Origin of the sequence: Paenibacillus sp. GCM10027630 (assembly GCF_042676305.1) — a bacterium.
GTDB lineage: Bacteria > Bacillota > Bacilli > Paenibacillales > NBRC-103111 > Paenibacillus_S.
Window position 1 is genome coordinate 1 of the sequence record NZ_JBHTGY010000006.1, and the last position, 115,343, is coordinate 115,343.

General features: G+C 43.2%; 91 protein-coding genes, 1 pseudogene and 1 riboswitch (1 of these 93 running past the window's edge). Of the genes and pseudogenes, 65 read left to right on the forward strand and 27 right to left on the reverse strand.

Annotated elements, in window-relative coordinates:
* Window positions 1-136: 136 nt before the first annotated feature.
* The 3 genes from ACFQ0C_RS03415 to ACFQ0C_RS03425 all read right to left on the reverse strand — a co-directional run bounded on the left by ACFQ0C_RS03415 (window position 137) and on the right by ACFQ0C_RS03425 (window position 2,099).
* Window positions 137-424 carry a transposase gene (locus ACFQ0C_RS03415; RefSeq protein WP_258218459.1) on the reverse strand — a complete coding sequence of 96 codons (288 nt, stop codon included), beginning with the start codon at window positions 422-424 and terminating at the stop codon, window positions 137-139.
* Between the two features lie 642 nt (window positions 425-1,066).
* The gene (locus ACFQ0C_RS03420; protein WP_379363994.1) at window positions 1,067-1,933 is read right to left on the reverse strand and encodes a hypothetical protein; all 867 of its coding nucleotides are present in this window, start codon (window positions 1,931-1,933) and stop codon (window positions 1,067-1,069) included.
* 4 nt (window positions 1,934-1,937) lie between these two features.
* A complete protein-coding gene (locus tag ACFQ0C_RS03425) occupies window positions 1,938-2,099 on the reverse strand; it encodes a hypothetical protein (RefSeq protein WP_258218385.1) in 162 nt (53 codons plus the stop codon).
* A 148-nt stretch (window positions 2,100-2,247) separates the two neighbouring features.
* Here ACFQ0C_RS03425 and ACFQ0C_RS03430 point away from each other — a divergent pair, with 148 nt between their 5' ends.
* The 5 genes from ACFQ0C_RS03430 (at window position 2,248) to ACFQ0C_RS03450 (ending at window position 4,873) form a co-directional block, all read left to right on the forward strand.
* The gene (locus ACFQ0C_RS03430; RefSeq protein ID WP_379363996.1) at window positions 2,248-2,703 is read left to right on the forward strand and encodes a DUF948 domain-containing protein; all 456 of its coding nucleotides are present in this window, start codon (window positions 2,248-2,250) and stop codon (window positions 2,701-2,703) included.
* Window positions 2,704-2,805: 102 nt separating this feature from the next.
* A complete protein-coding gene (locus tag ACFQ0C_RS03435; RefSeq protein WP_379363998.1) occupies window positions 2,806-3,141 on the forward strand; it encodes an STAS domain-containing protein in 336 nt (111 codons plus the stop codon).
* A 30-nt stretch (window positions 3,142-3,171) separates the two neighbouring features.
* Complete coding sequence (rsbW, locus tag ACFQ0C_RS03440; protein ID WP_258218388.1) at window positions 3,172-3,621, forward strand: anti-sigma B factor RsbW; 450 nt, start codon at window positions 3,172-3,174, stop codon at window positions 3,619-3,621.
* Window positions 3,618-4,394, forward strand: coding sequence for a sigma-70 family RNA polymerase sigma factor (locus tag ACFQ0C_RS03445; protein ID WP_258218389.1), 777 nt, complete (start codon window positions 3,618-3,620; stop codon window positions 4,392-4,394). Before rsbW ends, ACFQ0C_RS03445 begins: the two co-directional genes overlap by 4 nt.
* Before the next feature lie 167 nt (window positions 4,395-4,561).
* Window positions 4,562-4,873, forward strand: a complete 312-nt coding sequence (locus ACFQ0C_RS03450) for a hypothetical protein (protein ID WP_379364001.1) — start codon at window positions 4,562-4,564, stop codon at window positions 4,871-4,873.
* Window positions 4,874-5,087: 214 nt separating this feature from the next.
* Here ACFQ0C_RS03450 and ACFQ0C_RS03455 read toward each other — a convergent pair whose 3' ends face one another.
* Together ACFQ0C_RS03455 and ACFQ0C_RS03460 are read right to left on the reverse strand one after the other, a co-directional pair.
* Entirely contained in the window at window positions 5,088-5,513 is a 426-nt protein-coding gene (locus ACFQ0C_RS03455; RefSeq protein ID WP_379364003.1) for a YtxH domain-containing protein, read from the reverse strand.
* A 35-nt stretch (window positions 5,514-5,548) separates the two neighbouring features.
* Window positions 5,549-5,809, reverse strand: a complete 261-nt coding sequence (locus tag ACFQ0C_RS03460; RefSeq protein WP_258218392.1) for a GlsB/YeaQ/YmgE family stress response membrane protein — start codon at window positions 5,807-5,809, stop codon at window positions 5,549-5,551.
* 242 nt (window positions 5,810-6,051) lie between these two features.
* Between ACFQ0C_RS03460 and ACFQ0C_RS03465 the strand changes: the two genes are divergently transcribed.
* From ACFQ0C_RS03465 to ACFQ0C_RS03485, 5 genes are all read left to right on the forward strand, one after another.
* Window positions 6,052-6,747 carry a FadR/GntR family transcriptional regulator gene (locus ACFQ0C_RS03465; RefSeq protein ID WP_258218393.1) on the forward strand — a complete coding sequence of 232 codons (696 nt, stop codon included), beginning with the start codon at window positions 6,052-6,054 and terminating at the stop codon, window positions 6,745-6,747.
* Window positions 6,748-6,926: 179 nt separating this feature from the next.
* Window positions 6,927-8,261 (forward strand): ABC transporter substrate-binding protein, encoded by a 1,335-nt coding sequence (locus ACFQ0C_RS03470; protein ID WP_171653163.1) that lies wholly within the window; start codon window positions 6,927-6,929, stop codon window positions 8,259-8,261.
* A 130-nt stretch (window positions 8,262-8,391) separates the two neighbouring features.
* Window positions 8,392-9,270 (forward strand): carbohydrate ABC transporter permease, encoded by an 879-nt coding sequence (locus ACFQ0C_RS03475; protein WP_258218394.1) that lies wholly within the window; start codon window positions 8,392-8,394, stop codon window positions 9,268-9,270.
* A complete protein-coding gene (locus ACFQ0C_RS03480; RefSeq protein WP_379364007.1) occupies window positions 9,257-10,099 on the forward strand; it encodes a carbohydrate ABC transporter permease in 843 nt (280 codons plus the stop codon). Before ACFQ0C_RS03475 ends, ACFQ0C_RS03480 begins: the two co-directional genes overlap by 14 nt.
* 52 nt (window positions 10,100-10,151) lie before the next feature.
* The gene (locus ACFQ0C_RS03485; protein ID WP_258218396.1) at window positions 10,152-11,348 is read left to right on the forward strand and encodes an enolase C-terminal domain-like protein; all 1,197 of its coding nucleotides are present in this window, start codon (window positions 10,152-10,154) and stop codon (window positions 11,346-11,348) included.
* A 108-nt stretch (window positions 11,349-11,456) separates the two neighbouring features.
* On the opposite strand, the gene ACFQ0C_RS03490 is transcribed toward ACFQ0C_RS03485, so the two are convergent.
* Entirely contained in the window at window positions 11,457-12,068 is a 612-nt protein-coding gene (locus ACFQ0C_RS03490) for a TetR/AcrR family transcriptional regulator (RefSeq protein WP_379364010.1), read from the reverse strand.
* A 181-nt stretch (window positions 12,069-12,249) separates the two neighbouring features.
* Here ACFQ0C_RS03490 and ACFQ0C_RS03495 point away from each other — a divergent pair, with 181 nt between their 5' ends.
* Together ACFQ0C_RS03495 and ACFQ0C_RS03500 are read left to right on the forward strand one after the other, a co-directional pair.
* Complete coding sequence (locus ACFQ0C_RS03495; RefSeq protein WP_379364012.1) at window positions 12,250-13,779, forward strand: MDR family MFS transporter; 1,530 nt, start codon at window positions 12,250-12,252, stop codon at window positions 13,777-13,779.
* Between the two features lie 524 nt (window positions 13,780-14,303).
* On the forward strand, window positions 14,304-14,540 hold the full coding sequence (locus ACFQ0C_RS03500) for a hypothetical protein (protein WP_379364014.1): 237 nt from the start codon (window positions 14,304-14,306) through the stop codon (window positions 14,538-14,540).
* Between the two features lie 54 nt (window positions 14,541-14,594).
* Here ACFQ0C_RS03500 and ACFQ0C_RS03505 read toward each other — a convergent pair whose 3' ends face one another.
* Both ACFQ0C_RS03505 and ACFQ0C_RS03510 read right to left on the reverse strand, forming a co-directional pair.
* Window positions 14,595-16,649, reverse strand: a complete 2,055-nt coding sequence (locus tag ACFQ0C_RS03505; protein ID WP_379364016.1) for a peptidoglycan D,D-transpeptidase FtsI family protein — start codon at window positions 16,647-16,649, stop codon at window positions 14,595-14,597.
* Between the two features lie 15 nt (window positions 16,650-16,664).
* Window positions 16,665-16,802 (reverse strand): hypothetical protein, encoded by a 138-nt coding sequence (locus tag ACFQ0C_RS03510; RefSeq protein WP_258218087.1) that lies wholly within the window; start codon window positions 16,800-16,802, stop codon window positions 16,665-16,667.
* A gap of 287 nt (window positions 16,803-17,089) precedes the next feature.
* Between ACFQ0C_RS03510 and ACFQ0C_RS03515 the strand changes: the two genes are divergently transcribed.
* From ACFQ0C_RS03515 to ACFQ0C_RS03525, 3 genes are all read left to right on the forward strand, one after another.
* Entirely contained in the window at window positions 17,090-17,635 is a 546-nt protein-coding gene (locus tag ACFQ0C_RS03515; protein ID WP_379364018.1) for an RNA polymerase sigma factor, read from the forward strand.
* Entirely contained in the window at window positions 17,632-19,185 is a 1,554-nt protein-coding gene (locus tag ACFQ0C_RS03520; protein WP_379364020.1) for an ABC transporter substrate-binding protein, read from the forward strand. Before ACFQ0C_RS03515 ends, ACFQ0C_RS03520 begins: the two co-directional genes overlap by 4 nt.
* A gap of 66 nt (window positions 19,186-19,251) precedes the next feature.
* Window positions 19,252-20,643, forward strand: a complete 1,392-nt coding sequence (locus ACFQ0C_RS03525; RefSeq protein WP_379364022.1) for an ABC transporter substrate-binding protein — start codon at window positions 19,252-19,254, stop codon at window positions 20,641-20,643.
* Between the two features lie 831 nt (window positions 20,644-21,474).
* On the opposite strand, the gene ACFQ0C_RS03530 is transcribed toward ACFQ0C_RS03525, so the two are convergent.
* Window positions 21,475-22,824 carry a multi antimicrobial extrusion protein MatE gene (locus tag ACFQ0C_RS03530; protein WP_379364024.1) on the reverse strand — a complete coding sequence of 450 codons (1,350 nt, stop codon included), beginning with the start codon at window positions 22,822-22,824 and terminating at the stop codon, window positions 21,475-21,477.
* Window positions 22,825-23,059: 235 nt separating this feature from the next.
* Between ACFQ0C_RS03530 and ACFQ0C_RS03535 the strand changes: the two genes are divergently transcribed.
* From ACFQ0C_RS03535 to ACFQ0C_RS03550, 4 genes are all read left to right on the forward strand, one after another.
* A complete protein-coding gene (locus tag ACFQ0C_RS03535; RefSeq protein ID WP_379364026.1) occupies window positions 23,060-23,464 on the forward strand; it encodes a DUF2500 domain-containing protein in 405 nt (134 codons plus the stop codon).
* 248 nt (window positions 23,465-23,712) lie between these two features.
* A complete protein-coding gene (locus ACFQ0C_RS03540) occupies window positions 23,713-23,949 on the forward strand; it encodes a DUF3977 family protein (protein WP_379364206.1) in 237 nt (78 codons plus the stop codon).
* A 300-nt stretch (window positions 23,950-24,249) separates the two neighbouring features.
* Window positions 24,250-25,386 carry a hypothetical protein gene (locus tag ACFQ0C_RS03545; RefSeq protein ID WP_379364028.1) on the forward strand — a complete coding sequence of 379 codons (1,137 nt, stop codon included), beginning with the start codon at window positions 24,250-24,252 and terminating at the stop codon, window positions 25,384-25,386.
* Window positions 25,387-25,441: 55 nt separating this feature from the next.
* On the forward strand, window positions 25,442-25,843 hold the full coding sequence (locus ACFQ0C_RS03550) for a group-specific protein (protein WP_379364030.1): 402 nt from the start codon (window positions 25,442-25,444) through the stop codon (window positions 25,841-25,843).
* Between the two features lie 439 nt (window positions 25,844-26,282).
* Here the strand turns inward: ACFQ0C_RS03550 and ACFQ0C_RS03555 are convergent, their stop codons facing one another.
* Together ACFQ0C_RS03555 and ACFQ0C_RS03560 are read right to left on the reverse strand one after the other, a co-directional pair.
* Window positions 26,283-27,071, reverse strand: coding sequence for a phytanoyl-CoA dioxygenase family protein (locus ACFQ0C_RS03555; RefSeq protein WP_379364032.1), 789 nt, complete (start codon window positions 27,069-27,071; stop codon window positions 26,283-26,285).
* Complete coding sequence (locus tag ACFQ0C_RS03560) at window positions 27,064-27,354, reverse strand: hypothetical protein (RefSeq protein ID WP_258218077.1); 291 nt, start codon at window positions 27,352-27,354, stop codon at window positions 27,064-27,066. The genes ACFQ0C_RS03555 and ACFQ0C_RS03560 overlap by 8 nt, the downstream gene beginning before the upstream one ends.
* A gap of 269 nt (window positions 27,355-27,623) precedes the next feature.
* Here ACFQ0C_RS03560 and ACFQ0C_RS03565 point away from each other — a divergent pair, with 269 nt between their 5' ends.
* Window positions 27,624-28,505 (forward strand): helix-turn-helix domain-containing protein, encoded by an 882-nt coding sequence (locus ACFQ0C_RS03565; RefSeq protein WP_379364035.1) that lies wholly within the window; start codon window positions 27,624-27,626, stop codon window positions 28,503-28,505.
* A gap of 27 nt (window positions 28,506-28,532) precedes the next feature.
* Here the strand turns inward: ACFQ0C_RS03565 and ACFQ0C_RS03570 are convergent, their stop codons facing one another.
* Both ACFQ0C_RS03570 and ACFQ0C_RS03575 read right to left on the reverse strand, forming a co-directional pair.
* Window positions 28,533-30,293, reverse strand: coding sequence for a diguanylate cyclase (locus tag ACFQ0C_RS03570; RefSeq protein WP_379364037.1), 1,761 nt, complete (start codon window positions 30,291-30,293; stop codon window positions 28,533-28,535).
* Window positions 30,294-30,387: 94 nt separating this feature from the next.
* A riboswitch (cyclic di-GMP riboswitch) is annotated at window positions 30,388-30,472 on the reverse strand.
* Between the two features lie 84 nt (window positions 30,473-30,556).
* Window positions 30,557-31,477, reverse strand: a complete 921-nt coding sequence (locus tag ACFQ0C_RS03575; protein ID WP_379364039.1) for a LysR family transcriptional regulator — start codon at window positions 31,475-31,477, stop codon at window positions 30,557-30,559.
* A 182-nt stretch (window positions 31,478-31,659) separates the two neighbouring features.
* On the opposite strand from ACFQ0C_RS03575, the gene aroA reads away from it, so the two are divergent.
* From aroA to ACFQ0C_RS03595, 4 genes are all read left to right on the forward strand, one after another.
* Window positions 31,660-33,009 (forward strand): 3-phosphoshikimate 1-carboxyvinyltransferase, encoded by a 1,350-nt coding sequence (gene aroA / locus ACFQ0C_RS03580; protein ID WP_379364041.1) that lies wholly within the window; start codon window positions 31,660-31,662, stop codon window positions 33,007-33,009.
* Between the two features lie 597 nt (window positions 33,010-33,606).
* Window positions 33,607-35,262, forward strand: coding sequence for a type 2 periplasmic-binding domain-containing protein (locus ACFQ0C_RS03585; RefSeq protein ID WP_379364043.1), 1,656 nt, complete (start codon window positions 33,607-33,609; stop codon window positions 35,260-35,262).
* A gap of 201 nt (window positions 35,263-35,463) precedes the next feature.
* A complete protein-coding gene (locus ACFQ0C_RS03590) occupies window positions 35,464-38,523 on the forward strand; it encodes a stalk domain-containing protein (RefSeq protein ID WP_379364045.1) in 3,060 nt (1,019 codons plus the stop codon).
* 92 nt (window positions 38,524-38,615) lie between these two features.
* The gene (locus ACFQ0C_RS03595) at window positions 38,616-39,023 is read left to right on the forward strand and encodes a hypothetical protein (protein ID WP_379364208.1); all 408 of its coding nucleotides are present in this window, start codon (window positions 38,616-38,618) and stop codon (window positions 39,021-39,023) included.
* Between the two features lie 88 nt (window positions 39,024-39,111).
* Here the strand turns inward: ACFQ0C_RS03595 and ACFQ0C_RS03600 are convergent, their stop codons facing one another.
* The gene (locus ACFQ0C_RS03600) at window positions 39,112-39,975 is read right to left on the reverse strand and encodes a helix-turn-helix domain-containing protein (RefSeq protein ID WP_379364047.1); all 864 of its coding nucleotides are present in this window, start codon (window positions 39,973-39,975) and stop codon (window positions 39,112-39,114) included.
* Between the two features lie 173 nt (window positions 39,976-40,148).
* Here ACFQ0C_RS03600 and ACFQ0C_RS03605 point away from each other — a divergent pair, with 173 nt between their 5' ends.
* Window positions 40,149-42,785, forward strand: coding sequence for a glycoside hydrolase family 2 TIM barrel-domain containing protein (locus ACFQ0C_RS03605; protein ID WP_379364049.1), 2,637 nt, complete (start codon window positions 40,149-40,151; stop codon window positions 42,783-42,785).
* Window positions 42,786-42,908: 123 nt separating this feature from the next.
* The gene (locus ACFQ0C_RS03610) at window positions 42,909-44,063 is read left to right on the forward strand and encodes a glycoside hydrolase family 88 protein (protein ID WP_379364051.1); all 1,155 of its coding nucleotides are present in this window, start codon (window positions 42,909-42,911) and stop codon (window positions 44,061-44,063) included.
* A gap of 420 nt (window positions 44,064-44,483) precedes the next feature.
* On the opposite strand, the gene ACFQ0C_RS03615 is transcribed toward ACFQ0C_RS03610, so the two are convergent.
* On the reverse strand, window positions 44,484-45,389 hold the full coding sequence (locus tag ACFQ0C_RS03615) for a helix-turn-helix domain-containing protein (protein WP_379364053.1): 906 nt from the start codon (window positions 45,387-45,389) through the stop codon (window positions 44,484-44,486).
* 212 nt (window positions 45,390-45,601) lie between these two features.
* Here ACFQ0C_RS03615 and ACFQ0C_RS03620 point away from each other — a divergent pair, with 212 nt between their 5' ends.
* From ACFQ0C_RS03620 to ACFQ0C_RS03630, 3 genes are all read left to right on the forward strand, one after another.
* Window positions 45,602-46,333, forward strand: a complete 732-nt coding sequence (locus tag ACFQ0C_RS03620; RefSeq protein ID WP_379364055.1) for a ThuA domain-containing protein — start codon at window positions 45,602-45,604, stop codon at window positions 46,331-46,333.
* 217 nt (window positions 46,334-46,550) lie between these two features.
* Window positions 46,551-48,647 (forward strand): S-layer homology domain-containing protein, encoded by a 2,097-nt coding sequence (locus ACFQ0C_RS03625; RefSeq protein ID WP_379364057.1) that lies wholly within the window; start codon window positions 46,551-46,553, stop codon window positions 48,645-48,647.
* 172 nt (window positions 48,648-48,819) lie between these two features.
* Window positions 48,820-49,326 carry a Uma2 family endonuclease gene (locus ACFQ0C_RS03630; RefSeq protein ID WP_379364059.1) on the forward strand — a complete coding sequence of 169 codons (507 nt, stop codon included), beginning with the start codon at window positions 48,820-48,822 and terminating at the stop codon, window positions 49,324-49,326.
* A 156-nt stretch (window positions 49,327-49,482) separates the two neighbouring features.
* Here ACFQ0C_RS03630 and ACFQ0C_RS03635 read toward each other — a convergent pair whose 3' ends face one another.
* Entirely contained in the window at window positions 49,483-49,977 is a 495-nt protein-coding gene (locus ACFQ0C_RS03635) for a hypothetical protein (protein ID WP_379364061.1), read from the reverse strand.
* Between the two features lie 273 nt (window positions 49,978-50,250).
* Between ACFQ0C_RS03635 and ACFQ0C_RS03640 the strand changes: the two genes are divergently transcribed.
* The 10 genes from ACFQ0C_RS03640 to ACFQ0C_RS03685 all read left to right on the forward strand — a co-directional run bounded on the left by ACFQ0C_RS03640 (window position 50,251) and on the right by ACFQ0C_RS03685 (window position 65,089).
* Complete coding sequence (locus tag ACFQ0C_RS03640) at window positions 50,251-50,541, forward strand: YerC/YecD family TrpR-related protein (RefSeq protein ID WP_133231557.1); 291 nt, start codon at window positions 50,251-50,253, stop codon at window positions 50,539-50,541.
* A gap of 383 nt (window positions 50,542-50,924) precedes the next feature.
* The gene (locus tag ACFQ0C_RS03645) at window positions 50,925-51,728 is read left to right on the forward strand and encodes a sirohydrochlorin chelatase (protein WP_379364063.1); all 804 of its coding nucleotides are present in this window, start codon (window positions 50,925-50,927) and stop codon (window positions 51,726-51,728) included.
* Window positions 51,725-52,705: a diacylglycerol kinase gene (locus tag ACFQ0C_RS03650; protein ID WP_258218061.1), complete on the forward strand. Its 981-nt coding sequence runs from the start codon at window positions 51,725-51,727 to the stop codon at window positions 52,703-52,705. The genes ACFQ0C_RS03645 and ACFQ0C_RS03650 overlap by 4 nt, the downstream gene beginning before the upstream one ends.
* Window positions 52,689-54,299, forward strand: coding sequence for a 23S rRNA (uracil(1939)-C(5))-methyltransferase RlmD (gene rlmD, locus ACFQ0C_RS03655; protein WP_379364065.1), 1,611 nt, complete (start codon window positions 52,689-52,691; stop codon window positions 54,297-54,299). Before ACFQ0C_RS03650 ends, rlmD begins: the two co-directional genes overlap by 17 nt.
* 386 nt (window positions 54,300-54,685) lie before the next feature.
* Window positions 54,686-54,808, forward strand: coding sequence for a hypothetical protein (locus ACFQ0C_RS03660; protein ID WP_379364067.1), 123 nt, complete (start codon window positions 54,686-54,688; stop codon window positions 54,806-54,808).
* A 120-nt stretch (window positions 54,809-54,928) separates the two neighbouring features.
* Window positions 54,929-59,194: a tetratricopeptide repeat protein gene (locus ACFQ0C_RS03665; RefSeq protein WP_379364069.1), complete on the forward strand. Its 4,266-nt coding sequence runs from the start codon at window positions 54,929-54,931 to the stop codon at window positions 59,192-59,194.
* Between the two features lie 797 nt (window positions 59,195-59,991).
* Complete coding sequence (locus ACFQ0C_RS03670) at window positions 59,992-60,693, forward strand: hypothetical protein (protein WP_379364071.1); 702 nt, start codon at window positions 59,992-59,994, stop codon at window positions 60,691-60,693.
* A 145-nt stretch (window positions 60,694-60,838) separates the two neighbouring features.
* Window positions 60,839-62,395, forward strand: a complete 1,557-nt coding sequence (locus ACFQ0C_RS03675) for an AAA family ATPase (RefSeq protein ID WP_379364073.1) — start codon at window positions 60,839-60,841, stop codon at window positions 62,393-62,395.
* A 715-nt stretch (window positions 62,396-63,110) separates the two neighbouring features.
* The gene (locus tag ACFQ0C_RS03680) at window positions 63,111-63,881 is read left to right on the forward strand and encodes a hypothetical protein (protein ID WP_379364075.1); all 771 of its coding nucleotides are present in this window, start codon (window positions 63,111-63,113) and stop codon (window positions 63,879-63,881) included.
* A gap of 278 nt (window positions 63,882-64,159) precedes the next feature.
* The gene (locus ACFQ0C_RS03685) at window positions 64,160-65,089 is read left to right on the forward strand and encodes an Nmad3 family putative nucleotide modification protein (protein ID WP_379364077.1); all 930 of its coding nucleotides are present in this window, start codon (window positions 64,160-64,162) and stop codon (window positions 65,087-65,089) included.
* Window positions 65,090-65,169: 80 nt separating this feature from the next.
* On the opposite strand, the gene ACFQ0C_RS03690 is transcribed toward ACFQ0C_RS03685, so the two are convergent.
* Entirely contained in the window at window positions 65,170-66,489 is a 1,320-nt protein-coding gene (locus ACFQ0C_RS03690; protein ID WP_379364079.1) for a M28 family peptidase, read from the reverse strand.
* Window positions 66,490-66,574: 85 nt separating this feature from the next.
* Between ACFQ0C_RS03690 and ACFQ0C_RS03695 the strand changes: the two genes are divergently transcribed.
* Window positions 66,575-67,513 carry a tetratricopeptide repeat protein gene (locus tag ACFQ0C_RS03695; protein ID WP_379364081.1) on the forward strand — a complete coding sequence of 313 codons (939 nt, stop codon included), beginning with the start codon at window positions 66,575-66,577 and terminating at the stop codon, window positions 67,511-67,513.
* Between the two features lie 372 nt (window positions 67,514-67,885).
* Window positions 67,886-68,059, forward strand: coding sequence for a helix-turn-helix domain-containing protein (locus ACFQ0C_RS03700; protein ID WP_379364083.1), 174 nt, complete (start codon window positions 67,886-67,888; stop codon window positions 68,057-68,059).
* Window positions 68,060-68,221: 162 nt separating this feature from the next.
* Here ACFQ0C_RS03700 and ACFQ0C_RS03705 read toward each other — a convergent pair whose 3' ends face one another.
* Both ACFQ0C_RS03705 and ACFQ0C_RS03710 read right to left on the reverse strand, forming a co-directional pair.
* Window positions 68,222-68,518 carry a hypothetical protein gene (locus ACFQ0C_RS03705; RefSeq protein ID WP_379364085.1) on the reverse strand — a complete coding sequence of 99 codons (297 nt, stop codon included), beginning with the start codon at window positions 68,516-68,518 and terminating at the stop codon, window positions 68,222-68,224.
* Window positions 68,519-68,532: 14 nt separating this feature from the next.
* A complete protein-coding gene (locus ACFQ0C_RS03710; RefSeq protein WP_379364087.1) occupies window positions 68,533-68,748 on the reverse strand; it encodes a helix-turn-helix transcriptional regulator in 216 nt (71 codons plus the stop codon).
* A gap of 309 nt (window positions 68,749-69,057) precedes the next feature.
* On the opposite strand from ACFQ0C_RS03710, the gene ACFQ0C_RS03715 reads away from it, so the two are divergent.
* Window positions 69,058-69,927 carry a phosphorothioated DNA-binding restriction endonuclease gene (locus tag ACFQ0C_RS03715; RefSeq protein ID WP_379364089.1) on the forward strand — a complete coding sequence of 290 codons (870 nt, stop codon included), beginning with the start codon at window positions 69,058-69,060 and terminating at the stop codon, window positions 69,925-69,927.
* Between the two features lie 43 nt (window positions 69,928-69,970).
* On the opposite strand, the gene ACFQ0C_RS03720 is transcribed toward ACFQ0C_RS03715, so the two are convergent.
* Window positions 69,971-71,152 carry a tyrosine-type recombinase/integrase gene (locus ACFQ0C_RS03720; RefSeq protein ID WP_379364091.1) on the reverse strand — a complete coding sequence of 394 codons (1,182 nt, stop codon included), beginning with the start codon at window positions 71,150-71,152 and terminating at the stop codon, window positions 69,971-69,973.
* 15 nt (window positions 71,153-71,167) lie between these two features.
* Entirely contained in the window at window positions 71,168-71,428 is a 261-nt protein-coding gene (locus tag ACFQ0C_RS03725) for a helix-turn-helix domain-containing protein (protein WP_379364093.1), read from the reverse strand.
* A gap of 437 nt (window positions 71,429-71,865) precedes the next feature.
* Between ACFQ0C_RS03725 and ACFQ0C_RS03730 the strand changes: the two genes are divergently transcribed.
* Complete coding sequence (locus ACFQ0C_RS03730; RefSeq protein WP_379364095.1) at window positions 71,866-72,633, forward strand: ATPase; 768 nt, start codon at window positions 71,866-71,868, stop codon at window positions 72,631-72,633.
* A 17-nt stretch (window positions 72,634-72,650) separates the two neighbouring features.
* Window positions 72,651-73,028: a DUF433 domain-containing protein gene (locus ACFQ0C_RS03735; RefSeq protein WP_379364097.1), complete on the forward strand. Its 378-nt coding sequence runs from the start codon at window positions 72,651-72,653 to the stop codon at window positions 73,026-73,028.
* Window positions 73,029-73,100: 72 nt separating this feature from the next.
* On the opposite strand, the gene ACFQ0C_RS03740 is transcribed toward ACFQ0C_RS03735, so the two are convergent.
* Window positions 73,101-73,469, reverse strand: coding sequence for a helix-turn-helix domain-containing protein (locus tag ACFQ0C_RS03740; protein WP_379364099.1), 369 nt, complete (start codon window positions 73,467-73,469; stop codon window positions 73,101-73,103).
* Window positions 73,470-73,595: 126 nt separating this feature from the next.
* On the opposite strand from ACFQ0C_RS03740, the gene ACFQ0C_RS03745 reads away from it, so the two are divergent.
* On the forward strand, window positions 73,596-74,009 hold the full coding sequence (locus ACFQ0C_RS03745) for a hypothetical protein (protein ID WP_379364101.1): 414 nt from the start codon (window positions 73,596-73,598) through the stop codon (window positions 74,007-74,009).
* Window positions 73,990-74,502, forward strand: a complete 513-nt coding sequence (locus ACFQ0C_RS03750) for a DUF6042 family protein (protein ID WP_379364103.1) — start codon at window positions 73,990-73,992, stop codon at window positions 74,500-74,502. The genes ACFQ0C_RS03745 and ACFQ0C_RS03750 overlap by 20 nt, the downstream gene beginning before the upstream one ends.
* A gap of 120 nt (window positions 74,503-74,622) precedes the next feature.
* On the opposite strand, the gene ACFQ0C_RS03755 is transcribed toward ACFQ0C_RS03750, so the two are convergent.
* Both ACFQ0C_RS03755 and ACFQ0C_RS03760 read right to left on the reverse strand, forming a co-directional pair.
* Entirely contained in the window at window positions 74,623-75,570 is a 948-nt protein-coding gene (locus tag ACFQ0C_RS03755) for a site-specific integrase (RefSeq protein ID WP_379364105.1), read from the reverse strand.
* Entirely contained in the window at window positions 75,563-76,429 is an 867-nt protein-coding gene (locus ACFQ0C_RS03760; protein ID WP_379364107.1) for a ParB/RepB/Spo0J family partition protein, read from the reverse strand. Before ACFQ0C_RS03760 ends, ACFQ0C_RS03755 begins: the two co-directional genes overlap by 8 nt.
* 1,029 nt (window positions 76,430-77,458) lie before the next feature.
* Between ACFQ0C_RS03760 and ACFQ0C_RS03765 the strand changes: the two genes are divergently transcribed.
* The 10 genes from ACFQ0C_RS03765 (at window position 77,459) to ACFQ0C_RS03810 (ending at window position 100,181) form a co-directional block, all read left to right on the forward strand.
* Entirely contained in the window at window positions 77,459-79,153 is a 1,695-nt protein-coding gene (locus tag ACFQ0C_RS03765; protein ID WP_379364109.1) for a competence protein CoiA family protein, read from the forward strand.
* A 5-nt stretch (window positions 79,154-79,158) separates the two neighbouring features.
* Window positions 79,159-81,051, forward strand: a complete 1,893-nt coding sequence (locus tag ACFQ0C_RS03770) for a hypothetical protein (protein ID WP_379364111.1) — start codon at window positions 79,159-79,161, stop codon at window positions 81,049-81,051.
* Entirely contained in the window at window positions 81,048-82,160 is a 1,113-nt protein-coding gene (locus ACFQ0C_RS03775; RefSeq protein WP_379364113.1) for a hypothetical protein, read from the forward strand. Before ACFQ0C_RS03770 ends, ACFQ0C_RS03775 begins: the two co-directional genes overlap by 4 nt.
* Window positions 82,150-87,663 carry a DEAD/DEAH box helicase gene (locus ACFQ0C_RS03780; RefSeq protein ID WP_379364115.1) on the forward strand — a complete coding sequence of 1,838 codons (5,514 nt, stop codon included), beginning with the start codon at window positions 82,150-82,152 and terminating at the stop codon, window positions 87,661-87,663. The genes ACFQ0C_RS03775 and ACFQ0C_RS03780 overlap by 11 nt, the downstream gene beginning before the upstream one ends.
* A gap of 599 nt (window positions 87,664-88,262) precedes the next feature.
* Window positions 88,263-90,332: a Druantia anti-phage system protein DruA gene (locus tag ACFQ0C_RS03785; protein ID WP_379364117.1), complete on the forward strand. Its 2,070-nt coding sequence runs from the start codon at window positions 88,263-88,265 to the stop codon at window positions 90,330-90,332.
* A 15-nt stretch (window positions 90,333-90,347) separates the two neighbouring features.
* Entirely contained in the window at window positions 90,348-91,901 is a 1,554-nt protein-coding gene (locus ACFQ0C_RS03790) for a P-loop NTPase family protein (protein ID WP_379364120.1), read from the forward strand.
* Between the two features lie 4 nt (window positions 91,902-91,905).
* Window positions 91,906-93,384 (forward strand): hypothetical protein, encoded by a 1,479-nt coding sequence (locus tag ACFQ0C_RS03795; RefSeq protein WP_379364122.1) that lies wholly within the window; start codon window positions 91,906-91,908, stop codon window positions 93,382-93,384.
* Between the two features lie 3 nt (window positions 93,385-93,387).
* Window positions 93,388-98,055 carry an FtsK/SpoIIIE domain-containing protein gene (locus tag ACFQ0C_RS03800; protein WP_379364124.1) on the forward strand — a complete coding sequence of 1,556 codons (4,668 nt, stop codon included), beginning with the start codon at window positions 93,388-93,390 and terminating at the stop codon, window positions 98,053-98,055.
* Window positions 98,056-98,128: 73 nt separating this feature from the next.
* Complete coding sequence (locus ACFQ0C_RS03805) at window positions 98,129-98,818, forward strand: DNA/RNA nuclease SfsA (protein ID WP_379364126.1); 690 nt, start codon at window positions 98,129-98,131, stop codon at window positions 98,816-98,818.
* Between the two features lie 28 nt (window positions 98,819-98,846).
* Window positions 98,847-100,181, forward strand: a complete 1,335-nt coding sequence (locus ACFQ0C_RS03810) for a hypothetical protein (RefSeq protein ID WP_379364128.1) — start codon at window positions 98,847-98,849, stop codon at window positions 100,179-100,181.
* A 765-nt stretch (window positions 100,182-100,946) separates the two neighbouring features.
* On the opposite strand, the gene ACFQ0C_RS03815 is transcribed toward ACFQ0C_RS03810, so the two are convergent.
* Both ACFQ0C_RS03815 and ACFQ0C_RS03820 read right to left on the reverse strand, forming a co-directional pair.
* A complete protein-coding gene (locus ACFQ0C_RS03815) occupies window positions 100,947-101,315 on the reverse strand; it encodes a helix-turn-helix transcriptional regulator (protein ID WP_379364210.1) in 369 nt (122 codons plus the stop codon).
* A 264-nt stretch (window positions 101,316-101,579) separates the two neighbouring features.
* Window positions 101,580-101,771, reverse strand: a pseudogene (locus tag ACFQ0C_RS03820) (AraC family ligand binding domain-containing protein); the annotation flags it as partial.
* A 200-nt stretch (window positions 101,772-101,971) separates the two neighbouring features.
* Between ACFQ0C_RS03820 and ACFQ0C_RS03825 the strand changes: the two are divergent.
* The 6 genes from ACFQ0C_RS03825 (at window position 101,972) to ACFQ0C_RS03850 (ending at window position 107,815) form a co-directional block, all read left to right on the forward strand.
* The gene (locus ACFQ0C_RS03825) at window positions 101,972-102,895 is read left to right on the forward strand and encodes a carbohydrate ABC transporter permease (protein ID WP_379364130.1); all 924 of its coding nucleotides are present in this window, start codon (window positions 101,972-101,974) and stop codon (window positions 102,893-102,895) included.
* Window positions 102,896-102,912: 17 nt separating this feature from the next.
* Window positions 102,913-103,725, forward strand: a complete 813-nt coding sequence (locus ACFQ0C_RS03830; protein ID WP_379364132.1) for a carbohydrate ABC transporter permease — start codon at window positions 102,913-102,915, stop codon at window positions 103,723-103,725.
* A 31-nt stretch (window positions 103,726-103,756) separates the two neighbouring features.
* Window positions 103,757-105,052, forward strand: a complete 1,296-nt coding sequence (locus ACFQ0C_RS03835) for an ABC transporter substrate-binding protein (RefSeq protein ID WP_379364134.1) — start codon at window positions 103,757-103,759, stop codon at window positions 105,050-105,052.
* Between the two features lie 194 nt (window positions 105,053-105,246).
* The gene (yiaK, locus tag ACFQ0C_RS03840; RefSeq protein ID WP_379364137.1) at window positions 105,247-106,263 is read left to right on the forward strand and encodes a 3-dehydro-L-gulonate 2-dehydrogenase; all 1,017 of its coding nucleotides are present in this window, start codon (window positions 105,247-105,249) and stop codon (window positions 106,261-106,263) included.
* A 20-nt stretch (window positions 106,264-106,283) separates the two neighbouring features.
* Window positions 106,284-106,766, forward strand: a complete 483-nt coding sequence (locus ACFQ0C_RS03845) for a NanQ anomerase/TabA/YiaL family protein (protein WP_379364139.1) — start codon at window positions 106,284-106,286, stop codon at window positions 106,764-106,766.
* Window positions 106,767-106,798: 32 nt separating this feature from the next.
* The gene (locus ACFQ0C_RS03850) at window positions 106,799-107,815 is read left to right on the forward strand and encodes a zinc-binding alcohol dehydrogenase family protein (RefSeq protein ID WP_379364141.1); all 1,017 of its coding nucleotides are present in this window, start codon (window positions 106,799-106,801) and stop codon (window positions 107,813-107,815) included.
* A 14-nt stretch (window positions 107,816-107,829) separates the two neighbouring features.
* Here ACFQ0C_RS03850 and ACFQ0C_RS03855 read toward each other — a convergent pair whose 3' ends face one another.
* A complete protein-coding gene (locus tag ACFQ0C_RS03855; RefSeq protein ID WP_379364143.1) occupies window positions 107,830-108,069 on the reverse strand; it encodes a helix-turn-helix domain-containing protein in 240 nt (79 codons plus the stop codon).
* 409 nt (window positions 108,070-108,478) lie between these two features.
* Between ACFQ0C_RS03855 and ACFQ0C_RS03860 the strand changes: the two genes are divergently transcribed.
* The 3 genes from ACFQ0C_RS03860 to ACFQ0C_RS03870 all read left to right on the forward strand — a co-directional run.
* Window positions 108,479-111,184, forward strand: a complete 2,706-nt coding sequence (locus ACFQ0C_RS03860) for a UxaA family hydrolase (protein WP_379364146.1) — start codon at window positions 108,479-108,481, stop codon at window positions 111,182-111,184.
* Between the two features lie 1,057 nt (window positions 111,185-112,241).
* Window positions 112,242-114,479: a hypothetical protein gene (locus ACFQ0C_RS03865; RefSeq protein ID WP_379364148.1), complete on the forward strand. Its 2,238-nt coding sequence runs from the start codon at window positions 112,242-112,244 to the stop codon at window positions 114,477-114,479.
* Window positions 114,480-114,506: 27 nt separating this feature from the next.
* On the forward strand, window positions 114,507-115,343 hold the 5' portion of the coding sequence (locus ACFQ0C_RS03870) for a HEAT repeat domain-containing protein (protein ID WP_379364150.1). It continues 333 nt past the right edge of the window; 837 of the gene's 1,170 nt are visible here — the first part of the coding sequence; the start codon lies at window positions 114,507-114,509; its stop codon lies beyond the right edge, outside the window.

Consider the following 115,343-nt stretch of genomic DNA (forward strand, 5'->3'; position numbering starts at 1 on the left):
TTCCGACGCTTCTGATAGCTGTTTTCTTTTTCCTTCTCTTGTAGCCATTTGTAGTAACCACTCCGGGATATTTCAAGAACGTTGCACATCTTCTCCAGTCGAAACACGGAGCGGTACTCTTCGACAAACTGGAACCTTAGTTCCTTTCTTTGCTGAAGATGTGCATGGCCTTTTTTAGAATGGCGATCTCTTCCTTGAGATCCTCAATCTCGGTTGCCTGCTCTTGGATTTGATGATCTTTCTGACGAATGGCTTCCCGATCTACAAGCGGTTCATTTTCAAACTTGCGATGTTTCCCCAACCACTGATGTAACGTTCCTGCTGGGATGTTTAACTCTTCTGCAATCTGCGGCACGCTCTTTGTCTGTTCTTGAATGTACTTTACTGTCTTTTCTTTAAACTCATCACTGAACCTCTGTCTCATCTCTCCCACNGTAGTTTTCGATTTTCGATAGTTGTAGAGAAATATAATAATAGAGAAGTATATTAAAAGGAAATCCTCCCGCTAATCTGACCTGAATATCGATAAAGATCAATATAACTGGAAAATGTGCATCTAAATTGGATGGCTTTTGGCACATTGAACAGTATGTTGGAATTTAACGGGAGGATTTCCATCTAAAGTATAGAAAATGCCGCTTAGTGGAATAAATAACGGGACATTTTCCTGCTAATCGGTAATCGGTGACCTCGTCCCTATATTTCTGCTGACAATGGGCAAGAAGTAGCTTGTACTGTGTGGGGTTTGATCGACCGCCGTGTTACGCCCCAACGCAAAACTCGGGATCCGCGCCCGTTGGGGAGCAAGGCCCGCTGAGGATTCGCGTGCGTTAGGAGCAAGGCCCGCTGAGGATCCGCGCGGGTTGGGGAGCAAGGCCCGCTCGGGATCCATGCGGGTTGGAAGCTAGGCCCCCGCTCAAGATCCGAGCCCGTTGGTGAGCAAGGCCCGTTCAGGATCTGCGCGGGTTGGGGAGCAAGGCCCGCCAGGGATCTGCGCAAGTTGGAGCGATAGGCCTCTCTCGGGATCGGGGGATGATTGATGGACTTGGTGGGATGACGCTGCCTGCTAACGGTCTAATCGTAAAGTTAGGATGCCTCTCAACGCGATTACGCTGGAATTTGTTGATGAATTAGAAGAAAAACAAACTGTTGAGACTAGGATTACTTTCTCAACAGCTTGTTTCTCAACAGTTTGGACCGTCAGGATGTGTGATACCTGACGGTTTTTTTTTTTTTTTTTTTTTTTTTTTTTTTTTTTTTTTTTTTTTTTTTTTTTTTTTTTTTTTTTTTTTTTTTTTTTTTTTTTTTTTTTTTTTTTTTTTTTTTTTTTTTTTTTTTTTTTTTTTTTTTTTTTTTTTTTTTTTTTTTTTTTTTTTTTTTTTTTTTTTTTTTTTTTTTTTTTTTTTTTTTTTTTTTTTTTTTTTTTTTTTTTTTTTTTTTTTTTTTTTTTTTTTTTTTTTTTTTTTTTTTTTTTTTTTTTTTTTTTTTTTTTTTTTTTTTTTTTTTTTTTTTTTTTTTTTTTTTTTTTTTTTTTTTTTTTTTTTTTTTTTTTTTTTTTTTTTTTTTTTTTTTTTTTTTTTTTTTTTTTTTTTTTTTTTTTTTTTTTTTTTTTTTTTTTTTTTTTTTTTTTTTTTTTTTTTTTTTTTTTTTTTTTTTTTTTTTTTTTTTTTTTTTTTTTTTTTTTTTTTTTTTTTTTTTTTTTTTTTTTTTTTTTTTTTTTTTTTTTTTTTTTTTTTTTTTTTTTTTTTTTTTTTTTTTTTTTTTTTTTTTTTTTTTTTTTTTTTTTTTTTTTTTTTTTTTTTTTTTTTTTTTTTTTTTTTTTTTTTTTTTTTTTTTTTTTTTTTTTTTTTTTTTTTTTTTTTTTTTTTTTTTTTTTTTTTTTTTTTTTTTTTTTTTTTTTTTTTTTTTTTTTTTTTTTTTTCAGCCGATTCATATCTTTACTGGAATGCAGGGAATACATAGCGCACGATGAAATACAAAAATCCAAAAAATATGATTATATAAGCGGCGTACTTAATGAAGGTGGAGGCTACCATGCCTTTATCGTACTTTTGCTCGACACTTTTTTTCTCAATTTCTACGTTTTTAAGCTGGTCCATCGTTATCACTCCTTATCATGATTTGTATAAAGGTTGATGCTCCCTCTTACCCTTGGTGTTGTGGGGTGAATCAGATTCGTTTCGGAGCACTGCGGGTAAATAGTAGCTAACAAAGCTTAAGCCAATTTTTTTAAAAGGGGGAAACAACATGGTTGTTCAAATTAGTGTAGCTGTTATTGCGGTGGCTTTTGTTGTCTTGGTAGCTTTTCTGATTGTTACTTTACGCTCGATGACGGCTTTACTGGCCCAAACCCATACCACGATGCAAAATTTGCAGGTTGAGGTGACAGGAATTGCTAAGGAAGCCTCCGATGTTCTACGCCATACGAATGCGGTGACGGAAGATGTTTTAAATAAGCTCCATTCGCTTGAACCAACTTTCGATTCGATGAAACAAGTAGGAGAGGCTGTCGAAGAAATAACATCAACCGTGAAGCAAGCTTCCGTATCGGTCGCAAGGACCATTAAGGACAAAGTGGATGGAGATGTACATAGTCCTGCTCTAAGTAAAATAGGAACGGCACTGAAGGCTATTCCTATCCTTGTTGATGTGTGGCAGCAATTCAAGCATCGGCAGGTTCAGGTGCATACAGGCGCTAAATAAGCTAAATAATCTGATGTAACGTTGTTTCATTTGAAGTTCAGCGGGGTAATGATAAGATAGATAAAGCATCCGTATGGTGATTTGAAGGAGGATTATAATCGTATGAATCGACAGCATCAATTTGAAATAGAACGACAAGTATCCCCTAACAGTCATTTTTTGTATTTAAAGGGAGAACTGGACTTGGCAAGGGCTGCCGAGCTGCGTGCTGCTGCAGATCCTTATATCGCCGAAACCAGCCGCAACCTGGTAATTAATTTGAAGGACTTACAGTATATCGACAGTACGGGAATTGGGGTTATCTTATCATTGCTCAAAGCAAGACATGTCTTGAATGCACCCATAACTATCGAGGAGATTCCGCCCAAAATTCAGAGGTTATTCGATATGACAGGTCTAACCAGGTTTATCCAGCAAGCATCGAACGAAGTAAATTAGAAAGGCCAAATAGACATGGAAAGAAGTGAAATGAACTTGGAAAATCGTACGGTCAGCATGACATTGCCTGCCGAAGCGGAGTTTATTGATGTGGTTCGTCTTACATTGTATGGATTATGCACAAAAGTGGGGTTTTCTTACGAGGAGATAGAAGATATAAAGGTGGCTGTGGCAGAGGCGTGCAACAATGTAGTTGTACATGCTTATGAGCCTGGTAAAGGCGGGATGATGGAGGTACATTTTGAGCTTATAGAGCATGGACTTCGCATTAAAGTGAAGGACCAGGGCCACAGCTTCAATTTCTCTGAGAAAGCGCCGTTAGCGCAGTCACTGCATGATAAATCGTTGGAAGAAGCTCAGGTGGGCGGGCTTGGCATCTACCTGATGCAAGCTTTAATGGATGACGTTGAAGTGAACAACGAAGGTGGGACAGAGGTTCTTCTAACCAAACGCTTAAGCAAAAGCGAGGAAATGGTATGAAGGTAAACTCGGAGATTCCGGCACCCAATATCCGCGAGCTGATCATGGAATATCAGCAAACGAGTTGTAACGAAATAGCTACGACTTTATTATTGCAGTTAGAGCCTTTGGTAAAAATGGCTGCAGGAAAAATGTCGCGCAATCGTCCGGACCTCTATGAAGATTTATACCAAGTGGGGCAAATGTCGATGCTGCGGCTGTTTAAGCAATTTGACGTTGAGCAGGGTGAGCAATTCGAGCCCTATATGATGAAAAGCGTCATTGGCCATATGAAAAATTACTTGCGCGATAAGTCCTGGTATGTACAGGTTCCCCGGCGTGTGAAGGAAAAAGGCGGGCGCATTCAAGAAGCTATAGACCGGCTGACAGTCCTGTTGGAGCGGTCTCCCAATGTAGAGGAGATTGCAGCGGATGTTGAGCTTACGGTTGAGGAAACTATTGAAATATTGGCAGGCAGGGAATATTATCATTATGTTTCGTTGGATACTCCGCTGTCTGCTGAAGAAAGCGGTGCGACCATCGGGGACTTGCTTAGCGAGGATGTCGATGAGTACCGGCAGCTGGAGAATCGATTGGACATGGAGCAGGCCATGAAGCTGTTGAAAAAAGAAGAGCAGCGAGTGCTTCAGCTTTCTTATGTCGAAGGCCAATCTCAACGTATGATTGCTCAAGTGTTGGGCGTATCACAGATGAGTGTATCACGGATTCAGAAGCGGGCTTTAGACAAGCTTAAGGAATATTTTGGAGAATACAGAGGTTTGAGCGATGTATAACTGCTTATAGATAACACGTCCATTGGGGCGTGTTATTTAAGTTGCCGGTCTTTTTTGGGGGAGAAGACGGGCTTTCATTAATTCCCTGGTTCATATGATTCAACTAATTTGGACTCGGGTAATGAGAGATATGTACCTTATTATCCCAAGAAAAGGCGGTGGGTGTTATGACAATCAGACATAGTATAACATGCGATAGCAGCGATGTATTGGTACGTGAGACAGGTCCTCAGTCGTATGAAGTCAGCATTCAGGCTCAGGTTAATCCATTGGGTAAGGGCAACGTCATTGAGACATTCATCAGGCTGGAGGAGGCTATAGTGGCCGCTGAGCATTTCTGCAAATTGTATTCAACGGCCAAGGAGCAGGGTTACCATTTGGAAGGTACCTACTTTGTAAAGGTGGACAAGCCCAAGCATCATGTAGGCCAACTGCTGCAGGAAAGAAAGTCTCCTGATGCTCTTGCTCTCATACTCTAAGGAAGTTTTGCAACGAAGCTTACGCAGTCTGTCTGAGGATGATCCTCGGACAGACTTTGTCATGTATGTAGGGGCTGGTACTACCCATATGCTAAAAACGGCGCCTTTCCTTGCTAAAGTCTCGTACATGAAAAGCGTCACTCGCTATGGATAGCAAGTGACGCTTAGGAGTAACTTGATTAAACAATGTTTAATGTAAGCTCAAGCCGTGCCGTTATGCCTTTTGAAAAGGACGATGCTGTTGGACATTGTCCAGTGCTTCATGAGCAGCATCCCCTGCACGATCAGTCGCTTTATCCAGCGTTTGTGCGGCTTGTTCCGTTATTTGATGAGCGGATTCAGACAAGGCGTCGGTGGCTTTGCGAGCAGCCGACATCGCTGCGTCTGTTCCCTCGTGTGCCTTGTCCAGTAATTGGGTACCTTGCTCAGCTGCTCGTTGGATCGTATCGGCTGTTTTAGTTCTAGCTTGATCCATCCAGTCCTGACCCATGGTCTGAAGGGTATGAAGCGAGTCCTTCAAATCCTCCCGCAGCTCACGCCCCGATTTGGGTGCTAGCAGAAGCGCGATAAGTGCCCCTGCGGCTCCTCCCACAATGGTTCCTATCAATAAACTATTGCTTTTTGTCTCTGCAGTTGCCATGTCTATCCACTCCTTTTACATAGTTTACTTCGAATTTACGAGGTTCTGCTGTTTAAGACTCTGGATAATAGCGTCAATAGGAGTACAAAGATTGCCGCTCCTATGATGGCCGGCACTACGGCGAAGCCGCCGATTACGGGGCCCCAAGAACCTAGAAGCAACGCGCCTAACCATGCACCGACAAAGCCGGCAACCATAGAGCCAATGATACCTCCTGGCATTCCGCCAGGTGCTATCGCGGAACCGATGGCTCCGATGACGATTGCCATGACGATGGTTATCAGCAAGCTGATCATCACCCTCACGCTCCCTTCCTATGGGTTACCTTGCATGAGCTATATTACCCTTGTTCATTTTCTATGAAACAAAGCCAGGTGGCGACTGATGAATTCCGGCAGGAGCTTTCTTGTACAACAGGGAGGACGATCTTTAATCGAGGGAAAGAGAAGATTTTTTTCTTGCATTTTGGACATGTTGCTGATACTATTATTTACGGCGATAACTTGTATGACATGTTATGAGTAAGGTGGTGAACTAAATGAGTTTAACAAGCATTGACAAACAAAATATCGTCGACGAAGTGTATGCTCAAATTAAAACTAATATTGTAAACGGTACCTGGAAGCCTGGTGACAAGATTCCTTCCGAGCATGACTTATGCCAAATGTTTAAGGTAAGCAGAGTCAGTGTAAGAAGCGCTATTCAGAAGATGAGAGCGATTGGGATCATCACTACCCGACATGGACAAGGATCCTTTGTTTCGCAATCGATTCAAGATCGGATTTTGAATGATTTGACCCCGATCATGAATATAACGGAAAAAGAATTTATGGATATGATGGAGTTTCGGGAAACGATTGAATTCAAATGTATTGACCTGGCTGTTCTTAGAGCGGACGAGGAGGATATTCGATCCATCGAGCAAGCTCTTGAAAAAATGGTGGCAGGCCGAAGCGATTATAAAAAATATACCGCTGCCGATATTGAATTTCACGTAGCTATTGCTAAAGCTTCCAAAAATGAAATTTTATATCAAGTAGTGAAAAACACTCATGCTTACTCTGAATTTCTAGAGGAGCTCAATCGCGTATTTGGCGTCAGTCAAGAAAGCGTGCAAGGACATATCGAGCAGTTCGAAGCTTTAAAGAGACGAGACAGTGAAGCCGTTAAAGCTTTGATCAAAACAGGTATGAATGAAAATATACAAAAGCTGAGGGAAAGAAACGATCCCTAAACAACGAGCTTTTTTCACACTAACTTGTATGACATCATACGTAATACAATGATTCGATTGCGATTGTAAGGTAACCACAGAATACTAAACTTTGGTTCCAAACACCTTAAATAGGCATCCGGTGAACCTTGCATTAACAATATAGAGCATGAAGTTATTACATACATGGAGGGGTAACGATGAATAAGAAGATGGCAAAATTGGGGTTGCTTTCTGCACTGGCATTGACTGTTGGTCTAACAGGTTGTGGAGCAAAACCGGAGGCTTCTACAGGAAAAACAGCAGCAGGAGCAGATAATCAGGCTGGAAAGCCCGTAACTATCAAAATTATCTCCGTATCTCAAACAGAAAAGCCGGACGGTCCTGCAGAGAAGGAAATGGCCGATGAATATATGCGCCTTCATCCTAACGTTAAGATTGAGTTTATCGGTGTACCTTTGAACGATTTGTTTAAAAAGCTGACAACTCTTGCAACTGCTGGAGATTTGCCGGATGCATTCACGAATACGCCTGAATTCATGAGAACAGCATATGGAATGAATATTACTGCGGATTTAACCAAGCTGTTGGGTGATCAATATTTAAAAGAGTTTTATCCGTACATTGTAGAAGAATCGAGCGTTGACGGCAAACTCCAATTTTTCCCATGGAATGCTACACCGCAAGCATTGGTCTATCGTGGGGATTGGTTCGAAGCTGAAGGGCTGAAAGCGCCAGAAACATGGGATGATTTTGTAACTGTTGCGAAGAAGCTGACCAAGGATACGAATGGTGACGGCAAGCCGGATCAATGGGGCTTCGGTATGGTAGGAACACGTAACTCTTCCGGCGGTTCACGCTTCATTCCGGTTCTGCGTTCATTTGGTGCTGACGAGTTAAGACAAGATGCAAGCGGCAAATGGGTAACAGATTTGGAGTCGCCTAAAGCGAAGGAAGCTTTCCAATTTTACGGCGATTTGTTCACGAAACATGGTGTTGTACCTCCAGGCGTGACAGAAACAGGCTTCCCGGAAGCGGCTACTCTGATGGCTAACGGTAAGGTGGGAATGTTGATCAGCGGTCCGAATGCTTTCGGTACTATACTGGCACAAAACCCGAGTCTTAAAGGCAAACTCTATAGCGCACCGATCCCTAAGAAGGAAAAGAATGTATCTACCTTTGGGTTGATTGGTTATTCCGTCTCTGAACAAAGCAAAAATAAAGAAGCGGTTGTCGACTACCTGAAATTCGTTGTCAATAAAGAAAACTCGTTAAAATGGAACGCTGTAAGCGGACGTTTGCCAACGAGAGTAGATGTAGGTGAAAGTCAGCAGTTGAATACGCCGGAGATGGTCGGCTTTTCCAAGTCCATAGCGAACGCATTCCATGTGCCGAATTTCTCTACTTATACGCAGTTCCAAGACATTGTAGCTGAAGCTTATCAGATGCTCTTGGCTAAAGGCGGAGATGTGGATGCGGCTACGAAAAAAGCGGCTGCCCGCGCCAACGATTTGATCCAAAAAGAGGGCAAGTAAGCTCTAATTGAATGATCGAGGGGGATTTCCTCCCCCTCTTTTTTTACGAAAACATGAACAAGTCGTATCACAAGATTATGCTTACGGTACAAGTTTTTGCTGATGCAAAAGCTCTTTAGGAGGAGGAAACGTGAAACAATCCATAGCCAGAACCGAGTGGGCGGGATATTGGTTTATACTGCCTGCGGCAATTACTTTAATTTTGCTGGTAACCTATCCGTTGATTTACGGAGCCTACATTAGTTTCTTCAATACGAATCTAGTGAACAAATGGGATTTTGTAGGGCTAAGCCATTATCTCGATATTTTTTCCAACTGGGATTTTGTCACCCGTATTTGGTTGACGCTTAAATATACATTCTTTACGGTAGCGGGCCATTTTGTGCTGGGGATGGGGCTTGCCCTGGTTTTAAATATGAATTTGCCTGGCCGTACTTTTTTTAGAGCGATTCTTATTCTTCCTTGGCTGCTTCCTGAAGTAGTGGTAGGGCTTTTATGGAAGTGGTTGTTTAATCCGATGTACGGACTGTTTAATCATTTTCTCATGAAAATGAACTTAATCAGTGAGCCGGTTTCCTGGCTTGGAGATAACACCTATGCCTTTATGGCTATCATAATCGTCTGCATATGGAAGGGCTACCCGATGGTTATGATGCTGCTGTTAGCCGGCCTTCAATCCATATCGCAGGATATGTACGAGGCGGCCAAGATAGACGGATGCAATCGGTTCAAGTCATTCCGTTATGTCACTCTTCCCAGCTTGATGCCGGTTCTGATGGTTACGTTGATTTTGGATACGGTGTGGTGGTTCAAGCATTTCACTATGATCTGGATTTTGACGCAAGGTGGACCGGGTGACGCAACGAACGTCGTCAGTATTGACATCTTCAAAAATGCTTTCGAGTTTTTTGATTTCGGTAAAGCTGCTGCCATGGCCGTCGTTGTATTTTTCGTATGCTTCTTGATCGGATTTGTGTATAGGAGGCTGTTTGACAATGGCAATGACTAAAGGGAAAGACAAAGTTTTCAATAGCGTCATGTATTTAATTATGGTTGTAGCCTCGCTTATCGTGCTGGTTCCGACCTTGTGGATGGTTTCCACAGCGTTTAAGCCCAATGACGAAGTGATGGTTACCCCGCCGCAATGGATTCCGGATGCTCCGACATGGGAATCGTTCATTCGTATTTGGAATGACTATCCTTTTGCCACTTATTTCGCTAACAGTGTATATATCGTGCTTGCTGCGACCATCATTTCCTTGGTGTTTTCTGCCATGGCGGGTTATGGGGCATCGAGGTTTCGTTTTCGTGGCAAAAGCGCCTTCTTAACCTTTCTGCTGGTAACGCAAATGTTCCCTTCGATTATGCTGCTTATTCCATTCTATAAAGTGTTGAAGACGCTGGGATTAATTGATACTCACATGGGCCTCATTCTCGTGTATATATCATTCACTATTCCGTTCTGCACCTGGATGATGATGGGCTTCTTTCAAGGCATTCCGAAGGAGCTGGATGAAGCGGCGACCATTGACGGATGCGGTAGAATTCGTACTTTCGTACAAATCATTTTACCTTTATCTTTGCCTGGGATAGCTGCCACAGCGATCTATTCTTTCCTGCAGGGCTGGAATGAATATATGTTCGCATTGATTCTGACTACATCGGAAGAAATGAAAACATTACCGGTCGGAATTGGACAATTGAACGGCTTCTATAAAATCGTTTGGAATGATATGATGGCAGCTTCGTTCGTGTCCAGCTTGCCGCTTGTTATTTTATTCTTATTTTTGCAAAAGTACTTTATTAGCAGTTTGACGGCAGGAGCCGTAAAGCAATAGACCAACTATAAACAGATAGAGAACAACAGGATAAGACAAGGGAGAGAACTGTATGATTACAATTAGAGATGTTAAAACCATTTTGACTGCTCCGGAAGGAATCAATCTGGTCGTAGTTAAAATTGAAACCTCGGAGCCGGGCCTTTTCGGTCTGGGCTGTGCAACTTTTACACAAAGATATTTGTCGGTTGCTAACGTAGTGGACAATTATTTAAAGCCGTTTTTGATAGGAAAAGATGTACAGCGGATCGAGGATATTTGGCAAACTGCGATGGTGAGCGGCTACTGGCGGAATGGACCTGAATTGAATAATGCGCTGTCCGGCGTTGACATGGCCCTGTGGGATATTAAAGGGAAGCTGGCTGAGATGCCGGTGTATCAGCTGCTGGGTGGAAAATGCCGCGAGGGAGCCGCTGTTTATAAGCATGCGGACGGCAGCAGCGTGGAAGAAGTGGAAGCCAATGCAAAAGCTTATATGGAGCAAGGCTACCGTTATATTCGCTGCCAGATGGGCTTATATGGAGGCCGTGGCGCTACTATAACGAAACCTGAGAATGCGCTTGACGGTGCTTATTATGATCCCAAAGCCTATATGAGAAGCATTGTTGGGCTATTTGAACATCTTCGCAGCAAGCTGGGTTGGGAAGTAGAATTCATTCATGACGTGCATGAGCGCTTGACTCCGATCGATGCGGTAAACTTTGCCAAGCAAATGGAAAAGTTTCAATTATTTTATTTGGAGGATGCGCTGCCTCCGGAACAAATTGAATGGTTTAAAAACATTCGCCAGCACAGTACAACTCCGCTCGCAATGGGAGAGCTGTTTAACAATCCGAATGAATGGGTTCCTTTGATTGCAAACCGCCTTATTGATTTCATTCGCATCCATGTCAGCCAGATCGGCGGTATTACGCCGGCCAAGAAGGTTATCTCCTTGGCAGAAACATTCGGTGTGCGCACAGCTTGGCACGGTCCTGGCGATGTGTCACCAGTAGGCCATGCGGCGAATGTCCACTTGGATGTTAGCAGCATTAATTTCGGCATACAGGAATGGAATGGCTTCAAGGACGAGGTGCATGAGGTGTTCTCAGGCATTCCTGAAGTGCGCAATGGCTACGTCTATCCGAATGAAAAGCCAGGTCTTGGTGTTGATATTGACGAGAAAATGGCAGCCAAGTTCCCATGCTCCAATGTACTTCCGGCATGGACATTGGCCAGACTGCCTGACGGAACTTCGTTCCGTCCATAAGACCCCGGCTTACCGCCGCTCAAATCCGACAATGGATTTGGGCGGTTTTTTGCGATATGGAGTGAGCGAAGAAGTCCCTCCTATACACTTTGGAGCAACCGAGCGGAGTCACTGCCCACTAACGCTTGTAGGACCAAGCATGTGCAAACGCATCAGCTGCGTAGCCATGTATTTAGGCGAGTAAGGCATATCATTTTCCAGCCAATACATAATGATGCCCAGATGCGCAGATGTTGAGTAACGGATAATGATATCTCTGGGTATCATGAGCTGACGATCATTAGGTTGAGCTAAAGTGGATCTATGATAAAGCGCATCCCGAATTACGTGCTCCATCCGAACCGCAAAGCCAGGCAAACCATTCGCACCCAGCATGACTTTGTAAAACCGGGAGTAGGCAGCAATATGCTCAAACTGACGAATAAACGAGTGAGGCGGCGTATGCGCATCCATACATAAATCATCCGCTTCAAAGGCGGGAGGCAATTGAATAGCAGCTAAAAACTCATGCAGCATTTCGGCGACAATTTTATCTAATAGATCATGCTTATCCTGATAGTGAAGGTAAAATGTAGCGCGATTGATTTCCGCACGCTCGGTAATGTCCCGAACTGTGGTATGGTCGAAACCTTTTTCATCCATTAATGAAATCATTGCATCTCTGATGACATTAAGGGTGCGCTTAATACGAGGGTCAAGCGTATCATTTCTTTTAGACATGAATGGCTCCTTTGTTTAACATGTTCCCCTTAAGCAGCATCCTGCAAGGTTATGCCGATTATACGACATTGATTTGGATATTGTTGGTTGCGTGCCTTACTGAATAACAATTATTATAATCAACACAACGCTGCAATTGCAACACAGTGTTGATTAAGTGAGAGGGAAGGAATGTGTAGAAATGTCCATGGAAAATCGAAAGACAGGATTAATTGCAACGGGTTTATTGATTGGAATGATTCTATCCTCTTTGGACCAGACCATCGTTTCAACAGCCATGCCGACTATTATTAAAAAGCTAGGAGGACTGTCCCTTTATAGTTGGGTATTTGCCATCTATATGCTGGCGTTGACAACAACCATGCCGATTTACGGTAAGCTGGCCGATTTATTTGGTCGGCGGAAAATATACTTGATCGGTTTGTTTATATTTCTTGCAGGTTCCGCTTTATGCGGCATGGCTGGAAATATGGTAGAACTGATTATTTTCAGAGGCGTGCAGGGCCTGGGGGCCGGAGCTTTAATGCCCGTTGCTTTTACGATTATCGGGGATATTCTTCCTCCTGAACGACGAGGCAAATTTATGGGGCTCTTCGGTGCCATATTCGCAATAGCCAGTATCATTGGGCCAACGCTTGGGGGAGCCATCGTCGAGTATTGGAATTGGAGCTGGATTTTTTATGTGAATATTCCTATTGGCATACCCGCTTTCTTCATAATAGCTATAGCACTTAAAGAAAGTAAGAGCAATGAGAAACGTTCTGTCGATTGGTTTGGTGCGATTACATTGAGCGGCGCAATCGTTTCTATTCTTCTTGCGCTGGTATTGGGTGGTAATCAGAAGGGAGATGCCATTCATTTTGCTTGGGGGTCCCCGCAAATCGTTGCATTGTTTGGCATAGGAGCATTACTCCTCGGTTTGTTTCTATGGATTGAAACGAAAGTGAAGGAGCCTATCATTCCCCTGCAGCTGTTCAAAATTCGTGCGATCGCCTTCGGCAGCATCGCCGGATTTTTTATGAGTGCGGGAATGTTCGGTGCGATCACGTACATTCCCCTCTATGTGCAGGGGGTAATTGGAGTAAGTCCATCCATCGCCGGCTACATTTTAACGCCTCTAATGGTATCCGCAGCCGTTACATCGACAGCCAGCGGACGATGGATGAACAAAGCATCGTTTCGCATGATTCTGGTCCCCAGCTTGAGTTTGATGGTAATCGGATTTATTTTGCTCAGTCAAATGACCGTGGACACAACAAAGCTCCAAATTGTCCTGTGCATGATCATTACCGGACTGGGTATAGGAGCCGTGTATCCTACGCTTGGCACAGCTGCACAGAGCGTGGTGGAGGGAAGAGATCGTGGTGTTTCCACCTCCTCATCCCAATTTTTCCGCTCCATGGGGGGAACGATTGGAGTCAGCATATTGGGCAGTTTGCTGGCACAGCAGATGACATCGGGCTTGATTCATCTCAGCACCAAACTGGCTGCCCTTCCAGCCGATCAACTGCAGCGCTTTAGTAATCCACAGCTGCTGCTGGATTCCGAGGCACGTGCTTCCATGCCCCAAGAAGTGTGGCTTGGGCTGCAGCAGGTGCTCAGTCATTCCCTGAAAACCTTGTTTCTAGCGGGGTTATTCTCTGTAGGAATCAGTCTCATCGCGTGTATCCTTATGGGAAATGCCAGATTGATTAAAACTTCTAAAGGGTAAGAGGTGCCCTTGTAGAAAAAGGGTTTGTACACGGTGGGGCTGTCTCAAAAGCCATATCGGACAGCTCACCACCACTTTACCCTGAATATAGGGCTGCAAAAGAACCCTCGATTCCACGTTTGGGATTGAAGGTTCTTTTGCACAATTGATGGGATTCATTCACTGGCATTTATCCTTTTGAAACAGCCCTTTCTTGGGCATTCTCAGCGAAATGCTAGAGATGAGTTTTTTCCAACGCGTTTTAATCTTGGGGAGCGAGGTTTGGGGTTCGGTTACGGCTTTGCATGGTCCTAGCACGCCTTGGTGTTACATCCGCTGGAATACCTATTGAGATTAACCGGCTTGCTGTCCAAGCAGACTTAAGAATCGTCGTGAGCTCCGCGTAATTAACAGGAAAATGTCATGTTAATTTATCCGAAAAATAGCGTTCATAGCCCTATAGCTGGAATTTCTCATGTTAATTCTAAGGATTTTGCTTGATATCATCAGAATCGCTTATATTAGCAGGAGTTTTTCCAGTTAGATTGATTTCAAACGATATCCAGGCTGGATTAACGGGAGGATTTCCATCTATTGCCGTTGTTTCTTACGGCAGCCTCCTAAAAATCCTTGTCTCCTGTGGAATGAAAGTCGCCAAAAAAGCACCAAAAAAGCACCAAAAAAGCACCAAAAAAGCACGCAAAAAGCATGATAAAAGCAGCCTTCGAACAGCGGTTCTCGCGCCATCAACTAAGCAACATACAAAAGGGTCTACCCCCTAGTAGCTAAAGCTACTAGGGGGTAGACCCTTCGTACGTTGGCGCTATGGAAGCAGCCTACGGCTTCTTGGTGCCGGCGCTAACGACGGGATTGCTTAGTCCGCCGACATATTGATCGTAGGCCTGATAGATTTTGGCTGCAATCGGAGAGGCGCCGTAGCGGCCGAAGCGGCCCTCGGGGACGACAACAGCTACAGCAAGCACCGGATTATCAACCGGGGCGAAGGAGACGAACACGGCGTTATCTACCCGTCCACCCGATACATCCTGCGTCGATGTACCTGTCTTGCGGGCAACAGGGAATGGGAGGGTATCGATCCCTTCCGCACCACTCTTCATTCCGCGAATGACGGTTTCCCAATATTCCTTTGGATAATTAACCTCATTTAACATTTGAGGCTCATACCCGCTGACCAGCTCTCCGTTCGATTTGGTAATTTTCTCAACGAACTGGGGCATCATCCGTTTGCCCCGGCTAGCAAGTGTGGCAGAGAACTGAGCAAGCTGCAGGGTCGTATATTTCTCGTTTTGCCCCCATGAAGCGTAAACCATAGCGGACTGCATACTGCTGGTCTTTGCATTTTTTATAAATTCATTAGAGCCTTCGTATTCATTAGGCAGCTTGCTGCCTGTTTTGACGCCAAGCCCGAATTCAGCCAAATGTTCTGCCCAAACATCGAGAACCTTCGATTTCTCCCCGCCATACTTGTTCCAGAGAGGAATGCCGACCATAGCGGACATGTACGTGTTGGATGAATTTTGTATCGCAGTCGTTGGATTGAGCAGCCCATATGCGTGGCCGTCGGAGTTGGAGATAGTAGCTCCATTGCCCCGGCCGAATGTAAACGATCCGTTGTCACTATACGTGCTGCCGGTTGAAATAACCCCTTCCATTAAACCAATCAGTATCGTCAGCGGCTTAATAGTCGATCCCATATAGACGATGGAGGAAGGATGCTTGGCTCTTTCCTTGTCCGTAGGGAAGTCAGGATAAGAGGTCGTAATCGTCCCATTGTTGACGAACGGAATAATCTGATTGTATTCTTCGCTGCTCATACCGCCGGTCCATTTGTTAGTATCGTAATCCGGCATACTGGCCATGGCGACTACTTTGCCTGTCTTGACCTCCATCGCCACGGCATAGCCTGAGCGGGCATTAGGCGCATAGCCGAACTCGCCGGCCAAGCTGCGGTTGCGAAGAAATGCCAGATGATCGACTATGGCTTGCTCTGTCGCCAGCTGCACATTTTTATCCAAAGTCAGGTAAAGGTTGTGGCCTTTCTCAGGCGGGGTGATGGTAGCAGGACCAATGATTTTTTGCGCAGCGTTCAGGGGATAGGATTTGATGCCCTTTTTACCCCGAAGCTCTTCTTGATACATCAGCTCTAGTCCATCGAAGCCGACATCCTCCACGTCCAAATATTCATCGGTTTTTCCTTTATAGAAATCGAGCCCTGAGACGGGATTCCGAGCCGCGCTGAACCGTTTCATATAGCCAACTAGCTGGCTTGCAATCGTCTGTGAATCATAATAGCGGATACTGTCCTCGAATACCTCGATCCCCTTCAGCAGATCTCTATGCTCCAGCAAATAAGCGATCTCTTCTCTGGAAAGATCAGCCTTAACTCTTCGCGGGACGGAATAATAGCTCGGCTCCTTAGTCTTCATTTTATCCATATCGAAGCCGACATCCATAAGCTTCAATATATCAGCTGCGGACAACTGCTTGGCTGTTGGCTTGCCGTAACGGGCAAAAATATCTTCAAGCGTTCTGGCCATTTGGATAATTTGATCTCGATTGGTCGTACCGCCCTCAACACGGTAATAGAGAGATTGCATAGCCCGCGATTGGGCAATAGGATATCCGGTGCGGTCGTAAATAGAGCCGCGGATCGGGGCGATGGGGCTGTCGCTGATAGAGCCCTTGGATGCTTCGAGACTCAGTCTGGGGCCTTCTACGAACTGCAGGATAGCCAGACGAACAATAAGTACCGTAAACATTAAAAAAGTAGCAAAAAAGAACACATTTAACCGGATTGAGAAATGTCTGCGTTTTCGGATTTCCTTTTTCTCCGATTGATCCTCTGTGAACTGAAAAAAACGGTTTCTCATTGTTTGCCACCCCAGCTATCCGGTTTTTAAAGACGACCATAGAACAAAAATCCAGAATAAAATACCCGTAAGAAGGCCGCAAAGAATGAACACCGTAATTCGGCGCCAATCCCTCCGCTTACGCGTAGAGCCATTTTTAAATTGAACGGCCATGATGAGTTCTCACTCCTTATGTAATAAATCCTTATGTAGATGATTTTAGGCTTATGTGAGCTCGTATATGTTTAGTTTACCATGGGAACGGCCTAAGTGGTGAAAGGTTTATGACGCAAATGATTATCGGAGTAAATAAATTTTGCAGACTTGAGATGGTTGACACTAAAGTGACGATTGAGCAGGATCGAAGGTTGCAGATTTTTCCTGCATCTCGCAAAAAAAGTGGGTATTTAGGGAACCTTTTCCTGTTGCTGTCGTCCAATTGATTAAGAGGTGAGTGAAGGGTGGCATTTGAATACTTGAAATCAATCTCCGAGGGGATGGACAAAAATGCTGTCTTGGAGGAGCTGATGCTCGCATACGGCGAGGATGTGTGGAACTACGCGTTTTTCCTAACCCGGCGCTCGGAATTGGCAGACGATATAACACAGGATGTATTTATAAAAGTATATGAACGGCTGTACTCCTTTCGGGGAGAGGCTTCTGTGAAAACCTGGCTGCTAACCATTACGCGCAATTTGGTTAGAGATCACTGGCGATCTGCCTGGTTTCGCAGAGTTATCCCGTTTGGTCAACCGGTACGCGAGGAAAGCACGCCTTCAGCGGAGACGGAGGTCATGAGCCAGCTAGTGAGCGAGGAGGTATGGCTGGTAGTTCTGGCACTGCCGCGCAAGCTGCGCGAGGTGCTGCTGCTGCATGCCCATCATCAGCTGTCGTATATCGAAATTGCGCGGCTGCTCTCGCTCTCTGAGGGTACGATCAAATCGAGGCTGCACCGGGCTAGAGTAAAGGTGTCCAAATTATTGAACAAGGAGGGGAGGACGCTATGAAGCGAATGGAACCTGAGCAATGGGAGAAACAGCTTGCCGGCAACCCGCTCCGACCGGGCGAAGGAGGCTTTTCTAAACAGTTAATGCGAAAAATTAAGGAGCGTGTTGAAGTGAGGGAACGTCCGAGAAATCGAACCTGGCTGCGGGTAGGTCCAGCATTGGCCTTTTGCATGCTGCTGCTTGTGTTTGGCCTTAGTGAAAAGGAGCAGTTGAGCGTATGGTTGGGTCAACTTTCAAAGCCTGTGACCCCAATAGCCTTGGAGCCTATTGATAAAGTGAAAGAAACGACGCTCAAAGTAGCTTATTTCCATGAGAATACATTTATGACGCGTTACGGCAAAGCTTATACCATCCGCTACCCGAATATTGAGGTTAAGGTTATTTCGGTAGGTGACAATGGGTGGAATGACCGGACCAACAAGGCAATGGTGCTCGAGATGATGGAAAAGGAAAAACCGGATGTACTGTATTTGCCAACGTTTTTGTATGGCGAGTTAGCCAAGGAAGGTCGGCTGTACCCGCTTGACGCGGTTATGAAGCAGGATAACTACGATCTTCAGAATCAAAATCCCGGCGTAACGGATATGCTGCGCAAGCTCGGAGATGGCAAGCTGTACGGATTAACCCCGGAGTACGATATGAACGCAATCTATTACAATAAGGATTTGTTCGACAAGTACGGGGTTCCTTATCCGGTGAACGGCATGAGCTGGGAGTCTCTGCTTCAACTGGCGGCGCGTTTTCCTACCGGCGGTACAGGCAGTGATCGTGTGTATGGGCTTATGCCTTATTATTATAGCGAGGCTTCGGGGCTGGCCGAGCTGATTGCCAAGACCAATGGCCTCAGCATGATTAACGCCAAGGGTGATCAAGCGACATTGAATACCGATGCCTGGAAAAAGGCGTGGAGCCTCGCAATCGATGGCTATGCAAAGGGATATATTTATCAGCCTCAGCCGAGACCTCAAGGAAACATGATGATGGATGAAGTGTATAAAAGAAATCCGTTTATATCTGGCACAGCTGCGATAGCTCTGGGTGGCTATTCATTAAGCAAAGATTTGGAAATGGCGAAAACACAGTATAAAATGCCATCCTTCAACTGGGATATAGTGAGTGAGCCTGTAAATCCGACTCGCCCGGATGAATCGGTTTCAATTACTCCTGGGCCCGTATATGCGGTAAATGCACAGTCCGATCAGCAGCGTGCAGCTTGGGAGATGGTTAAGCTGATCAATAGTGAGGAAATGGCCCGGAAGCTCAGTCGGACGCTAGGAGGAGGAGGCCTGTCGACACGGTTTCAGTCGATAAAACCGAATGATGGGCACAATTATGCACCGTTTTACAGTATGAAGCCGTCGGAGACAAATGCGGAGTCGTCTATCCATCCGCGGATTCTGGGTAAGTTCAAGGATGCTTACTATCCAGTGGCGGCTCAGCATGCCAAAGCTGTCATAGAAGGCCGTATGAAGCTGGATGAAATGCTCAAACAGCTGCAGGACGAGGCTCAGCAAGCTCTGTACAGTGCCTTGCTGAGCAGCAGCAACTGACTACTGACTCGAGGTCAGGCAGGCAAGAGGAGAGCCAGAGAGAAAAGAGCAAGGGAGATTTGGGCTATGGAGCATAGAGATAATGAAAGAGGGGGAAGGGGTCTCGCCCTCACAAGATGGAAATACGTCAGTGCAGCCGTTTTGACGGCAGTTGTAATGCTCAGCAGCGGCTGCGATCAGAAGCCCCAGCAGGCATCCTCGCCCAAAGGAGTGCTGAAGATAGCCTTCGGCAGCGAGGAGTCATTCCAGCATATGTACGCTGATTATTTTATAGCTAAATTCCCGGAGCTTGAGGTGCAGATTATACCTACTCAGGATATATATGGACAAGGGAAGGATCCGCTGAAGGAGTACATGAAGCTGGTTGATGAGCAGAGGCCTGACTTGCTGTTCACCAACAGCTTCGATTACGATAAGCTCGCTTCAACGGGAAGATTATACGATTTATCTCCATTAGTAGCGAAGGATCATTTTGACATCGAAAATTTACTTCCTGCTGCGGTCGATTATTTGAAGATCAAAGGTCAGGGCAAGCTTTACGGGTTGGCCCCGTCCTTTTCGAGCTCGGTCATGTTTTATAATAAGGATTTGTTCGACCGCTATCAAATTCCTTATCCTACGGATCGAATGACCTGGGAGGACATGTTCCGTTTGGCGGCGCGATTCCCTGCGGATGGCAGTAAAGCGGAGCGAATCTACGGGTTTCATATGGGCTATATGAAATCACCTCAAGATTTTGCCGACTATATCGGGCAAACCCAAGGGCTTAGCTTGGTGGATGCGGAAGGCAAGAAGCTGTTGATTAACACAGAGGCATGGAAACGCATTTATACAATGGTTATTGAGGGGTACAAAAGCGGAATGCTGCAATGGACCTATTCCCCTGAGGATAAAACTCGCTTTGACAAGGAAGATGTAGAAGCGGAGGACTTATTCAGTGCAGGACGCTCGGCCATGACGATTTCCAACATCGGGCAAATATCCGGCTTGAAGCAGCGGGGGGCCACCTTTGCATGGTCTATGACAAGTACACCTTCGGCAGATCCAAACCACAAGCGCAGTCCTAACTTTTACCTGTATCCCATATTCAGTATTAATGCGCAAGCGGAAAATGTAACGAATGCATGGGAAGTTGTCAAATTTTTTAATAGTGCGGAGGCTGCCAGGATTGAAGCCAAAACATCAGTCGAGCTGCCGGTTCGCAAGGCGTTCGCCAAGGAAATGGACGGGCATAGCCTGGAGCCTTTTTACCAAATATCATATGACGAAACCACTCAAGCCAGCTACAATGAAAGCATTCCGCGCAGTTTCGGCGAAGCTTACAGAAAGGTTTCCTTACAGCAAGTATCGGCTATGATGAAAGGCGAGGTCAGCGTCGATAAAGGCTTGCAGCAGCTGCAGGAGCAGGGCCAGCTGGCGTTGGATGAGGCTTGGGCGGTAGCTGCGGCAGGAAAGTGAACGAACCTGAGGAAAGGACCCGGAGAAACCATGCTGCGGCAGGGAGCTCCGGGTTGATGTTTGTTTTGGGTGACAAAAAGGGGCGTTGAAATGCGATTTACGACTAGATCGGGACACTTTGACAAAGACACTAAAAGATTCAGGCAGCTGACATAAGATGATTCCTGTATTGAACTAGGGCACTGAAAAAGGCTGCTTTCTTTCAAATATATTAAAAGCCAACCTCAAACCAGGGCGGTTCCCTCCCCCGATCATTACTCCGCATCAAATTCCTGCAAACCTGCAGTTATTTTTTTAGAGATGTATGAATTTCAGAGAAAAAACTGTAGAAAGTGCAGTAATTTTCATCGAATACGGTCAGATTCAGCTAAGCATGAAAAAAAAGATGCACATTTGCGGGAATTTAAGAATATCACGATAAACCGGCCAAAAGGATGTATAAATGCAGGTTTTGGGGGAGGCATGGCTTCGAATCGAATGGGTCGAGTTGCAAATTCAGATCATGTACCTATTCGTTTCGTTGATAAATGCATTCGGTCTGTTTCAGTATAGATTTCTTTTTAATAACGATGCACCCCCACGGCTGTTACACATAAAAAAGTACCCACCGGGTCTGTCCCAAAAGGGAGCCAGTGAATGAGTCGGCCCCAAACTATGTACAAAGACGCCTCCATAACCACTATGGAAGTTGGGATGGAAGCGTCTTTTTGTCGAGGATACTGTCAATTAGTTCGGTTGTCACAGTGGAACAAGTAGGGAAATTCCTATCAGAGAGAGGGTTCGAAAATCCGGAAATGACTTTTGGGTCAGCCTCTATAGGTACCAGTGCAACTAGATGGTTTCTTTTCTTGTTGTCTTTGGCAGGCGCGTCAAACGATTATCCCATTTAGAGGTCTTGGCTAGTACAAACAGCAATACCGATACCTCTGCTGCTGCACCAAGCGACTGGGCCAGCGCCCCGATCTTGCCGTTCCAATCCGGGAAAAAAGCAACGGATATAATGAGAGTCAACAATACCGTACAAACATTGGTTGCTTGCGAATACACGAAAACCTTGGTTTGATTTCGCAGCATTAGCATTCCGTTGCAGAAATCCAGCCAAGGGTACACAAGCGTAATAATCATAAATACACGCAAGGTCGACAGAACTTCCGGCATCAAGCGGTCATTCAATCCCATGACATGCTGCATAAACCAAGGGCCGACGGGGCTGTAGGCTAATATAGCCATACATATACTTGGAAATAATGAGAGCACAGCAACGAACCGTTTGACCGCGTCCTTGTCTTTTTGGTAAAAGTTGAGGACAATTTGATGGATGTAGGAGAAAAAGCTATGAACGAGCTCCGTCAAGCTGGCTGCAACCGCAAATGCGGCTACGGAAAGCTGGATTCCCGATGTTTTGCCAAGGTACACATTAATGGAAGGCTCTATAATTACAGCAATAAAAGCTGAGTAGAGCAGCGGTCTGTAAAATTTGAAAATATGCTTGGGATGCTCCACCGGATGGTTCGGGATTTTTTTCGGAATGACGTTTTTCAGAAGACTGCGCCCTTCGATGAAGCTGACAATAGACTCAATGATCATACCTGTCAAAAAAATAATAGCCCCCACGACACCGCTTGTAACACCTTCGGTTTGAATGAAATAAAGCGACAGCAAATACATCCCGGCCAGACGGAAAATCATACCGAACGTCAGCCATTTGGTCCGTAAATTCGAAATAATAATGCCGTGAAAGACGCAGCGGATGCCGGAAAAAATAGTTACTAGCATGGCTACCCTGTAAACTTGCTTCATGGAATCGGTCATCTCTGCACTGGCGCCGAACAAATGGGTGAACACGAATGTGCCCAAAGGGGAATAGCCGATCAGCAAATCCAGTAGAAAGATGGAACCAAGCACATATAAGGTGACGAGTACCATGGATTTGAATGATTGATGGTCCCTGACAAGAACCGAGCAGGTTTGCCTGAGCAAAAGAGCCGGTCTTTCGGTTATGTACATAATGCTCATTGGAAGTGCATAGCTCGCAATGACCAACTCGGGATTCGGGGCACGGGCCAACGTGCTGTTGATTATGACATGGGAAAGGGCCGTAAGGCTTGCCGAAAAACCAAGTGGAATAAAAAAGGAAAGCAGCTGTCTAAAAGGGATTCGGATTTGATCGTTGTCGGACATGTTCTAAAGATCCTTCCCGCTAACAATATAAGGTTACATTCATTGTAAGGTTAATCCTGAGGAAAAACCACCTCAATTGTAAAAATGTATGAAATGGTTTTTGCAAATGATTGGAATCATCTTCAGCTGCTCGATGACAGTTATCAACCACTTTTTCTCAGACGCTCGGAAACAAAGCTCTTGGTTCACACGTCTATATAAGCAACCATACTGTAGAGATTGGGGTGAACGTTATATGTTTAACACCGGACCGTCCATGGGCGGAGGCTTTGAAGTGATGTTTACTATTGTTCCAATATTAATTGTAATTGGGTTTGTGATCGTCATTGTCGGCATCATCACCAACGGCGCACGTTATTTCAAAAATGCGAAGGCGCCGCAACAATCTGTGTTTGCCAAGGTAGTCGCCAAGCGGATGGAGGTTCGCAACCATACAAGCCATCACAGCAATAGTAACGGTGGGATGCATCCTGTGAACTCATCCAGGACGTATTATTATATTACACTGGAGTTCGATAATGGAGAACGGAAGGAATACCTCGATGTGAAGAGCTTATTCGGTCTAGTTGTTGAAGGGGACGAGGGATATGCCGCTGTTCAGGGCGATTGGATCGTCGCATTTGAGCGGGAACGGGTGTAACTGACCGCCATGCAACACCACAACGTGAGCTCAGGACCTTTCCAACGCGCGCAAATCCGGGCGCGAGCTGCGGCATTGCATGGCAGTCGGTCGACCCCAAGCGGCGGCGGGCAATAATCAGGAGCAGCTGCTTAGGCTTGCTGTGGTCAACCGCCTTCATCCAACGCGGCACCGACGCGCTGGGTGTCGCGCAGTTTTGCTGCTCGTTTCGAAAGAAGGGTACAAGTGGAAAATGGGAGAGATTTATTTTGAAGTACATTGAAATTGGATTGGGAAATAAATGGTTTATAAGAACAGAAACGGAATTTGCAGATGGTACTGAAATAGAGGAAAAAGGCATTATACGCCCGGTAAAGCTGCATTCGATGTACTTCAGAATTTGGGTGCGTAAAAGCGTATTCATTCTGGATTTAAGAGAGGGGCTGAAAAGGCAAAGGAAAGGCCGTAATGCTTATAAATTAATATTTGGCATAACAAGCTACTAAACTATTCATACACAACGAATATCGGTCGATATAACCTATAACTACTAAGTCCGAAAGGCGTGTATACATAATGATCAGGTGTCCTAAATGCTCTAAACTTATTGAGCTGCAGCTCAAAGATTGTTCTTGTGGCGAGACCATCAAATACACTATCGCAGAGAGATTTGATATTCTTGCTGAATCTGTTGAAAATGCGCTCAAGAAAGAATTAGAGGCAAGGAAAAGAAGACATTAGTACAATGTTTTCTTTGTAAGCTCAACCATTTAAGCTCAACCAATTTGGAAGAGGAGAGTCGAGTAATGAATACGAATACCGCGATGGAAGAAATCAAAGAACAACTAGGTGAGCTTGATGCGCTGTTCGTATCCTTCTACGAATGGCTGGCAGGGCAATATGATCCTGCAACGGGCGGGTTCTATTACGCACGAAGCTCCTATGACATGGTCAATTTCATACCAGATATTGAATCGACCGCACAAGCTGTGAATATTATTGAGAGATCGGGGCTTCTGAACGAGCTGCCTGAGCGCGTACGACAAGGACTGATCGCTTTTTTTCAAAATAAGCAGGATGCGGATTCGGGGTACTTTTACGATGCCGATGATAATATGCGCAAGGATGAAGTGATGGTGGGGCGTGCGCTTGGTTACAGCACACGTTCCTTACAGAAGCTCGGCGGACAGCCGCTCTATACATTGCCTCATAAAAAGCAGGAGCCGCCTGCGTTCATTCAATCACCCGATGCCTACGTGGAATGGCTGAAAAGCGTCGATCTGCGCAACAGTTGGAGAGGCTGCGACCTCATGTGTGCGCCGAATCACCATGTAGCGTCGCTTAATGAACAAGATCGGCGCAGTTACGTGGAAGCGGCTGCCGCTTATTTCGCATCCATGCAGGACCCGGAAACGGGGCTGTGGGGCGGGGGCAATCTGTATATCCGCATCTCAGGGACCTTTAAACTTAATATGTTCTATAAGCGTTTCGGGGTGCCGGTACCTCATCTTGACCGCATCTTTCGTACGATTCAGCTGTGCTTGAGGACAGAGGAGGCGATTGATATGTGCTGGATTCGCAATCCCCTCGATTTGCTGGAGGCATTCCGTGAGGAGTTGAAGGTGCCTGCGGACGAATATGCCGAAATTATGCGCATCTCCGTCGCCAACATGAAGAAGCTTCTTCGTTCCGATGGCGGCTTCTCGCGGGAGCTGAAGCATTCTCCGCCTGCTCCCAATGTGGCTCAGGTCAAGGAAGGCGAGTTTTACCCGTACATGCCGGCAGCGGTGCCGATTGGTCTCGGCCGAGTAGAGGGCGATATGAATGCGGGGACGCAGGCGTTATGGATTCGCCAGATCGGCTATGAGCTCGGCGGCTTCGATCACGAGCCTCTGGAGTATGCTCATAAATTCCGTAGTGCAATAGAGGCACGGTTGGTCTAATCGAATAAAGCACAGTGGATCCGGTTCTCGGATCATGTTTTCAGCGGAGGAACAGATGAAATTTTATGTTGCATCGAGCTTCAAGAATATAGACTCGGTTAAGTATGTTAGTGAGAAACTTATAAGTAAAGGGTTTATCCACACCTACGATTGGACACAACTTGGAAAAGCATCAACAATCGAGCAGTTAAGAGAAATAGGCATGAAGGAGAAAAATGCTGTAATTGAAGCTGACTTTATTGTAGTTCTGCTGCCGGCAGGAAAAGGGAGCCATATCGAATTAGGTATTGCACTGGGGCAAGGCAAACCAATCTATCTGCATTCTCCAAATGAGGAAGTAACTACTTTGGAAACAACCAGCACGTTTTATCATTTGCCTGAAGTTGAGCCCTGCTTTGGAACCATAGAGGAGTTAGTTGATCTTATAGCGTCAAGAGGTCAAATTGAAGCAAACTAAGCTGGTGGTGGTGGCATTAAACCTCAACGTGTTGCGCCAGTGAGGCAGTACAAAAGCCGATCCCTTTTAGGCAGGCATCACTAGCTGGAAAACATCCCGCTAATTCTGTTTTCAGGATTATAATGAAGCATTTTGCTGGAAAAAGTACCTCTATTTAGTCCGAAATACTGCCCACATGAGCAAAAGTGTTAAATTAGCGCCGGGAATTCCAGTTACTTCGACCCGACGCGAAGAAATGGGCAGATTAGCGGGAGCTTTTCCAGTTAGATGTTGAGAGGACCATAAACAAAAACCAGTCTAACACATTGTTTCCGTGTTTTGACTGGTTTTTGTTGTTTTTAATGGTTTTTCTAGTTTTTGTTGTGGTTTTTCCGGATTATTCGGGCAGGTTTGAATTGTAGGAAGCTTATTTTTCAAAGGCATATCCTTTCATCGGCCACTATTGTCCCATCCGCGTGAGTACGCCTTCGAATGAGGTGTCCACCTTGTCGTCACCGCATAAATAACGCCAGAACTTGGCTGTTTGGATCTGATTAACGCGTGCCTCATCGCCGCACCATGGATGGTACGCTTTTTTGAATACATCGCGTACTTCCGGACTGTTGTAGTCATCGGTGTTAAACAAGCTGCGCTGCTCTTGGCCGGGGCGAAGACGCAGCTTGAACACATAGCGTGTATCATCTGTGTGATTCGGCTGCGCACAATGCCAAATGCCATGATGAAGGAAGCCAATGGAACCGGCTTTGGATACCATCCGCTTTTGGCCGACGATATTTTTGTAGCGGGCGATGCTGCCGTTGCTCACCTTGCGCAGATGCGAGCCCGGCAGGACCAGGGTAGGGCCCATTTCATCCGGTGCATCATGGGAGAAATAGAACGCTTGAATATCGAAGCCGAACGGCCGGGTGTCAATAACGGAATCAGCGTGGTAAAATTGACCCTTCAAGTGCTTGGCCCGCACAATATGCATAAATGAGTGGTCGTAGATCGGGTATTGACCGAGAAAGCTTTGGATTGCGCCCTTAACTTGCGGCAGCTCAAAAATTTCGCGGATAATGCTTGATTCATTCCAATAGGTGGAGCCGTTGCCTTGAAATTCACGCTGCTCTTTATAAGCCGCTTCATTCAGCTCTTGCGGTACGATCTCATCAAGCTTCAGAAACCCGTTTACGGCAAATTCAGCCATTTGCTTGGCCGTTAAGAGATGCTTCTTATCAACGCTACTCATGGATAGTCACCTTCTTTTCCAAAACATATTCATAAGGCAGATGCCCTTGTTCATGCTCGTATCCGCTTAAAAAAATCGGCATAGACGGAAGCTGAATGACATTCCAGCCATCACGCATTGCATCCAGCACGGAAGCGTACAGCGGCTCGTTGGAATCACCGGTGTTCATTTGAAGCTGCCCCTTCGGAATGGTGCTGTCGTACAGCGCCCAAGCAACGGTGCGGGATTCGAGGTCTGGATCTGCAAGGTGCAGAACTAAAATTTTTTGACGGGTTACGCTCATGGTTCTGTTTTCCTCCTAAGGGTTTCGCTTTAGCGAAACCAGTATCGTAAGCATTGTTTTTATTGGCTTTAGCGAAATTGGCTTGGTTCTCGTGAGAAAACCAATGCCTTATGTACATATTGTAGTATGCAAATGCGACTGTGAGGATGTATGATAATAGCAAACATTTGCACAATGCTAAGGTGTTATCGGCTGATAAGTACCTATGTCGGTTGGAACACTAGAATAAATAGGGTTCTGTGATTTTAAAGCCCAAAGGGATGGATGACATGGATCAGGACAGGCTGCAGCTTCAGCTGATTCGCAGCTATTTAGAAAATACACAAATAACGCTGCAAACAGCACATTATACGAAAACTGCGCAAAATTGGCGTGCCACGAACATGATGACGGATGTGAACCGGTTTTATTTTATCCGTGAGGGTGAAGGGTGGATTCATATTCGAGGTAAAGACTACAGCCCGCGCAAGGGTCAGCTTTATTTGCTGCCAGCGGGAATGAAGCTTTCGTACTCGCCTGTAAACGAGGATAATACATTGGGGAAATTTTGGTGTCATTTCTCGGCTACGATGGGGGATATCAACCTGTTTCAGATGCTGGAGCTGCCGCATTGGATTGAAGTAAGCGACGAGCAGAAGCTGGAGCGTCAATTTCAAGAATTGATCGAGCTGCATAACAGCAACGCGGTATTCGCTCCTCTGCGCATTAAATCGATTCTCTTTGAGATGATTTCCGAATATATCGAGCATTCCTCCAAAGAAGAGCTGCATTTGACTGCAACGACGACTAATTCCAAAATCAATAGCGTGCTCTCTTACATCGAGAGCCATTTGGCTGAATCGATGTCTATCGATGAGCTGGCGAAGCTGGTGCATTTTCACCCGAATTATTTCATGAACTACTTTAAATCGATGATGGGCTTGTCCCCGATCATGTACGTAAACAAGAAGCGGCTGGAGAAAGCCCGCCGCCTGCTTGCCACCACTGAATTGTCGATCTCCAATATTGCTGAAGGGATTGGGATGGAGCTGTATTATTTCTCGCGGTTATTCAGAAAGCAGACCGGGATGTCCCCATCCGAATACCGCAAGGCTTCTGGGAAAACAACGATGGCAGAAGATGACGATGCTCCTGAAGGGTCGATGGTTTAGTGTCTTTGAACGATGCGCCTTTAAGCTCTAGCACTCATCAGCTACAGCTACACAATTGCGCCCGCTAGCTTTGGCCTTATACAGCGCATTGTCCGCGTATTTCAGCAGCTTCTCCAGCGTTTCGGCTTGTTCATTGCGATAGGCGATGCCAAGGCTCGCAGTCACCTGCAAATCTCCGTGGCTTGTAGGGAAGCTCAAGTCGCTTATCCCTCTGCGAATTTGTTCTGCTAAAGCTTGAACCGATTCGTTAGAGGTGTTGTTGATCAAGAGGACGAACTCTTCACCGCCGTAACGGCAGAAGGTTTGTGATTCGTCATGCAGCAGGTAGGTGCTGACGCGTCCGGCAACAGACGCCAGCACCAGGTCGCCGACAGGATGCCCGTACTGGTCATTGACCCCCTTGAAGTGGTCAACATCGAACATGATAACGCCAAGATGACTGAACGTATCGACAGACTGCTGAAAAATGCGGACGGCTTGCTCGAAGAAATGCCGCCGATTATGAATCCCGGTCAATACGTCCGTTGCAGCCAGCCGCTGCATTTGACGATATAGCTGAGCGTTCTGAATATAGCTGCCTACTTGGCTGGTGTAGGTGAAGGCTAGCCCCACCTCGCTTTGAATATAGGGGCTGTGGTTCTGTGCAATGATCATTCCCCGAACCTTGCTTTCAATCAAGATAGGCAAGTGAAGGAAGCTGACCCGGTTCATTTCCTTTACAATCGGCTGCTCTTCCTGCTGAAGTAGGATGAACATTTCGTTAGCTTGCTTTTCCGCGTATTCAATGTCTTTGTAACCGCTGGAAGATTCATCATACCGGGTTATCATGGCTGTCAGCGTATCGTAATGCTGAATCCATAATGCAGCACTGGTGTAAGGAACCAGCTCCCTTAAGGAAGCGAGAATTCGCTCGTTAACCTCCCCCTCATCCAATGTCGAGCTGACTGAAGAAAGCGCATGCCGCAGCTTCTCCCCGTCTTGCCTTTGTTTAAACTCCGCGTTGTAACGTCCTTCCAGCTCAACGGTTTGTGCCGTTTGCATCAGCAGCCCGGAGATTTGCTTCAACATCCGATTAAAGACACGGCCTAACTGGCCTATCTCATCCCGTGCAGTTGTATTGGCATAGCTGCGTAAATTCCCGGCGGCGGCTTCATTCATATGCTGAACCATACTTTTGAGAGGGTTTGTGACCCAACTAGACAAGGCTAGCATGATAAGGAAGAAGGACAGGACAAAAAACAGCAAGGAGAGAAGCGTTGGGTATTTATAAAGGGAAGACAGCTTGTGATTGATTTTGTTGCTTTCCACGACAACCACAACGGAGCCCTCGTAGGAGGTTTCATTATTGTCAAGAAACGGGATGACTGCGCCTAAATAAGGATTGCCTTGATAATTATAGGAAACGATGCTTTCCCTGCTCGATTTAACTGCGTCCAACAGCTCAGGGACATCCAAGACAGCGCTGCTGGTTTCTTGATTTTTACTCTTGAAAAGCACCCGGCCATCGGTGTTCACTACATAGATTATGGATATCTCTTTGTATTTCCAAAGTATTTCTTTGGACTGCTCATCGAATCCAACCAGATCCCTGTCTGTGATTCCGAGCGAATGAATGCGGTCCAATTGACTTTTCAGACTTTGCCCTATGACTAGAATTTGCTCCTCAAGCACTTCGAAGTATTTTTTTTGAAACAGATAGGTGCCAATGACATTGTTTAAACCAATGGAGACAGTCAAAATAATCACAAGCATAATCGTTATTTTTGTCTGAAGTTTGGTGTAAGTCATCATCATAGTTTCTCCCATTCAAACTGCATATGTCCCACTTTTACACATTTACGAAAACAAAAAAATCTACCAAAGGTAGATTTTAAGAACCTTCGTTGGGAACTCGGCTGCCGTAGTATATAACCTTAGGCCCGTGGCTTTGCGTCCCTCCCTTTCGAGCAGGTTTGCCTTTGACATCGGAAGATGTATATTTTGTAATGGATAGTATTTGACAGGGGAGCTGAATATCCTTTTTACATTAAGATAAATTTAGGACTTTAGGCTTAAATCTGTAGTTCAAATGACTCCGGGCCTTCAGCAGGCTTCAAATGTGTGGTTAGCTCCTTAACAAAAAACAAGGAAGCGAGGGGCAAGGTGCCGTCAGGCAAGGTGACAACTCCTATAGAACGGGATGGAATCGGTTCGGTCACCTTAATCTCAAAGAGCGTGCCTGCCTCTAAATCGTCTTTCACAAAATCCCTTGGAAGCATGGAGATGCCCATCCCTTTACGGACGAATTCAATAAGCAGATCCACCGATCCGAGCTCAATGTCGGGCATTACATCAATGCCGTAGGTGTGGAGGAAGGCGTGGAAAAAGGTGCGTGAACGGCTGTGAGCCGAGAGCATGACGAAAGGGTTTCTGACCAATTCTTTGAGATTTAAGGGAGAATCAGCTAAACGAGCATACTCCGGACCTGCAACAAAGCAGTCCTGTATCGTTTTGGTTGCTTGCACCTGAATCCGGTCATCTACGGGCAGGTGGACGATGCCGCAATCGATAGCTCCGTCGCCTAACCGTTTTAGAATATCCTCGGTTTTTCCATGAGACAGACAGATGCGTACTTCCGGTGCCTTCTTGTGAAACTCGGCGAGAAAAGGGAGGAGATAATATTTGCACAGCGAGTCGCTGGCTCCAAGACGGATCGTCCCGCTTAATACAGACTTCATCTCGCTGATCTTACGCTCTCCGGCTAGAATCAATCCATAGGCCTGCTCTACAAAATGGTACAGCACCTTGCCTTCCTCCGTCATTTCCACTCCTTTGGGCTTGCGCACAAGCAGACGAACTCCCAGCTGCTCCTCCAATTGCTTGATAGCATAGCTGGCGCTCGGCTGCGTTATATAGAGCTCCTGCGCGGCTCTAGTAATACTCCCGCATTTCACTGTGTAATAAAACACTTTGTACTGATCCATTGCACTCATGACATAGATCCTCTCTATGGATTATATAAAATAGTTCAATTATTTATATGTCTAACTATTCCCTATAATAAAGCTAACAGCTCGAAGCATGCAAGTCAGGACAGCGGGCTCAACTATTGGGAAGCTCTCTGAACAAGCAGTAGGCAGCTTGACAGAGGCTTTTGGAAAGAGGTGTTCAACAAATGGGAAGGGTAGAACCGGAACGAAATTCCCGCTCGCCATGGGCGGCGCTTTACGATAGGGAGGAGGTAGAAATTCACCCGCCAACGAAGCCGCCTGACGGAGCCATTGCAGTACCTGGAAGCAAGAGCTACACGAACCGTGCCATTCTTATTTCTGCTTTGGCAGAGGGCTCCTCGATTCTCGGGGATATTTTGCGCAGCGATGATTCCTATTGGTGTCTGGATGCTCTGCAACAGCTTGGCGTTAGCTTGCAAGTAGAGGGGAATACGGTATCGATAGAAGGAACCGGTGGGGAATGGCCTAATCCGGCAGGCAGCTTGTATATCGGAGCGGCGGGCACTATCGCGCGGTTTCTGCCAGGTGCGCTGGCAGTAGGCAGCAGGGGAAGTTGGCTGCTAGAAGGAAATAGGCGCTTGAGTGAGCGGCCTGTCCGGCCTCTGATCAAGGCATTAAATACAATGGGTGCGGATATTCGGTATACAGCAGACATTGGGCAATTGCCGATTCGCATTGAGGCGAGGGGGCTTGCCGGAGGAAAAGTGACGGTGTCGGGGGCGGTTTCGAGCCAGTTTCTAAGCGGTCTGCTTATTGCGAGCCCTTATGCCAAGCAAAGGACCGAAATAAGGGTAGCCGATAAAATGGTGCAGCATGCTTATGTAGGAATGACTATAGAGCTCATGAAGCGTTACGGTGTTGTAGTGGAGCATAACGAGGCTTATGATCATTTTATAATCGAGCCCGAGAGGTATCAGGGCCAGAATATTCAACTGGAGGCGGATGCTTCCACCAGCTGCTATTTTCTGGCCTATGCGGCTCTGACCGGCGGCCATATACGGATTACAAATCTGACCGCAGCCACGCTCCAGCCTGATATCGGCATGCTCAAGGTGTTTGAGCGGATGGGATGCAAGGTGAACAGCGATGCTGAAGGGATTGAGCTTTGGGGGCCAGAAATGCTGCAAGGCGGCTTCACCATCAGCATGAGGGAAATGTCGGACCAGACGCTAACGCTTGCGGCACTTGCCCCATTCGCCGACGCGCCGATTACGATAACGGATGTGGAGCATATCCGTACTCATGAGTGTGACCGGATCAGCGCTATGTGCGACTCCTTGACGCGTCTTGGCATTCAAGCGGAGGAACGCCGCGACGGTCTGACCGTTCATCCGGGGATGCCTGTTGCTGGCGAGGCGCTGGATACTTACGATGATCACCGGATGGCGATGTCACTCGCATTGATCGGCTCTCGGGTAGGGGGCTTGCGTCTGCGCGATCCAGGCTGTGTGTCCAAAACCTGCCCGTCTTATTTCGAGGATATGGGAAAGCTGGGGCTGCAGGTCATAATTTGAGAGCCTTATTTTAAATTATAGCGCCATCTTGGGCGGGCAGGCCAGGCAGGGAATAGGAGATTTAGTCCTATTCCTTTTTTCTATAATATCAGACTTTATGAGTTTTCAGCGGAGCTGAAGAAGTCTGATATTGCAAGAAAAGCTACAACTAAGACACGAATGTCTCTTCCTCGAAAGGGCATCGATCAGAAGCTTTTCTTATAATATCGGAGTTTATAAGTTTTCAGCGGAGCTGAACAAGTCTGATATTGCAAGAAAAGCTACAACTTAGTCACGAATGTATCTTCCTCGAAAGGGCATCGATCAGAAGCTTTTCTTATAATATCGGAGTTTATAAGTTTTCAGCAGAGCTGAACAAGTCTGATATTGCAAGAAAAGCTACAACTTAGTCACGAATGTATCTTCCTCGAATGGGCATCGATCAGAAGCTTTTCTTATAATTTGTGGTAAATCAAACATCTCATAGTAATTGTATTTCCTGCTGCTCTCCTATAAGCTTAACAAGAAGGGATAAGATACGGACGGCTGGATCCGGCAGGGGCGCTGCTGAGGATTCGGATTCCTCTGTAAATTGCCAGGAGAGGAGAATATGCCTCCATGCTGCATAAGCATAAGTTTATTAAAACCAAACTACTTATTAGCTTGGCCATAGTTACGCTGCCGGGCTGCCAGGGCGAGCCGATTCCACAAGCGGCTTCGGTCGAATCCAAAGCTCAGAAAGCCGTTAAATTTGATCCGCCGGTTGTTATTACAACAGCAAAAGCATTGCGGGATTACGACAAGCTGAAATATAACGATACAACGGAGAATAACCCGATAACGCGATGGGCTAAGGACAGGTTAGGTATTATTCAAAAGAATAAATGGATTGTAACCGACCAGAACGCGGCGCTTGCTACCAAGATCAAACTCGCTCTGTCAGGTGGAGACGAACTGCCTGATGTGTTGTTTCTTACTAATCACGATATTCCCGAGCTGTTGGGCGATCTTGTCGATTCGGGTCAAATTATGAATGTCGAAGAAGCCTTTGAGGCCTATGCTCCCAAGCGGGTCAAAGAGGCTTATGAAATAAACAAGGACGTGTGGAAAACCGTCTCTTTACAAGGTAAAGCTTGGGGGCTGCCGCAAATATCCGATGGCAAGGTAGGAGATCCGATTTTGTGGATACGTCAAGATTGGTTGGATAAGCTGCATTTGCTGCCGCCTACTACCCTGGATGAACTGGAAACGGTTATGGATGCGTTCACCAACGGAGACCCTGACGGGAATGGCAAAAAGGATACGATTGGATTGGCGCTTGCCGGGAAAAATTCCTTGAACAATTGGATGGGAAATGTCAGCTTCTTATTTGGGGCTTATGGGGATCAGCCCGATCAGTGGAACCGGATGAAGGACGGCAAGCTTGCTTACGGTTCTATTCAGCCGGGAGTAAAGCCGGCGCTTGCCCGACTAGCCGATTGGTATGAAAAAGGTTATTTGGACCCGGACTTCGGTACCCACGATGAGCAGCAAGCCGCCGCCGTGTTCACATCGGGAGCCGCGGGAATTATTTCAGGTCCCGGCTGGATGGGGGGATGGCCTCTAAGTGAAAGCCCGCTCGGTCCGGGTGTGTTTAAGCCAATTCCTTACCCTGCGGGACCGGATGGTAAAATCGGCAGACTCGGTTCGCGGCTGTCATACGGGAGTTATTTTTTCCGTAAGGACTTTTCCCACATGTATGCTGTATTTGCTTATTGGGATCAGGTGTACGGCTCATTGATCGAGGATCCCGAGTCGGATTTTGTTAATGGTTACGCTGAAGGATACGACTATATTATTAAAGATGGCCAAGCCATCTATGATTTTCCCGGGTCAGGCAGTACGATATCCAATTTTTTACTGTTTGGACCGGGCAGCGCACCTCCCATGGTTATTAGCGGGGATAGTATAGAACAACGCGTATTCCAGGGGCGTATTCATTCTCCGTATGAAAAGAAATTGGCCGCTACTACATCCCGTTTATTTCTGGAAGGACGAATCGTCGGCGATATTCAGGCGGCTTATTCACAGAAGAACGAATTTGTAGGCCCAAACACATCATCCATGGCCTCAAGATGGCCGCTGCTGAAGAAATTGGAGAAGGAAACCTTCTTAAAGATCGTGTACGGCAAGGCGTCTATCGATTCATTTGACGTATTTTTGCGGCAGTGGTCTGAACAAGGCGGAAACCAAATAACAGATGAGGTTAATCAATGGGACCTGACCACCCGTTAATTCACATATAAGATGAAAGCTCGTAACAGCAGGCGCTGAGCGGGCTTTTTTTGTTTGGCTGCAGAAATGTAAAATTTATTGTCTTTCTTGAAACGGCTTGCAAAAGTATTTATTAATATGGAAGATTGTGGTTAAATTGAATAGACTTGAGCCTTTGCAGCCAAAGGTTTAGCTATTTTATGATGAAGGGGACTTCGTACAATGATACGTACATATTTATTCAAGCTGCTGTTACTGGCTGTGATGGTCACACTGCTAATCCAGCCGGGTTCGGCTTGGGCAGACACGAACACACTGATTCCCGACGCTGAGATGGAGCGAGCACTTCGGGATCAATTGAAGAAGCAGCAAGGGGAGCTTACGATAGACGATTTGGCTCCTATTAATTCGTTGTATGCGTCCAAGGGCTATAGCATTAAAAATTTGGCGGGTCTTCAATTCGCTAAGAAGCTCAATCGGCTGGTGCTTTCCAATAACCAGATCTCCGATGTATATCCGCTCAGCAGCCTGAATCAGTTAATTATGCTGGATTTATCCAAAAATGAAATTAAGGATGTTCGAGCTTTAAAAAGCTTGAATCGGTTAAGAACTTTATTTATAAGCAGAAACCCTGTATCCGATGCTGCTCCTCTATGGAGCTTAACTTCGCTGCAGGATCTTTTTCTGAACCAAACCGAAGTCAAAAGTATTGCGGGTATTTCCGCGCTTCAGCAATTGGTTTTTCTGGATTTATCGTATAACGCTATAGCGGATATGCAGGAAATTAGTAAAATCACCAGTCTTAGAAATTTGTATCTATCAAATACAGGCTTAAGCGACCTGTCTGTGCTATCGAATCTTAAGGAGCTTCGTAAGCTTGGACTAAACGACAATAAGATTCAGGATATTAAGCAGCTATCCGCTCTGACTCATTTGCAAGAGGTGAATTTAAAAGGAAACCCGCTACAGCAAGGGGCGAAGGAAGTTATACGAGGGCTGCTTGAACGTGGCGTGAAGGTCGAGTTTGATAAAGAGTTATTTCCCGACATATCAGTTGGGATACCTGTATTTATTGATGATGAGAAGCTGAGCTTTGAAGAGCCGCCCGTCAATGTGAATGGCTCGGTATTGGTTCCTTTTCGAAAGATTTTTGAAAAGCTCGGACTTACCGTTAATTGGAATGAAGCTACACAAGAGGTATCGGGCCGAAGCAAGCAGGCGGATATTAAGTTAACCATCGGGGACAAAGCGGCGCTCGTCAATGGCGAGAGTACGGTGCTGTCGGAAGAACCCCGGATAATTAACGGTGTCACCTTTGTTCCATTGCGCTTTATTGGGGAGGCATCCGGCAAAGAAGTACATTGGAATGAGGCCAACGCTTCAGTGCAAATCGCAACCAAAACAGCGAACGGCCATGGGAAGCTGTACGATGATAAGGCCCATTTTTTGGCTTATAGCGGTGGTTTAGCGGAAGGCAAGCAGCAGGGGCAAGGGACTAGCTACTATCCAAACGGGGATGTTTTTTACGAGGGCCAATGGGATCAGGGACAAATTCACGGCTATGGGAAGCAATACGAGGCAAACGGCAAGCTCCAGATGGAAGGCGAGTTCAAGAACGGCTTGCTGGACGGTCAAGGAAAGCTTGTATACGTCTCAGGCGAACGTTTGGAAGGCTTGTTTGTCAAAGGGAAGCTGAACGGCCCGGGGAAATTGTATAATGCCAAAGGAAGGCTCGTATATGTCGGCGATTTCGTGGACGACAGCCTTCATGGAAAAGGGACCATCTATTATGACGACGGGAGCTCGTACTCCGGTGACTTTGTTAGAAACATTAAGAGAGGTTACGGAACGCTTCACTATACGGATGGAGTCCGATTCGAGGGCAAGATCAATGATCAGGAGATCATTGAAGGCAAGTATTACATTGGGGAATCCTATTTATGGTACGAGGGGAAATTTAGCAAAAACAGCTTTCATGAAGGGATCATGTACTACTCCAACGGGGCCAAATATGTGGGGAACTTCCAGGATGAGAGCTTTCATGAAGGAAAGTTTACGGATTCCTCAGGGAAAGAGCTAGTCAACATGAATAATGGAACGGGAGTACATTTTTATACAAATGGGGATTGGTATGAAGGGGAGCTTGTCAATGGCGATCTTCATGGTAAGGGCTCCTATTACTCGCCGCGCGAAGGGAAAACAACAGGAACCTTTGAACATAACGAATTGAACGGACACACGCAAATGTATACGCTCAAAGGTGAGCTTGAGTTTGACGGGGAGTACCGGAATGACAAGCGTAACGGTCCAGGCAAAGAATATGGCAAGGACGGCAAATTAAGATATGAAGGAAGCTATAAGGATGGCAAGCGAAGCGGAAGTGGCAAAGAGTATGATTGGAAAGGCAAGCTGACATACGAAGGCGAATATGCCGACGGCACCTGGGAGGGCAAAGGAACTCAATATCGTGAGGGGGTTCCCTTCTATACAGGAGGTTTTCAGAATCGCAAGCATCACGGCAAGGGCAAGCTCGTTTATTACAACGGTGACAGTTACGAAGGCGAGTTTAAAGAGAATGAATTCGGGATCATCGGCTCTTTCCAAAGTGCATCAGGCGGGAAGCTTGAGAACGGTCAGGGACAGGGCGAGGGGATGTACCGCAAAGCGGACGGTTCGATTTATAAGGGTGAGTTTGATAAAGGCACTATGCAAGGAAAGGGAGAATTGTACCGGGCGAGCGGCAGTCTCTCTTATCGGGGTCAATTTGAACAAGGAAAGCCTCAAGGTCAAGGGATGTCTTATGATTTTGAAGGTGTCAAATATTACGAGGGCACTTATAAGGACGGATATATTCAGCAAGGCAAGGAATTGAATAAGGAAGGCAAAGTAATTTATGAAGGTTCTTTTGATTACGGGGAATGGTCTGGGCAGGGGCGCCAATATACAGACAAAGGCCGTTTGCTTTATGAAGGAGAGTTTGTAGAGAGCAGCTTCCACGGCAAAGGCACTTTATATTACAGCGACGGCATCGTGTATGCGGGGATATTCGATTATGGCGATTTTGGGGAAAAGGGAGCTTTCACCGATGCTAGCGGCAGTGTAGTGCAGGTAAACCGGACCTTGAAGGGGACAGGGAAGTTCTATCAAGCCGACGGTGGTATTTATGAAGGAGAGCTGAAGGAAGGCAAGCCGGAAGGACAAGGCAAGCTGTTCGATGGCGATGGCAAGCTGGAATACACAGGCCTGTTCAAAAATGGTTATCGCGCCAATTGGGAGGATTAAGAAGTGGGGATAATCGGGGCAAGGCAGGAATGGTTCTAGTCATATAATCATGCTAATTGGGCAATCTATCCAATGGGGTGATTGTATTGAAGATGCGAGTTATAGCGGCAGGGGCATTGCTAGCTTTAACGGTGATAGGACATCAAGCCACAGCTTATGCGGAGCCTCAACGTGAGAAGGCTATTGAAGAGGCATTGCTGCAAGAATTGCACACGGAAATTGAATCTTCGCTGAATAGTATTTATAACGAAAAGTACTCACAATTTCAATGCGCTCGTATTGTGTCTATCAACGAAAAACTTACCGTCTCCAAGCAGGGCACTAAGTCTAAGCCGGTAGATGCGATTCATGGGGCCAAGTATTTTGAAATCAATGTCGGAATACTTAGGAAGAACGATGAGTATGTAGAGGTAAGGTTAAAAAATGATACAGCCTCAGCGCAATATTACCTTGTAAATTACAGTAAGCGTGATCGTCCTAAGGAGTTCAGTTGTTTGTAGAGGAATCTCTAGTTCAATCTTAAATGACTAAAAGCCGGACCCTTTCCTAGTGGAAGTGGAGTACGGCTTTTTATTTGGCTTTTAAAGCTTATGATTGAGAGGATCTTTTAAACCGATAGGGGCTAAGACCGACATTCTTTTTGAACAGTTGGCAAAAATAAGAAAAATTGCTCAGACCGATTGAGAGACCGATCTCCTGAACTGTCATATCACTCGTTTTCAGAAGCCAGCAAGCTTGGCGGATGCGCCGTGCCGTTAAGTATTCAGTAATGTTCGTCCCAATCGATTGCCGGAAAACCGCCGATACATGATTGGGGGATAGATGAACGGCTTTGGCTAACTGATCCAGCTGGAATTCCTCCATGTAATGCTCCTCGATCCATTCCATGACAAGCTCAGCGGCGGTAGACTTGGATTGGATAGGGGAAGCGGTTGGAAGTATGGAGCCTCCGCGGCCTTTTAACAGCTGTAATAGCGCAACCAAGAATAGCATCTGTTCTTCAAGCAGTGCTTCAGGGATTGCGGCGGAAAGCTGCTTCCGGTAATCACTCAGCAGTCTTTCGACGGACTCTTGCGGCAATCCGGTAAAAATTTGCGGACTTGCAGAGCCTTTCCACAGCTGGCGGAAAAATGACTGCAGCGTGACGAACGGCGCTAGAAAGCTATCCAGAACAGCAGGCTCAAAAACAAACAATGAACGAATGTAAGGCGATCCCGGACTAAGATTTAATTGGATACGATGGAGCTGAAAGGGCCGGAAAAAGACGAGACAGCCTGGCGACAGCTCGACTATTTGTTGATTGACAACGACACTTCCTTGCCCTTTGTGGACATAGAGAAGTTCCATTCCCTGATGGGCGTGAAAGATATCCGTAAATTCATCCGTCCGGTCTTTGCTAAAAGAAAGCTGAACCGGATGCTGATTCAGATTCATATAGTTCATAATTTTCATGATCGCTCACCTCGGCAGAATCAACCGTAATACAACAACATTTTATCATAAACGCACCAAACAATGCTCCGTCAATTTTTGCTAAGCTAACGGTATAGGTGTTTTAAGTAAATGAAGCTGTGCCATTCGGTGCATACACAATAGCAGAAACTGATAAGGGAGCGTGACTGATTGTGATTAAGCAAAGGTTGATTCAGGGCTGGGAGCATCACCGTGGAAGCTTGGGCGGGCCTTGGGAGGTATGGCGTCAGGATAAGCTGCAAAATCACTACAATGTGCCATGGCATGGAGTGGAGCTGCCGCATACGTACAATGGATTGGATGTACTGGACCCGGACGGAAAATATTATCAAGGCCAGGGCTGGTACCGGACGAAGCTAGAGGTGAATAACCCTTACCCGCAAGGCCATACGCTGCTTCATTTTGAAGGAGCCGGGCAAAGATCAGATGTGTATGTGTACACGAATAAGGTAGGCTCGCATCTGGGCGGCTACGATGAGTTTACGGTAGATATTACTGATGCGGTTGAAGAAGCAAGAGGTATTGAGCGGTACAACGGACTTGTTCCCATTGCTATTGCATGCGACAACAGCCGGGAGCTGGAGACGATTCCATCGGATGCGAGTGATTTTAACCTGTATGGCGGGATTTACCGGTATTTGAACCTGGTGTACGTTCCAGCGGTTTCTGTAGAGCGTGTGCATGTACAGACTGAGTTGGCTGATGGACATGGCAGCTGCCGAGTTGCGGTCCAAGGCGTACTGTACAATCCTTTGAATCATCAGGATGAGCTGGAGCTGACGGTACGTCTGCAGGATAGCGAGGGTAAGGAAGTTGCGAAGTTTACGCAGATTTCGAAGCCTTGGAGCGGGATGAAGCAGCTGGCTGAATATGAGCTGTCCAATCCGACATTGTGGTCAACGGAGCAGCCTTACTTGTACAGCTGTACGGTAGAGGTGGCAGGGAATGGCGGTGCTGCTGGAGCATCGGCAGGACAAGGCAGTTCAGCGGGAGCTGAAGCTAAAGGCAGCACAGCCGGAACAAACGAAGCAAATGGCAGCTCGAAGCTGGTTGAGCGGTTTGGCGTACGCAGCTTTGAGTTCGTGAAGCGCGGTCCGTTTAAGCTCAACGGCGAGCGGCTGCTGCTGCGCGGAACACACCGTCATGAGGATCATGCGGGTGTAGGTCCTGCCATGACTGAGGACATGATGCGTACGGAGATGCATCTGATCAAAGACATGGGCGTGAACTTCATCCGCCTCGGCCACTATCAGCAATCGCGAATAATACTTGAGCTGTGCGATGAGCTCGGCATCCTCGTATGGGAAGAAATTCCTTGGTGCCGCGGCGGCTTGGGCGGCGAGCAGTACAAGCAGCAGTGCCGCGACATGCTGACGGCTATGATAGAGCAGCATTATAATCATCCTTCGGTAATCCTATGGGGATTAGGCAACGAAAACGATTGGGAATGCGACTTTGATTATTTTGATCAAGAGGCCATCCGTATTTTCATGAAGGAACTGCATGATTTATCCCATGAGTTGGATCCGAGCCGGTTGACGGCGATCCGCCGCTGCGAGTTTTGCAAGGACATAATCGATGTGTACTCACCTTCTATTTGGGCAGGCTGGTACCGCGGCATTTATACGGATTACGAGGAAAGCAGCCGTCAGGCATTCGAAAATGTCGATTCCTTCTTCCATATGGAGTGGGGAGCGGACAATTTGGCGACACGTCACGTAGAGAAGACGTTCACCGGCTTCGAGTTCATTAAGCAAGGCGATGGAGATACGGACGAGCGGGACGGAGACTACCTGCTGACAGGTGGCGAGCCGCGTGTATCTCGTGACGGGGACTGGTCGGAAACTTATTTCTGCGAGATGATCGATTGGTATTTAAAATCCCAGGAAACGATGGAATGGCTGACTGGTGCTGCTCAATGGGCATTTAAGGATTTTGCTACACCGGTGCGTCCGGACTCGCCGATTCCATATTTGAATATGAAGGGCATCATTGAGCGCGATTTTACGAAAAAAGATGCTTACTACGTCTATCAATCCTATTGGACCGATAAGCCTATGGCACGCATTTATGGACACACGATGCCGGTTCGTTGGGGACAACCCGGAGAATTGAAAAGCATCAAGGTTTATTCCAATTGTACGGAAGCAGAGCTGTTCTTGAACGGCTCCAGTCTCGGCGTGAAGCAGCGCGATTCGCAAAACTTCCCGGCTGCGGGCTTGCGTTGGGATACTGTGCTGCAGTCTGGAACGAACCATGTTAAGGTAGTAGCAACGAAGGCCGGCGTAATCGTAAGCGATGAGCTGACGTTTGAGTATCAAACGGAGAGCTGGGGCGAGCCTGCCGAGCTGCGGTTGAACTTGCAGCCACAGACGGATGGAACTATTCTGGTGGAGGCTTTAGCCTACGATGCAAGCGGCGTGTTATGTCTGGACGCAGCCAATTTTGTTCGATTCGGATTGACCGGCGACGGTAAGCTGATCGATTTCCAAGGCACGGTGCGAGGCTCAAGCCTGATCCAGCTGACCAATGGGCGGGCGCGCATCTTGATCGACCCGGCTGGAGGAGCGGCGGCGGGCGTGTCTGTGACCGGCTTCGTATCCGCGAGCGGTCCGGCTTCGGGAGCAGGCGCGGCGAGTGCGGGCGCAACAAATGCCGAAGCAGCCCCAAGTACGGCAAGCCTGAGCTCAGGAGCGAACGTTAGCGGGGATGCAGCTTCTGGCCGTAAGCCTGTGTCCATAGTTAGTGTGGCTAGCTCGGGTCTATCTACAGCGTTCATCACGATTTAAAGCATACAACGTTAAGCTTGTATTAGTCGTAACAATTGTACAGATGCAACAGGGTTCACTTATAGAAAAAGCTTTACGGCAAGTCGCTTTTAGCATTTATCCATTTGGAGGAGGATCATGAACATGAATGTATTGGATACGAACAAATTGAAGCAAGCCGCTACATTGCAGGAGGTACTGCCCGAGGTATGGGAGGCATTGCAGCATAAAGTGAGCCGGATGATCGAGCAGATTGGTGATAAGTCGCCCCATGTGGCTCCTGCGGATACAGGAATTTATGACGATCTGCGCCACGACTGGTGGACATCAGGCTTTTGGCCGGGAATTTTGTGGATTATGCATGAAATGACAGGCAAGGACCATTACAAGGATGCGGCTTGGAATTGGGACGAGAAGTTCGATCAGAAGTCGATCCAGCCTAGCAACTTTCATCACGATGTAGGCTTTCAATATTTGCCTACAGCGGTAATCAAGTACAAGCTGACCGGCGATGAGGATGGCAAACGCAGAGGACTGCTGGCAGCCAACTTCCTAGCGGGACGATTCAACATCGCAGGTAACTTCCTGCGCGCATGGAATCAGGATAAAACCGGCTGGGCCATCGTAGACTCCTCGATGAACCTGTCGATTCTATTCTGGGCGGCGGAGGAAATCGCCGACCCAAGGTTCAGCATGATCGGCAAAGCTCATGCGGATACAGTCGTGAACCATTTCATCCGTGAGGATGGTTCCGTTAATCACATCGTCAGCTTCAATCCGCTGACGGGTGAAGTTATCGAGTCGTTAGGCGGCCAAGGCGCCGGTCCCGACTCGGCCTGGAGCCGCGGCGCCGCATGGGCGCTGCACGGCATGGCCAATACGTATCGCTATACTGGCGATACGAAATATTTGCGCGCGGCACAGCGCGTCGCGCATTATTTCCTCTCCATGCTGCCGGACGACCATGTGGCGCATTGGGACTTCCGCGCGGCGGAATCGCTCGCTGATGAGCCGCGCGACACCTCGGCGGCGGCTTGCGCCGCCTCGGGGCTGCTCGAACTGGCCGCTGCGCTGCCTGCGGTACAGGGGCGCCCGTACCGTGAAGCCGCTGAGCGCATCCTGCTCTCGCTGACGCAGAGCTACGCCACATGGGATCGTCCCGATCACGAGGCGATTCTAGTGGAAGGCACCGGCCACAAGCCGGCCGGCCAGAACATCAACGTCTCACTGATATACGGAGACTACTTCTATGTCGAAGCGCTTGCCAAGCTGCAAGGCTGGAAATCGCGCATTTTCTAATCCGGGCTGGGCTGAACCGAATATAATAAGAGCACCCTTCAAATCACTGAACAAGTGGTTTGGGGTGCTCTTTTTTTGTGGGCTGAAGGACATAATGTACGAATTAATCGATAAAGGATGAACCGAATATTGGGTATATTAGGTTAGGTATGCACAGCTTCATCTCCTCTTCACACCCCAATCGTCCGGTGAGAGGAACTACGATTCGCTATTTGGATGTGCACACGTGGTCATTCAATTGAAACGGAACTACGATGCCTTATTTGCCTGAAATGATGGATTATAAGCCTAGTTGACACGCGATAGCGCATCGTAGTTCCGTGAAATCATGAATTCGAGGGAATATGCGAAAAATAAAGGAATGACGTTCCGTTAGTGAGCGGGTAGTGGGCAGTGGGCAGTATGTGGAGCAGCTTATTCCTAGGCCTTCATCCGCTGCTTGAACTCCTTAGGAGAGCACTGGTTATGACGCTTGAACAGCTTGTAAAACTGCGCCATGTTCGGGATACCGACCGCCTCTCCTATTTCCATAATGCTTACGTCCTGCGTGAGCAGCATGCGCTCGGCTTTTTTAATGCGCTTGTAGTTGACATAATCAACGAAGGATAAGCCCATCACCTTTTTAAAATACTTAATAAAGTAGTGATAGCTCAGATTCAGGACGGCGCATGCTTGCTCGATGGCGATCTTTTCGGTCAGATGCTGCTCCACATAATCCAGTGCCGGCTGCAGACGTATAAGCTCATCATTCTCGGTACCATTCAGAACGCCCTGCGTATCGCTGCGTAGCAGCAGCAGCATTAACCGGCGGATTGAGGCGCTGATGGCGAGCTCGTAGCCTTTTTGCTTGGTTTGCGTTTCCTGGTAAATGTCCATAATAAGCGCATGGGCTTGCTGCTGAAGGAGAGGGTTGTCCCGAAAAATATAATTCAACTGGCTTAGAGGCCGCCGCACCTCACTGAAATAATGCAGGTAGGGCATGGTGCTCTCATCAAAATGCTGCGCCAAATCAAACTGACATACAATATAGCTAAGCGCTTCGGGCAGTTCCTTTCGGGTACGGTGCAGCTGGGATGAGCCGAGCACATGAACGTCACCAGATCGCAGCTCTCGGGTGTCATGCTTAGTTTGGATACCAAGGCCGCCCCCAAGCACGGCCAGAAATTCAACTTCCTTATGATAATGCCAGCGAAATATCTTAGGGATGGAGGGGCTGACGATAGATTCGGGACTCGTTATTTGCCACACTTTTAGACGCAGAAGAGGGTTTTGATAAATAACATGCTCTTTGTGTACGTCGGGTTCATTATATAGAAGGTTGTTCATACCGGTACCTTGGACCTCCAATGTAAAAATATCTACTAAACCATTATCGCATAGTATGCATTTAGATTTACTAAATAGTATAGCATGTTTTTGGGGAAGCGATGGCAGTTTTGCATACAGATGCGGCAGTATTGAGAATTTCTTTTTTTCGGCGTTATCTTATAATTTAAGGTAGCTACTATGTTACTAATTGTTGGAGGTTGGATAAATTTATGAGCCAGAAGCTGAGAGTTACCGTATGGAATGAGTTCCGTCATGAGAAGGAAAATGAGAAGGTCCGCGCCGCTTATCCGGATGGCATTCATCAGGCGATTGGTGAAGGCATAAGTGGAGATGTGGAAGTATCCTATGCTACTTTGGATGAGCCGGAGCACGGTCTCACGGAAGAAAGACTGCAAAATACCGACGTTCTTATCTGGTGGGGGCATAAAGCGCATGGCGAGGTTCAGGATGAAATCGTCAAACGTGTCCAAAGCCGTGTTCTAAAAGGCATGGGCCTGATTGTTCTGCATTCCGGTCATTTCTCTAAAGTGTTCAAAACGTTGATGGGAACCTCCTGCGATCTGAAATGGAGAGAAGCTGACGAGAAGGAACGCATCTGGGTTGTGTCCCCAGGCCACCCTATCGTAGAGGGTATTGGAGAGTATATTGATCTGGAAGCCGAAGAAATGTACGGCGAGCACTTCGATATCCCGCAGCCGGACGAGCTAATCATGGTCAGCTGGTTTGAAGGCGGCGAAGTATTCCGCAGCGGCTGCACATTTAGTCGGGGTCAAGGCAAAATTTTCTACTTCCGCCCAGGACACGAAACGTACCGGACCTACTACAACGAGCAAATTCGCCGTGTTATTAGCAACGCTGTTCATTGGGCCGCTCCGAGCACACGCGAATACCCGAAATACGGCAACCATAAGCCGCTTGAGGTTATTAAAGCCAAAGGTTAATTGCATACAAGACAGCAATCAGTTATTCAAAACAAGCCCGTCCGGAGCATTCATGTTCTGGTCGGGCTTTTGTCTGTGTTGCCTGGACAATAAATGACTTGCATACTGATACAGTTCGACATGAAAATAAGCACCCAGTCGGATTGAAGTTCCCATAGAGAAGTAAGATAATGGGCTTGAAACCATTCTTTCAACGCAGCCGCGGTGAGTCTAGGAGTTGATTGTCGCGATACGATACGTAGCATTTTTCCTTGCAGCATGGTTAGCTATAGGTGTGTTTCCAGCGGGTACCGCATGGTCGGAGTCAGGCCTGCAAAGTATAAAAGATAGTATAGTGGTACCGGATATTACCAGAATCAAGGACATCAAGGACTTTAAGGACATTAAGGACGTTCAGGATCTCAATAAAATAGAAGACATCATCAAGCAGCTCAGCCCCATTCAATTAAATCCAAAGAAAGGAACATACAGATGGGATAAGCTGTTGGACAATAGGGATGGCAGCCACTACAGCTACACTCCTCCAGCAATCGGCGCGGACGGCACTCTTTATATCGGAACAGGGGGCAGCAGCTTATCCGCTATTTCTCCGGACGGAATAACGAAGTGGGATTTTGCGGCAGGCGGAATCGTCGTAGCCCAAGTGGTCGGCACCGATGGAACGATCTATGCGGCAGCAGGGCAAAAGCTATATGGGGTTAATCCTGACGGATCGAAAAAATGGGAGCTCGATATGAAATGCCAGCTTGGCGGATCGCTTACGGTCGACACGGACGGCACTATGTATACAGGCTGTCTTACCGGCAAATTTTTCGCCATCAAACCCGATCTATCTATTAAATGGTCTATAGACTGGGATGTTAAAGAGTCCCCTTGGTCCCCATCCTCCGCTAAAACAGTAGAAGACGGTACCGTATACGTGGGATCCGGCCATAATTTGCTGGCAATGAAGCCTAATGGAATGAAAAAGTGGGAGACTGCCACAGGGGGCAAAATACATCGTGCTCCGGTCGTTGGTGCGGACGGTACGATTTATACGGGATCGGAAGATAAAAACCTGTATGCCCTCAATCCGGACGGTACTGTGAAATGGACGTTTGCTACCGGAGGGGAAATTAAGTCTTCTCCCGCTATTGGAAAAGACGGTACCCTCTATGTGGCATCCAATGATAAAAACTTGTACGCGATCCATCCGAACGGGACTAAGAAATGGGTATTCACTACCAAAGTCGAACATCCCGGTATAAACACGGTAATTTTCGCACCTGTGATCGGCGTGGACGGTTCGGTTTATATTGTAACATTGGAGGGTGTTGTATATGCAGTAAATGCGAATGGCTCGGGCAGATGGAGCTATAATACCGACTATTTAATCGGAACCGATCCTGCAATTGGACCTGACGGTACGGTTTATGTAAAAACTTACAGTGAAGTATTGTACGCGCTCGGTACGGTCCCGGTAAGCAGCGTTACATTGAATAAGAGAGAGCTTGCTTTGGAAATAGGGCAAAAGCAAGCTCTTACGGCGGCTGTAATACCGAGTAGCGCTGCCAACAAACGGGTAAGCTGGGAGAGCAGCGATCCTTTAAAGGCTGAAGTGGACAACGAAGGCAATGTGACAGGTAAATCGGTTGGCTCAGCCGTCATTACCGTCAAGACGCAAGACGGCGAGTTTGTGGCCAAATGTAATGTGACGGTTACCGGTACTATAGCCGTACCGGCCCCTGAGCCGGACCCGGTGACAGCACCACAGCAGGGAGCAGGTGCAGATCCCTTCTCGGATATTAACGGAAACTGGGCAAATGCGGCCATCCGGGAAGCGGTAAAAAGGGATATCGCACACGGTTATCCGGATGGGACCTTCCTGCCCGAGGGGAACATCACTCGCGCTGAGTTTACCGTCATGCTGATGAACAGCATGAACCCGGGCAAAGAAGAAGCCGAGCTGCGGTTTCACGATACGGACAGCATCGGGCAGTGGGCTGTACAATCGGTTTCATCAGCTGTGAAGGCGGGCATCATCAGCGGATACCCGGATAATACGTTCCGTCCGGGCGCCAACATTACTCACGCTGAGATGGCGGCGATGGTTGTGAAAGCTTCCGGCCTGCCGGTCGAAGCGAGTCCAGTCTCGGGCTACGAAGATTACAACAGCATCCCGGAGTGGGCGAAAGGTGCCGCGTCAACAGCTGAGAAGACGGGCATTATCATTGTAGGTGGTCTGAACGCCCGGAAGTTCGCGCCGGATGTATTTGCAACCCGTGCCGAAGCGGCAAGTGCTATTGTTAGCCTGCAAAATGTGATGAAGAAATAAGGTTGAAACTACCTGTGAATCAGGTTTGCACTTGCCCTGTAAAAGATTAAGCTCTTGTCGGATAAATTTCTGAGGAAATTGAGGGACTCCACCGTAGGATATAAGAGATACGAGTGCTTCGCTCACTCGGTAGAATATTTATGGTATGCTGAAGCAGCGAGGTGATGAAGAAATGTTATATGAATTGGAGACCGACGAACGTTACGAGTTTTGGAATGGGGAAAAGATTATAATAACTCCTGACAGTACTGATCATGAGTATGTTGTAGTTAATGTTATGACTATTCTAAACAACTATGTACGCAGCAACAAGCTCGGCAAGGTGTTTGGTTCGAACACGGCGGCTTATCTGCATGCGGATGTAACTCGAAAAGACTTTCGTTTGCCTGATATTTCGTATGTCAGCACCGATCGTCTCGATATTGTTCAAGCCAAAGGCATTTTCGGAGCACCTGATCTTATAGTTGAAATCGTCTCTCCAGGCAAAAAAAATGCAGAGCGCGACCTTGTAGAAAAATTTCAACTATATGAGCAATTCGGTGTCCGTGAATACTGGATTGTGAAGCCATTTGTTGAAAAAGTTGAGCTGTTTTACCTGACAGACAACAAATACGAGCGTGTAGAGCAATCTCACCTGTTCCCTTCTATTGAGTTAGCGCATGAGGAAATTTTTGAATAAAGACCCATCTAACAAGTGCACGCATATAAATAACAGAAGAGCCGCTACGGTGATCCGTGAGCAGCTCTTTTTTCGTGGAATGGCGGAGTGTCGATCAGCAGTGGCTTCAGCTCCCTTACTTTCGCTGCCAGAGTGTAGAATGCAAACCGTTAATAGTTAGCGTCCGGAGGAGCGTTTGCGTTTTCTTTTGCCTGCTGCGGAGGGGCCGCCTTTGCGCTTGCGGCGTTTGCGGCGTGGGGCGTCAGATTCGGCTGCTTTCTTTTTACCGAAGGAGGCCATTAGTACTTTCAACATTGGTGCCATTTGCTGCACATTTTGCACTATTTTCTGTACTTTGCTCATGGTTTGCATGATGCCCTCAATGCCGCCCAAACGGTCGACTATTTGTTTAATCTGCGCGATGTTGAAGGAGCCACCTCCTGTGGATGATCCACCACCACCTCCGCCCAAAAGTCCTCCCAGAAGGCCGCCTCCGCCGTTTGTTGCCGGCGCCGGCGGTGTGTACGTCTGCGGTTGGCTAAAGCTGCTTACCTGGAGTCCCGGGTACGAGCTGGACGGATACTGTCCCCCTCCCTGGAAGGAAGAGGGCGCTTCCTGGAAGCTGCGAATTTGTGTGCCTTGATTCCCTATCGTTGGTCTTTGAATACTCACGAGTTTCACGATCCTTTTATTGGATTTAAGCAAAGTACGGACTCGGCCGGCTGCTTTGCAGGACGAAATAGACGTTTTACCTAGTGTAGTTTATGTGATAGGCGAATGGATGGATTGGACTCCTGTCACGGTTTCGCAACGATTTACAATGTTTTAGCACATTGCCGCATAAAAATAGTAAAGTTTTGCTAATCTAAAGGGAGGATTTTATAAGCCTCTGTCGAATAGTACTCTGTAAGAATTGAAGTAGACCAGCAAGGGGTTGAACGAGACATGCAATTGAAAAAATTAAATGACAAAGCGATCGATCAGCTTTTTGAAGCGGTTTTAACGCTTAAAGATATCGAAGAGTGTTATGTGTTTTTTGACGACTTATGTACGGTTAACGAGATCCAGTCCTTATCCCAACGTCTGGAGGTAGCTCGAATGCTGCGCAAAGGCAACACCTACAACCAGATCGAAGCGGAGACAGGCGCGAGCACAGCTACGATTTCCCGTGTGAAACGCTGCCTGAACTATGGCAATGACGGTTATAAGTTGACTTTGGAGCGACTCGGACGCTAATTTAGTTGGTCGAATCATTGAGAATCGCGGGGAATGCCTGCTGTTGAGGGGCATAAGACTTTCCCAAGCTCTCCATGGCTCGATTAGAGTGAAGATGGTTTTGATGAAGGCGCCTCCTCCTATTGATCTTCCTTTGTGGGATGATGGGATAAGGGGCCTTTTTTCAGTTGAATGCGGGCATAAATCTGCAAAACCTGGCTTCGCTTAACCTGACAAATGACCTCGTTTGGAGAGGACGATCCAAGCTGCTCATTCTTGTAGGGCAAAAGTGTGACAACCAACGTAGGGTTCGTTTTTATGCTATAATTAGGAAAATGGCTAGAAAACGAGTCGAAGGGCGTTCAAACGCCTTCTTTTTTTCGCGAAAAGGAAGGGGATAGTTGGTGGTAAAATACGGCATATTAGTCATAAGCCACGGTTCGCGCAGTGCGGAATGGGTTCGTTTGGTGGATGAGGCCGTAGAGGCAATGGAAACGCCGGAAGGGATTGCAGTTTACTCCTCATTTCTGGAAATTGTCGAGGGGCGGTTAATCCAAGACGGGATTACGCATCTGGAATCACTCGGGGTAACCGATATTATTGTCGTGCCGTTCTTTGTTTCTTCGGGCAGCACGCATATAGATGAAATTAGCTATGCACTTGGCGTCAAGGCAGAGCCAGCGCTACCTACGGATATGAGGCCTTTTGCTATAAGGGCAAGAATCCATTTCACTTCTCCGATTGATGATGATCCTGTCATTGCCGAAATTTTATATGAAAAAATGAAGCAGCTCTCCGTCGACCCGAAGAGTGAAATAGTGCTTCTTGTGGGGCATGGCAGTGTGGAGGAAGGCTTTCATGAGCAGTGGAGGACAGGCCTGGAGAAGCTGGCAGGCAGGCTGAAGGAGCTGGGCGGCTTTGATGAGTCGGATACAGCGATGCTGCTGCCTGATCAAATCGGCTCCAAAATGAACGGATGGCATAAGCATAAGCCGCAGCATACGGTGCTGGTCGTACCGCTGTTTTTAAGCGATGGCTATTTTACGAACGATGTGATACCTTCTCGGTTGACAGAGGGTACATATAAATACAATGGGAGAGCGCTGCTGCCTCATCCTCTGCTATCGAGATGGATGGAACGGCAGACGGCTCCTTATTGGAGCGGAAATGATACTGGAATTCGGAGTGAACGGGTGATTGAGGAATGAGTAAACGCGCAAGATTGATTTATAATCCAACCTCTGGCAGAGAGGAAATGAGAAAGCGGCTGCCGGAAATTTTACAACGACTGGAGCGGGGCGGACTGGAAACCTCGACTCACGCAACTATCGGTGAAGGGGACGCTACATTAGCCGCGGCGGATGCTATCGAAAGAGGTTTCGATATTATCATCGCTGCCGGCGGTGACGGCACGCTCCATGAAGTTATTAATGGAGTGGCCGAGAAAAGCTACCGTCCGCCACTCGGTATCATACCGCTTGGGACGACCAATGATTTTGCGAGAGCGCTTAATATTCCGCGCAGCTGGGAAGGCGCAGTTGATGTTATTTTGCAGCAGCATGCTCCATTCATCGATGTCGGCAAAATGAACCAGCGCTACTTCATCAACATCGCCGGTGGAGGCTCCATGACGGAGCTGACCTATGAGGTGCCAAGTAAGCTTAAGACTATGATTGGTCAAATGGCCTATTATATGAAAGGAATCGAGAAGCTGCCGCGGCTGCGGCCAATCGAGCTGTACATCCGTACGGATGCAGGAGATCTGCATGAGGAAGTGATGCTGTTCCTGATCTCTAACAGCAATTCTGTAGGCGGTTTCGAGCGTTTGGCGCCGGACGCTTCACTCAACGACGGGCTGTTCGATGTGCTGATTCTCAAAAAATGCAATCTCGCAGAGTTCATCCGTGTCGTTTCCTTAGCACTGCGAGGCGAGCATCTGGGCGATCCGAATATCATTTATTTGCAGACGCGAACCATTCAGGTGACCTCACCTGATTATGTACAGATCAACCTGGACGGCGAGTTCGGTGGCACGCTTCCTTGCGTATTCACGAACCTGCCTTCACATATACAAATTTTCATTGATGAAAGCGGTCAATCCGTATACAAAACCAATCCTTTGCAGCAAATCAAGCTGCCTTGGAAAATGAAACCCGGAGTGGAAGATCATGAGCAAGATGAATAGAAGAAGAGGCGGCAGTGGAAGCAGCCGTAACGATAGGGGACAAGAGCGTAAGCAAGGGCAGAACACGGGTGCTGGTGCTGGGAGAAGAGAGTCGGCAGCTTCCGCTGCGATTGAAGGGCTGCCGGTCGAAAAAAATAGCGAATACGAAGCCGAGATTGTCGGCATCGGTCATGAGGGAGAAGGGGTAGGCCGCGTCGGCGGCTTTACCCTTTTTATTCAGGGTGCCCTTCCCGGCGAGCGCGTGCTCGTCAAGGTGATGAAGCTCAAGAAGCAATACGGCTATGCGAAGCTGCTGAAGATTCTTGAGCCTAGCCCGGATCGGGTGGCTGCGCCCTGTCCGATCTATAAGCAGTGCGGCGGCTGTCAGCTGCAGCACTTGAGCTACGAAGGCCAGCTGCGCTTTAAGCGGCAGCTGGTGGTGGACAACCTGGAGCGGATTGGGAAGCTGAAGGTAAGCGGGGGCTCTTCGAGATTGGCAGGATCGGACTCTGAAGCGGAATCCGAAGGTAAGTTAATCAGTAGATCGGTTGCTAGTGAAGGTATCGTCGTGCTCCCGACGCTTGGCATGAGCGAGCCATGGCGCTATCGCAACAAGGCTCAGGTACCGATTGGTTTCGAGGCTGCTTCGGCAGACAGAGAGGGCGGCTTGGTCGGCGGCTTCTACGCCCAAGGCAGCCACCGTATCATCGACATGGATGAGTGCCTCATCCAGCAAGAGAACAATGACCGCGTCGTAGCCGAGGTCAAACGCATCGCCCGCGAGCTCGGCATCCGAGCTTATAACGAAGAGACGCACAAAGGGCTGCTGCGTCATGTGGTAGCTCGTTATGGTTTCAACACCGGCGATATTATGGTCGTTCTGATTACGAACGGATTGGATATACCGCACAAGGATGAGCTGGTAGGCCTGCTTCGCGCGGCTATACCGGATGTAAAGAGCATCTGCCAGAACGTGAACACGGGCAGAACGAACGTCATCTTCGGCGATCAGACGAAGGTGCTGTGGGGCGACGATGTTATCTACGATACCATCGGAGACGTCCGATTCGCGATCTCGGCGCGATCGTTCTATCAAGTGAACCCCGTACAGACGGAGGTCTTGTACGGGAAGGCTCTTGAGTTCGCCGGCTTGAGCGGCGAAGAGACCGTGATCGATGCCTATTGCGGCATCGGCACGATTTCGCTGTTCTTGGCGCAGCGCGCGCGCCAAGTGTACGGCGTCGAGATCGTCAGCGAAGCGATTGACGATGCTCGGCGCAATGCTGTGCTGAACGGCGTACGCAACGTTCAGTTCGAGGTTGGCGCGGCGGAGGAAGTCATCCCCGCGTGGAAGCGTCAGGGCATCGCGCCTGACGTCATCGTCGTTGACCCGCCGCGCAAGGGCTGCGACGCGGCGCTGCTCGAGACCATCCTCGAGATGCGCCCGGATCGCGTAGTCTATGTGTCGTGTAATCCATCGACACTGGCCCGCGATCTCCGCGTCCTCGAGGACGGGGGCTATTCCACCGTCACGGTCCAGCCGGTGGACATGTTTCCGCATACCGTGCACGTAGAATCGGTAGCTTTGTTGGTGAGGAATGGTACAGAGGGCTGAGATTGCAGTTGTACAGCGGGTTTGGGGAGTAGTACAGATGAGTTGAAAGTATGAAACAGAAGCGTGAAAATAGTAGAGTTGACTGATTGTTGACGAAATCAATAGATTAATTGGGGGATGCCTAATGCTTCAATTATTGGGACAGGGGTTTGACTCCTCTCACCTCCATTTTGAAACCCGCTCTTGGAGCGGGTTTTTCCCATTTTAGGGGCAAAAATGTAGTCCAAATGTAGTCCAAAACTTTTTGGATCTCTGATTTTTGAAGAGTTCTATAGTCCTTTGGACTACAAGAGGGGGGTATTTCACGAAGTCAGTGCGCCATGTTACGATACAAATGAGGTAGGGGAATCCCATACGATTCATTTAGGTCAGGGATGGTGGTGCAGATGCAAGGGAGCATTACAAAAGTAGGAACTAAGTTTAGAATTACGTTTTACTTCGGAAGAGACAGCTTTGGCAAACAGATTCGTGAATATGCAACAGCCTCAACCGAAACGGAAGAGAAATAGCCCTTAACGAGCGAGGTAGAGAGTTGGCCTATTCCCCAGGAGGTATTCTCATTCTTGCGGGCTCTCGCTCTTTATTTTTAAAAAAACTTGAAGCAAACAGGCAGACATGGGAGGTTCATGATGAGTGAACATACTGAGGCACATGAGTTCATATCAAAATTTAGAAGTATGTTGGGAGAGAACAATGATCCGCTAAGAACCTTTGTCGGGTTCTTTATAGTCGTAAGATATTTTGGAATAAATCAGCTCAAAGAACATAATTTTTCGGATGACGCTACTTATTTAAAGGATCTAATTCAACATGAAAATAATGAAATAAGTGAATTACTCAATGATTTGTCGTTCGATGGAGAGCTTAATAATCTGTCTAATACTAATTTAAGCGAAATATATTCATATATACATGAATGCATCCAATCGCAAAGTATAACTGAAGAAATGATAATTAGTAATACATTGTATCAGTTACTGCATGAATCATTAAGTGAACAAAGTTTTTATAAATATATGGAGGATTTAACTAATATCGAAAATATGCTTAGAGTATTTCCTGTATATCGTACTGATAGCCTATTAGTTATGTTAGATGAGAGTCGGGCTATATTTGCACAAAATCTTGTGCTATTTTATCTAAGTACCGATATAGATAAAATTCAGATTGTTTCATACGATCATAAAATCTTTGGTGAAACACACTATAAAAAGATACTCTCTTTGTTTGGAAATAGAAAACAACAGGATCAGATCTCTCGTCTTCAATTTAAGAGTGATCCGCTACTAAACTATAATTATTTAGCTTCAATACTCGATAACTTGGATGAACATTCTTTTCTATTAATAATCGGTATTAACAAGTTTGCTTCTCTAAACAAGAGTAAAGCCATAAGCACAACAACTTTTCAGGATGGAAAACTAAATCTTCATACTCCAAATACGGTAAATTGGAATGAGTTTGTACAAGGGATTGATCATTTATTCGTAAAGTCTAAATTGAAAAACATCAATACAACCATGATCTATACTTTAGATGATGTATTCAATCCTGCTAAATTAATAACTGATGCAGCACTTAATGTGGATAGCTTTGATATTTATAGTATTACGAGCTCTGAAAATGTTGAAGTAAATCAAATTTATTATCTGTTTAATGAATTAAGTGAAGGTCTAATTGATGATAAAGAATTTGATGCTGCCATAGCTAAAAATAAACAAGTCATTGGGGACAATAATTACTATTTTGCACTGGGAATAAAATGCCTGATAAGGAACGACTACATAACTGCAGAAGAACACTTCAATTCGGTATTGGAAAATATGCCGCCGGCCAATCAACTGATCATCGCTAACTTTTATTTGAATAAAAAGCAGTACCCGAAAGCCCTAGAGATCCTAGTGAGCTTGTATGAGGACGACAAATATCTATCGAATCTAATGCCTGCCATTTTAAGGGCGGTCACGCACTTAGAGGATATTCAGCTTTTTGATGAGTGGCTTAATAAAGCCCTTCAAATAAATAACGAGGATCAGGAAGTTATTCGTTACGCTGCTAACTATCTTACCAACAGCGAGAGATACCTTGAGTCCGCAGAAAAATGGTATGAACTTTATAATTTAACTAATGAAATAGGGATTAAACTTCTTCATGAAATAAATTTGATTTTATCTAATATCGATCAACATAAGGGATCCGAAATTGAACAACTATTAATGAATTATGCTGAAAATTATCCAGAAATAAAGAGTGAAGTATTTTTTAGACTGGGACTGATATTATATAAGGATAAGAAAAAAGCTAAAGAAGCTTTAGAGTATTTTCAGAAAATAGACAGGATGATTGACACTCCTTTTGCCTACGAAGCTGCTTTACAGAGACTACATATACTTAAAGATAAATTATCTGAATCCAATCATTCGAGTAAACAGAAGAATCTAAAAGAGTTCTCCATGGAATTGGTTGATGATATTGGAATTTTAACGTATAAAGATCAAGGGAATTTTAAATGGAGCAAATATATTGAAGATACTCTGCCTTACGAAGAATGGAAAAAACAGTTTATTGAAATTATTTTTGAAAAAATTGAAAAATGGTCTAAATTGGATGAAGATTTATTCCGACAAACCAATTTCTCTTTTGATGTGGATGAATCTATTTTTGATAAAGTAATACAAATAGAGGGTCAAAACTATCTTAGTCCTACCCTATTTAATCATCAGTTAATGTTATTGTTTTTTACAGCAATAGACTTGATAGCACATGGAGAATTCCAAAAAGCCAACGACATCATTTTTACCATCTTTAGACTTTCCTCCACTGCGATTAGCGAAAAAGATAAGAAACTGGCTGTTACTTTTGGTCTTCTTGCTTGGAGCAGTTCTAATTTCAAAATGGGCGATGAAGTCGAAAGTATGGCAGCGGGAATCGCTTCCATAGAAATGGGAATAGAATGTGAAGAGATGGTCTTCCCATTTGTTTATGCATTCAATAACATAATGGACTTTTTATATAATGGCTCTAAAAATCTTCAATTGGATGTGGATAAAAAAGATTCGTTATGTCGATTAGTGGATATCTTGGGTGATAGGAATATTAAACTTAAGTACCATTACATTACAAACGAATATGATTATATCATTCATAATAGATCGGAATTTCTTAAGAGATTGGATCATTTTTGGGATGATCATCCGGAGCTTGAAGTTCTACTAAATGTTCCGGAAGAAGAAGAGGAGACTTTTGTAAATGAAATTAAGATACTTATAGATACATACTGCTGCAATGGAATGGAACAAAAAGCACATCAATATATTCTTAAATTTTCTACCTCATTTCACATAAACATAATGAATAAAATATCTTTAAGTTATAAGATATATTTTGAGTGGGCAAAGATCTTGTTACACCAAAAAGATTATAAGCATGCTAAAGATTTTATATTACTATCTATAGAACAAATAGAAAAAATAAGAACCGTTTATTTCAAGAGAGAACGGTCGTTCATTGGAAAACAAGCCAACACAATTTACAGAAGTTTATTGGAAATTGTGGGAAGGGAATTTATAGAGTCGAACGATTCAGCCCTATTAAATAATTTGCACGTAAGGAATAGTCTCTTAAATATTGCTCCTAGATCAATTATTGAACAAAAATTGTTTAATAATTTAGAAATAACAAGTGATGAAAGGACGGTAGAATTAATTAAAGCAAACAACGATTATTATGACCTTTTTTACGTGCTCCAGACAATGGAGCAGAAAGGAGTTGTTGACGAGGAGTATGAACACATAGTTAACCGGTTCATCGAATGTAAAAGGTTTTTGGAGGAAAATCACCCTAATTTCAAACCATTACCGTCATATAACATATTAGCGGAACATTTGTCGGCAGATAATTTTAGCGCTTTAAAAAGCAAACTAAATGACAATGAATTAATCTGTCAGTTGGTTTTGCTGGATAATTTCCTTATATATAATATAATCTCAAAAAATCAGAATGAAATTACTGTTGAAGAAATTGATTTTGCCAAGTGCGAAGATGCTTTTGATGTTTTTAAGCATGATATTTATCTTGGTGATTACCAATTAAATCAAAAGGGATGTAATGAAGCCTTTATTGAATTATGTGAACACATTTCGTCCATGCTGATTAAACCACTATATAAGTATTTGGAAGAAAATAGATATAAAAAATTATTTTTTATGCCGGATCTGAATCTAACATACATGAATATGAATTACATGAGATATAAGAATAAATGGCTAATCGAATGGTTTGATAGTATTGAGAATATCATTGATTTTAATGTGATCGGGAGTGCTCATAAAAATGACTTTAGCAACAGGGTTGTTGCAAATTTCGTAAACCCACAAGATAGAAGTATCTCCCAAATCATGCATATGATTAAACGGCAGGCACAAATTGAACTCCAAGAGGTGGATAGTTCATACGTTGAAATAAATGATGATTTGAAATCGTATATCTTCGTCGGTCATGGAATTTCTGAGGTTAACGGTTATGATTATGTGGGAGCAAAAGTAATAAAGAAATCGAAAAAAATGACTATTCATCTTGATGAGTACCTTCAAATTAATGGTCGAATCCAAAATGCTTTGGTTATATCTTGCAGCAGCGGAACTCCAGTCGATGATTATGCAGAAAGAAATAATGGCGTCTGGTCTTCTCTTTTCGAGAAAAATATATCGTACATTTTGTACTGCAAGTGGGATGTTTCGATAAAGTACACAAACCAGCTTCTCGAGAAAATACTAGACTTGATGAATGAAAATAATCATTTGAGTTTATGTGAGGCTTTAATTCAATCGCAAAGACAATTATGCAGTTTTCATCCAATTCTATGGGCAGGGCTAGAAGTTTGGAAAAATGAATAACATACTAAAGAGCAGGGGCTCCTCTCTGTAATATTTATATGTACCCAGGAACATGTGAACCTTTATCGGTATTCATATTTCATACACATGAACCATGAACCAATCCTTACTTCTTTGGGAACACATGTCTAGTATTGTGTCTTTTATTACATTATTGGTTTCAAATATGGTGTACATATATTTATAACTGTTGGTGTGAAAATGGTGCTAAAACTGGCGAAAAGTTGGTGTTAAATTGGTGAGGAAGTTTCTCCGAAATTAACCAAAAGGGTCAAAGAAACGTCAAAAACTCAGCAAAGTCAAGGCCTTAGCGGACTATAACATTCTCTATCAAACCCGCAAATTGTCACGCATACCGTGTCCTAGAATCGGTAGCTTTGCTGGTGAAGAATGGTACAGAGAACTGAGATTGCAGTGGTAGAGCGGGTTTGGGGAGTAGTACAACTGGGATGAAAGTGTGAAACAGAAACGGAAAAATAGTGGAGTTGACTGATTGTTGACGAAATAAATAGCTTATCTAAGCAAACACTTAGTTTCAAACTAGGTGTTTTTTGCTTATCTAGACAATCAATAGAAACGTACAAGTGTATCCAAGTAATATTCTTGGAAAATAACATTTAGCGGTATTGCGCAAAAGGGGTTGAATTAATATCCCTTGTGAGATGCGGAGGATTATGTAAAATAATGTAGAAATAAAAGGTTACAATCCGAATGATGGAAAACGGTACTTGAAAAAGATAGTGAGTACTAAAAAATTTGAGGTAAACAAATATAAAATGTATAAAGGTGGTATATAGATGGCACTACAGTTTCGGATATTTGACAGTTTAATCATTCCATATGGATTTAATACTAAGTGGGATATTAACAAAATAAAGGTGAAAGGGGTCGATAATAAAGCTACTTATTTTGAAAGTGAGGTCCCATGTTTTTATTTGAACACAAACAATTCAAAACCTTTAAGAATAGGGGATATTAATAATATCTCCCCAGAAATTATTATTGATTTCGATGACCCGGAATTTCAATATAACAAATACCACAATAATATTGACCCAATTAAATCACCAATTTTAGGGTACCTAATGAGTAAATGCGAAACTACTAAAGAGAGGGAATTTCTAAAAATATACTTTGAATATTTTTCATGTGCTGAATGGGGTTATGATTCAAAATTCTTACTATCTGCTTTATTACCAATCCCGCAGGCTCATTTATATTTAAAAGATCCTTTGAAAGAAGATGAGTTTCACTTCGTTAGCGATACCGCTCATCGTATCGACTTTTTATTTTGGACAGGAGAGAAGGTAATAGCCATTGAGATCGATGGCGATGGTCCAAGTCATGTTAACCCTTCTAACGGTATCGCTCACCAGCATATAATAAGAGATCGTCGGTTTCAATATGCTGGCATACAAATCATACATATTCTAAATAGTGAATTAGACGGATTAGGTTGGCAAGTTTTGAAACTGTTACCAAAAGAAATTATTTCTTAACAATTAAAAGAATATTTTGTTGATCCCATGGCTAAATATGATGTTGGTCATTTCGCTAAGAGTGTTTGACGGTAATAAAACTACTATTCTTATAAGTCTGTAGGGGAAATCCTATAAAAGATAGAACATAAAGTGGGGGAAAAGAATGCCGACATTCGAAGAAACCGAAATACAGTTACACCGGTATTGTAAACAAATTACGGAATGTCAAAGTGAAGCCGGATTTTTTTCTGCCTTCGAAAAAATATGCGAGTTGTACAAAAAAACAATGCTAGGACTTGAATGGAGGATAAGTTCTTTTGAAGAGAATTGGGATTACCTGCAAAGTATATATGATGATGATAAAGTTTTAAATCTGAACTTTGCCGAAGGAATATATAGTAAAGGTATCTTAGATCCTCAGATGATTTTTCAATATACCTATTTAATGGCAAGTGTAGAAAAGCAACGGCAAGAGGACGACCTGATCCAGGAGGTGTACCTTCTACTTGAGAACATAATCTATGTACACCTCTATCGGGCGATTTCGGAAGTTGAACCTCATTTGGAATTGTTACAGGTATTTTCGAAATGTATTAATTTTGCTAGGGATTTTGGTGAAGCCCCAATTGTTAATAATGATGTACTGGAATGTATTGATAACCTAGAACCTGCTTACATGTGGCCGCTCCTCCATTTAATAACTACCTTTTTAGAATATGAAAATGAAGAAGAAACTATTTACAACATTTTTAAGATGTCTGAGATAAAAAGATATATTGAACGTGAATTAGGTGTTGGATCCAATGACGACAATTTAGTAAATCAACAAAGTCAGGTAGGAAATGAAAAAGAAATTTCAGGTGGACCAGTACCAAGAACGATTGATAACAGGCAGGAGGGTACTTCACCAACCGAAGAAGAAATTTTTGCTCAAATGGACGAGATTATTGGTCTGAAAGAGGTAAAGGAATTTATACGGGAACTTTATTCTCACCTAGTCATTATGAAGAAACGGAAAGAACTTGGACTCGCCACAAACGATACTCAAACGCTCCATATGATATTCAAAGGTAATCCGGGAACGGGTAAAACTACGTTTGCTCGGATCGTTTCTAAGTTGCTACAAATGGTTGGGTACCTAAGGGAGGAGAAAGTGACAGAAACGGATCGATCGGGCTTGGTAGCGGGTTATGTAGGACATACTGCTGAAAAAACAAAACAAGTGGTTATGGACTCACTTGATGGGGTTTTATTTATTGATGAAGCGTATGCTCTTGGTACCGATGCCAATTCTGAGAACGGTTTTGGTAAAGAGGCGATTGATACTCTGGTTAAGCTGATGGATGACAATAGAGAACGTCTTGTGGTCATTCTAGCTGGTTACAGCAAGGACATGGAAGAGTTTCTTAACATTAATCCTGGGCTTCGTTCTCGTTTTCCTAATATTATCGAATTTAAAGATTATAGTACGGAAGAGTTGTTACTTATAGCACGGAAGATGTATCAGAAAGCGGAATATATCTTAACTAAGGGGGCTGAGGAAAAAATAAGGCAAGTTTGTGAGGAAGCATGCAAAACCCCTCAATTTGGTAATGGTCGATATGTAAGAAATGTATTTGAAAAATCTCAGCGACTTCAATCGCTCCGGTTATATAAAGAAAGTGATCTTACAAAAGACAAACTCATGGTAATCGAACCCGATGATATCGAAATGGTATAACAATTATTTTTTTCATTAATATATTTTGCTTTGACGCTGATGGTTATAAGCCAAGCGTATAATATTTTCCTATGCTCAGCATATCAGGATTTAACAAGAGTCGATGGATAGGAAATAGGAAAACTAATTGGAAATAAAAATTATAACAAAAGATACCGCATGGTCCCATGCGGTATCTTTAGCGACAATCGATGTAGTTGAATGTTATACAGAGGACAATACTGGTTTAATCACACGAGCCCGAAAAGTAGTACATATGGTTTATATCCCTTTTAAAAACTGCTTATTCAAATTCATTAATGCTCAATCCTAAGAAATTTATACTTCATCGAAGGAGGGGGCTATGGAGCCTCCTTCGTTATTGTTGAAAGCAAGACAATCAGATTGTGTTGATACGTATGTTATAATTTGGAATACTACTGTTATGAGTAAGAGCGAAGATCGTAGCGACTTATAAGGAGATACAAAACATTTATAAAAAATACGCATGGATATGCCGTCAAGTCATGTTGGATAGCCCATGAAGGATGTGTACGGACTTAAGCCAAGAGTTAGTCGGAAATATCTTTGCCCACAGAAAAAAGCAAGAGCATATTAAGACTGCGTTTAAACATTTTGGAATGATTTAAAGGGTTTGGGCATGATGGATAGGCGATATCCACTTTTCTGGCTGTGAAGAATATTTGTAAAACGAAGAACAACTAGGAGGAATAAAATGCAGAACCGTTTGTATCATTATACTTCCTATTCTAATCGGGAGACTATCATGAAAGAAGGGCTACGTGTTCCAAGTCAACAGACAAAAAAGAGCTTTTCAAGTTCGGATGAAATAAATTCGGTCTTAGCTGAATATCGTCCCAATGACATACCGAGTTTCATTAAGCGAGATGATTGCATATTCCTACATCCTAAACCGGCGGATTACAGGATAACTAGTGCAGATGACATTATCGTTAGCGTTGATCAAGTGAACCTAAATTTAAACGGACTCTACGTCTGTGACTATAATTATGCTGATCGGATTTGGGGGGATGTCGTTGATGGCCCGTATTCTGGTATTTACTCTGGGATTCCTTTGAAGGAGTCTGCCGAGGCGTATTGGAGAAGTTTAATTCCATACTTACAATATCAATCTGAATATTTCTCAGGAAGACCAGAGGTGCTGTATTTCGATTCTATACCACCAGAGATGTTACTTATAGAAAATGATCAACTACGACCCGAACTTAAAGTATGGATGGATGAGTTTGCAGATTTGTACGGAATGGAGGTTGTTTCCGCTAATTGCTTTAATGCAAAGATTGGCGAGTATCATACTAATATTCACTATTATCCAGATACACAAAAGTTACATATAATTACTACTCCTGAATCGAAATTATTCCTCCCATTTATAAAAAGAGTGACTAACTCGATTTCGTTTAAGTCCATGAAATCGGGAGGAAATGGTTTTTATGCATATTCAAATGTAGTATTCTTACCTTAAATTTCACTGATAACGTAAAGGATACATGCGGCTATCATGCTTATATAAACTGCTTATTATATTTATGATTGCCCACTTGTAGGCAAGGAAAAGCATTTTTTTGACTAGTGACACCAGTATAAAATGCTAACTATTTGGTTAAGTAAGTCATGAATTAAGCTGACGTCCATGGGGCTATACTGACGATCGAGGAGGAATAACGGCACTAAAAGGGCTAATAAGATCAATTTTTCTTTGTTTTTACAGTTAATTGACTACAATTTGTATCATGCAGGGAGTTGTTTGATCTGGAAAAATTGATTTTAAGTCGTAAAGGATTCGATTCTGATTCAGGTTATGGGTACTCGCCTTATGACCCCGAGACAGGAAAATATATAGTTATCCCCATTCCAGAAGATGAGATTGAAAATCGAGCGATTCGTTATAAAGATCTAAAGTTAAAGAGAAACTATTTCGAAGATATTAGTGCGGAAAATATGTATGATCTTATTTATACTAAATCATTAAAATATAGTTTAAAGACAAAGAGTGCTATTAAAAATAGCTTCGCTCATTTCGACCCAATGTTAGGGGAGTGCCCTTGGTTAAAGGATATGCCTATGTTAGGGGCTTTTGGGCAATCTGAGGCAGCTGCAGGTCATTTGAAGGGTAATAAGGTTGGTAAGGGGAGCATATTTCTGTTTTACAGCAGGTTTATTCCAATCAGCGGGAGATTACATCCACTTGATCCTAGTGCCAGTTGGAATAAAGGTGTTTATTACATCTATGGCTGGTTGAAGGTGGAGAAGGTGATTGAGAATTATTTTGACCTTCCGGAAGATGTAATTAATGCGAACCATCCCCATTCTACTGAATCGGACTTTAAATCCCGCAAAAACAATACCATATATCTAGCGGCAGATAAACTCTTTGATGATCTGGACATACCCGGTTGCGGATATTTTCCAAGACTGGTTAATCGACAGATGCTTTCTTCCAAGTTACATAAAAATATTCCAAGTATTTGGAGATTGCCTGCGTTTTTTTACGATGATAGATACCGCCCAACATACCTTAATAAACGTGAAAAAGCGAAGGAAAGATGGTTACTTAATGATGATGAAACTTGTTTTGTTCAAACTACAGGGAGGGGACAAGAATATATAACCAATCTTGATGAGATTGGGCTGAAATGGATAAGATATTTGTTTGATAATGAGAGAAACTGAAATTGATAGAATATATCCGTCATTTCATTGCAGGACAAAAATGAGACACTTGCCGCTTTAGCAAGTGTCTTTTGTCAAAATTATATGCAATTAGTTTCCTTATTTCTTTTCTCGATCAACCGATGGCTCAAGATGTTTTCAATCAATGTTGCTGTTTCATAAGTGGCAACATAGTCTACTGTCTCAAGCTCCGTATGCTCATTCATGTAACCTGCTGACAAATTCACACTAGGAATGCCAAAAGTTTGAGCAAAAATTTTAGCATCGCTTGAACCACCTGTGGTAACTTTCCAATCCTCCATGCCGGCTATTCGACCCGCTTCTTCGAACAGCATCCCGTATTCAAGGGAGCAAAAAGGAATAACTCCCATACAGGAAGTAACAATGTCACGAGTGCCCCGGCGGTCGACAACGATGGCTGCGTCAACATCTGCCAGAAAATAAGGGTCCAATTCCCGTGAACCGATTAATCCGACTTCTTCCTTAACTGTGAAGACGATCTTTAGGGATCCATTAAAATTAGTTCGGTGGATTTTATGCGCCAACTCCATGATAACGGCAATGCCTGCCCGGTCATCCGCACCTAATATACCTTTGGTTGATCGTAACGTTGTTCCATCTTGAACGATTGTTCGCCATTCATCCAATTCCTGGTAAATATCCATGTGAGCTGATAGAAGTACGGTTGGTCCTTCACCACAATAAATTGTCCCGCATAAATTGCCTGCCCGATCGACGAATAAATCATCTGCTATCGATCGCAGTTTACCGCGCAGAAGTTGTCTGATTTCTCCCTCATTGTTGCTCTCTCCCGGGATTGAAAGCAGTTCGATTAATCGGTTTTTGAATTGTTCGGCTTCGTAACGTATAAGTGAGGAGGGATTATTGATAATTCCGTAAAGCCGTTCGGCGAACTGCAGCAGAAGCTCTTTCTGATCCCCACAATCAAGATCAATCGCTTTGTCACGTAAACGAATGGTCATTCCCTCTGGAGCAACTGCTTGCAGAAGCTCGAGTTGTTTGCGTGTAAGACGAGTAATTGTACCAACTGTTGGGATACGGCGGCCGTGTCCGTCGCAACTGTAGATCGTGTACATGCCGAGAGCATTCATCCATCGGCAAATGCCGCGCATATAGAGATCTATGTCGGAAAGAGGCAGTTCCTCCTTAGTCGGATTTACGAGGCACTCGCCGCCGCGGCGTTCGATTTGGAAAGAGGCGGCTTTAAGTGCTGTAACCCAGCTTTCTTCAGAAACAAATGATAATTCATCCATGGTAATGCTGATATTCGCCAGTGTTTGATTGAGCAATTCGGAAGCATGGCACTGGTGGCCGTTATAACGTTCATTTACATCCGAGGCTTTAAAACCGTACCGAGCAAGCAATTGAGTTGTTTTCATCTTGAATCATCTCCTTTGATTTAGTAGTTTTAGTGTAAGGGAGTAGTGTGACCCGCTGTCACACTGAAGTGAGGAGTAATGAGACATGAGAGATGAAGAACAGCAACTGGTTCCATACGAACAGGAAAGGGAATTACAGCGCAAGTATAGAGAAGCGAAGGAACGAAGGGAACAAAACGAGATTAAGCTAATCCGGGACGAACTGGTGACGTTTTATGTATACTATGGTGAGTCCTATAAGAATTCAGATACGCCGGACCCGCGTTCGGCCAAATGGTGTCTGAAAAAAGCGCTAGAACTCCAAAAGGATCATCCCATCGCTAATTATCGATATGGGCATTTGATGTATGCAGATACGGAGTATGCATTAGCCGCCTATCACTTTAAGCGAGCTGTAGATGGAAGCCTTGAGCAGTGTCTTAGCGATACTCAAAGGCTCATAGCCAACATTATTACAGTCAATTGCGGCTTGATTATGGCAAAGCAGGCTATTCAAGAAGTCGATGAAATAGAAGAGCTTTATCAAGATGATCCGACCGATTCTGCAAAGCGTGAGGACTATCTTAGCCGTTTGCTGGTTGATAGCGAGGAATTGCTGGCACAGCATATGTACTTGAAAGTAACTCCTTCGGGAAACGAATATATCTCAAAGGAGCGGTATCTAGTAGAAAAGGAGACAATGAAGGAGAACGAGATCAAAATATGCGTAACGCCCAACTATAGGGTGATGCTGTTTCAAAATTGGGAGTCGCAGACTATTTCGCAAACCGAGTTTTATGTTGCACATACCATTTTGATGTCAGCGGCTTATCTCGAGACTAAAGAAATCGGGGGAGCGCTTAAGGAACTAGAAAAAATGATCAAGCCGGAAGCGATCCGCAAATGTCATAGCCGGCTGAGTATTAATGTTCCGTTCTGGGATAAGATTGTAGATACTAACCTGAAGGGGAATTATTCGGCACGGAGGAGGCGCAATGGGGTAAAATATACGCTGCTTTGTCACAGTAGCATTGTGATTCCGTAAAATTAGGTGAAATTAATAAAAGGTACTACAGTTCTTTCATCAATATATTACAAAAAAATGATCAAATCTGAGGGGAAGCATCAGGCGTAATTTCTGTAGCTTCATCAACCGATATGGCGAAACGATTATTAACCAAATCGGAAATGATTTTCTTGAGCTTTTCAACATTAATTTAGCACTCATTAGAATTGGTGTAAAAGAATTTTTTTATGTTTAATTCTCTATCCTTTGAAGGCTTATCCCGCCTCACTTTATGGGCATTTTAGAAAATTGCTTTATTGGTGTAAAAGAAATTTGAAGATTAAAAAATAAGATTTGTGGATAAAAATGCATTTGAGGTTTGATAAGCCAAAAGATTTTTGGAGGATTCATATGCAAAATAAAACAGTATTAAGTGTAACAGAACTAACAGAAGTTTTAGGTGTTTCTTCAGACTCCATTTATGCAATGGTACGTGAGAAACAAATTCCCCATTTTAGGGTCAGGAGAAGAATCCTTTTCCATTATGAAGCCGTTGAAACTTGGATTAGACAGGGTGGTAGTTAAGAAATCATTGGGCTAATCGCCGGAATGAAAAGAGTGAAATGGGTAGCGGTAATCCTAGTCAACTGAGACGATTATATTGTTCGATGGCTCCGAGAAGGGCGTAGACATGAAGTCTGCGGCCTTTCCCATCATATATTCGTTCGATATCAAAGGAAAAAGTAATTAATAATTTTTGCGAATTCTACTCATCGTAACAAATGATACTACATTAGAAACGATTAAAATAACAGCAACGAGTAATTTATAGATGTGAAGAGGGAACTGAAAAAATATATCAGAAAGAATCAATAAGCTTATAAGCATAGATACGTATGAAAACGATAGTCTTGAGGATAACCCCTTTATTACATCCCCCCGTTCATCCATACCCTCTTCTTTAAAAAATTTCTTATCGTAATACAAATTATAAGAAGTTACGACAAGGGCAATAGACCAAACGGCTAATTCCAACCATTTCATTCTGATTCCTCCTCTTAATATTCCTCATACTGAAATACTTCCATAATTTCTACTTCAAACAATTTAGCGATCTTGAAGGCAAGGATTAAGGACGGATTGTATTTGTTTGCTTCGATTGAGGCAATCGTTTGTCTGCTGACACCTAAGCGATCTGCGACTTCTTGCTGCGACCATCTTTTTGCTGTCCTTAAAAGGTACACGTTATTTTGAAGCTCTCCATTTATCTCCATTTTTCCCCTCCTTGTTTTTAGTGTAATAAATTTTTGTCTATATGTAAAGTATTTTTAACCAAATGTAATTTATTTTATTCATTTCAATTTGTGTTGTTGTCTAGAAATGGCTATAGTATCATTGAAAATGTATTGCTGACTGTTGTATTTGTAATAAGCGAGCTAGTGGTAATTTTCTTCTTTTTAAGAATCGATTCATAGTAAGTGGCGAAACAAACAACATTAGGCGGCGATATTCTTGTTTACTACATATCTTTTTTGAAGAAAGCTTCACTTGTGTAGGTATCTAGGCATATAGGGGTTGAATCAATGGAAGTGGCCGAATTAAAAGAAAAACTATCTGATCTATCCATATGGAAAAAGAATGGACAGCGCGCTCCACATAAGCCTTTATTGATTCTTCTTGGGCTTGCTCAACTGCAGCAAAACAATACGATCTTACCGTACGAACAAGTCCGGGAAAAATTAAAAAAGCTGCTGATTGAGTTTGGCCGGCCTAGAAAATCATATCACCCAGAAGAGCCTTTTGTCCGATTAACCACTGACGGAATTTGGAGATTAACTAGTACCATTGATAAAAGAAGCTTTTCCGATAAGCAACTCCAAATGGAGCAAATTGCAGGAGGCTTTAACGCGGAGGTGCTTGCACTTCTTCAGAATAATGAGCTTCTCATTCAAGAGTTGGCTGAAATACTGTTGAACGAACATTTTTCAGAGACCATTCATCAGGATATTCTTGATGAGGTAGGACTTGATTTTTCTGTAAGAAGAAAGCGGAAGCGTGACCCCAATTTTAGAGATAGAATTTTAAAAGCATATGAATTCAGCTGTGCAGTTTGCGGCTTTAATGTCAGGCTGGGACATAATTTAGTGGCCATTGACGCCGCTCACATTCAATGGCATCAAGCCGGCGGACCCGACACGGAGGAAAATGGGATTGCACTTTGCTCTTTGCATCATAAGTTGTTTGATCGCGGAGTATTTACGATAACGGGGGAGCGGGAACTGCTTGTGGCTGAGCAGGCTCACGGCACACATGGTTTTGAGGAGTGGCTGATGCGTTTTCACGGTAAAAAGGTACGTTCTCCCATACATCCGGTATATAAGCCGAAAGAGAACTTTATAAACTGGCATATAAGGGAGGTATTTAGAGGCCCCGCCAGATACCGAATTTTGTGATTGAAAAAAATAGGCCGCACTGGAATATCCAGTACGGTCATATCTAACCATTTTTCCTTTCCTTCTTGGGCGGGACTAACGAATCGAGTTTATTAGCCGCGTCCTTGTCAGCTGACTGTAGAGCATGACCGTAGACGTTCATCGTAGTAGAGATATTAGAATGACCAAGGCGTTCAGAAATGAGTTTGGCGTGAACGCCTTTGTTGATCAGTAAAGTGGCACTAGTATGTCTGAGATCGTGGAATCTGATGTATTTTAAGCCATTTTTCTTTAGAAAATTGCGGAACCATAGATAAGGTGTCTCGGGATAATATGCATTTCCTTCATCATTACTGAATACGAAGAAATGGTCTCCGCCTTTCCATGCATCTCCCAGCGCAAGGCGCTTTTTCCGAGATTCCAGGTAATAATCCTTAAGATGCTCCACTACAGTATCTGATAAGCTTACCTTTCGCTTAGACTTAGCCGTTTTAGGCTCGGATATGATTCTTTCACCGTTAACGGAGTGAGATATGCTTTGTTTGACCTCAAGAATGCCCCTATTCGTATCAATATGTTTCCACTCTAAACCAACCAGTTCTCCGCGGCGTAGAGCAGTAGTTATTGCTAGCATGATCATTATCCGCCACTTGAGGGGCTCCTTTTCCAGAAGCTCAAACAATAAAGCAACTTCTTCTTCGTCGTATACTTCTATCTCTTTCCGAATGACTTTTGGCTTTTTGATATCTGCAGCAGGATTGCTTTTTATAAGTTTCCATTCCGCCGCGCGGGAGAAAATATTTTTAAGAATCCGATGGATATATTGTATAGTGCCTGAAGAGAGCTGACCATTTTTGCCGTCCTGTCGGCTGCCCTCCTTACCGAGATCGGAGATAAAGTTGACTATATGAAAAGGCTGAATCTTGTCTAATCGCATATGACCAAAGACCGGAAGAATCCGATTTTTTAGGAATCGCAAATAAATATCTACGGTCTTTATCCCTAACTCACTCTCTGCATATTTCTCTTTCCATTCCTCGACGAAAGCTGCAAAGGTCATTTTTTCGGGTGCAATATAGTGGCCTGATTCGACCTCGACCTCAAATTCTGCAAGCAGCTTTCTTGCTTCACGAATACCTTTAGCTTTTACCGTCTTTGTACGTCTAATCCTTTTTCCATCAGCCCCAATACCGGCTTCTACAACAAGAAGCCATGTATCGTTACCACGTTTTTGTATGCTTGCCATTAGGAACACCTCTCATTATGAATGTGACTCAATGTCCGTAGGACAATAGTTTTTTATCTCTTGCTCATGGAACCATGTCAACAAAGTATCTCTTCGAAAGAGGATCTTTGCGCCGACTCGGGTGTGTGGTATCCTTTTTGCTCTGATCTCTGCATAAAGCTTGTCTTTTGAGATCTGACGTTCGAATACCTCTTCCCACGCCTCTTGAACAGTTAGGGTATTACGTTTACTGGCTGGAATGTACTCAACGGATTGCTGTCTGGTAGATTCTTGCATATGGAAATACCTCCTTAATAAGAGAGTAAGGCTTCTAAATTACCTCATCAAATTTCGAATACCCCTAATTTCAGTGCGCTCAAATAGTTGTTTTCTTTTGATCAACCTCCTATAAATAAAAATGTGTTCCCTTGTTTGTAAGCCGGCCAATGTGGGGAAACCCGGCAATATTTCAGTTAAACTAACGTAAAAGCGCAAAAAAGCCCTTTTCAGTTAGAAATAGAGTTTTCTACCTAAAAAGGGCTTTAATATTTATGACGAAAACATTCGTCGATTAAGTTTTAAGCAACGGAATTAGCCTTAGAATGATTCCCAAACCGTCTGGAGGGAATAGAAGTAAAAGGTTGAAGACTAAATGGTATATATTAATAATAGAGATTCCAATGGAACATGTCAAGGATTAGCAAAAAACTTATTAGTGGAAGAGGGAGACTAAGTTGCCAATCATACGAGACTTTGATCTGAAACAAATATACGATCATGCTAAAATGACAGTTAGAGCAAAAGCTGCTGCTGCAGGTGCGCCCTTGTATTACATTCTAGATGGTATAAGGTATTCTGAGGAGCATGTTTTATTAAGTGATTATATAGGAGATTCTATTGGGAATGACAATGAGGTGGAAGCCCTGCCAGGAGGCAGCCGGCCAGAGATGTTTGTGTTTGCCGGATGCAATGGGGCTGGAAAAACGACTTTAATTGATCACTTTAAATATGAATTTCATAGTATCATCAATGCGGATTTTATTGCAAAAAGAATGAATCCAGAGAATCCGCGTAGTGTCGATTTATCTGCTGGTAAAGAGGCATTATTGGAGCTAAGGACAACGCTGGAAGGATGCAAGACGTTTGCAGTTGAAACCACCTTGTCTGGAAAGCACATAATTAAACAGATGAGCATTGCCAAAACGCTGGGTTACAAAATATACCTATACTTTATAGGATTAGCCGATGTCCAATTGCATACTGATCGTGTACACACCCGTGTCATTGAAGGTGGCCATTTTATCTCGTCGGAGGACATTGGGCGGAGATATTACTCTTCACTAAGTAATTTGGGAACCGCTGTATCACTCGCAGATGAATCGGTTCTGATTGATAACTCTAGGAATGAATACATGACTGTTGCCGAGATAAGCCATGGACAAATACACTTTCGGATAGACGGGCTGCCACAGTGGCTACGGAGAGCTAATCTGGGAAATTAACTAGGGGGGTATAATCAATGGATGTTTCTAATTATTTTAATAAGAAGCTTGAACAATATCCGACATTGGAAATTTGCAAAAGCTCAGGAGGAAGACCATGTATAGGGGGGACTCAAATATCAGTGGCTTCAATTCTTGATTTTTTGAGGTCGGAGAAGCGGATCTCGGAAATCGCTACCGTTTTGAATCAAGATTCAGCGAAAATTCATGATGCGTTGAATTATGCGATTGATATTTTACAGTTGCAAATAGAAGAACCTAATCTTACCGGACTTGATCTTGATGACATTGTAGAAATACAAACAGGGGGAATCTACGTGAATCCTTTTAGGGACGAGCAGGAGGATGAAACAATGAAAAAGTACATAGCAAAGCGTAAAATTGGAAGTGAATAACACAGGGATTGAGTGTATGAACAAGGGGAAGATGCAGGAATTGCTCTTCCTCTTTTATATTACAAGAAATTCTTATTCCTTTTCCTGACGAGATCCTTCGATTGAATTAAAAATATCCTTAGTGATACGATGGATCATTCTTACATCCTCAGTTTTCTTAGCTTTTAAAAACTGATAATGCACCTCAAGAATAGAGCTTACCTCAAATTCGCTTGAATTAATATCAACCTGGCGGAAATCAAATAAGTCCCCGGGCCTTATGTCAAGTGCGTTCATAATCTTCTCTAATGAATCAAGAGATGTATTTCTCTTGCCTCTTTCAACATCCCCAAGATAAGAAGTCTGTAATCCGGTTGTTTCACTAAGCTGTTGGAGGGTCATTCCTCTGGCATTACGTACATTGCGTATTTTATCACCGATTATTCTTTTTAACTCACCCATTCGATCACTCCCCTATTAAGAGTAGAGGATTAATTCCAAAAGTTAAATAACACTATAAGTAAAATATTGTTGATAAAATAACTAAAAAGTGATATTATCTAGTTATTATTACCAGAGGTGATTATATTGATACCTAAAGTAAGTAATGTGGACTCATTGATATTGGCAAATAACACGGGGCAAGAAACTTATAAATTCAAGAAGGTCATTTTTCATAAAGATTCACAGTACCTTTTACTTCTTCACCAAGATGGGTATAAAATTCTAAAAACAAGATATGACGCTAAGCACCTAAAACTTATCGAAATCAGTAGTGAAGAATTTCAACAATTGAGAGAGCTTCGTCTACTCGACTTTGATCGGCCAGAAAGTGACCAAGAGTCAATTGGTGAGTTCATGGTAACGGGAATATCCTTTAACAAACTGGGAAATGAAGGCGGTATGTTTGTTGAATTTAAAATTGCAAGCATAGAGAGACCTTTAGATATATTACCGTACATAGTACAGACAGGAGCCGAACATGTCTTCTTTTCAGAATGACACGATCAACTTTATAACCGGTGGCAGGGTAACGCTCAAAACATTAGTACGGTTAGATCTAGTACCTGCTGGGCAGTGTGTTATTCCAAATCAGTTCTATGAGAAGGGGTGGGGAAGATGGCTACCTATGCCGAATATCACTTTATTACCTTACTTCAGCTACTGTATTGCTAGTGGCTTAAATAAAAGTGATATTATTCAGTACCTGAAGAAAAAAACAAAGCCTGATACGTTTATAGATTTTTCTATAAGCCGACCTTTGAATGTATCAGAAGCGGAGAAAGAGGAATATGAACTGCTGTATGAGAGGGAAGTTGAGGTTAAACGTAGATTAAAGCTCAACGGCTATGAGTACCCCAGTAATACGATGGATGTCATTAATCTTTACGTGACACTTGGGTTGGCGTTTGAACTTAAAGATGAAGATTCATCGGATATACTCGATTTAATTATTAGGCCGCTTGCTCCAATTGATTCTATACTTTCAATATGAAAACTGTAAGGTTAAAAAGTAAATTTCTAATTTTCAGTATAAGGGTTTAATAAAGAGGAGCGGTATGACTCACGTCAAATCGCTCCTCTTTTTTACCGAAAGGGAGTGACCCTCGTTTTATTAAATAAAGTACACGTAAGCAAAGTCCTTCCCGGCATAAATATCAATGACATTCGCTCTTTCGTGCCCGATTTCTTTGGATAATACCCGCTTTAATTCATCATTAGCAAGTCCAAAAGAATGTAATTGCCTTACTCTATCTTGGATGTAAGAATAACGCAACCCATGCCATGTCAGATTGTTAACGATTGTGGAATTGCCTTTTTTGTACGATCTTTTCGATTTTCCTTCATTGGTTTCGATATTACCTCTGACTCTGGATAAAAATTTTTCGAAGCCTTGGACGACAGAGTGCGTATTCTGATTCTCGTTAACAAATAATTTATCTCCGCGTTGAATTAGAGGAAGACGTGCTTGAAACATTGCCGCTGCTTCGGAAGATAGCGGAACTAATCGATTTTTACCATTTTTGGCCTCCGATCCGACTTTATAAATCTCCGTTCTAAGCGCATGCTCAGCTTGCGCTCTTTTGGCCGCCACAGCCTCGGAAATTCGTAAACCCATATACCTGCACAGCGCTGCTGCATCGGCAATATCTTGTCTCCCCGCGTCGATAGCGTGCTTAACAAAGCTGATGAATTCCTCGTTGGTCCACGCTCGATTCCCCAAAGTCGATGTTTGATCAATTACTAACTCGTACTCTTCAAAGAGCTCTCCGTTTGTTGAAAGATGGTACCTCGGTGAATCCATCTTTGAATGTAGAAATCTGATTGCGCTTAGATCGTTTTTGATTGTCTTAGCTGCAATTCCTTCGCTTTGACGGAATAGGGCAAAAGCAACAAGATGTTTATCCGAAATGTTGCGGATATTTTGAAGCTTATAACGTTCGGACAAAAACCTAGCACAAACCAGACAGGAAATTTTGTAGCGAGGGCGTGATTTATAGCTAAGCTGGCGAACGTGGTTGAAGATTTTTTCGATCTGTACTTCGGGTGTGGATTTACCCATTTCCACCATCCTCCAATTCACGCTTAATTTCATTTATTCCTGATAGAATGGCAGACACAGTGGTTGGATTATCCTTAAATAATTGTTTATGAAGGATAACCTTCTCACGAAGTTTCTTCAGATCCCTTTCTGCGTTTTGAATCACTTTTGTTTTTACATTATTTATTGGATTTTTTTGGGGGCCAGTTGAAGTTGATTGTGTTACATCAGAACTGGGAGTTTCTTTACCAGTCATTGTATCGATGAGTTTAAATAATTCATTTTCGTTTAATTTGATATCACATATTTTTAGATACAATTCTTTTTGCATGTGTTCATCGATTTCATTTGCTATTTTTTCTACAGCTCTGATTCCGAGTTCGTTTTTCCTGAACTTATTCTGCAATTCTGGAATGATTTCAAGAAGCTTTAGTGTTCTAATCATTGTTCTATAAGACATATCAAACATTTTAGCGATATCATCAGCAGTTACATTTGTGCCATCGTGGCAATTTTTAGGCCCTGGTTTGATCCCATGTAAATCACATGCCGCTTTAATGCGTTTTGCTTGAAATATCTTCTCTTCCATTGTATTGCTTCTTGCGCAATTGTAAGTTACTAAAGTATAGTTTGCTTTCGCATCCGCCATAACTGTAACTGGAACGATCTTGATTTCCATACGTTTGGCCGCGCAATAACGATGATGGCCGTCGAGGATTACATTCTCCTTTGTAATGATGATCGGGCTAATGTAATTAGAGTGTTGGATTGCTGTGATAAATCGTTCAATGGTTGCTTCGGAAATTTCAGGGTAAAATTTACGATACAACGGATGCGGCATTAAATCATCGACATTTCTAAAATCATGAGACTGCTCCATAAATGATACTTACCTCCTTTTATTTTTGGGCATACCTGTGACATTAGTAGAATTGGTGCTCCTCGCAGATTCTCACTTGTCAAAATCTATATAAAGTTCTGCAAACAGAAGCGGGAGAAGGGTTTAAAATCAGCAAAGGTAGTCCATCTCTTTTCCGTCTGTCAGAATCTTATTTTCAAGGGTCCATATTTTAATGAGTAGTGTGGGAGTTAGCGTCGACATAAAAAGTCGAACTGCCGAGAAGTAAATTCTCCACTCCTGAGGTTTGACCAAGCCCGAAAGGGTGACTTGTAGTCCGGTCGCCTCATTTTTCTCCGCTTTTTCCAGCCATCCGCGACCGCAAGCGATCCTAGGGGGGAGAACATGGCTATCTCGACTTGCAATACCCGATAAACGGTCATTTAATCTATGTAAAAAAGCCAGAGGCTTTGATTTTCATCAAGAGTCCCTGGCTTTGGATAATAAAAAAAGCCCGATTTAGGAAGTGAAATTCATCACTACCCAAATCGGGCAATTCGTTTATATGCTGAATATGAATCAGATTGGAAAAAGACAGACCTATGGTCTGAATAAAAGGTTTAAACCGAGAATTAAGAAATTAGAATGGCCTGCTCCGCGCATGCATCAGGCAAGAAAGAAAATCAGAAGTGAGTATGTTCCAAATATATTCTAGTTTTTTCCCAGAGTCAAGCATAAAGATAGGGTGACTTTAAGTCACCCAAAGGACACCCAAAGGACACCCAAAGGACACCCAAAGGACACCCAAAGGACACCCAAAGGACACCCAAAGGACACCCAAAGGTCGCCTTGAGGATTCGTGACTAAAGGGGAAAATCGAATAAGAAGATAAATAGGTCGAATATTATAGAGGTATATAGTATTTTTTGTAGAATTTGTATATGACATAGGTTCAAAGTCCTGGATTCGGAGGATGGGAATTGAGTTACTCGAAGAAAGTCATTTCTTCGTCCACATCCAAGGGTGCACTTAATAACTATTATTTTATATTTTCAAAATGGTGGGATTTATTTGATATATGCCTTTGATTCATCAAATGGTAGTATGGTGGCGGCTTCCGATCCTAAGCTATATAGAAGCGGAAAATATATATGTCCTGTCTGCCGTGCACCGGTGCATTTAAGAAAAGGTTACGAGCGGGTCTCTTATTTTGCACATAATTCAGGTAGAGCCTTACCTTCCTGTGAACTATATACACCTGGCAATATTGATGCTAGTTACGTCCAGAATCAACAAACACGTGAACCTGCACACCGTACTCTAAATCTATACTTAAAGGTAATAGAAGAAAGAGCAACCGAGTTAAGCTGGATTCTAGAGTTAGGAATACCTGAGCCAGACATTAATCACGGTCGAATAGAAATTTCTTTTGGCTGGGATGGACGGAGAGTAGTTCCAGTAAACATGATAAAGCAAGGAGGGTTTCGGCTACGAATTAGACCTCAAATTGACGATTACCATATCGAGTGTGATGGAATACGTGAAGGGAGATGGAGGGAGAGAATAACTCAACCGATAGGAGGGATTGATCGATCCCAAATAACGGTTTTTCGTTATTCAATAAACGGAGGGCGAAGAATAAACAAGAACTCTCCCTTATATTGGGGTAGATCTTACATTATTATTTGGACAACTGGGTATGGCCCGAAATGGTGGCCACATAGCAGTCTGATGTCATATAAGCCTCTAAGAAGCCAAGGATCGTTTCATGGTGCATTCATTCATTTATTAGCAGAAAACAATAAACACATTACAGAATGGTTAATAGAGCATTTAAGTCATCCTGTACTTCATCCCCTTGCCGAACTCAATTTAATAGCTCCTCTTCCAGAAGCCCTTTTGCCCGATGGTAGTTATATTATTCCAGATGGGAAGAAGGTGCTCATTGGAATTACAGGCGAAAGTGGGGCAAGGAAGTGGGAGGAAGTAAATGGATACCACTGGGACAGTAATATCAAGCATACCAGCTTTGGTACAGGCATAATCCCTTCGCAAATAGAATTAGATCTTGATTCTGGCCGAAGTGATATATGGCTTGATGATGAAATAGAAGATAGCCTTCAAATTGTCGTTGAAAAAAAAAGTGCTAGTTATGCTGACATTCCTTGCGTAACTTTATTGGCTAATAGTGTAAATGGGCTTGGCCAAGTTAAAGCTTTTTTACACTCAGAAGAAGCAGAAAAATTAATCTTAGAGGCGTATTCAGGAAATATCCAATTTATAGAGGTGGAAATACCTTTACATATTAGTGTTAATCTTAAGTGGAGGGACTCTGCACAGGATGAGTGGCGTATAGAAAAATTCGCATCTGATGATAAGGATAAAATTGGGGAAGTTTGTGCGCAATTCATAGCTGCATTAAATACACTGATCGATAGAAAAGTGAGTTATTTGCTAGTTGATGCTGGTCCCTTTGGGAGAATTGATCATAAGTTCGAAAAATCCACTCGCGATTTATTGCTAAGTATTGATTCCCCTATGAGAGAGCGTGCAGCATTTTTAATAAGCCTATCACAGGCCCTTAAACCTGTTAGTCCATTTAATTATAAATTAAACTTTGATATTGAAATGTTTTGTGAGCAGGATCAGCAACTTATAAATAAGATACTTGGTAAGAAGTATTGGCCAATTTCTCTTATTCCATATGTACGTACCCTTCTAAAGGAATATCAAATGGTATATCAAAAACTTAAAAATATTAGGTGAGCAGAATGGACATTAATTATTCACAACTTGCAAAGAATAAAATTACGGATACCAGCTATACGACACTTAAAGAATTCATACAAGGGATCCCTGATAACAAGCTAAGTTTAGTAATAAAACCATTGCCTCGGGAAAAGGGCTTTAGACCTGGCAAGGACATAGATATTCGTCTTCAAAAATATTTAATGCGTCTAAAACGTGATAATACTGAAAATTGGTCTATTATTTTAAATATTTGGCTGGTCTATACGGAAGGTCAACAAGTAATCAGAAATGTATTGGATTTCAAGAACAGAAAAGAACTCGAGGAAGTAGTCGAGAAAATTTTATCCACAACAGATTTTTATAGAGATTCAATAGCGAGTATAGTTCAGATTGCTCATACAGAGGGTCTTACAAAAGAGACCCTTCAAAACTGGTTACTTTTTAGCCCATTCGAGCCTGATGAGGAAATAGATAAATTACTAGCTATTGCTCCGAGTAACTCCGATTTAGCACTAAAAGGACGCGTTACCTTAATTGAAAAACGGATAAATGCTCTTGAACTAGATGAAAAAAATGCAAAGAAACTCTCAGAAATCGATAAGGTTATAAACAATCTGCAACAAGAAATTGGATCTCAAAATACAAAATTGAAAAGCTCTGTAGCTGATTTACTTCATTTGAAGGAAAAAACAAGTCAGGTTGAACTATTGGCGGGCAATTTAAATAAAGCAATATCCAACACAATGAACAAAGATTTGAGTTCATTGCGAAATGCCCAAGAAACGATATCGAACAAAATTGAACATATATCCAACAAATTAAATACTTTAATAGAAAGTTCAAGCGAGTATTTTGCTCGTATTAACGATTTAGAATATTTGGAAAATGACCACATGTTGCTTTGTGCATATGTTGAAAATCTTATTAAAGACGCTGAAATTAAAAAGAACTCTAGTATATCCTTATTTGAAAATAATATTGTTCAAAAGGATATAACGATTTCAGTAGGTTTTGAAGAAATTAATGTTAATAATGAGGACCAGGAAATAATCTTCCTAGATTCGGAGAGCATTATTACCTCTCACATTGAAAAAAATCTAAATAGGCTTGGTATAAAGCTACCACATGCACGCAAACTTGCCTACGAGATTCAAGCGGCTCTTGCAACAGGACAAATGGTAACTTTTGAGGGAAGCTTTGCGTCATTCGTTGCCGAACGTTGTGCTTCATGTTTATCTGGAGGAACGTATGGACTATTGAAAATTCCATTCGGATTAATTGAATCCACTTCATTTGAAACTAGCTTAAAGAAATTAATTAAAGATGTAGATAGCAGAACTAATCCTATAGCGGTGGTTATAGAAGGGATAAATCGTTCTGCTTTTGAAATTTATGGCGGTTTTCTAAAGAAGATAATTACAGAACGTGCTTTAAGATTAAATAAAGACTACGATTTCGTCTTCTTCTTTGCTACTACTGTAGAGGGGCCTTCTACCTTAGCAGCAGGAATGGAAATATTAGACTATGGACCACTATTTTCAATTGACTCAATTGGATGGATGGATAAACCAGCTTTATCTAGTGTTATAGGATCAATTGATAAATCTACGTGGTTTAGTGAGGTTTTAGCCCCTCAAGAGAGCTACGATCTAGAAGATGGGATATTACCGGATTGGCTCCTAATGGCTTCAAGTGCTTTATGGCGGAAAAATTTAAACACTGCTGACAGTTATGGAAGAAAGTTAATTGAAACTATGAATGCTCCATATGAGTTCAATCTCTTTGGATGGGTATTCCCAATGCTACTACAATTGAATAGTAGTCGTGTTGAAGAATTCATGGAATATTTAGAGATGGACGACCGGTTGAAATTATTTTTATTTAAAAAGGCACCGGAAGTGATAAATCCTTGATTATAAAACCAAAGTCTAGCATCGGTAGCAGTGGGCTGCTCTCCCTAATATTACCGTTAAAAGAGAATAATTATTGGCCAGAAGAAATTGTACAGGAAATGATTCTTGCTGAGTATTTGCGAAATATCATTTACATGCTTTCAGTAGGGAATAACTCTAGCCTCACAAGGTTTTCTCCTGTATATATAAGAACAATAATTAATAGTTTAAGGAAGCACCTTGATACGGTTTGGCCACTACCTCAACGCTTAGAGATCTTTTCAACAAATAATGATGAGGATAGGGGCTATCCCTTAAGTACTGATTCAATAAAGTGGACACTTAATTTATTACAGATGTTTGGCGATATAGTACACGTTGGTAACGGCTACTGGCTACCTTCTCCCCTTCGGTTTATTGAATTACCTGAAAGTGATGATATTGGTGTTGTTGGAGGCTGGCCGACGAGGAATTTAGCTAGAGAGTTTGGGGCAGTCATGCATTTGGGTTTAGGGAGAATGGTAAGAAAGGGAGATATCAAGCGAGCGACTTTTGATCCGACCTATCAGTCATACGAGGCCTGGCGTGGGTGGGTGCCGGCAAATATTCTTGGTTGGGCTGAAGCATTAGTAAAACGAGCACGAGATTATGGTAGCAACAGTTCAAGCAGCTACTTAGATTACGAGGTGTTTATTTCTTTTAAAGCCAAGCGTAATTATCGGTCCACATGGGTAGGTATAGAGAATATAAATGATGAAGATCTGCAAAAAAATGTTTTACTTTGTAGAACAAGAGCAAAGCCTGTAATTCATTTTTTGGGAGTATTTCAAAAAGGTAAATTAATCAAAGAGTTAGGGCTGGAAGGATTTCAGGTTTCTTGGCTAAGACTAGGTCTTCGACAGCTACATGGAGTGCCACTCACAGCAAGATGGGAAGGTAATTTGTTGAAGCCATATCCCTCCTTACCTAGTAGTATAGAGCAGGAACTGCTTTTTTATATGGTTAAAGTGCAGACTCCGAATTTTCCAGCTTACTTTGTTCATCAGGGTACAAAAGCAAAGGTGGAAGCTTTATTAGATCGATATGGCTATAATTTCAATAATAAAGGGGAGAAAGCAAGTGTCAGGTAACGAGTCATATGGTGTGTTTCATCTATCTGAAGAACTGAATAAAACATTAAAATCATACTTAGAGTCCGCATATCATATTAGAAATAAAAGCTTAATTATAGAAAGACTAAAATTACTTGAAACTATAGGCACAATAACCCAAGAGCCATATGTTGAATCAACGCCGAGCTATGAAATTGGTGAGACGTATTCCAATTTAAAAATTCCTGCCGCGGCAAAAGAAGCCCTGACTGAAATAGCTAATCTTAAGGTTGGGGTATTTCCAAACCCATACAAGCACCAATCAGAAGCTCTGGAAGTTTTTTTAGGTAATAAGGATGATATCATTGTTGCAACAGGAACTGGATCGGGTAAAACAGAAAGCTTTTTAATGCCTATACTTGGATCGCTAGCAATAGAAGGAAAGGAACGCCTTGGTACAGCTGACATGCCGGGGTGCCGTGCCATTTTGCTTTATCCAATGAATGCTTTAGTAAGTGACCAACTCGGTAGAATAAGAAAGCTATTTGGGAATGAAGAAGTCGCTCAAATTCTAAAGGGAGGGCGTAATAGGCCTGTTCGGTTTGGTTCGTACACTTCGAAAACTCCTTATCCTGGAGAATTCAATGGCAGTAAAAATATGAACCAATTGGCGCCGTTATTCGAGGATTTTTATTTGAAATATGCTAATAATCAAGCTTTTGTTTCTGAGATGTCGGATAAAGGTAAGTGGCCAAGCAAGGATTTAGTAAAGTTTTACGCAAAGGATAAGGAAGTTGTCGGAGCATATCAATCAGGAAGAAGGCAGGGAGCAAGACGAGTAAGCAGGAATTGGGATCAGAGATTAAAGACACAGCCAAATGATCGTGAACTATTAACAAGACATGAAATGCAAGAAAACTGTCCTGACTTATTAATTACTAACTACTCGATGCTGGAATATATGCTGATTCGTCCAATCGAGAAATCAATATTTCAACAAACAAAGGATTGGCTCTCTGCCGATGAAAGGAACCAATTGATTTTGGTACTGGATGAGGCGCATATGTACAGAGGTACAGGGGGCGCAGAGGTAGCTTTACTAATAAGGCGTTTAATGGCTCGCTTGGGCATCAAAAGAGAAAGACTTCGTTGTATTTTGACGAGTGCTAGCTTAGGAGACGGACCCGACGCTGAAATAGCAGTTCAAAAGTTCGCCTACGAGCTCACTGGACTTTCTGAAGGATCAGAATTAAAGCTAAAGCTTATTAAAGGTGTTAGGGAGGTCAGACACGGTTCCAGGACTGGTACGAATATAGAAGCGGAAGCTCTTGCGAAGCTAAATCTCGATGCATTTCAAAGAGCAGAGATTGATATAGATGCTGCTATAAGTGCAGTTTACCCTGTGTCTTCTTCATTGCACTGGCCCACACCAACTGAGAGCTTATCCGATTATCTGTATGAAAGGCTGACAGGGTGGGGACCAGCAGAATTGTTAGTTCAACTGGTTAGTGGCAAGGCCGTAAAGCTTGCTGATTTATCAAAGCTGCTTTTTACTGACGTTGAGGAAAAACTTGCAAAAGATGCAACTGATTCCTTGATTGCTCTTGGCTCGTATGCTAAAAGGAAGCGCGATAATAAGGTATTTCTTCCAACACGCTTACACCTTTTTTATCGTGGCTTACCCGGATTGTATGCTTGTGTTAATCCTAACTGTAGTGAACGGCTGCATTATAGTCCTACCGATAAGCCTATATTGGGCAGGCTTTATACAGTTCCGTTGCTACATTGTAATTGTTCCGAAAAAGCCCGTGTCTTTGAACTATTAACACATAGGGATTGTGGTACCGCATTTTTACGTGGTTATATTCGTGGTGATGATGGAAGATTTATTTTGCATGAGCCGACAAGCTTAATCGGTCTAGATGAAGAAGAAACAGATAAATTACATGAGATTGAATTGCTTGTTGATGGAGAGCCCCATGAAATGGCACTCTCTGATTGCGTAGAAGCCTGGTTAGATATAACGACTGGACATTTATACGATATTAAGCCGAATAACCAAACTGGCTTTATTAAGGTGTATAAACCTGTTGGACAACCAGGAGCTTTAAAAAAGATTTTTCGCCGATGCCCGATATGCTTAAGGACATGGAGAGGTCCTAGTAAAATTATGGATCTAGTGACAAAAGGAGAGGCGCCTTTCGCAAATTTAGTTAAGTCTCAGCTTTTCGTCCAACCACCAAGCAAAAACGAATCATTAGAATATCCAAATGGTGGAAGGAAGGTTTTGCTATTTTCTGACGGAAGACAAAAGGCTGCCCGATTGGCTAGAGACATTCCGCGTGAGGTTGAATGGGATTCTTTCCGTCAAGCCATTGCGCTCGCGGCTCAACGCCTTAAGGAATTACGTGGTGGCAGAGATCCTAAGATAAATTCAATACTTTATCGGGCCTTTGTGTCAGTAGTTTCAGAGTTTAATCTCCAATTCTTTGATGGACAAGATAGAGATACATTGAATCGTGCTGTTGTAAGTATTCGGGAAGATTATGATAATGACCTTGCTACAGCTTTAGAGAATGATTGGGAGGTCGCCCCGACACCAAGCTATTATAGGGCACTTTTGCGTCAATTATGTAGTAGGGAATTTTCCATTAAAGCAGCAACAATAGGTTATTTGAAAGCTGCGCCTGCTAAGGTAACTCTACGTGACGTACAAACAATAACTGAGAATCTTTCACTTGAAGAGATAGAAGCGATTGTATTTTCTTTTTTAGATGATTTGCTAGTTTCGAATGCATTTGAGACAACTCAAACAATTCCACCTTCAGTCAGAATTGAAGCTGCGGGCCATCCTCAAGATAGCTGGGTGGGAGATGGTAAGCTAAGCGAACCTATAAGAATCTTACTTGAGAATCATTATGACTGTAGTCCTGATCAGATAGATGCCATTCAAGAACTGCTACGAAGAAAATTATGTCATTCAGATGGCAATGGATATGTAATAAACAGTGATTCTTTGGTTTTGAAAATTGATATTGATTCTAATTGGTTCAGTTGCTCTTCATGTATGCATCTATCTCCCGTAATGTTAAAAAATCATTGTGTTAATTGTGGAAGCAATCGCATAGAGGTAATCGATCCTAATAATAGCGAGTATATTCGGTCAAGAAAAGGTTTTTTAAGAGATTCAGTTTCAAAAACCCTAAAAGGGGAAGCTAGACCTAAGCATATCTCGGCAGAAGAGCATACCGCACAATTATCTAATAAGGATGCAGGTGTAGTATTTGCATCTACAGAAAAATATGAGCTTAGATTCCAGGACGTGAATATTGATAAGGAGCAAGGACCTGTAGATGTGTTAAGCTGTACTACCACAATGGAGGTTGGTATTGATATAGGCTCCTTGGTTGCGGTCGGACTTAGGAATGTACCTCCGCAACGGGAGAACTATCAGCAAAGAGCGGGACGTGCGGGACGTCGGGGGTCATCGGTTTCAACCGTTATCACATATGCTCAGGGCGGACCACATGATAGCTTTTATTTTCATAATCCAGATGCAATCGTAGCAGGTGCCCCTAGATCGCCACAAATAAAAACTGACAATGCAAAAATTGCACGAAGACATATTCATTCATATTTGGTTCAAACCTTCTTCCATGAAATGATTGATAGGGGACTTGTACAAGCATATTCTAATAATTTATTTTCTGTTTTAGGCCCTGCTAGCGATTTCTTTAATTTAGATAGCAACTCGCCTTTCAACCTTAAAGAATTTGAGAAGTGGGTACTAACTCATGTAATAAATCCTAATGGCCGATTACTAAAAGATATTGTTAGTTGGTTACCTGAGGGAGTAGAGGCTGTTAATAAGGAGCAGTGGGTAAAACAGGTTTCAAATGAACTAATTGAAAAGCTACGGGATATCTCTATAAACAAGCAGTATCCAAGAGCAGAGTTTATTGAAACCGAAGAAGATGATGAAGGGGACGATGAATTACGCTCGGGACGCGATGAACTTCTGTCCTTCCTATTTGATGAAGGGCTTCTTCCCAGCTATGCTTTTCCAACAAATCTTTGTAGCTTTGTTATCGAGGAAAAGAAAAATAAAAGATTTGGGTATAAGGTGATTGTAAAGGAGAAGCCTCAGCAAGCAATTGATAAGGCGTTAAGTGAATATGCACCTGGGCGTCAAATCGTAGTGGATAAAATAACCTATAGATCAGGTGGAATTACATCAGCTTCATCTTTAGTTACAGACATGGATCGCGCGGCGCCATTATTTAGTGAAAAATTACATCGATATGTCACATGTAGAAGGTGTACTTTTGTTCAAGATTTCAGTATAGGTAGAGATGAGTTGGAGGCATGTCCTATATGTGGCGGTGAGTTGGATAAAGGTGAAATGCTAGTTCCAGAGGTTTTTCATCCTGAAGAGGGTAAGCCAGTCACTGAAGGAGATCGAGATCAAGATTATACCTATGCGACCTCCGCTCAATTTCCTGTTCCTATGTCTGAGGATGATATCACCGATTGGAAACAGGTTGGCAAAAACTTGTTTGCAACCCATACGCACGATCGACGTCTAGTTATGGTTAATAAGGGTAATGATGAGACCAATCAAGGCTTCTCTGTGTGTGTAAAGTGTGGGGCTGCATCCGTCTATAACCCGGACAGGCCAAGCAGAGGTCTGCACCTAAGACCGTACTATATAGAGCCCCGTGCAGGTGTAAATGTCCCTAATAGATGTGATGGGGAGTTTCGTAGAGTATACCTTGGATATGATTTTAGAACGGATCTTTTGTTATTAAGGCTTAAAGTCAATCCTCCATTGGTACGAGATGTGACATCAAATATTTCAATTAGTATTCTAAATGATTCTCTGAGGTCAATTGCAGAAGCGTTATTGCTCGCCGCAAGCCAAGAATTAGATCTAGATCCATCAGAATTCCAAGTCGGGTTTAGATTATTAGACGCGGATTCCAAGGGAGCAATTAATGCAGACATATATATCTTTGATACTCTTTCCGGCGGTGCCGGTTATGCAGAGCAAGCAGGCCAACATTTAGAATCCATATTAGTGCGGACGCTTACTATACTAGAGGACTGCCCGGGAGAATGTGACCGCTCCTGTACTGAATGCTTACGACACTATAAAAATCAGTATTGGCACTCTCATCTAGATCGAAAGTTAGGCGCTTCGTTATTGAAGTATCTTATCAATGGAGAAATTCCTAAGATTGATTCAATCGAAGCCCAGGCATTAAAACTAAATGCACTAATTCGTCTCCTTCAACTAGACGGGTATTCTTGTGAAACAAATATTGAGGTGGATAACAACAGATATCCTGTATTAATAAAACAAAGAAATAGAAGTCTGGTTCTGGCCACATATTCGCCACTGATTGATGATTTAAGTGCAAATGAGATTCATTTTGTTAATAACAGCAACCTCTCGATAAAGAATCATATTTTAAACGAATACCTGCTAGTAAATAATCTCCCCTTGGTGTATAACCAAGTCAAATCATTATTAGAATCATAGTTATTATGGAATGTTTCAGAAACATTAATATCCGGCCATAGAATCGGTTGGTGTAAATTTATTATGGATCTACACATATTCGGTTATAAGAAGCGGCGATTGGTGAAATTACGAGTTGGGATGAGGAAGCCCTGTTCTTTATGACGAGGAGATTGACCTGTACACTAATCTAGCATGGAGAGAGTTATGATCTTAATGGATCTTTGATATGGAATATGACTATCAAGGAACATACTGACACAGTGGAAAAAGCTGATGGCAAAGGAGCAAGTTTAATTGTTATACAAAAGTGTGAAGGAGAACCTAAATTCGGGAAATTGAAATGAGCAACATTTGCTGCCCTGCTGATGCGGGGCCTTTTTCCTGTGCAAGCAGGAAGTGATAAGTAATTAGTCGAATGCCTAGGGATATTGTTACATTAGATTGCGGGGATGATTTTTAACGTATCACTTTGACCAAATAAACAGAATCAGTTGTGTAATTTAACTAATATAGTCGAAGTACATTTCCAGAACTTTTGTTCCCTTTAGGAGCTGCGCGCGCTCTGAATTTGTAGTAAAATGATCATTATATGATCAATGATGAAAGCAGGTTCAATAATGAGTATGCAAGCAACTGAGAAGGATGTCGATTACGGCACAAGCGAGATTGTTGATACAACTGGTTTTATGCCCTTTAACCCGAATCTAGCTGAAAAATATATGGATATTTTTAATAAAATCACAACTACTTTGTTGGATAAGTTTAACTACCAGCGTATTCAGTATATTAATGAGCAAATTCAAACATGGAAGTGTAGCATTAATGTCGACGACGTGGAGGAAATGAAACTTCTCTCCGTTTTATGTATTTTAAGAGATTTACTTACTCAGGAATGGAGAATTCTTAAGAATAATGACCTTGGGTTGATGCTCGCACCTCCCGTTTTACTTAGAGGCGATGACAAAGCTTATCTACGCCAGCAACTACAGCATGAAAGAAATGCACAATTTAAGCTGGAAAGTATTAAATCCTTCATTAAAAGAATGGAAAAAAAGCGTAAGTATCAAGGGAAGGAACTAAACATACTAGATCTTGTTGGAGATAGCTCCCTGCTTTCATCAACAATAATGAAGATAAAAGAGAGTGTCAAGCATGAAGAGCGCTTAAGGATGGCTGCTTCTGGAATAATGCCATATGTTCAACTTGTAGATAGTTCAGCCTGCATTCATACAGGCTACAAGCTAATGGACATTTGGAGATATTTTCGCTATACATGGTCAATTCCCTATAAATCGACACCAGGCAGGAATGTCTTCTATTTAATTAGAGATGCTGCACAGCCTTATCATCCAGTCATGGGAATTGCGGCATTAGGTAATTGCGTATTGCAACTAACAAATAGAGATAATTTCATTGGCTGGACACTGGATTCTATTAAAAGTGTATTGAAAAAGAAGGTTAAGACAGAGGTATTTGAGGAAATCCTTCCTGGACAGCTTGGATTAAAAAGACATGTTGAAAAAACAACAGAATTCGAAAGTGATCGTGAGCATCAAAAACGAATTCAATTAGAGAGTGATAAGACGATACAACACCTGCTAAGATTTTTGGATGAAGCAATCAATGACATATCGCCTATGAATTTATTGACAGCTGATGAAATTCAGAATCCTAACTATGGGTGCATAGAAAGGTTGAAGGAAGTTGCTGAATCATTAAAAGAGCTTCAATTAAATAACAAAAGAACTGCTGGAGAAATTAATTGGTACGCGGAGGCATGTACACCTCTCTTTACAAAAAAGAGAGCAATTGAATTAGCAAAGCTTCTAGAAGCAAAGCTTATTATCGGAAACATGCTGGAAACTGAGCAGGATAGTATTGGAGCATTAAAAAAGCTGGTGTCAATTGATAAAGGTAAAGCCGTTAATATTGCACTGCAAGCAAACAGGAAGAGCAAAATTGGCTCAAATCTGATGGAAATTATTGTGTGTGGTGCAATACCTCCATACAATGAGGTTCTCGCGGGCAAACTCGTAAGCATCCTAATGTGCAGTCCTGTAGTTGTAAAGGAATATAATGATAGATACTCAGAACAGGTCAGTGAGATCGCATCTAGAATGAAAGGTGAAAAGGTAGTTAGGAACTCTCAGCTTGCATTTTTAGGAACGACCAGTCTATATCATATGGGAAGCAGTCAATACAATAGGATAAAAATTCCTGTCGGAGACGGTAAATATTTAGAATATAAAAAGCTAGGTGAGACAGAGGGCTTTGGGTCAGTTTTTTTTGCGCAGGAAACCACTCGATTCATAAGCGCAATGGTACAACTGATTGATGGTGGCAGAAAAATCAATAATGTCTTTGGCGAAGGAACAAGTCCTCGTTTGCGATTAATACGCTCAGGGCTTTCTGCATTGGGGATCTCCTCGGAAAATTACTTAAAGCATCATACTAGAAGAATTGTTTACGGTGTTTCTTTAGCATCAAATACTGGCGAATTCCTAAAGGGAGAGGCGAAGGAGTTAGGCTATTTTCTTCCACTGGATGGAAATGAGGAGAAATACACTGGTCAATTAATTGACTTCTGGAGAGAGCGATGGTTCCTGAAAAGGATAGAGACTGTTGATCTTATCGGCAGACTTAGTGCCTTTAAAAAAGCCTCGATGTTATTAAGTAATTACTTTTAGTTTGGGGGGAGAAGTATGTACTTTGATTTAAACTTTATCGCAAAGCTTTATAATAACCGAAATAGCTATGCAGATGTTTTTAGTGCGGAGGAACTCCACACTCTCCATGTGGAATCCGGGATCGAGGCATTACTGAAAAAATACATTGATCAAAAGAAGCTTATTTTCCTAACAGGCAATCCTGGCGATGGGAAAACGCATTTAATAAAATCGTTAAAATCGATTCTTGATGTACATGAAGCCTATGTGGAGCCCGATGCAAACAGCATAAAGGACGAGGAAGCTTTTTTAATGGAGCTAACAAGGGCTGTTTCTGAGGGGAAGCCTTGTATTGTGGCGATAAATGAATTTCCGCTTATATCGTTGCTGGAAAAACTAGGTGATAGGCTTCCGGGCTTCCAGCAAATCATGACTCAAAGGGAACAAGGGATAATCTACAATAAGGGAATCGAAGAAACAGTCAAAGAAGTGGTTGTTGTTGATTTAAACAATCGGAACCTACTATCCAAGGATATGCTGGAAAAAACCTTAAATAAGTTGCTGGATATTAGTAAGACTTGTGAAAATTGTAAGGATAATAAGGATTGCACAGCATCAATTAATTTAATAAAGCTTAAGCACCCTGTTGTTCAACAACGATTATTTTCTGTTATTGAGAAAATTGGGAGTATAGGGCTCCATGTTGTAATGAGAGATATCCTGGGCTTCTTCGCGTATGTCATCACATCAGGGAAAAAGTGCGTAATCAGAAAAAATGAAGACTCTGATGAAAATAATTATTACAATCTAATATTTAATGGCTCTAACGAATTGTTTACTGCTTTAGCCATATTTGATCCATATCATTATTCTCACCCGGAGATTGATGAACGCCTATGGAACGGGACGCTCACAGATGGCTGGTTATTCGAGAATAAATATGATGCTCCTGAGTATTCAGAAGAACCATTAGAAGCCTTTAAAGCATTGAAGAGAAGGTTTTATTTTGAAAATGAGCGCGGACATCAATTGTTAGATCTGCTTCCCACAGAATATAAGGCATACTACGAGGTATTGATTCAGGGTTATGATAGACAGGATGAAATGATAAGGAAAATTATATCTGGTATCAATAAATTCTTCAATCCTGATGATCATGAGGATGATAAGCTGAAAATTTGGACGACTCATAAATATGAGCTTCGTACATACCCCAGGGTAGCTGTCACAAGTAAATACGCATATTCGAATCAAATTGAGTTGCTTGTTCCAAGGCTGCCTGTCCATTTGAAGGAAATGGAATATGTCCCCGATCATTTTCTTTTCCGTGTATACAAATCAAAAGAAAAGTCTTTTGTCGAGCTAAGAATTGACCTTAACCTTTATCGAGTTCTAACGTTAGTTCAAATAGGTTATCCATCACAGCTTGTGCCCGAACAGCATCAATTTAAGCTGCTTCGTTTCATGAACGAGCTTTCCTCGTTAGAATCGACAAGCAGGGCGAATGAGTTTTTGATAAGGGATATGGATAATCGTTCATCTTATCGGGTTAAGGTCAATAATGCACAATATGTATCAAAGCGGGGGTAAGGGAATGGCAAACCGATTAAAGGAATATGGGAATCAGGTATTAAATGATTTTATTCAATATAGACCCAATTCATCATCCATTAAACCGGTTCATGTTGCTAATGGCTTATTTAGACTTGTTTCCGGAGAAAGCTATACAGTGGATGCATTAAATGAGTGGATAATTCGCTGGAAGCAAGGTAAAGAGGTTAATCCAGCATCGGAAATAAGGGATAGATACCACGATGCTTTCGATGAGAATGGCTTTGACGATGATGAGATAAATACGCTTCGGTTTTACTTAAATATCATTTTCAACGCTGATAATGCTGCATTCCCAAGTGCAAATAACACTGTTTTGACAATTAGCAGTAAAACCCAAGTTCGGGGGTCTGTTGCACTAGAAGCCGGCTTACACAGCTTCTTGTTTCGTTTACTTACTACAAAGGTGAATGGGCAATCTTCACCATGTCTAGAACTAATCAAAGAATTTTTAGAGAACGAGAATGATGATCTGAGCAGAATTGCAGCGCCTCTGACCAAGTTTGCAAGAAAGAAAGCTCACGATCAAGCTCCTGAATCAGATGTGCATGTGCTGAGTGGAGTTGAACTTAGGTTAAGAGCATCATTTGACAAGCTGGCTCTAAACGAGATGTCTTCAGGAAACAAGCTTTTGACCTTGGAAAGGATTATTCTGTTTGGCTGCTTTGCTATTATAAATCATTTGTCATCAAAGGTACTAGACTTATCCTCAGAGTTTTCTATTGATGATAGGGTTCCTATTCTAATTGATGCAGATGGTGAGCTTGATTCAGTGAAGTATGCAAGTGAGGAGACCTTGGTAGTAGCAAAGCTACTGATCGAGCAACTCTTCGAGAAGGGCTTGGAAGAAATTCTATCTCTTGAGAATTACGATACATTTACCCATGAGGAGATTCTTATACGGATTAATGATTTGCGTTTAGAAGAAAGCTCAAGAAGAACCTCTAATCGTGAGGAGGAGGAGGAAAAGCGTAAAAGCTACCGTGCACTTTACCTAGGTTACTATGAGCAACTCCGAGATCCCTTTCAAGCCTTTATTAAGGCTTCACGCTTTAAGCTTTTTGCTGACGAATATGATACCGATCCTTCGAGCTTTATTTCGACCTTCGGGGGGAGAATAGCCTTGCTCGCGCCGAGGGCGCAGGGTGGAAAGCGAAAGAGATACTCTCCTGATCCGCTTATTATGGAAATCTTGCTATTGACTATCCTAGAACCTGGTCGTCGTGGGTTGACTTTAAGCCAATTTGGTCAAGAGCTATGGGATAGATATGGAATCATTTTTGGTGCTAATCCTGAGGCGGATTTTGAAAAGCTGACTAACTGGAAGGTGACTCAAAATACGCCAGGTGATCTAGCTGGTGATTTGGCAAAGAATGCGGAGAAAATTGCTGACACATTAATTTCAATGGGATACGGGAAACGCTATGCTGATGGTGTTACTTTTATTTCCTTAAGGGGGTAAACAATGTCTTCTCAAAATGTGCTTTCTGATATACTTGCTGCTATCGTATGTAAAAGAGTATTAAATGAGAGCTATGGTATACTCCTCAAGGACTTACCAAAATACTCGTACAGCAAATTTATTAGTATGCTCGAGCTTAGAGTTCAAGAACAAGACCTGACAAAGCCTAATGTTTTTTTTGTCGGCTTCACAGATGCTGAGCTTGATGAGCTTCGACTTGAACTGAGTAGTCAGCTTACCTTCCTTTCCCTGTACTATTCTGTTGAAGAAGCTGAGGATTTTAGAAATGACGGGGACGTTAGTAGTACACGAATTGTAATTGTAAAAAGGGCAGTTCCAAAGCTTTCCTCCCTTCGTTGGTACGAGCAAATAACAGCAGAAGAGATTTATAGAGAACTATGTATTAACGCTGAAAAGCAGTTTGGTGGTATCAATGAATCATTAATGAATATGTGGAAGGCTCTAAATTCAAAGAGAATAATGGAATTAATCTCATTAGAACGACTGATTGACTATTATCAGTTTCTAACGTTAAATGATGAGGATATTCCAAAAGATTCTGTAGTGCAGTTATTTAGACTAGGATTGTTAATCGATGAAAGTGTATTTGTGAAGAATCAAATAGATCCAATTAGACAGAGGCTGACTGAAAACTCTAGGTTAGTCTCACGAATAAGTAATTTAAATAAAGAGGATCGGAAAGCAATTCAATCTAATCCTGAATCAGATAAATTTCATTCCACTCGTTCCAATATTCTTCGATACTATAGTACAAGAGAGGTATCTGTTCTTGGACAAATGAGATACAGCGAGGTCCAGGAGTTTCTTTCAAAGGTAAAGAGTGGGCAGACAAGCAAGGAAAAGTCTGTTGATGTCGAAGAAGAAACACAAGACTCCGATGACATTTCAGGAAAATCAAGAAAAAGGTCAGGCTCGCCAGAGTCAACGGCTGTTGATTTAATTATTGAGCACGACACGGAGAAGGTAAAAGGGCTGCTTGATGAGATCGAACAAAAGTATACTGAATGGGAAAAAGGGAAGGCAAGTAAAGTCAATGTTGAGAGTGAAAATGAGAGCACTCGTATTGAATTTATTCCTGAGATCTACAGCCTCATTCAAACCTTTGTTGGTGAAAATGCCTTCGGGGGCGTGATTAAAGCCAATGTTAAAAACCCAATAGATGCATTTCGTTCGTTGGAGCAATTTCGAGTTAGGGTGTTTGATAGAGAGTACATTGATGGAATTAAGGAAATTATCGGTCTATTCGAGGAGGAATATGCTGAGGCCAAGGGGTTATCGGAAGTCTTTAATGAACTATTATCTATCAGAAACTGCTTAGTAAGCGCGGCTCACCGTCTAGCAGATTGTCCAATGCTTAAGATTGTTGAAACTGATGAAATTCTAAAAAGCTGCACTGCATATGTAGAACTGTACGGAAGAGTTCTTAAGCTTATTAAGCAGCATTATGGTTTATTTAGCTCCTTCAGTCCCAAAGGCTCGAAGCAATTAATAGCTAGCATTAATTCTCTAGACATGATCTACATTGTTGGTGAAGAAAGCGTTCACGCAACCAGCACACCATTATTTCCGCTATATCTTTGGAAATACGTCGAGCTTACAGTCAGATTAAGAGAATCCTCTTCCAGTTTGAGTGAGATAGATAAAGATTTCCTTGTTCGAGCATCAGAGGAAATTCCAAATCCGCTACCTACAGTATTCGTCAGTAGCTACATTTCAAATAAGGGCGACAGAGTAATTCCAGAGGTAAGTCTGCTTGGTAAGCTACCGATTTATTCAAGCGAACAGCAGGTCAATCAAATGCTTGATGGGCTTCAGGTAGTCGAAAAATCACTTACGAAGCTCATAAAGGTGTATCCTCACAGCTCGTTCGGACTAAGAGCTGCTTTTGTGAATCCTCCAAGCATTAAGCATGTTTTTGACTTGGTTAAGGGTATGCTCCGTGCAAAGGATGTAAGCCTCCAGGGGGCTCATATACATATATATAAAACTAAGGAGACCCCTGAGAATTGGTCAAGCTTTGATGATGTGGATGATACCATATACAGTAAATTTGCTCTTTCAAATGATCCGAACTTTTCTATTAAGATCGACTCTGTTGTATTAGGATTCGAAGCACTGGTTGAATCGGTGAAAAAGAATCACTTCCATACAGTTGTATTGTTTGATCCTTGTGAGAAGTCTGTTTCAAATGTTAGAAGAAATCCACTACTTAAAATTCATCCATTGTGCATCCCGAAGATATTCGAATACGACCCTATCGCGGATAAAGTAGAGATACTACCTGCTTCAGATGGAAATATATTTTCTGATCATCACGATTTAATTGGTCGTCTAAATGATAAGCCTCAGGGATGGCATCACACAATAGTTTTAGAGTTAGAGACAAGTAAGCAGGAATTTAATAAGCTGCTTGAAGCTGTACCATGGTTAATTATAGCTGATGCCAATTTAAAGAACCTTGAAATGAGCGTTATAGGCTCCGAGAAGTGTATCTATTATCAGTCGAAATCCTTTCGTGACGTAGGAATTTATTCGAATGACTGGGCAAAGCTTACAAAGGGAATGGACTACACAATTCGTTCCATTGGGAATTACGATCCAAAGGAAGAGTGTGTAGGTAAGGTATTAAGAACAATTCAAGGCTTGAATGAAAGAGGCGTATTGAGCCTCGCATCTTCAAAGGTAGATAGAACCTTTAATATTAATCATACTAAAGGTGCCCTTGGAACTGCTATCTCTGCAATATGGTCAAAGCAAAATTCAAAAAACTTTATTCTAGTAAGCCTAGATACAGAGCTTGCACAGAGTTGGCTAGATGAGCGTGAAGAAGGAGCATTCTCTGATCTAATTGGAATCACCTTTGATGAGCATCAAGCATTAATAGATATCATTGAGGTCAAAACCTATGATGGTGCTTATCAAATTGACCAAAATGAAATAACAGGTAAGGCTGTTGAACAGGTTAATTCAGTGCGAGACATCATTAACGAGATTTTTAACGAGAGGGACAAAATTACAAGCACATCACGAAGAGAGCTACTGAGGCTTCAGTCTTTTAGGGCTTTTTATCAGCTTCCCCTATCCAAGGCTGATAAGAAGGAGTGGACATACCAATTAAATCGGCTTTTCGCTGGAGAAATACCTGTCACTGTTAATTCTTCAATACACCATGTCAGGTTTAGTGAACAAGGAACTTCTACGAACAGGCAGTTAGATTCAGATTATAAAATTAACCTGTTGGAAATACGCGACGACTTTATTAATAAGGTGCTAGTTAATTGTTGCGAGGTCAGCTTTGAAAGTAAATTTGATTCTATTAGCTTTAAGGGAAGCAAGAGCTCAACTCAGCCTTCAACAGATGCTTCCTCGGTTGTTGCCTCTGACATATCACGTGATGTGAGTACGACCCTGCGGGATGTTGAGCAAGAGGTAGAGAAGAAGACTGCTGTTGTATCAAATGTAGAGCAAGCAAGGAATCACATCGCTGATGGAATTAGTGGCGATGATGATAAAGGCGAGGCGACAGAAGTATTTGAAGAACAAACTGGAGATGCAGCGGCAGAGTTGAAGGCGCAAATACTCAAAAACGCAGGCACGTTATATAGAGCAATGCGAGATTATTCAATTGATGTTTCCTCCGTTGATCCAGAGTTGGCTTTAGTAGCATCAAGATTTATTAGATTCAGAGTAAGACTAAGAGCCGGTGAAACATTGCAAAAGGTGCTGAGGTATCGTACGGATATTACAAGGGAAATAGAGGCAGAATCTGAAATTCTTGTTGGGAATGAGCGTGGTACACAATTTGTTTTTGTTGATGTTCCTCGCAAGAGCAGCGATTCAATTAAACTTTTGGATTATCTTAATATGCTGCCGCGCGATACGCCTGTCGGAAATCTGAATGTGGTAATTGGACAAGATCCAAGTGGAGAGTTTAAACTGCTTAACATTGCACAGGCTCCTCACATGCTTACTGCTGGCTCGACTGGCTCAGGAAAGACAATTTTCCTTTATAGCTTGATTGTTAGCTTAATTTCACAATATAGTCACGATCAGCTTGAATTAGTAATTATTGACCCCAAGCAAACAGACTTTATATTTTTTGATGGTCTGCCTCATCTTCGAAATAGAGAGGTAATATTGGATGCTGAGAAGGCGGTTGAAATACTTACTGATTTGACTGAGAATGAATTGGAAAGAAGAACTGAGATGCTTCGTCAATCACGTAGTAGAGATTTGTTTAGCTACAATCAGAAGAATCCTGAAGCGCCATTAAAGCCGATTGTTGTAATAATTGATGAATATGCTGATCTTGTTCAGGTAGCAGATCTTGAAGGGCGAAAAAAGGATTTTGAGAGACAAATGATCCGACTGGCTCAACGCTCTAGAAATGTAGGAATACATTTAGTAGTCGCTACCCAGAGACCAAGTGCTGATATTGTCACCTCGAATCTAAAAACAAATATCCCTTGCAGGATCTCCTTCAGATTACCAGCGCACCAGGATTCAATGACTATTCTGGATTCTCCGGGAGCTGAGGATTTGTTAGGTAAAGGAGACATGCTGTTCTCACTTAATGGTGATATGACAAGACTTCAGGGATTGTATATCAGTGAAGAGGAACTAGAGGGCTTTTTAGAGAAGTATATTTAGCAAACCATTGCCGTCAGGACAAACTATCCTGACGGCGATTTACTATAAATACGGCAAGGGGTACAGGTGAATATTGTTTATTAACGATAGATTAAAAAACGGTGTTTTTGTTGAGGAGAGTAAAAATAGATTTTTATGCACAGTGTTAATTGATAATGAGTTGTGTGAATGTTACGTTCCCAGTTCGTCTCGAATTGAGAATTATTTAAGGTTAAAGGGGCGCGAGGTTCTCCTTACTGAAAACAAGGGAACGAATAAACGGACTAAGTTTAGTCTTTTTGCTGTAAAATATTATAACAAATACATTTTAATTAATTTAAATATGATTAATCAGATAGTTGAAGCGATGATAATTGAGAACAAAATAAAGTATCTTACCGGAACAAGGCTAAAAAGAGAACAAACGATTGATGGTTATAAAACAGATATATTACTTGAGAACGATAGAACAAATGAAAATACTATCATAGAGATCAAGGGGATAATTTCAGCGTTCAGGGAAGCAAAGTTTCCAAGTGTATTTTCTGAAAGAGCAATCGTTCAGTTGCAAAAAATTAAGGAACTTCTACAACGTGGACACAAGGTGGTTTATCTAATAGTATCACTTAGTCCAATCGTTAAGAAAATTATTCTGGATTCAAATTTTACACAATACTATTCTCTACTAAAGGAATGTGTTGAATTAGGGATGCAATTAATGGCATTTTCTTTATCGTTCGAAAATGGAAGTGTTTCATATAAACAAAAGCTAAAGATTAATTGATTATACAACTTTATATAAGGATGGCTATATGAGATCTTTAAGACCATTTGCAATTGCATTTCTTTATTATAGCAAAAGGAATAATGTGACTGATCCAGACCAATTGAACATGGTGGACGATAGGCCATTACAAAATTTATTAGAGAAACTAGCGGTGCATTCTAATTTTAATAATATCTTTGAGCCGGAGCTAACCGAGCATTTACTTTGTTCATATGTACTAGATCCAAATGTTAATAACAAGGCTAATTATAACATTGCTGATGCTGATAATCTTTTACTTACTCTTCAACAAAACTTACAGGCGAATATTACTGAGCAATGGGTGTTATTTCCCCTAAATAATGCACATTTAACCTCAACAATTAGATTTAAAGACTTTGTCTTTATTGCTGGAAGCTTTGAAGAAAAAGCAAAAGTATTGAGATTAATCGGAAAAACTTCCTTGAAAAAAGCTAAGGAAAGAATGAGGTATACAATACAAAGCAGGTCTTCAGGTTTTTTCAATCACCCGCTATTAGCTGTGAGAGTACGCGGTCAGCATCGAGATGTTGAGCAAAATGCTCGTAGAATTGCTTTTTATGCAAATTGTATATTGCAAGCGATTTATTGGGGGAGAATTTACCCTAGCTTTCAAATGCCAATTGATTTTCAGTATGATTACGTACATGAATCCAAACATATGATGCTTTACGGAAAGGATGATTGGCAAATTAGACGTATTCCTTTTCGATTCAACGCTGAATGTAATATTGACCTCGACTGGCTTTCAGATAGAAGGCAATTATTGTTATTCGAAAAAGCATACAATGCTTTGATTGGCAACGGAATTTCAGAAGCACTAACATTAAGGTTTTATAAAGGATTAAAGTTTTTTAAAAAAGCCATTGAGTCTGAAGAAAGAGAAGATGTTTTTGAAGGTATTGGTTTGCCTTTACTACATTTAACGATAGCTGCTGAAACTATTTTATTAGAAAATTTGGATCATAAACGAGCGGGATTATCCTTTTTAATTCCAAGGCTTGTAAAATTGCCAGGTATAGCCCCAGAAGACAGTTCATTGCTTGTAGATAGTATATATACATGGAGATCGGAATTTGTTCATGGTGGGGCGGATGTCTATCACGATTTTAACGAAGATTTTTCTCCTGGAATAACCACACAAAGGTTTTTGACCTTCAAACGACTTTTGGCGGGTTTAATATGTAATTCGCCGTATTATATAAAAATGATGCAAAATAGGTCAGCAGTTGATTTAAGAAACATTCTTCAATTTTGGTTTAGTTATTTAGACAATCACTGGCAGCAAGGAAAAAAATTAAATCCTGACCTTTATAGGAGAATAACGAGATCGAGAGAATAAAGGAGTTTTCTGTGTATATGGTTCCCGGACAAACAATTGAGAATGCTCCGATTATACCGATAACCAGAAATATAACATAAAACGCCGAAAGCTCAGACAAGACAAGGATTCCGAGACTTTCCAATAACCAGAGATAACGGGTAGATGAACCTTGGCAGCGATTAGACCTCTTCTGTATATGCAATACTATTATTATTTGTTGACGCCTTGTTGACGAACATCGTCAACAAGTAATCAAACTCAAACAAATGCAGCAATAGGTTATGGTTAAACTCCTTATAAATCAAGGGATTTAACCAACTAACACAGAACCCAAACAACTCCCACATGCTCCCGCATACAGTGCATGTACAAGCGCTGTTTGCTCTTTGATCTATAAGGGTTTTGGATAAGTGTGGGAGTTGGGAGCGAAATAGGATGACAGATATTCACGTCCCTATTTAATTGTTAAATCGTTTCGAGCTTATCAGCAGCAGATTGACGACTGGGTGTAGATTTCGTCAATCTGGGCTTGAGGCGGAACTTCCTTCGGCGATGGAGGGACCGGCTTGGACCGGTTTTAGTACAAACTGGAGTGATTGGCGACAGCACCCTGTAGCAAATATGTTCACCCATGTACCACAAAGTCTGCCACTGAGCACTTAAAGGTTGCTGCTAAGCCGACCGATTTTCAGGCATTTGTCCTGATTCTCGCTCGGCTTTTCTTCGATTTCCTTCTCGATAATCTCTTCAAACCTTTTTCTGCTCTCCCACATCAACTCAATTCTAAACATCCCCCGAAATATACTGCGTCGGACTCATTCCCTCACGTTTTTTAAAACACTTGCTGAAGTAAAAAACATCGTTAAAACCAACCTTTTCTGCCGCCTCGGTAACGGAATACCCGTCTCTTAACAGGTCTTTTGCTTTGCGCAGCCGGATATCTACAAGATAATTAATTGGAGCCGTTCCGGTTACTTCCTTAAAGATACTTCCAAGATACGATGGACTTATCCCTATTTGATCTGCAATTTCTTGCAGTGTTAATGGGTTCGGGAAATATTCCGTCATATAATTGATCACTTTCTCGACTTTGCGTACCTTATCATAATTAAAATTACTGCCGCATTTCCACTGTAACAGCAAAGAGAGCATTTCTAGAAAAATAGCTCTTCCTCGAAGAGTTTTATTGTGGTTCCCTGATAACCAAGTTCTTGTGAAGTTGGAGAACAAATCCAAGAGTCGCGAAAAAAGGAAATCGTCATTAATTTTTTCAACCGTTGAAAAGGGAAGATTAACATTCAGAAATTCCCATTCATTATTGGTCAAAGTTGGGCAGGTGTACAGAAAATCCACTGTGAAGCATTTCATTAGACGGTCAGGGAAAGTATGTCCTAGCCGAAAATCACTAGGCTTATAATACACCAGATCACCTCTGGAAACCCTAAATGTTTGATCGTTGCAAGTGAATTCGGCCTCTCCGTCGTAAACTAGAATAAGATTATGTTTATCATGAATTTTAGGTCCCTGAAACTGCCAGTTTGGTGTACATCTTCGATCGGCTACGTATGCAAACTGTGGAAACATGTTTTCCCATACAGAAAGTTCCATTAGATTACCTACTTTATAATAGTGATATAGTACAAATACAATTATATAATATATTCTGATTACTATCCAAATACCATATAATCGATTCAAAGATGAACAGCATTCAAGTCGAAGAAAGTAGATTCAAGAAAGCGTTTACTAATCACATGTAATGGTTTCGAAGCGGTAACTTAATTCAGGTTAGCTAGGGGAGAAAGCATATGCAACAAAATAAGACAATGCCCGCATCTAATAGGGCGCTTGGTAAAGGAAGTATATTGACCTGGCTGGACGAGAGAATTCGGTTTATTTTGTTAATTCCAGCTTTCACTATTATGGTTTTGATTTTCTTTTATCCTGTAGGGTATACGTTCTATCTCAGTTTTCACGACTGGACATTTTTTACGTTAACCGATCCGCCATTTATTGGCTTGCAGCACATCCTGGATGTATTTCAAGATAAGAGCTTCTATATGTCAATGTTTCGCACAGCGATGTATGTGGGAGTTGGCGTCTTCTTGCAGCTGTTCTTCGGTTTCACCCTGGCTTTAGCAGTAAATCGTATGAAGATAGGGCACGGAATTGCAACGACCTTACTGGTCCTGCCCATGATGGTCACGCCAGTTGTTGTAGGTTTAATGTGGAAATTCATCTTTGATTATAATTTTGGTGTTTTTAATTATATGTTAACGTTGTTAGGCTTCGAGAAGCTGGCGCTCTTGAGCTCGAATTCGCTCGCCCTCCCGTCTATCATTATGGTGGATACTTGGCAATGGACTTCTTTCATGTTCATTACTTTACTCGCCGGATTGAAATCGCTTCCAAATGAGCCTTTTGAAGCGGCAAACATGGATGGAGCTACCGCATGGCAAACATTCTGTCATGTAACGCTGCCATTAATGAAGAGGATCATAATCGTTTCGTTAGTTCTGCGGACGGCAGGATCCATCAAAGTGTTCGATCAGATTTTTGTTTTGACAGGAGGCGGTCCTGGTACTGCAACGGAAACAACCTCCATTCTTTTGCATAGAAAAGCATTTGTCGATTTCGACTTTGGATATGGTGCTGCATTAGCGATCGTATTAACGGTCATTGTTGGGATTATATGTTGGTTTGCCATCCGATCCTTGTATTCGGAAAAATAAGAGAGAGGGGGAAGCTCATGCTTCGCAAAAATGGATGGGTATACGGGTATGTCGGCATAGCTTTGATCATATTTTTATTCCCGATATTCTGGGTGATGTTTACTTCGATTAAAACTCCGGTACAGGCTTTTCAAATCCCACCTGTCTGGATGTTTCAACCAACATTTGAAAGCTACTTGATCGTATTTAGTAAACAACCGTTTGTCTACTATTTTCTGAATTCGCTGATTGTTACCGTAATGTCAACGGTACTTTCGCTTACTGTAGGTACATTAGCGGGTTACAGTCTTGCCCGATTCCGGATAAAGGGTCAGAAGTGGATCAGCTTCACAGTGTTCTTTACTAAGATGTTTCCGCCTATCGTCCTGGTTGTTCCATTCTTCGTCATATTTCGCCAATTTGGAGGAACTGATAATTTATTTACACTCACTTTGGCCTACACATCATTTAATTTGCCCTTTGTCATCTGGCTGATGTGGGGTTTTCTGAAAGAACTTCCTGAAAGTTTGGAAGAGGCAGCGTCCATTGACGGGACTTCACGTTTTGGCGCCATGTGGAGGATTATGCTGCCGCTAGCGAAACCCGGTTTTGCTGTGTCCGCTATTTTTTCAGCAATGAATTCTTGGAACGAATTTTTATTCGCCTTAAATTTAACAGGTACACATGCTAAAACATTACCAGTCATGGCAGCCAATTTTGTCACGCAGGAAGCTATTCTTTGGGGACCCGTTACCGCTACAGGTACAATGCTGATGATTCCGTTGTTTATTTTCACACTTCTTATCCAAAAGCATTTGGTTAAAGGGCTTACGATGGGTGCTGTGAAATGATCATATATTATTCTTTAAGGGGGGCATTGCAATGTGGAAAAAAATGATGCTTGGAGCTTCAACAATTGTACTCATTACTGCCGGATGTGCGCCAGCGCCGGGTCAGCCTTCAACATCTGCAACAACAAGCGGTCAAGCCGCCGCGAAGGGGGAGACGATTACAGTTGTTGCACAGTCGGGCGTTTTGTACAATTCATTGAACAAATTGGGGCCTGACTTTGAAAAAGAAACGGGTATCAAAGTAAACGTTCAGGAAATAGGGCGCGATGCCTATCTGCAAAAGGTATCTACCCAACTGCTCGGAAAAGATGAAGGCCTTGATGTAGCATTAGTGCTTAATAATTATGTTGGACAATTTGCCGCTGGAGGACAGTTTGAGGATCTCGGTCCTTTTATGGCAAAAACCGGTACGAATTTGGACCGCTTTTTACCTGCATCCGTCCAATCCGTCAAATATAAAGAAAAGACTTATGCAATGCCGCTTGAACTGAGCACCATGTTATTAATTTATCGAAAGGATTTAATTCCAACCCCACCCAAAACGTGGGATGAGTATGCCAAGCTTGCAGAAAAGTTTACGAAAAGTAAGAATCCGCAGTCCCCGACCGAATTCGGTACCACCTTCCAAGGTAAGAGAGGATATACACAACCTAAGGAATGGTATCAGTATTTCTGGGCTATGGGTGGAGAATTGTTTGATAAAGATACGAAGCCGACTCTAAATAGTGAAGCAGGGGTAAAGGCGCTCTCTTTTGTAGTCGATAATTTTCGAAAAGATAAGGTGATCCCTCCGGATGCAACCACCTACGAGTTTCCTGAAGTTCTGTCAGCGTTTCAAAATGAGAAGGTAGCGATGGCCGTTGAATGGAACGCAGCTTACTCTCAATTGAAAGATCAAACTAAATCTCCGAAAGTGTTCGATAAGTTTGCGGTCACGCAAGTGCCCGATGGAGTTTCATTCATCCATGCATGGTCGATCGCCATAAACTCCGCATCCAAAAAGAAAGATGCCGCTTATAAATTCATATCATGGGTTACAAATGAAGGTGCGAAAAGGTATGCGCTTGCGGGGGGAGTTCCACCGGTAAAGTCCGTTTTACAAGATCCCGAATTGATTAAGGAACGTCCTGAGTTCCCCTATATTGAAGCAGCGATCAATCGGGCTAAGCTGGAACCGAATTTACCGGAATGGCCTAGCATTCAGGAAATGATCACCGATGGTATTTCAAAAGCTCTTGCGGGAGAAAAATCCCCCAAAGATGCACTAAATGAAACAAATGCGAATATTCAAAAATTGTTGGAATCTAGAGGATATTATAAAAAATAAGCTGGAAATGAAAAGCATGCGGGATTTTGCGCGCATGTCTTTTTTTTAGAAAGATAAGGTCACCCTGGTATTGGACGTCAAGTCACAGTGATATATTACAAATACAATAACATAATATATTTCTAGCGTTCTCTAAATCTTATACAGTGAAATAGCAGCAATAAGTTAAATAAAGATAGAAGGAGAGTTGGAATATGAAAAGAGTACCTTTTGAAACAATGAAAGATGAGATCGTGCGGGTACTGCTAAAAAAAGGGTTTACCAAAAACCGCGCAGAGGAATGCGCTGTATTATTTGCAGAAGCAAGTCTGGAAGGCGTGTATTCCCATGGTTTAAACCGGGTTCCCCGTTTTGTGGATTATATTGAAAAGGGCTTGGTCGATATTCATGCGGTTCCTACAAAAATAGATAGTTTCGGGATGATGGAAAGATATGATGGAAACCTCGGCGCAGGCAATTTAAACGCAAAATTTTGCATGCAGCGTGCCATCGAAATAGCCCGTGAAAGTGGGGTCGGTATCGTAACGATTAGAAATACGAACCATTGGATGCGCGGAGGCAGTTACGGTTGGCAGGCTGCTGATGCTGGATGCATAGGAATGTGCTGGACGAATACGGAATCATGTATGCCTCCATGGGGAGCAAAAGAAACAAAAATTGGGAATAACCCCTTTGTTCTAGCGGTTCCGAGAGAATCAGGCAACATTGTATTAGATATGGCTATGTCACAGTTTTCTTATGGCAAATTAGAGGTGACAAGATTGAAAAATGAACTTTTACCCGTAGATGGCGGGTTTGATAACGATGGGCAATTGACTAGAGATCCGTCAGCGATTGAGAAATCGATGCGCATTTTACCTACCGGATATTGGAAGGGATCGGGGCTATCCATTTTATTGGATTTAATAGCTGCATTGCTATCTGGGGGATTATCTACCCGCAAAATGGATGAGTTAAAACCTCAGCCCGGGATTTCCGGTTATGGAGGCTCTCAAGTATTTATTGCCATGGACCCATCTGTCATATCAGGTGAATTATTTTGCGAAAATACGGTCAACGAGGCAGTAGAGTATTTACATCAGGCAGAACCTGCTGAAATAGATGGTAAGGTTACTTTTCCGGGAGAACGCACAGTGGAAACAAGAAAAGCGAACTTGGAAAAAGGGATACCTGTTGATGAAAAAATCTGGCAGACCTTATTAGATCTATAAAAGAAAAGAGGAGGTTAACCATGATCTTCGGAGACTTAATGAGCTGGGCAGAGGAAAGAAACGCATTCCCACCCGTTTTTCAAAAAGCAATGGAGTACATCAAAAACACGGATTTGGTTCAACTAACTGCAGGGAAGTATGAAATCGATGGAGATGATTTGTTTGCTGTCGTTCAAGAAATAAGTACAGTGGTTAAGTCTGAGAGAAGAGCTGAATGTCACTCCAAGTACATCGATGTCCAGTACCTGATTAGCGGCGATGAGGAGATTATCGGTTTCGCTAGGGAATCGAGAGAAAACGTCATTGTCGAAAACGAACTGGAAACTAAAGATTACGCGCTATATGAAGAAATAAAAGGGGAAATGGATCTGGTGTTATATCCTGGGATGTTTGCTATATTTTTTCCTTCCGATTTGCATAGACCCGGTTGCAGTAGAAATGGTGGTGCAAATATAAAAAAAGTAGTTGTGAAAGTGAATAAAAAGTTGTTAATTCCAAATTAATCTCGGCAAAATGGCAGAGAGGGATGAATGCTGTGAAAGCGGTACAAGTTATAAAACCGGGTGAAATTAAGATTATTGAGAAAGAAAAGCCGCAAATCCATAATGGGAATGAAGTACTTATGAAAGTGAAAATGGTAGGGATTTGCGGCTCGGATATGCATATTTACCACGGGACTTCCCCTGTTGCTACTTATCCGCGAATTATTGGCCACGAAGTGACGGGTGAAATCGTGGAAGTAGGAGCGAATGTTGAGCGTGTTTCTGTAGGAGATAAGGTTGTGTTGGAACCGATACAGACTTGCGGGAATTGCTATGCCTGTAATTCTGGACGAAAAAATGTATGTGAACATTTACAGGTATACGGAGTTCATTTGGACGGTGGTTATCAGGAATATATAGTGCTTCCGGAAAAAAACGTTCATAAAATTGCAGGGGACCTGAATTGGCAGACAGGGGTTCTGGTTGAACCTTTTACGATCGGAGCTCAGGCGGTATGGCGCGGAGATGTGCGAAAAGGCGATACCGTATTTATTATGGGTGCCGGACCCATCGGCATATGTGCCTTGCAGATAGCCAAAATTCAAGGTGCCATCTGCATTATTTCTGATTTGAGTGATGCCAAACTCGCTTATGCTCTGGAATTGGGAGCAGATTATGCGCTCAATGCTGGCAAGGACGATATCCGCAAGGAACTTTTCGCCCTTACTGGAGGATTGGGCCCGAACGTAACCATTGATGCAGTATGTACGACAAAGACGTTTGAACAGGCAGTGGAATATACCTCCGTAGCAGGGCGCGTTGTGGTACTTGGATTCAGTGATACTCCGTCACAGATTCCTCAGCTGCCGATTACGAAGAAAGAATTGACTATCGTGGGCTCCCGCTTACAGTCAGATAAGTTTTCTGAAGTGATTACCTTATTTAATGATAGGAAAATAGATACGAAATCTTTCGTTACGCATCGCTTCCGAATGGAAGAAATTCATCAAGCGATTGAACTCATTGAGACTCATCCGAACGATGTGAGAAAGGTCATTTTGGAGGTATAGTTAACTAGCTTTAATTAGGAACTTGGCGGAATACCGTCCCCAACCTCAACTAGCTCCAGAATCTCACGAATATCGCTGATGCCTAAAGCTTCAGCGATTTTTTCTATATGTGCAAAATTAATATTCGAACGTTTTCCGTTTGAAAGCTCGCTTAATGCGGCGTGCCTAACGTCCGCCAGACGAGACAACTCACGTAAAGACATTTCGCGTTCTTTTAGTAGTTGGGGTATTTTTACGACAACCTTCTTTGACATTTGGAACCTCCCAAACTGAATATTGACTATACGCGATAACGTACCATCTAATCATTTTTATGGTGGTACGCTATTGCGTATTATATTCATCTTTTTTGGGAGAGTTAATATGATATATAGTCAGGATTGGAAAACAGAGGCTGTTACCAGAAGGTTTGATGAGTTAACTGGAAAAGCTGAACTTCTCGAAGATATAGCTGAACCTCCCCATGTACTGAAAATGCCATCCAATTACTTCAATTTATGATACAATATGTGCATGAACATGTGCTGAAGGCAAGCTTCGGTTTCGATTGTTGTAATCGGTTTCAATTATTCCTGTCGGTGATCGGTATACTCTTTAAAGATCAGTGCGGCTACGGATTTATATTTAACTCAAGCGAAATCTAAAATAAGGAGTTTGAAATCTATGAACGTATCTTACCGCTTTGACGAAGTCGGTAGACTTCCCTTACCCGGAGATAATGTCGCTGTTGCCACTCGCCAACTGGACGCTGGCACCATCATTTACTATCAAGACCAAACCCTGACCTTGGATTATACCGTTATGGAGGGCCACCGTTTTGCGGTGAAGGCGATTGCTCCTGGTGAAGCCTTACTGTCCTGGGAATTACCCTTTGGTGTAGCGCTGCAATCCATTCAGCCCGGTAGTTATGTAATTAACAAGTCTGTGTTAGACGCGCTTAGTGTGCGTTCGTTAAAATTCTCGCTGCCGGTGACGCCCAATTTTGCAGACCAAGTTTATCCATATGTTCTCGACGAGGAGAATTTTCAACCGGCTCCAGCATTACCAGCTTACCCGGATACGCGCACCTTCCTGGGTTATCGGCGCAGTGAAGCGCGCGGCGTTGGCACTCGCAACACAATTGTTCTGTTGGGCACAACTTCACGCACAGGGAGCTATGTCAAGCAGCTTGCAGCTCGTCTGCAAGGAGAACTGCAGAACTATCCCCAAGTTGAGGGCATTGTTCCCGTGGCGCATACTGAGGGAGGCACCGAACAGCCTAATAACCTAGAGTTATTGCTGCGCACGTTGGCCGGATTTGTCGTTAATCCCAACGTGGGTGCGGTCTTAATAGTAGACTATGGGATTGAATCTGTGACCAACGAGATGGTAGAAGCATATTTACGCGAACACAATTATCCAATAGATGAAGTGGTGCATCGGTTCTTATCAATTAAAGGCGGCTTTCAAGATAATCTGACCATTGGGGAAGCTATTGTGCGTGATTGGTTACCAATAGTAAATGCCATGGAACGGACCCCGGAATCTATTAGCAATTTAAAGATTGGACTACAATGTGGAGGCTCAGATGCCTTTTCTGGCATTTCCGCTAATCCGCTGCTCGGTTGGATTGCGCAGGAATTGATACGCTACGGCGGCGCTGCCAGTTTGGCTGAAACCGATGAATTAATTGGTGCAGAGCCTTATGTCTTGCAGAAGGTGCGCGACGTGGAAACCGCCCGTAAATTTTTAACGCTTGTAGAAGAATTCAGGGAGCGTACGGCTTGGCATGGCTCTAACGCTGAAGGAAATCCATCGGGTGGTAATAAATATCGCGGCCTTTATAACATTTACCTCAAGTCCATTGGTGCTGCCCGCAAGAAAGACCCGGCCACTCGCCTTGACTATGCCATTGAATACGGCGGGTTGATGAAAGACCCCGGATATTATTTTATGGATAGCCCCGGTAATGACCTTGAGAGCATTGCCGGGCAGGTGGCTTCAGGTTGCAACCTGATATTTTTTACGACAGGTAACGGCTCGATTACCAACTTTCCTTTTGTGCCGACGGTCAAGGTGGTGACAACGACGCGTCGCTTCCAATTGCTGGCCAATGATATGGATATCAACGCCGGTCAGTATCTGGAGGGCGTATCCATGGATGAGTTGGGCAAGCAAGCCTTTGAACATTCTATACAAATAGCCTCCGGTCAGCGCAGTGTCGGTGAGAAAGCTGGCCACTCACAGGTGCAGATCTGGCGCAACTGGCAGCAAACGGATGCGAGCCAACTGGATACCTTGCTCAATGCGTCTCTACCGACAGGGGAACCTATTGCAATTCGAACGGATATAGCCGCGGCCACCGACCAGATCCGATTTACATTCACTCGTCACCAAGACCGTCTGGCCAGTGATAACATCGGATTAATCCTGCCCACCAGTCTATGTGCAGGTCAGGTGGCGAATATGATTTCATTGCGGTTGAACAAACAGGGGATGGGCCAACCGGGACATCTCTCGCGTTTTGTGGCTTTGGCTCACACGGAAGGATGCGGGAATTCGGGTGGTCAACCCGAGCAGTTGTATGCCCGAACAATGATTGGTTATGTCACCCATCCGCTAGTCAAGCATTGTCTGCTGCTGGAACATGGCTGTGAGAAAACCCACAATGACTTTATGCGCCACGAGATGGAGGAGATGGGGGTTGATCCGAGTCGTCTTGGTTTTGCTAGTATTCAACTTGATGGCGGGATTAATAAGGTAACTCAGAAGGTGGAAGGGTGGTTTGCTGATCAATTGTCTGCAGCTGGGCCAATTACGAAAGAAACTGCCGGACTAGAAGCGTTGCGTATTGGGATTTTAAGTGATGGTTCAGTTACTGACGCTGCGAGTGAACAACTGGCGATTTTGACAAAAATGATTGTCGGCGCAGGGGGTATGGTGGTTGTTCCCGAGAATAGCGGGCTGCTTTCAACGTCTGCTTATAGTGAGGATTTATTGACTACATCCAATGTTAAGCCGTCATTGGCTTATGGAGAACATGCTCTCCAAACCGGTTTTCACATCATGGAAACACCAACCGAGCATTGGGTAGAGACGGTCACTGGCTTAGCAGCCACGGGAGTAGAGTTGATTATAGCGCTGGTCCATCGTCGCCCTATGCAGACGCATCCGTTCGTGCCTATGCTTCAAGTGGCATCGGACTCGTCTATGCAGCAAACCTATGCTAATGATTTGGATCTGCTGCTCACCGGAAATCCCACTGCTTGGACCGATCAGATTCTAGAGAGTTGTAAGCAAGTCATTGAGCATAGCTATACTCCACGGCTCTATCAACAGGGTAACGTTGATTTTCAACTAACACGCGGATTTTTGGGCGTTTCGTTGTGATCGGGATGTAAGCTGAGGTTCATTCTGGCTTCAGATGAAAGTCAGTTTTGCTGAAGTCCTCATTGTGGCATACAAAATTTAATACTCCCTATGTGAATCGAAATAAACTATGTAAATTGGCTGTCTCAAAAGTAGCTAATCTCGTTTGGGAGACAGCTCGATACCGAGTTTTTCGATTTCTATAGGAAAAGGAGTGAGCGGGAGGGAATATTTCTGCTCGCTCTTTTTTTATAATATCGGACTTTATATGTTTTCAGCGGAGCTGAAGAAGTCTGATATTGCAAGAAAAGCTACAACTTAGACACGAATGTATCTTCTTCGAAGGGCTTCGATCAGAAGCTTTTCTTATGTTTTGCTTAATCGTAACAAGCCACGAAGCAGAAAACGTCGAAAGCCCCGGTTGTTTTTTTACCCAAAATGATTATTATAGCAGCTACTTTAAGTAAATTTTATACATGGTAAAGAAGGAGGTGCCGCGGCGCCTCCTTCTTTTTGCGGAAATTTCGAATCATACAATAGAGTCAACCCCCGATCCATTCGATTTCGTCTCCGTGCCCAGCCCTAGACATTTATTCGAATTTATTCGATTCGAAGCTATTGTTTTCTCCCAAAAACCTGCATCTATACAGTTTTTGGCCCGGTATATCCGAAGTCTTATTGAATTCATGCAAATGTGCAGTTATTTTTTCATTCTTATCTGATCCGGAGCGTTTTCCATGAAAATGGATGTACTTTCGCAGGTTTGTTCCCACTACAGTAATTTCGGTAGGAAAATAACTGCATGTTTGCAGGATTTTGTGAGGACTGATGGTCGGTGGAGGGTCAAGCACCGCCCTTGAGGTTGAGCTCTTATTAATTGCTCTTTCCTCTGCTCGTTCCTCATCAAGGTAAAGGTTTATTAATAAAATTTCAATCTTTGATAACAAAATTTTAAAAAAGAACACATTTATTTTGAATTGATCACAATGTTTAACATTTAGAAAACAGACAAACAGCACTTTAATATCGTAACATGACAACCAGACAGCATAACTATCAGTAACTATCGAAGGTGAAAATGATGGGCAAGTGGTTCAAATACGTGTTAAAGTTCGGTCTTGTATTTGCGATTGTAGCCGGTGCGCTCTTTTATTGGCTGCGTCCTCTTTTGGTAAAGATAGAAAGCACGACGATTGCCGACGGCATACATGTGAAGTTTAGGGTCCAAGGAACGAATGTGGAGGAGTATTCGAATCAAACCTGGAAGCCCTACTTCGCCAAAGGGGTAAATATGGGGGCAACCGTCCCCGGACATTTTCCCGGTGAATTGGTCGTTTCGGAGGATGACTATGAGAGATGGTTTGAAATGATCCAGGGCATGGGGTCGAATGTCGTCCGGATCTATACGATCATGATGCCCGAGTTTTATGAAGCGCTGGTCAAATACAATAGGACGCATCAAAAAAATCCGCTGTTTTTTATTCAGGGAATATGGAGTCCCGAGGAGCAGTTGATTGAAGGGCAGGATGCGTATGACCCCCACATCAAGCAGAAATTTGAGCAAGAAATTAAAGACGCGGTTGCGGCGGTTTATGGAAAAACGACACTTACACCCGAGCCGCATTCGGGAAAAGCAGGAGGTGCGTACAAATATAATGCAGGTCCCTATCTCATGGGTTGGATTGTCGGCACGGAATGGGATCCCAAAATGGTGAAGGGGACCAACGATCTGCACGCCGATATCGCAGATTATGAAGGGAAACACTTCCGCAATAAACCGGGAGCATCCGCCTTTGAAAAGTGGCTGGCTTTAATGATGGATACCGCCGCGCAAACGGAAATCCAATACGGCTGGCAGCATCCTATCGCTTTTGCCAATTGGGTGACTACCGATCCTTTGGAGCATCCGGGCGAGCCGTTATTTGAAGAGGATTTGGTTAGCGTTGATCCTGCCCATATTGAGGCGGTGGATTGGGAGACGGGATATTTCGCTTCCTATCATGTGTATCCGTATTACCCGGACTTTTTTTCATTTGACAGCTCTTTTCAGACAATGACCAACAGTAAAGGAGAAATCGATAGCTACACAACGTATTTGCATAAATTAAAAGAAGCTCACCCCGATATGCCGGTCATGATCACCGAATATGGCGTGCCGGCTTCGTTGGGGGTAGCCCACTTGGGAATGCTCGGCCGCAATCAAGGCGGTCATAACGAGAAGCAGCAGGGTGAGATCGATGCGGATTTATTGCAGGAAATTCACGGGGCCGGCTATTCGGGGGCGATTTTGTTCACGTGGCAGGATGAATGGTTTAAAAAGACGTGGAACACCCAACGCTACGATGAAGCCGATCGCCGCGCATACTGGTATAACACATTGACCAATGAGTCCTTTTTCGGGGTATTGGGGATGTTCCCTAGCAAGGATGATGATATTCACATAGACGGGGACGCCTCGGACTGGGATCGGCTGGGAAATGATAAGAAGCGGCTGGATGTGCAGGTTCCGGGCTTTGAAGAGATTTGGGCTACACATGACGAAGGGTATCTTTACTTGATGGCCAAGCTATCTGAGCCCTTCGATCCGTCGCGGCAAAGCATATATTTGGGAGCAGACACGATAGCCGGAGGAAATCGTCATGCACCGCAGCTTCATGGAGTGACATTAGATGAAGGCCTGGAAACCCTTATTGAGCTGTCGGACGAAAATAAAGGCCGCATGCTGATAGCCTCTAATTATGATCTTCACGCCCGTTTGTATGAGCGTTCCGGATTGCCGGATATCGACCCTAAGGAAAAGCAGGATGATTCGGGGATTTTTAAGCCATGGAAGCTTGCTGTGAATTATCTTCTGGAATATCCGGATTCCCGATTTAATCATCCGTTCGGCGATGTGGAGGTAGGGCAATTGGAGAGAGGCTACACCGATCCGTCTCGTCCCGATTATAATTCCAAGGCGATGTGGCAGGCTCAGGGAAAGGTGCTGGAAATGCGTATTCCTTGGATGCTGCTGGGCTTCAGCGACCCCAGTTCCCTAAGTGTAATCAACTACAATCAAACGAGCCGGAGCAAATTCGAAGTGACTCAGGTGGAAGGTGTTCGCATCGTTCCGTGGATTGTGCAGGACGATAAAGTTCTGGGTCGGGAAGATTCGGCTGCGGCGGAGCCGTATCCAGTGTCACGTCTGCCGAAGTACACATGGCAGCGATGGGAGGATAAGGTCGATTATGTGGAACGGCTCAAACAAAGCTACTCGATCATGAAAGAGGCTATGCAGAAGATTGACGGTCCCGTTACCAACACATCGGGTAGCTGAAGCAGGAGCAGAGGAGGAGTTTATTAGGTGTACACGAATCTTGATGTAGCCATAAAAGCGTTATATATCATTGTTGCTTTTAATCTTGTTTGTATTGTATTCATTTATGCCATCAAGCTGAGAAATATCCAAAGGAGGAAGCTGAACGACCGGTTTCAAGCGAAGTTTAAGGATTACTTGACCTATATTCACGCCAACCTTGACGGTGTGGAGCCGTTAAGAGTTCCTCCATGGACCATGAACGAGGTGGAAAGGGAGGCGATGCAGGAAAGGCTGAACGATATGATGGAATGCTTCTCCGGCTGGCAGCGCCAAAAGCTGATCACGCTTTGCGAAGATCTTGGACTCGTAAAGCATCATCTGTCACGATTCAATCATCGCTCTTACCCGGTGAAGCTGGATGCCGCTTACCATTTGGGATGTATGAGAACGAAGGAGGCGGTGCCGGCTTTACTGGAATTGTTGAAGGAGCATCGGTTGAATTCCTCGCTGTTTGTTGTGGCCCGAGCCGTTGCCAAGTGCGCCCGCAGCCAGCAGGATCTTGGAGCTATGGTTCAGGTTCTGCTCCAGCACAATAAGAAATGTTATGAGCTGATCGTCGATATTATTGCCGATTCGGAGCTGGAGACTGTTTCCTTGTACACGGAATACGTGAACCATGAGAATCCGGCATATATCCAGATCGGGTTGATAGGGATGCATGGTTACTCCGACCCTGCGGCCGCCTCTGCCGTCTACCGGCTGATGGAATCCAAGCATGAGGATATTCAAGCAAAAGCAGTGGAGGTGTATCTGAAAAGCTCACGCCTGCTTCCAAAGAATGTAGTCAGCAAGCTGCTGAGCCATCCGAATTTGAATATTCGG

Excerpts from the sequence above, each read along its gene's own strand:
- ACFQ0C_RS03550 (WP_379364030.1), top strand. The coding sequence starts at position 25,442 with ATGAAATTTTATGTTGCATCGAGCTTCAAGAATATAGACTCGGTTAAG.
- ACFQ0C_RS03830 (WP_379364132.1), top strand. The coding sequence starts at position 102,913 with ATGCTTCGCAAAAATGGATGGGTATACGGGTATGTCGGCATAGCTTTG.
- ACFQ0C_RS03420 (WP_379363994.1), bottom strand. The coding sequence starts at position 1,933 with ATGAATCGGCTGAAAAAAAAAAAAAAAAAAAAAAAAAAAAAAAAAAAA.
- ACFQ0C_RS03565 (WP_379364035.1), top strand. The coding sequence starts at position 27,624 with ATGGATCAGGACAGGCTGCAGCTTCAGCTGATTCGCAGCTATTTAGAA.
- ACFQ0C_RS03735 (WP_379364097.1), top strand. The coding sequence starts at position 72,651 with ATGGATGTTTCTAATTATTTTAATAAGAAGCTTGAACAATATCCGACA.
- ACFQ0C_RS03855 (WP_379364143.1), bottom strand. The coding sequence starts at position 108,069 with ATGTCAAAGAAGGTTGTCGTAAAAATACCCCAACTACTAAAAGAACGC.
- ACFQ0C_RS03800 (WP_379364124.1), top strand. The coding sequence starts at position 93,388 with ATGTCTTCTCAAAATGTGCTTTCTGATATACTTGCTGCTATCGTATGT.
- ACFQ0C_RS03860 (WP_379364146.1), top strand. The coding sequence starts at position 108,479 with ATGAACGTATCTTACCGCTTTGACGAAGTCGGTAGACTTCCCTTACCC.
- ACFQ0C_RS03725 (WP_379364093.1), bottom strand. The coding sequence starts at position 71,428 with ATGCAAGAATCTACCAGACAGCAATCCGTTGAGTACATTCCAGCCAGT.
- ACFQ0C_RS03590 (WP_379364045.1), top strand. The coding sequence starts at position 35,464 with ATGATACGTACATATTTATTCAAGCTGCTGTTACTGGCTGTGATGGTC.
- ACFQ0C_RS03570 (WP_379364037.1), bottom strand. The coding sequence starts at position 30,293 with ATGACTTACACCAAACTTCAGACAAAAATAACGATTATGCTTGTGATT.
- ACFQ0C_RS03705 (WP_379364085.1), bottom strand. The coding sequence starts at position 68,518 with ATGAAATGGTTGGAATTAGCCGTTTGGTCTATTGCCCTTGTCGTAACT.
- ACFQ0C_RS03610 (WP_379364051.1), top strand. The coding sequence starts at position 42,909 with ATGAATGTATTGGATACGAACAAATTGAAGCAAGCCGCTACATTGCAG.
- ACFQ0C_RS03865 (WP_379364148.1), top strand. The coding sequence starts at position 112,242 with ATGATGGGCAAGTGGTTCAAATACGTGTTAAAGTTCGGTCTTGTATTT.
- rlmD (WP_379364065.1), top strand. The coding sequence starts at position 52,689 with ATGAGCAAGATGAATAGAAGAAGAGGCGGCAGTGGAAGCAGCCGTAAC.
- ACFQ0C_RS03665 (WP_379364069.1), top strand. The coding sequence starts at position 54,929 with ATGAGTGAACATACTGAGGCACATGAGTTCATATCAAAATTTAGAAGT.
- ACFQ0C_RS03615 (WP_379364053.1), bottom strand. The coding sequence starts at position 45,389 with ATGAACAACCTTCTATATAATGAACCCGACGTACACAAAGAGCATGTT.
- ACFQ0C_RS03525 (WP_379364022.1), top strand. The coding sequence starts at position 19,252 with ATGGAGCATAGAGATAATGAAAGAGGGGGAAGGGGTCTCGCCCTCACA.
- ACFQ0C_RS03600 (WP_379364047.1), bottom strand. The coding sequence starts at position 39,975 with ATGAAAATTATGAACTATATGAATCTGAATCAGCATCCGGTTCAGCTT.
- ACFQ0C_RS03675 (WP_379364073.1), top strand. The coding sequence starts at position 60,839 with ATGCCGACATTCGAAGAAACCGAAATACAGTTACACCGGTATTGTAAA.
- ACFQ0C_RS03710 (WP_379364087.1), bottom strand. The coding sequence starts at position 68,748 with ATGGAGATAAATGGAGAGCTTCAAAATAACGTGTACCTTTTAAGGACA.
- ACFQ0C_RS03455 (WP_379364003.1), bottom strand. The coding sequence starts at position 5,513 with ATGGCAACTGCAGAGACAAAAAGCAATAGTTTATTGATAGGAACCATT.
- ACFQ0C_RS03810 (WP_379364128.1), top strand. The coding sequence starts at position 98,847 with ATGAGATCTTTAAGACCATTTGCAATTGCATTTCTTTATTATAGCAAA.
- ACFQ0C_RS03555 (WP_379364032.1), bottom strand. The coding sequence starts at position 27,071 with ATGAGTAGCGTTGATAAGAAGCATCTCTTAACGGCCAAGCAAATGGCT.
- ACFQ0C_RS03595 (WP_379364208.1), top strand. The coding sequence starts at position 38,616 with ATGCGAGTTATAGCGGCAGGGGCATTGCTAGCTTTAACGGTGATAGGA.
- ACFQ0C_RS03670 (WP_379364071.1), top strand. The coding sequence starts at position 59,992 with ATGGCACTACAGTTTCGGATATTTGACAGTTTAATCATTCCATATGGA.
- ACFQ0C_RS03835 (WP_379364134.1), top strand. The coding sequence starts at position 103,757 with ATGTGGAAAAAAATGATGCTTGGAGCTTCAACAATTGTACTCATTACT.
- ACFQ0C_RS03695 (WP_379364081.1), top strand. The coding sequence starts at position 66,575 with ATGAGAGATGAAGAACAGCAACTGGTTCCATACGAACAGGAAAGGGAA.
- ACFQ0C_RS03510 (WP_258218087.1), bottom strand. The coding sequence starts at position 16,802 with ATGGCCGTTCAATTTAAAAATGGCTCTACGCGTAAGCGGAGGGATTGG.
- ACFQ0C_RS03700 (WP_379364083.1), top strand. The coding sequence starts at position 67,886 with ATGCAAAATAAAACAGTATTAAGTGTAACAGAACTAACAGAAGTTTTA.
- ACFQ0C_RS03535 (WP_379364026.1), top strand. The coding sequence starts at position 23,060 with ATGTTTAACACCGGACCGTCCATGGGCGGAGGCTTTGAAGTGATGTTT.
- ACFQ0C_RS03795 (WP_379364122.1), top strand. The coding sequence starts at position 91,906 with ATGGCAAACCGATTAAAGGAATATGGGAATCAGGTATTAAATGATTTT.
- ACFQ0C_RS03450 (WP_379364001.1), top strand. The coding sequence starts at position 4,562 with ATGACAATCAGACATAGTATAACATGCGATAGCAGCGATGTATTGGTA.
- ACFQ0C_RS03465 (WP_258218393.1), top strand. The coding sequence starts at position 6,052 with ATGAGTTTAACAAGCATTGACAAACAAAATATCGTCGACGAAGTGTAT.
- ACFQ0C_RS03435 (WP_379363998.1), top strand. The coding sequence starts at position 2,806 with ATGAATCGACAGCATCAATTTGAAATAGAACGACAAGTATCCCCTAAC.
- ACFQ0C_RS03520 (WP_379364020.1), top strand. The coding sequence starts at position 17,632 with ATGAAGCGAATGGAACCTGAGCAATGGGAGAAACAGCTTGCCGGCAAC.
- ACFQ0C_RS03720 (WP_379364091.1), bottom strand. The coding sequence starts at position 71,152 with ATGGCAAGCATACAAAAACGTGGTAACGATACATGGCTTCTTGTTGTA.
- ACFQ0C_RS03660 (WP_379364067.1), top strand. The coding sequence starts at position 54,686 with ATGCAAGGGAGCATTACAAAAGTAGGAACTAAGTTTAGAATTACGTTT.
- ACFQ0C_RS03575 (WP_379364039.1), bottom strand. The coding sequence starts at position 31,477 with ATGAGTGCAATGGATCAGTACAAAGTGTTTTATTACACAGTGAAATGC.
- ACFQ0C_RS03505 (WP_379364016.1), bottom strand. The coding sequence starts at position 16,649 with ATGAGAAACCGTTTTTTTCAGTTCACAGAGGATCAATCGGAGAAAAAG.
- ACFQ0C_RS03545 (WP_379364028.1), top strand. The coding sequence starts at position 24,250 with ATGAATACGAATACCGCGATGGAAGAAATCAAAGAACAACTAGGTGAG.
- ACFQ0C_RS03460 (WP_258218392.1), bottom strand. The coding sequence starts at position 5,809 with ATGATCAGCTTGCTGATAACCATCGTCATGGCAATCGTCATCGGAGCC.
- ACFQ0C_RS03490 (WP_379364010.1), bottom strand. The coding sequence starts at position 12,068 with ATGTCTAAAAGAAATGATACGCTTGACCCTCGTATTAAGCGCACCCTT.
- ACFQ0C_RS03680 (WP_379364075.1), top strand. The coding sequence starts at position 63,111 with ATGCAGAACCGTTTGTATCATTATACTTCCTATTCTAATCGGGAGACT.
- ACFQ0C_RS03630 (WP_379364059.1), top strand. The coding sequence starts at position 48,820 with ATGTTATATGAATTGGAGACCGACGAACGTTACGAGTTTTGGAATGGG.
- ACFQ0C_RS03785 (WP_379364117.1), top strand. The coding sequence starts at position 88,263 with ATGAGTATGCAAGCAACTGAGAAGGATGTCGATTACGGCACAAGCGAG.
- ACFQ0C_RS03740 (WP_379364099.1), bottom strand. The coding sequence starts at position 73,469 with ATGGGTGAGTTAAAAAGAATAATCGGTGATAAAATACGCAATGTACGT.
- ACFQ0C_RS03845 (WP_379364139.1), top strand. The coding sequence starts at position 106,284 with ATGATCTTCGGAGACTTAATGAGCTGGGCAGAGGAAAGAAACGCATTC.
- ACFQ0C_RS03415 (WP_258218459.1), bottom strand. The coding sequence starts at position 424 with ATGAGACAGAGGTTCAGTGATGAGTTTAAAGAAAAGACAGTAAAGTAC.
- ACFQ0C_RS03715 (WP_379364089.1), top strand. The coding sequence starts at position 69,058 with ATGGAAGTGGCCGAATTAAAAGAAAAACTATCTGATCTATCCATATGG.
- ACFQ0C_RS03815 (WP_379364210.1), bottom strand. The coding sequence starts at position 101,315 with ATGCTCTCTTTGCTGTTACAGTGGAAATGCGGCAGTAATTTTAATTAT.
- ACFQ0C_RS03790 (WP_379364120.1), top strand. The coding sequence starts at position 90,348 with ATGTACTTTGATTTAAACTTTATCGCAAAGCTTTATAATAACCGAAAT.
- ACFQ0C_RS03760 (WP_379364107.1), bottom strand. The coding sequence starts at position 76,429 with ATGGAGCAGTCTCATGATTTTAGAAATGTCGATGATTTAATGCCGCAT.
- ACFQ0C_RS03825 (WP_379364130.1), top strand. The coding sequence starts at position 101,972 with ATGCAACAAAATAAGACAATGCCCGCATCTAATAGGGCGCTTGGTAAA.
- rsbW (WP_258218388.1), top strand. The coding sequence starts at position 3,172 with ATGAACTTGGAAAATCGTACGGTCAGCATGACATTGCCTGCCGAAGCG.
- ACFQ0C_RS03495 (WP_379364012.1), top strand. The coding sequence starts at position 12,250 with ATGTCCATGGAAAATCGAAAGACAGGATTAATTGCAACGGGTTTATTG.
- ACFQ0C_RS03650 (WP_258218061.1), top strand. The coding sequence starts at position 51,725 with ATGAGTAAACGCGCAAGATTGATTTATAATCCAACCTCTGGCAGAGAG.
- ACFQ0C_RS03770 (WP_379364111.1), top strand. The coding sequence starts at position 79,159 with ATGGACATTAATTATTCACAACTTGCAAAGAATAAAATTACGGATACC.
- ACFQ0C_RS03690 (WP_379364079.1), bottom strand. The coding sequence starts at position 66,489 with ATGAAAACAACTCAATTGCTTGCTCGGTACGGTTTTAAAGCCTCGGAT.
- ACFQ0C_RS03425 (WP_258218385.1), bottom strand. The coding sequence starts at position 2,099 with ATGGACCAGCTTAAAAACGTAGAAATTGAGAAAAAAAGTGTCGAGCAA.
- ACFQ0C_RS03755 (WP_379364105.1), bottom strand. The coding sequence starts at position 75,570 with ATGGGTAAATCCACACCCGAAGTACAGATCGAAAAAATCTTCAACCAC.
- ACFQ0C_RS03430 (WP_379363996.1), top strand. The coding sequence starts at position 2,248 with ATGGTTGTTCAAATTAGTGTAGCTGTTATTGCGGTGGCTTTTGTTGTC.
- ACFQ0C_RS03620 (WP_379364055.1), top strand. The coding sequence starts at position 45,602 with ATGAGCCAGAAGCTGAGAGTTACCGTATGGAATGAGTTCCGTCATGAG.
- ACFQ0C_RS03560 (WP_258218077.1), bottom strand. The coding sequence starts at position 27,354 with ATGAGCGTAACCCGTCAAAAAATTTTAGTTCTGCACCTTGCAGATCCA.
- ACFQ0C_RS03750 (WP_379364103.1), top strand. The coding sequence starts at position 73,990 with ATGTCTTCTTTTCAGAATGACACGATCAACTTTATAACCGGTGGCAGG.
- ACFQ0C_RS03470 (WP_171653163.1), top strand. The coding sequence starts at position 6,927 with ATGAATAAGAAGATGGCAAAATTGGGGTTGCTTTCTGCACTGGCATTG.
- ACFQ0C_RS03480 (WP_379364007.1), top strand. The coding sequence starts at position 9,257 with ATGGCAATGACTAAAGGGAAAGACAAAGTTTTCAATAGCGTCATGTAT.
- ACFQ0C_RS03445 (WP_258218389.1), top strand. The coding sequence starts at position 3,618 with ATGAAGGTAAACTCGGAGATTCCGGCACCCAATATCCGCGAGCTGATC.
- aroA (WP_379364041.1), top strand. The coding sequence starts at position 31,660 with ATGGGAAGGGTAGAACCGGAACGAAATTCCCGCTCGCCATGGGCGGCG.
- ACFQ0C_RS03640 (WP_133231557.1), top strand. The coding sequence starts at position 50,251 with ATGCAATTGAAAAAATTAAATGACAAAGCGATCGATCAGCTTTTTGAA.
- ACFQ0C_RS03585 (WP_379364043.1), top strand. The coding sequence starts at position 33,607 with ATGCTGCATAAGCATAAGTTTATTAAAACCAAACTACTTATTAGCTTG.
- ACFQ0C_RS03485 (WP_258218396.1), top strand. The coding sequence starts at position 10,152 with ATGATTACAATTAGAGATGTTAAAACCATTTTGACTGCTCCGGAAGGA.
- yiaK (WP_379364137.1), top strand. The coding sequence starts at position 105,247 with ATGAAAAGAGTACCTTTTGAAACAATGAAAGATGAGATCGTGCGGGTA.
- ACFQ0C_RS03530 (WP_379364024.1), bottom strand. The coding sequence starts at position 22,824 with ATGTCCGACAACGATCAAATCCGAATCCCTTTTAGACAGCTGCTTTCC.